Origin of the sequence: Paenibacillus sp. D9 (genome assembly GCF_001188365.1) — a bacterium.
GTDB classification, from domain to species: Bacteria; Bacillota; Bacilli; order Paenibacillales; family Paenibacillaceae; genus Paenibacillus_O; species Paenibacillus_O humicus.
In genome coordinates this window covers 2972726-3082625 of record NZ_JZEJ01000001.1, presented here as the reverse complement: position 1 = coordinate 3082625, position 109900 = coordinate 2972726, and the positions used below count along the sequence as shown (strand labels likewise).

Annotated in this window: 84 protein-coding genes, 1 pseudogene, 1 CRISPR repeat array and 1 riboswitch (1 of these 87 only partly in view); of the genes and pseudogenes, 60 read left to right on the top strand and 25 right to left on the bottom strand. The window is 61.1% G+C overall.

Going from position 1 to position 109900, the window contains the following annotated elements:
* Window positions 1–431: 431 nt before the first annotated feature.
* Both VE23_RS13995 and VE23_RS25890 read left to right on the top strand, forming a co-directional pair.
* Window positions 432–1772, top strand: coding sequence for a serine hydrolase domain-containing protein (locus VE23_RS13995; RefSeq protein ID WP_198156171.1), 1341 nt, complete (start codon window positions 432–434; stop codon window positions 1770–1772).
* A 752-nt stretch (window positions 1773–2524) separates the two neighbouring features.
* The gene (locus VE23_RS25890; protein WP_049868310.1) at window positions 2525–5584 is read left to right on the top strand and encodes a glycoside hydrolase family 3 C-terminal domain-containing protein; all 3060 of its coding nucleotides are present in this window, start codon (window positions 2525–2527) and stop codon (window positions 5582–5584) included.
* 166 nt (window positions 5585–5750) lie between these two features.
* On the opposite strand, the gene VE23_RS13980 is transcribed toward VE23_RS25890, so the two are convergent.
* Window positions 5751–6041: a DUF3817 domain-containing protein gene (locus VE23_RS13980; protein WP_048748481.1), complete on the bottom strand. Its 291-nt coding sequence runs from the start codon at window positions 6039–6041 to the stop codon at window positions 5751–5753.
* A 128-nt stretch (window positions 6042–6169) separates the two neighbouring features.
* Entirely contained in the window at window positions 6170–7084 is a 915-nt protein-coding gene (locus tag VE23_RS13975; RefSeq protein WP_021882073.1) for an AraC family transcriptional regulator, read from the bottom strand.
* A 142-nt stretch (window positions 7085–7226) separates the two neighbouring features.
* Between VE23_RS13975 and yicI the strand changes: the two genes are divergently transcribed.
* Complete coding sequence (gene yicI, locus VE23_RS13970; protein ID WP_049868309.1) at window positions 7227–9641, top strand: alpha-xylosidase; 2415 nt, start codon at window positions 7227–7229, stop codon at window positions 9639–9641.
* Between the two features lie 131 nt (window positions 9642–9772).
* Here yicI and VE23_RS13965 read toward each other — a convergent pair whose 3' ends face one another.
* From VE23_RS13965 to VE23_RS13950, 4 genes are all read right to left on the bottom strand, one after another.
* The gene (locus tag VE23_RS13965) at window positions 9773–10687 is read right to left on the bottom strand and encodes an ABC transporter substrate-binding protein (protein ID WP_049868308.1); all 915 of its coding nucleotides are present in this window, start codon (window positions 10685–10687) and stop codon (window positions 9773–9775) included.
* Window positions 10688–10710: 23 nt separating this feature from the next.
* Window positions 10711–11730: a FecCD family ABC transporter permease gene (locus VE23_RS13960; RefSeq protein ID WP_048748483.1), complete on the bottom strand. Its 1020-nt coding sequence runs from the start codon at window positions 11728–11730 to the stop codon at window positions 10711–10713.
* A complete protein-coding gene (locus VE23_RS13955) occupies window positions 11731–12735 on the bottom strand; it encodes a FecCD family ABC transporter permease (RefSeq protein WP_048748484.1) in 1005 nt (334 codons plus the stop codon). It abuts the gene before it with no gap.
* 131 nt (window positions 12736–12866) lie between these two features.
* Entirely contained in the window at window positions 12867–14510 is a 1644-nt protein-coding gene (locus VE23_RS13950) for an AraC family transcriptional regulator (protein ID WP_048748485.1), read from the bottom strand.
* A 418-nt stretch (window positions 14511–14928) separates the two neighbouring features.
* Between VE23_RS13950 and VE23_RS13940 the strand changes: the two genes are divergently transcribed.
* From VE23_RS13940 to VE23_RS13910, 7 genes are all read left to right on the top strand, one after another.
* Window positions 14929–15909: an ABC transporter permease gene (locus VE23_RS13940; RefSeq protein ID WP_048748489.1), complete on the top strand. Its 981-nt coding sequence runs from the start codon at window positions 14929–14931 to the stop codon at window positions 15907–15909.
* Window positions 15910–15923: 14 nt separating this feature from the next.
* Window positions 15924–16826 (top strand): carbohydrate ABC transporter permease, encoded by a 903-nt coding sequence (locus VE23_RS13935; RefSeq protein ID WP_048748486.1) that lies wholly within the window; start codon window positions 15924–15926, stop codon window positions 16824–16826.
* Between the two features lie 182 nt (window positions 16827–17008).
* On the top strand, window positions 17009–18748 hold the full coding sequence (locus VE23_RS13930) for an ABC transporter substrate-binding protein (RefSeq protein WP_232317070.1): 1740 nt from the start codon (window positions 17009–17011) through the stop codon (window positions 18746–18748).
* A 240-nt stretch (window positions 18749–18988) separates the two neighbouring features.
* Window positions 18989–20785 carry a sensor histidine kinase gene (locus VE23_RS13925; RefSeq protein WP_021881374.1) on the top strand — a complete coding sequence of 599 codons (1797 nt, stop codon included), beginning with the start codon at window positions 18989–18991 and terminating at the stop codon, window positions 20783–20785.
* Window positions 20786–20788: 3 nt separating this feature from the next.
* Complete coding sequence (locus VE23_RS13920) at window positions 20789–22417, top strand: response regulator transcription factor (RefSeq protein ID WP_049868305.1); 1629 nt, start codon at window positions 20789–20791, stop codon at window positions 22415–22417.
* Between the two features lie 188 nt (window positions 22418–22605).
* On the top strand, window positions 22606–23460 hold the full coding sequence (locus tag VE23_RS13915; RefSeq protein ID WP_049868304.1) for a helix-turn-helix transcriptional regulator: 855 nt from the start codon (window positions 22606–22608) through the stop codon (window positions 23458–23460).
* A gap of 276 nt (window positions 23461–23736) precedes the next feature.
* Entirely contained in the window at window positions 23737–24411 is a 675-nt protein-coding gene (locus tag VE23_RS13910; RefSeq protein WP_021881182.1) for an SOS response-associated peptidase, read from the top strand.
* 184 nt (window positions 24412–24595) lie between these two features.
* On the opposite strand, the gene VE23_RS13905 is transcribed toward VE23_RS13910, so the two are convergent.
* Entirely contained in the window at window positions 24596–25279 is a 684-nt protein-coding gene (locus VE23_RS13905) for a hypothetical protein (RefSeq protein WP_048744946.1), read from the bottom strand.
* Window positions 25280–25547: 268 nt separating this feature from the next.
* Here VE23_RS13905 and VE23_RS13900 point away from each other — a divergent pair, with 268 nt between their 5' ends.
* The 6 genes from VE23_RS13900 (at window position 25548) to fumC (ending at window position 33553) form a co-directional block, all read left to right on the top strand.
* Entirely contained in the window at window positions 25548–29144 is a 3597-nt protein-coding gene (locus VE23_RS13900) for a chemotaxis protein CheB (protein WP_048744945.1), read from the top strand.
* A gap of 386 nt (window positions 29145–29530) precedes the next feature.
* Entirely contained in the window at window positions 29531–29728 is a 198-nt protein-coding gene (locus tag VE23_RS13895; protein WP_021881179.1) for a hypothetical protein, read from the top strand.
* 159 nt (window positions 29729–29887) lie between these two features.
* Window positions 29888–30076 carry a hypothetical protein gene (locus VE23_RS13890; RefSeq protein WP_021881178.1) on the top strand — a complete coding sequence of 63 codons (189 nt, stop codon included), beginning with the start codon at window positions 29888–29890 and terminating at the stop codon, window positions 30074–30076.
* 168 nt (window positions 30077–30244) lie between these two features.
* Window positions 30245–30991, top strand: a complete 747-nt coding sequence (gene map, locus VE23_RS13885) for a type I methionyl aminopeptidase (RefSeq protein WP_048744944.1) — start codon at window positions 30245–30247, stop codon at window positions 30989–30991.
* Window positions 30992–31396: 405 nt separating this feature from the next.
* Window positions 31397–32065 carry a bifunctional 2-keto-4-hydroxyglutarate aldolase/2-keto-3-deoxy-6-phosphogluconate aldolase gene (locus VE23_RS13880; RefSeq protein ID WP_049868303.1) on the top strand — a complete coding sequence of 223 codons (669 nt, stop codon included), beginning with the start codon at window positions 31397–31399 and terminating at the stop codon, window positions 32063–32065.
* 102 nt (window positions 32066–32167) lie between these two features.
* Window positions 32168–33553, top strand: coding sequence for a class II fumarate hydratase (gene fumC, locus VE23_RS13875; protein WP_048744942.1), 1386 nt, complete (start codon window positions 32168–32170; stop codon window positions 33551–33553).
* 191 nt (window positions 33554–33744) lie between these two features.
* On the opposite strand, the gene VE23_RS13870 is transcribed toward fumC, so the two are convergent.
* Complete coding sequence (locus VE23_RS13870) at window positions 33745–34743, bottom strand: ABC transporter substrate-binding protein (protein WP_049868302.1); 999 nt, start codon at window positions 34741–34743, stop codon at window positions 33745–33747.
* Between the two features lie 292 nt (window positions 34744–35035).
* Between VE23_RS13870 and VE23_RS13865 the strand changes: the two genes are divergently transcribed.
* The 3 genes from VE23_RS13865 to VE23_RS13855 are packed head-to-tail and all read left to right on the top strand — an operon-like array spanning window position 35036 to window position 37904.
* Window positions 35036–36019: a FecCD family ABC transporter permease gene (locus VE23_RS13865; RefSeq protein WP_048744941.1), complete on the top strand. Its 984-nt coding sequence runs from the start codon at window positions 35036–35038 to the stop codon at window positions 36017–36019.
* A complete protein-coding gene (locus VE23_RS13860; RefSeq protein ID WP_021881101.1) occupies window positions 36016–37059 on the top strand; it encodes a FecCD family ABC transporter permease in 1044 nt (347 codons plus the stop codon). Before VE23_RS13865 ends, VE23_RS13860 begins: the two co-directional genes overlap by 4 nt.
* 20 nt (window positions 37060–37079) lie before the next feature.
* The gene (locus VE23_RS13855) at window positions 37080–37904 is read left to right on the top strand and encodes an ABC transporter ATP-binding protein (RefSeq protein ID WP_049868301.1); all 825 of its coding nucleotides are present in this window, start codon (window positions 37080–37082) and stop codon (window positions 37902–37904) included.
* A gap of 150 nt (window positions 37905–38054) precedes the next feature.
* On the opposite strand, the gene VE23_RS13850 is transcribed toward VE23_RS13855, so the two are convergent.
* The 4 genes from VE23_RS13850 to VE23_RS13835 all read right to left on the bottom strand — a co-directional run bounded on the left by VE23_RS13850 (window position 38055) and on the right by VE23_RS13835 (window position 40704).
* Window positions 38055–38375 (bottom strand): potassium channel family protein, encoded by a 321-nt coding sequence (locus VE23_RS13850; protein WP_048744939.1) that lies wholly within the window; start codon window positions 38373–38375, stop codon window positions 38055–38057.
* A gap of 321 nt (window positions 38376–38696) precedes the next feature.
* The gene (locus VE23_RS13845; protein ID WP_049868300.1) at window positions 38697–39317 is read right to left on the bottom strand and encodes a ferric reductase-like transmembrane domain-containing protein; all 621 of its coding nucleotides are present in this window, start codon (window positions 39315–39317) and stop codon (window positions 38697–38699) included.
* The gene (locus tag VE23_RS13840; protein WP_049868299.1) at window positions 39314–40324 is read right to left on the bottom strand and encodes an FAD:protein FMN transferase; all 1011 of its coding nucleotides are present in this window, start codon (window positions 40322–40324) and stop codon (window positions 39314–39316) included. Before VE23_RS13840 ends, VE23_RS13845 begins: the two co-directional genes overlap by 4 nt.
* Before the next feature lie 2 nt (window positions 40325–40326).
* On the bottom strand, window positions 40327–40704 hold the full coding sequence (locus tag VE23_RS13835) for a hypothetical protein (protein ID WP_048744936.1): 378 nt from the start codon (window positions 40702–40704) through the stop codon (window positions 40327–40329).
* A 301-nt stretch (window positions 40705–41005) separates the two neighbouring features.
* Here VE23_RS13835 and VE23_RS13830 point away from each other — a divergent pair, with 301 nt between their 5' ends.
* The 3 genes from VE23_RS13830 (at window position 41006) to VE23_RS13820 (ending at window position 44368) form a co-directional block, all read left to right on the top strand.
* A complete protein-coding gene (locus VE23_RS13830; RefSeq protein ID WP_049868298.1) occupies window positions 41006–42949 on the top strand; it encodes an ABC-F family ATP-binding cassette domain-containing protein in 1944 nt (647 codons plus the stop codon).
* Between the two features lie 6 nt (window positions 42950–42955).
* Window positions 42956–43606 (top strand): fumarylacetoacetate hydrolase family protein, encoded by a 651-nt coding sequence (locus VE23_RS13825; protein ID WP_021880250.1) that lies wholly within the window; start codon window positions 42956–42958, stop codon window positions 43604–43606.
* Window positions 43607–43777: 171 nt separating this feature from the next.
* Entirely contained in the window at window positions 43778–44368 is a 591-nt protein-coding gene (locus VE23_RS13820) for a ribonuclease H-like YkuK family protein (protein ID WP_048744935.1), read from the top strand.
* Window positions 44369–44533: 165 nt separating this feature from the next.
* On the opposite strand, the gene VE23_RS13815 is transcribed toward VE23_RS13820, so the two are convergent.
* Window positions 44534–44995, bottom strand: a complete 462-nt coding sequence (locus VE23_RS13815; RefSeq protein ID WP_232316935.1) for a Dps family protein — start codon at window positions 44993–44995, stop codon at window positions 44534–44536.
* A 169-nt stretch (window positions 44996–45164) separates the two neighbouring features.
* Window positions 45165–46694: an MDR family MFS transporter gene (locus VE23_RS13810; protein WP_049869738.1), complete on the bottom strand. Its 1530-nt coding sequence runs from the start codon at window positions 46692–46694 to the stop codon at window positions 45165–45167.
* Window positions 46695–47251: 557 nt separating this feature from the next.
* Here VE23_RS13810 and galU point away from each other — a divergent pair.
* The 4 genes from galU (at window position 47252) to htpG (ending at window position 53178) form a co-directional block, all read left to right on the top strand.
* Entirely contained in the window at window positions 47252–48127 is an 876-nt protein-coding gene (galU, locus tag VE23_RS13800; RefSeq protein ID WP_083436264.1) for a UTP--glucose-1-phosphate uridylyltransferase GalU, read from the top strand.
* Between the two features lie 162 nt (window positions 48128–48289).
* Complete coding sequence (locus VE23_RS13795; RefSeq protein ID WP_049868297.1) at window positions 48290–49687, top strand: zinc ribbon domain-containing protein; 1398 nt, start codon at window positions 48290–48292, stop codon at window positions 49685–49687.
* Window positions 49688–49719: 32 nt separating this feature from the next.
* Window positions 49720–50865 carry a S1C family serine protease gene (locus VE23_RS13790; protein ID WP_049868296.1) on the top strand — a complete coding sequence of 382 codons (1146 nt, stop codon included), beginning with the start codon at window positions 49720–49722 and terminating at the stop codon, window positions 50863–50865.
* Window positions 50866–51297: 432 nt separating this feature from the next.
* Window positions 51298–53178, top strand: coding sequence for a molecular chaperone HtpG (gene htpG, locus VE23_RS13785; protein ID WP_049868295.1), 1881 nt, complete (start codon window positions 51298–51300; stop codon window positions 53176–53178).
* A 212-nt stretch (window positions 53179–53390) separates the two neighbouring features.
* On the opposite strand, the gene VE23_RS27040 is transcribed toward htpG, so the two are convergent.
* Window positions 53391–54254, bottom strand: coding sequence for a hypothetical protein (locus tag VE23_RS27040; protein WP_198156170.1), 864 nt, complete (start codon window positions 54252–54254; stop codon window positions 53391–53393).
* A 223-nt stretch (window positions 54255–54477) separates the two neighbouring features.
* Window positions 54478–55092, bottom strand: a complete 615-nt coding sequence (locus VE23_RS13775) for a superoxide dismutase (RefSeq protein WP_049868294.1) — start codon at window positions 55090–55092, stop codon at window positions 54478–54480.
* A gap of 462 nt (window positions 55093–55554) precedes the next feature.
* On the opposite strand from VE23_RS13775, the gene VE23_RS13770 reads away from it, so the two are divergent.
* The 7 genes from VE23_RS13770 to folE all read left to right on the top strand — a co-directional run bounded on the left by VE23_RS13770 (window position 55555) and on the right by folE (window position 60079).
* Window positions 55555–55977 (top strand): GNAT family N-acetyltransferase, encoded by a 423-nt coding sequence (locus VE23_RS13770; protein ID WP_021882252.1) that lies wholly within the window; start codon window positions 55555–55557, stop codon window positions 55975–55977.
* A 140-nt stretch (window positions 55978–56117) separates the two neighbouring features.
* On the top strand, window positions 56118–56687 hold the full coding sequence (locus VE23_RS13765) for a DUF402 domain-containing protein (RefSeq protein ID WP_021882253.1): 570 nt from the start codon (window positions 56118–56120) through the stop codon (window positions 56685–56687).
* A complete protein-coding gene (lepB, locus tag VE23_RS13760) occupies window positions 56684–57316 on the top strand; it encodes a signal peptidase I (RefSeq protein WP_049868293.1) in 633 nt (210 codons plus the stop codon). The genes VE23_RS13765 and lepB overlap by 4 nt, the downstream gene beginning before the upstream one ends.
* A 50-nt stretch (window positions 57317–57366) precedes the next feature.
* A complete protein-coding gene (gene rnhA, locus VE23_RS13755; protein WP_049868292.1) occupies window positions 57367–57819 on the top strand; it encodes a ribonuclease HI in 453 nt (150 codons plus the stop codon).
* 39 nt (window positions 57820–57858) lie between these two features.
* Window positions 57859–59085 (top strand): tRNA epoxyqueuosine(34) reductase QueG, encoded by a 1227-nt coding sequence (queG, locus tag VE23_RS13750; protein ID WP_084781474.1) that lies wholly within the window; start codon window positions 57859–57861, stop codon window positions 59083–59085.
* A 95-nt stretch (window positions 59086–59180) separates the two neighbouring features.
* Entirely contained in the window at window positions 59181–59450 is a 270-nt protein-coding gene (locus tag VE23_RS13745) for a YneF family protein (RefSeq protein WP_021881158.1), read from the top strand.
* 35 nt (window positions 59451–59485) lie between these two features.
* On the top strand, window positions 59486–60079 hold the full coding sequence (gene folE, locus VE23_RS13740; RefSeq protein WP_021881157.1) for a GTP cyclohydrolase I FolE: 594 nt from the start codon (window positions 59486–59488) through the stop codon (window positions 60077–60079).
* 243 nt (window positions 60080–60322) lie between these two features.
* Here the strand turns inward: folE and VE23_RS13735 are convergent, their stop codons facing one another.
* On the bottom strand, window positions 60323–61525 hold the full coding sequence (locus tag VE23_RS13735; protein WP_049868291.1) for a Fe-Mn family superoxide dismutase: 1203 nt from the start codon (window positions 61523–61525) through the stop codon (window positions 60323–60325).
* A 149-nt stretch (window positions 61526–61674) separates the two neighbouring features.
* Window positions 61675–62697 carry an alpha/beta hydrolase gene (locus tag VE23_RS13730; RefSeq protein WP_049868290.1) on the bottom strand — a complete coding sequence of 341 codons (1023 nt, stop codon included), beginning with the start codon at window positions 62695–62697 and terminating at the stop codon, window positions 61675–61677.
* Between the two features lie 463 nt (window positions 62698–63160).
* On the opposite strand from VE23_RS13730, the gene VE23_RS13725 reads away from it, so the two are divergent.
* Window positions 63161–63928, top strand: coding sequence for an IclR family transcriptional regulator (locus tag VE23_RS13725; RefSeq protein ID WP_232316933.1), 768 nt, complete (start codon window positions 63161–63163; stop codon window positions 63926–63928).
* 307 nt (window positions 63929–64235) lie between these two features.
* Window positions 64236–65597 (top strand): dicarboxylate/amino acid:cation symporter, encoded by a 1362-nt coding sequence (locus VE23_RS13720; protein ID WP_232313024.1) that lies wholly within the window; start codon window positions 64236–64238, stop codon window positions 65595–65597.
* Window positions 65598–65723: 126 nt separating this feature from the next.
* On the opposite strand, the gene VE23_RS13715 is transcribed toward VE23_RS13720, so the two are convergent.
* Both VE23_RS13715 and VE23_RS13710 read right to left on the bottom strand, forming a co-directional pair.
* Complete coding sequence (locus VE23_RS13715) at window positions 65724–66188, bottom strand: hypothetical protein (RefSeq protein WP_049868288.1); 465 nt, start codon at window positions 66186–66188, stop codon at window positions 65724–65726.
* Window positions 66189–66515: 327 nt separating this feature from the next.
* Window positions 66516–67139 carry a hypothetical protein gene (locus tag VE23_RS13710; protein ID WP_049868287.1) on the bottom strand — a complete coding sequence of 208 codons (624 nt, stop codon included), beginning with the start codon at window positions 67137–67139 and terminating at the stop codon, window positions 66516–66518.
* Between the two features lie 5 nt (window positions 67140–67144).
* Window positions 67145–67334, bottom strand: a riboswitch (cyclic di-AMP (ydaO/yuaA leader).
* A gap of 216 nt (window positions 67335–67550) precedes the next feature.
* On the opposite strand from VE23_RS13710, the gene VE23_RS13705 reads away from it, so the two are divergent.
* The 12 genes from VE23_RS13705 to VE23_RS13650 all read left to right on the top strand — a co-directional run bounded on the left by VE23_RS13705 (window position 67551) and on the right by VE23_RS13650 (window position 78657).
* Entirely contained in the window at window positions 67551–68669 is a 1119-nt protein-coding gene (locus tag VE23_RS13705) for an amidase domain-containing protein (RefSeq protein WP_084781472.1), read from the top strand.
* A gap of 68 nt (window positions 68670–68737) precedes the next feature.
* Window positions 68738–69871: a D-alanine--D-alanine ligase gene (locus VE23_RS13700; protein ID WP_049868286.1), complete on the top strand. Its 1134-nt coding sequence runs from the start codon at window positions 68738–68740 to the stop codon at window positions 69869–69871.
* Window positions 69872–70001: 130 nt separating this feature from the next.
* A complete protein-coding gene (locus VE23_RS13695) occupies window positions 70002–70319 on the top strand; it encodes a hypothetical protein (RefSeq protein ID WP_048747355.1) in 318 nt (105 codons plus the stop codon).
* Window positions 70316–71335 (top strand): UV DNA damage repair endonuclease UvsE, encoded by a 1020-nt coding sequence (uvsE, locus tag VE23_RS13690; RefSeq protein ID WP_021880180.1) that lies wholly within the window; start codon window positions 70316–70318, stop codon window positions 71333–71335. The genes VE23_RS13695 and uvsE overlap by 4 nt, the downstream gene beginning before the upstream one ends.
* Window positions 71336–71443: 108 nt before the next feature.
* Window positions 71444–72265: a sulfite exporter TauE/SafE family protein gene (locus VE23_RS13685; protein WP_049868285.1), complete on the top strand. Its 822-nt coding sequence runs from the start codon at window positions 71444–71446 to the stop codon at window positions 72263–72265.
* A 135-nt stretch (window positions 72266–72400) separates the two neighbouring features.
* On the top strand, window positions 72401–73228 hold the full coding sequence (locus VE23_RS13680; RefSeq protein WP_198156169.1) for an inositol monophosphatase family protein: 828 nt from the start codon (window positions 72401–72403) through the stop codon (window positions 73226–73228).
* A 163-nt stretch (window positions 73229–73391) separates the two neighbouring features.
* Window positions 73392–74429 (top strand): hypothetical protein, encoded by a 1038-nt coding sequence (locus VE23_RS13675; protein ID WP_049868284.1) that lies wholly within the window; start codon window positions 73392–73394, stop codon window positions 74427–74429.
* A gap of 186 nt (window positions 74430–74615) precedes the next feature.
* The gene (locus tag VE23_RS13670) at window positions 74616–74849 is read left to right on the top strand and encodes a hypothetical protein (protein WP_048747351.1); all 234 of its coding nucleotides are present in this window, start codon (window positions 74616–74618) and stop codon (window positions 74847–74849) included.
* Window positions 74850–74852: 3 nt separating this feature from the next.
* Window positions 74853–75557 carry a sulfite oxidase-like oxidoreductase gene (locus VE23_RS13665; RefSeq protein WP_021880186.1) on the top strand — a complete coding sequence of 235 codons (705 nt, stop codon included), beginning with the start codon at window positions 74853–74855 and terminating at the stop codon, window positions 75555–75557.
* A 362-nt stretch (window positions 75558–75919) separates the two neighbouring features.
* A complete protein-coding gene (locus tag VE23_RS13660) occupies window positions 75920–76150 on the top strand; it encodes a hypothetical protein (RefSeq protein WP_049868283.1) in 231 nt (76 codons plus the stop codon).
* Between the two features lie 435 nt (window positions 76151–76585).
* Entirely contained in the window at window positions 76586–77005 is a 420-nt protein-coding gene (locus VE23_RS13655) for a MarR family winged helix-turn-helix transcriptional regulator (RefSeq protein WP_021880187.1), read from the top strand.
* Window positions 77006–77037: 32 nt separating this feature from the next.
* Window positions 77038–78657 (top strand): DHA2 family efflux MFS transporter permease subunit, encoded by a 1620-nt coding sequence (locus VE23_RS13650; protein WP_049868282.1) that lies wholly within the window; start codon window positions 77038–77040, stop codon window positions 78655–78657.
* Window positions 78658–78903: 246 nt separating this feature from the next.
* On the opposite strand, the gene VE23_RS13645 is transcribed toward VE23_RS13650, so the two are convergent.
* Window positions 78904–79596: a 4'-phosphopantetheinyl transferase family protein gene (locus tag VE23_RS13645; RefSeq protein WP_084781470.1), complete on the bottom strand. Its 693-nt coding sequence runs from the start codon at window positions 79594–79596 to the stop codon at window positions 78904–78906.
* A 286-nt stretch (window positions 79597–79882) separates the two neighbouring features.
* Between VE23_RS13645 and VE23_RS13640 the strand changes: the two genes are divergently transcribed.
* The 9 genes from VE23_RS13640 (at window position 79883) to VE23_RS13600 (ending at window position 96868) form a co-directional block, all read left to right on the top strand.
* Window positions 79883–80623 carry a thioesterase II family protein gene (locus VE23_RS13640; RefSeq protein ID WP_049868281.1) on the top strand — a complete coding sequence of 247 codons (741 nt, stop codon included), beginning with the start codon at window positions 79883–79885 and terminating at the stop codon, window positions 80621–80623.
* Window positions 80616–81443 carry an SDR family oxidoreductase gene (locus VE23_RS13635; protein WP_049868280.1) on the top strand — a complete coding sequence of 276 codons (828 nt, stop codon included), beginning with the start codon at window positions 80616–80618 and terminating at the stop codon, window positions 81441–81443. The genes VE23_RS13640 and VE23_RS13635 overlap by 8 nt, the downstream gene beginning before the upstream one ends.
* 15 nt (window positions 81444–81458) lie before the next feature.
* Window positions 81459–84230, top strand: a complete 2772-nt coding sequence (locus tag VE23_RS13630; RefSeq protein ID WP_049868279.1) for a non-ribosomal peptide synthetase — start codon at window positions 81459–81461, stop codon at window positions 84228–84230.
* A 9-nt stretch (window positions 84231–84239) separates the two neighbouring features.
* Window positions 84240–85502: an ATP-grasp domain-containing protein gene (locus VE23_RS13625; protein WP_049868278.1), complete on the top strand. Its 1263-nt coding sequence runs from the start codon at window positions 84240–84242 to the stop codon at window positions 85500–85502.
* A complete protein-coding gene (locus VE23_RS13620) occupies window positions 85492–88779 on the top strand; it encodes a non-ribosomal peptide synthetase (protein ID WP_049868277.1) in 3288 nt (1095 codons plus the stop codon). The genes VE23_RS13625 and VE23_RS13620 overlap by 11 nt, the downstream gene beginning before the upstream one ends.
* 24 nt (window positions 88780–88803) lie before the next feature.
* Window positions 88804–93852, top strand: a complete 5049-nt coding sequence (locus VE23_RS13615) for a non-ribosomal peptide synthetase (RefSeq protein ID WP_049868276.1) — start codon at window positions 88804–88806, stop codon at window positions 93850–93852.
* A gap of 88 nt (window positions 93853–93940) precedes the next feature.
* Window positions 93941–94804, top strand: a complete 864-nt coding sequence (locus tag VE23_RS13610; RefSeq protein WP_049868275.1) for a carbon-nitrogen hydrolase family protein — start codon at window positions 93941–93943, stop codon at window positions 94802–94804.
* Window positions 94791–95606 (top strand): thioesterase II family protein, encoded by an 816-nt coding sequence (locus VE23_RS13605; RefSeq protein WP_049868274.1) that lies wholly within the window; start codon window positions 94791–94793, stop codon window positions 95604–95606. The genes VE23_RS13610 and VE23_RS13605 overlap by 14 nt, the downstream gene beginning before the upstream one ends.
* The gene (locus VE23_RS13600; RefSeq protein ID WP_048749688.1) at window positions 95603–96868 is read left to right on the top strand and encodes an MFS transporter; all 1266 of its coding nucleotides are present in this window, start codon (window positions 95603–95605) and stop codon (window positions 96866–96868) included. Before VE23_RS13605 ends, VE23_RS13600 begins: the two co-directional genes overlap by 4 nt.
* Window positions 96869–97066: 198 nt before the next feature.
* Here VE23_RS13600 and VE23_RS13595 read toward each other — a convergent pair whose 3' ends face one another.
* The 4 genes and pseudogenes from VE23_RS13595 to VE23_RS13580 form a co-directional block, all read right to left on the bottom strand.
* Window positions 97067–98359, bottom strand: a complete 1293-nt coding sequence (locus tag VE23_RS13595) for a dicarboxylate/amino acid:cation symporter (RefSeq protein ID WP_048749690.1) — start codon at window positions 98357–98359, stop codon at window positions 97067–97069.
* A gap of 56 nt (window positions 98360–98415) precedes the next feature.
* Complete coding sequence (locus tag VE23_RS13590; RefSeq protein ID WP_049868273.1) at window positions 98416–99861, bottom strand: NAD-dependent malic enzyme; 1446 nt, start codon at window positions 99859–99861, stop codon at window positions 98416–98418.
* Between the two features lie 307 nt (window positions 99862–100168).
* Window positions 100169–100873, bottom strand: a complete 705-nt coding sequence (locus tag VE23_RS13585) for a response regulator (RefSeq protein WP_048749694.1) — start codon at window positions 100871–100873, stop codon at window positions 100169–100171.
* Window positions 100866–102488 (bottom strand): annotated as a pseudogene (locus VE23_RS13580) (ATP-binding protein). The gene VE23_RS13585 and the pseudogene VE23_RS13580 overlap by 8 nt, the downstream one beginning before the upstream one ends.
* 203 nt (window positions 102489–102691) lie before the next feature.
* Between VE23_RS13580 and VE23_RS13575 the strand changes: the two are divergent.
* The 4 genes from VE23_RS13575 to cas8c all read left to right on the top strand — a co-directional run.
* Window positions 102692–103765 carry a DctP family TRAP transporter solute-binding subunit gene (locus VE23_RS13575; RefSeq protein WP_049868272.1) on the top strand — a complete coding sequence of 358 codons (1074 nt, stop codon included), beginning with the start codon at window positions 102692–102694 and terminating at the stop codon, window positions 103763–103765.
* 274 nt (window positions 103766–104039) lie between these two features.
* Window positions 104040–105621: direct repeats of the CRISPR family, unit length 33 nt; unit sequence ATTTCAATCCACGCTCCCCATGCGGGGAGCGAC.
* 383 nt (window positions 105622–106004) lie between these two features.
* Window positions 106005–108509 (top strand): CRISPR-associated helicase/endonuclease Cas3, encoded by a 2505-nt coding sequence (locus VE23_RS13570; protein ID WP_049868271.1) that lies wholly within the window; start codon window positions 106005–106007, stop codon window positions 108507–108509.
* Between the two features lie 20 nt (window positions 108510–108529).
* A complete protein-coding gene (cas5c, locus tag VE23_RS13565; RefSeq protein WP_049868270.1) occupies window positions 108530–109249 on the top strand; it encodes a type I-C CRISPR-associated protein Cas5c in 720 nt (239 codons plus the stop codon).
* A gap of 3 nt (window positions 109250–109252) precedes the next feature.
* On the top strand, window positions 109253–109900 hold the start of the coding sequence (gene cas8c, locus VE23_RS13560; RefSeq protein WP_049868269.1) for a type I-C CRISPR-associated protein Cas8c/Csd1. Its footprint extends 1266 nt past the window's final position; only the first 648 of its 1914 coding nucleotides appear in the window; the start codon lies at window positions 109253–109255; its stop codon lies off the right edge, out of view.

The window sequence follows — 109900 nt, the reverse complement described above, 5'->3', positions numbered from 1 at the left end:
CGGATCAGAGTCGGCTTGCTCCGTCAGGGACCGGCGTCGGGACAATCAGCTTGTAAGTCGCGTATGCAGTCGTCATTTGACATCGGCCTCCTCTGTTGAAAATAAGTGGCTTTAGCATAGCCTTTTTGGGTCATTTTTATCAAGGGGGAGAACAAATAAAGGCGAATTGTACCTGCAGCCGGACTAAAGCTCGTGCGGCGTCAGCCGTTGTATGGCGGACAGAGGCATTCGGAGAGCCGATCCGCTCAGTTCCAGCCAGCCCTCCTTGGAACGGATTGCCGCATTCCATTCTCTACCTGTTTTCTACCCGCCATTGTGGCCGGAACCCGGTTAGAATGAAGCCAGTACGGAAGGGCGTGAATCCATTGGTATGACTCATTGATTTTCCTGACTCTCTATAAAAAACAGAATAATTAATGGGAGGAATCATCATGAGTCGACATGATCGCGCCATGGAGCGCCTGGACGCTTTGCTGGCCGGCTTCGCGGCGCAGGAGCCGCTGCCCGGACTTGCGGTGGGCATCGTTGCCCCAGATGGAGTTTTTGCCCGCGGATACGGAATCCGCGACGCCGGGACGGGCGAGCCCGTGGACGAGCACACTCTTTTTCACCTGGCATCGGTATCCAAGCCTCTGGTAGCTACGGCCGTCATGCAGCTGGCGGAGCAAGGCCGACTGAATCTGGACGCTCCTGCGAGCGACTGCGTCCCTTACTTCAAGCTCGCCGACGGCCGGGAACGCGAGGTGACGATCCGCGACCTGCTCAGCCATACTTCCGGCATGCCCGACGAGGAGGACTTCCAGTGGGACTCGCCGGAGGATGACGAGGGCAGTCTGGAGCGGTATGTACGCGCCCTCGCCGCACGCAGCCTGGACCGGAATCCCGGCGAGGAGCATGCCTACAGCAATATCGGTTTCGAGCTGCTGGGAGACGTCATCGCCAAGGTCAGCGGAATGTCCTTCGAGGCGTACATGCGGGAGCATGTGCTGCGGCCTGCCGGGATGGAAGAGAGCACCTTCCTGTTGGCGGAGGTGCCGGCGTCACAGCTGGCGGCCCCGCATATTCTCGGTGTTCCCGAAGGACGCTACGGACCGCAGAAAAGCCTCGTTTTTCCTTATCACCGGGCGCATGGACCGAGCTCGACGTTGTATATGAACGCGGTAGACAGCTGCCGGCTCATGCTGGCTTACTTGAAGCCGGAGCAGGGGGCAGAGGGGAAGGGGCTGCTTGAGGAAGGCAGCCAAGGGGAGATGTGGGGCACCCGGGTCGGCCTGGGCTATGGAGATTGGCTGGATGGAATCGCCCTCGGCTGGTTCACGGGCGCTTACCAAGGACGCAGAGCTGTATCCCATACCGGGCAAGATACCGGCTTCCGCAGTTATCTGGTGCTCTTGCCGGAGGCAGGCTTAGGCGTTACCCTCATGATGAACGGCGACTATGTCGGTCTCAAGGTGCTGATGAAAGGCATTCTGGACCTGCTGCTCGGGGAAGGAACTGGCGAAGTCCAGCGCAATCTGGCCCATTATTTGACCGGCATCGCCTTGTCCGGCGGGATCGATGCGGCTTGGGACGAGTACCGGCAGATCCTCCATGACGGAGTGGAGCGGTATGCCGTCTCGGCCGACGATTTCAGCTATATCGCCTATCCGCTGGAGGAGAACGGGTATGCCGGCGAAGCGCTGCAGGTTCTGGAGCTCGGGCTCCGCCTGTTCCCGGAGTCGGAGCATCTGCGCGAGAGGCTTCGTGATTCCGTGCAGAAGATGAACCCTTAAGCTCCGAACATTGAGGCCGCCTTTTCCTGGCGGTCTTTTCGTTGTCCATATCGGGTTGATGTCGCCCGCATCGGTTCTTCTCTCTTGTTAGGGAACGGGTACCGGCTATGCCATTGGGCCGGCGGCGGGAGAGTGATGGGGTCGGATGGGCCAAACGAAGCGGGCGGCGACGGGAGCGCTGATCAGAGAGGAGATCGGACAGCAGATCGAAGCCGTGATTAGACAGCGGGTCGGACAGCAGAACGAAAAGCGGGTCGGAACACTGATCAGACAGCAGACCGGACAGCAGATCGGAGCAGCAATTACGGGCATATCGGACATAGGATCCGTTATTCAGGCGAAATTCGCATTTGGACATCTGTATCGGACATACGATCCCTTATTTCTCCGATTCCTACTGCAATGGCAATATAAAATCCGGAATAGCGGATTGTATGTCCGATAAAAATTGAAACGGGGTCAAAATCAGCGGAATAGCGGATCGTATGTCCGATAGCAGATAAAGGGATGGTTAGGATACGTTCGCATGATCCATAAAACCCGATACCGTCTGCCGAGTTGCTGTCCATCGAGAAGCTGGCAGAGGAGCAAAGGGCGCAGATTGGCGAAAAGTTTCATCTCTAAATCAAGCATGAAAACGCCATCGATTTGCGGGGTACCGGCAGCGTCTGTTCCCCCTTATGCTAGTCTCAGTCCTCTTTTGTCCGGGAAGGGCAGAGAGAAATCGAGACGAGACAAAGGAGCTGCCGACCATGAGCACCGGAACGTACGCGTACCCCTTTCTTAACCCCGGCCTGCCGCTGAAGGAGCGGGCCGAGAACCTCGTAGCCCTGCTGACGCTGGAGGAGAAGATCTCGCTGATGAGCCAGTATCAGGAAGAGATTCCGCGCCTCGGCATCGCCAAATACAAGCATGGAACCGAGGGGGCGCACGGAATCGCCTGGCTCGGGGAAGCGACGGTGTTCCCGCAGCCGATCGGGCTTGCCGCCACTTGGAATGACGGGCTCATGAAAGAGATCGGAGAGGTTATTTCCGAGGAGGCGAGAGTGTATTACGGCCGCGATCCGGAGCGCAACGGCCTGACGATCTGGGCTCCCACGGTCGATATGGAGCGGGATCCGCGCTGGGGACGCACGGAGGAAGCCTACGGAGAGGATCCTTATTTGACGGGCAAGCTGACCGCGGCGCTGGTGCGGGGCATGCAGGGAGACGATCCGTTCTACCTGCGGGCGGCGGCGACGCTGAAGCATTTCTATGCCAACAACAACGAGAAGGGGCGCGGCTTCTTCTCGGCGAGCATTGATCCCCGGGGCAAGCGGGAGTATTACCTCAAGGCATTCGAGCCGGCGTTCCGCGAGGGCGGTGCGGTATCCATGATGACGGCTTATAATAGCGTGAACGGAATACCGTGCAATCTGCTCGAGGACGTGAACGGCATCGTCCGGGACGAGTGGGGCATGGACGGCTTTGTCGTCAGCGATGCGGGAGATGTGCTCGGCACCGTGAACGACCACGGCTTCCTGCCTTCGTATGCCGAGGCGGTGGCGCAGTCCATCCGCAGCGGCATCGACAGCATCACCGATGACTCCGAGACGGTGCACCGGGCGGTGCGCGACGCGCTGGAGCGGGGGCTGCTGGAGGAGTGCGACCTCGATCGCGCGCTCGTTCATACGTTCTCGGTGCGGATTCGTCTGGGCGAATGGGATGCTGAAAATCCGTATGCGGACGTGCCGGAATCGAGGCTGTGCGCCCCGGAGCACGCGGCGCTGGCGCGACGCGCGGCCAGCGAGTCGGTCGTGCTGCTGCGCAACGAGGCTCCGGGCGGGACCCCGGAATCGCTGCGCAACGAGGCTTCGAGCAGGACTCCGGAACCGCTGGGCATCGGGGCTTTGGACGGGACTCCGGGATTGCTGCGCAACGAGGCTCCGGGCGGTACCCCGGAATCGCTGCCCGAAGAGGCTCAAGGCAAGTCTCCCTTGCTGCCGCTTCCGGCGAAGGGGTCCATCGCGGTCATCGGGCCGCTGGCGGACGAGGCGTTCGTGGATTGGTACAGCGGTACTCCGCCTTACCGGGTAACACCGCTCGCGGGCATCCGGGACCGGCTGGGCTCCGATGGGGAGGCGGTGTTCCATACGGGCTGCGACATCGTCCGGCTGCGCAGCCTGTCGAGCGGTCTATATGTCGGCCAAGCCCGGATATTGGCGGCTGACGAAGAGAACAGCGAGTCAGCCGAACGCTTTGAGCTGACGGATTGGGGATACGGCAATATCACCCTCCGCGCCCTTTCCAGCAGCCTCCTCGTCACGGAAGGCGAGGAAGGGCTGGAGTCCGCAGCGCAGGAAGCCCGCGGCTGGTTCGTGAAGGAGGTATTTTCCATCCTTGAGGGGGAGGAAGGCGTTCTGCTGCTGACCTGGAACGGCACCCCGGTCGGCATGACTCCTGAAGGCAGGCTGATGCCCGTCTCGCAAGAGGGCCCAGAGGTATTCGACGCTGCCGACGCCGCCAATCCCGGTGCCGCCGAGGAGGCGGCAAGGGCCGAGCGCATGAGGCTGCGGCAGAAGCCGTCCGACTCGGAGCGGTTCGCGATTGAGATTGTCAGCCGCGGCCTGGAGACGGCGGCAGCGGCAGCGGCGTCTGCATCGGCTGCCGTCGTCGTCGTCGGCAACCAGCCGTTCATCGGAGGCAAGGAGGACGCCGATCGTCCCGGCCTGGCGCTGGCGGAGTCCCAGCAAGCTCTTATCCGGGCGGTCGCGGCCGCCAATCCGCGGACGGCCGTCGTGCTCGTGAGCAGCTATCCGTTCGCGCTGCAAGGGACGGAGGAAGCCGTTCCTTCCCTTCTTCAGGTGTGCCATGCGGGACAGGAGCTCGGAAGCGCGGTGGCGGGAGCGCTGTTCGGGGATTACAGTCCGGCGGGCCGCCTGCCGATGACCTGGTACCTCTCGGAGGAAGGTCTGCCGTCGCTGTTCGACTACGATGTGATCCGGCAAGGCCGCACGTATCAATATTGGCCGGGCGAGGTGCTGTATCCGTTCGGGCACGGACTGTCCTATTCGGAATTCCGCTACGGCGAGCTGACCGCCGACCGCGAAGCCGTCGCGGGCGGAGAGAGCGTTATCGTCTCGCTTGAGGTCGCCAACGCAGGCCAAACGGCAGCGGACGAGGTCGTTCAGCTGTATGTCCGGGTAGAAGGCTCCCGCGTCAAGCGGCCGCTTCGCAAGCTGGCCGGATTCAAGCGGGTGACGCTGCAGCCGGGAGAGACGGCGACGGTTCCGTTCGAGCTCGACAGCCGGGAGCTGGAGGTGTGGGATGTGACCCGCAGCCGCTTCTCGCTGGAGCGCGGCAGCTGCACGCTGATGGCAGGAGCGAGCTCGGCGGATATCCGCTGCACGGCGGAGCTGGAGATCGCAGGGGAGGAGATTCCGCCTCGCTGCCTGGAGACCTGGATTCCGGCCGTCAGCTACGATGATTGCGGCTCGATCCGCATCGATGCGTGCACGGACGGCGGGGACAGCGCGGCTCCTGCCGGCGGAAGCGGCTGGCTGCTGTACCGCGACTGCCTGCTGCCGGAAGGCGGAGCGGGGTTCGAGGCGTATGCCGCCGGCGCGGAAGCGGGCATGATCGAGCTGCGGCTGGACGGCCCGGAAGGGCTGCTCGTCGGCTTCTGCCCGGTGCCGCGCACCGGAGGCCCGCAGGCCTGGACTCGCCTCACAGGGAAAGTGGAGCTGCCGGCGCTGCCGGAGCGAATGATCAGCAGGCCGCTTGCCATCGTGCTGCGCGGCGATGTCCGCTTATCGCGATTCCGGCTTCAATAAAGCTTGCCAAAAGGCTTGGAAAATAAGGGCTGTACCCGGAAAAGGCGCGACGCTCCGGATACAGCCCCTATTTGGCTTGCCGTCGCGCCGCAATTGGAAAAAAAAGCCGCCTGCCAGCGGGAGGGCTGACAAGCGGCGTCCTGCCCCTTGCGTCGGAACAGGCAGCCTACGGATTTTTGCGGATGCGCGAGTCGAGCACGAACGTGCCGAAAGGGATGAAGGCGGCTGCGACGGCGCCGGCCACGCGCGCCAGCTTCCAGCGGGCGACGATGACGGCATGCAGAAGGGCGAACATATACAGGACGAACAGGGCTCCGTGCGCGCCTCCTACGATCGTGACTCCCGCATGCCAGTCTCCCCAATATTTCAGAGGCATGGCGATGAAGAGCAGGATCAGAAAGGACGAGCCTTCGAGCAGGCTGATGAGACGGAAGCGGCCGACGGCATTGGTAAGCATAGAGAGCCTCCTAGACGGTTTCTTGGACATAAGGCGTCCCTAGGTAACACGCTCGGAGGGGGGCGCGGTTTCGCTCTAATCGGCAGCAAATGTGACAACTGTGGGTCGGAAGGCATCGCCAGCGCGGCTTACCGCTCCGGATCCCGCCGGCGGCGGAAATCCGATGGCGAGCTTTTCATAACCGCTTGGAAGCTGCGGATGAAGTAGCTGACGTTGTCGAAGCCGGTCTCCAGCGCGATGTCGGCGATCCGGCGGTCCGTCTCCCGCAGCAGCAGCGCGGCCTGCCTGATCCGGTACGCCTTGATGTACCCGATCGGGGTCTGGCCGGTCATGCCGCGAAAAAAGCGGATGAACTGCCCTTCGCTGAGCGGGATGAGGGCGGCAAGCTCCGCGATTCGGATCGGCTGGCCGCAATGGACCCGGATATGCTCGATGACCCGCTTGAGCCGCTCGACCTTGAGCGCGTCGCCTTCGGGGGAGCGGGCCGCTTCGTGATGGATCCGCCGGTCCGCCGCTTCCCCGCCCGCATGCAGGACGGCCAGCATCATCAGCAGCCGGCCCTTCACCTCGGCCTCGTATCCGGGCTTCTGCTCCCGGCAAGCCCTGCGGATGGCCGCGAGCTCCTTCAGCAGGCTGCTTCCGAGCCCGGCATCGGGCATCGCGCGGCGGGGGAACGTCGCGGAGCGGTCCCGCAGCGGCTGGATCAGCTTCTCTTCTACAGCATCGTAGACGGCTCCGGACAGCAGCGCGGGATCGAATACGAGCGCATAGAAGCTGCATCCATGGGAACCGCTGGCATGCCCGGCATGCAGCTCACCGGCGTCCACGAACGCAGCCTCGCCGGCCTGGAGCACGAGCGTGTCCACCCCGACCTGGAACCGCACCTCGCCCTCCGCCACATAGAACCATTCCATCTCGTTGTGCCAGTGCGCGTCGACGACATGCTCGCCGGGACCGTACCGGTATTCATAGCTTCCGAACAGCCTTCCGGCTCCGTTCCGGACGTTCTCTTCCTTGAATAAGCTCCGGTCGAGCTCTTCCATGTTCCCCGCTCCTTTGAAGGGTATGGGCAAGACATCAGAATTGTGCAATAAAACGCGCGATTATATGCAAGATTCATCCTGATTGCCGCCGTATACTGTTATTATAACGCTTACAATTCACGGGATAAAGGATGGATGCGAAGTGAAATTCACGGACGGAAATTGGCTGATCCGGGAGGGCTACTCCGTAGAAAGCGCCATGCAGGTTCACGATTGCCGTGCCGAAGACGGCGTGCTGACGGCATACGCCTCCACGACGCCGCTGGCGGGACGGGGCAGCATGATCAATACCCAGCTGCTGACGATCCGCTTCCACTCCCCGCTGCCGGGAGTAATCGGGGTCAAGCTGACGCATTTCGAGGGTGCCGTCGACCGCGGGCCGCATTTCGAGCTTCATGGCGGACATATAGCCGGAGCCGGACATGAAGCCGGAGCCGACACGACAACAGGAGCCGACACGACAACAGGAGCCGACACGACAACAGGAGCCGCTGCCGGGCATGCCTCGATTACAGAGACGGACGCGTATGCGGAGCTGAGTAGCGGCGGCCTGAGCGTGCGGATCGACAAGGGCGCGCAGTGCTCGGTATCGTTCTTCCGCAGCGGCGAGCGCCTGACCGGCAGCGGCTTCAAGTCGATGGCCCATGTGACGGGTCCGGCCGGAGAAGCCTATATGCGCGAGGAGCTGGACCTGTCGGTCGGGGAGCTCGTATACGGGCTCGGCGAGCGCTTCACCGCCTTCGTGAAGAACGGCCAGGCCGTCGACATCTGGAACAAGGATGGAGGCACGAGCTCGGAGCAGGCGTACAAGAACATTCCTTTTTACCTGACCAGCAAAGGCTACGGTGTGTTCATCAACGATCCGGGCGCGGTCTCGCTGGAGGTCGCCTCGGAAAAGGTGAAGAAGGTGCAGTTCAGCATTCCCGGCGAATCGCTGGAATACTTCGTCATCGACGGACCGACGCCCAAGGAGGTGCTCGGCCGCTACACGCACCTGACGGGCAAGCCGGCGCTGCCGCCTGCCTGGACGTTCGGGCTGTGGCTGTCGACCTCGTTCACGACGGAGTATGACGAGGCGACGGTGAACGCCTTCGTGGACGGCATGGCGGAGCGGGACCTGCCGCTGTCGGTCTTCCATTTCGACTGCTTCTGGATGAAGGAATTCCACTGGACGGACTTCAAATGGGACGAGAGGGTATTCCCGGATCCGGCCGGCATGCTGGCGCGCCTCAAGGAGAAGGGACTGAAGATCTGCGTCTGGATCAATCCGTACATCGGACAGCGGTCGCGGCTGTTCGAGGAAGGGCGGCGCAGCGGCTACCTGGTGCGCAAGCCGAACGGCGACGTCTGGCAGACCAATCTGTGGCAGCCGGGCATGGGGCTGGTCGACTTCACGAATCCGGATGCCTGCGCCTGGTACGCCGGGTACCTCGACGAGCTGATGGACATGGGCGTGGACAGCTTCAAGACGGACTTCGGCGAGCGCATCCCGACGGATGTCGCCTACCATGACGGCTCCGATCCCGAGGGCATGCACAACTACTACACCTTCCTCTACAACAAGGTCGTATTCGAGGCGCTGGAGCGCAAGCTCGGCCGCGGCGGGGCCGCTGTGTTCGCCCGTTCGGCGACGGCGGGCGGCCAGCAGTTCCCGGTCCACTGGGGCGGAGACTGCTACGCGGATTACGAGTCGATGGCGGAGAGCCTGCGGGGCGGGCTGTCGCTCGGCCTGAGCGGCTTCGGCTTCTGGAGCCACGACATCGGCGGCTTCGAGAACACCGCCCCGGCGCATGTGTTCAAGCGCTGGCTGCAGTTCGGCCTGCTCTCCACGCATAGCCGCCTGCACGGCAGCACGTCGTACCGGGTGCCTTGGGCTTATGACGAGGAATCCGTCGAAGTGACGCGGACGTTCACCAAGCTGAAAATGAAGCTGATGCCTTATCTCTACAGTGTTGCCGTCGAGGCGAAGGAGCTGGGCGTGCCCGGCATGCGCGCCATGCTGCTGGAGTTCCCGGACGATCCGGCTGCGGAAACGCTGGACCGGCAGTACATGCTGGGCGGCTCGCTGCTGGTCGCGCCGGTATTCTCGGAGTCCGGCGACGTCAGCTATTACGTGCCTGAAGGCCGCTGGACCTCGCTGCTCACCGGCGAAGCCGTCGAGGGCGGACGCTGGCGCAAGGAGCGCCACGGCTACCTCAGCCTGCCGCTGCTCGTGCGGCCGAACACGCTGCTCGCGCTCGGCGCGGTCGACAGCCGTCCGGACTACGACTACGCCGACGGAGTGGAGCTGGCGCTGTACGCGCTGGAGGACGGCGCGAGCGCGGACGCGGTCATATGCGACACATCCGGAGCGGTGCAGCTGAAGGCGCAGGTCAGCCGCTCGGGCGGCCGCCTCGAGCTGCGCGCGAGCGGTTCCGGCAAGCCGCTGCGCCTCACTTTGCACGGAGGAACCGGCGAGATCGCAGAGGTTGCCGGAGAAGGGGCGCGGCTTGATGATGGAGCCGTCGTCCTGGACGGCTTCGCTGGAGAAGCGTCAGCCGTCATCATCTTGCGCTAACCATTCCATCGTGACCGGAAGAACTTTTCAGCTCCCCACGATCAGGAGTCGGAAGCCTGAGTTCATCTGACCTGTCTCCGAATGGGAAAAAGGCCCTTTAAGCGCAGAAGCACACTTAAAGGGCCTTTCGTTTATTCCGCGAACAGCTTTGCGGCGTCGTCCAGCGCCATTTTATGGCCGAGCGAGGAGTAGTCGAGCCATTTTTGCCCGTCGAGCACATAGACATGCTTGTTCTGAACGGCCTTCAGGCTCTTCCAGAGCGGATTGCTCTCGAGCAGCTCATAGTTTTTCTTGGCTTCGCTGCCTTTGCTGACGATGACCAGAATCGCGTCCGCATCGAAGTCGGGAAGCACTTCCTGGGAGATGACCTCGTAGGCTTTGTCGATCTTCTCGACGCCGTCAGCGGGCTGCAAGCCGAGATCGTCATAGAGCAGCGGGCCGACAGGACGTTTCATGCCCATTACGCGCAGCTCCTTGGCGGTCATCCGTACAGCCATGACCTTGGCATCGGCGCCGAGCCTGCTCTTGATCAGCGCGCCGACTTCGTCCTTCTGTTTGTCGTAATCAAGGATGAAGTCTTCCGCCTGCTGCTGGCGGCCGACATGGCCGGCAAGCTCCCTCAAATGATCCTTCCAGGTTCCTTTATCGGGATTGATGCTTACCGTGGGAGCGATCTGCTCGAACTTGGCGAGATCCGGACCGGAGTAGGTCTCGTCGATGAAGATCGAATCCGGCTTCAGCGCCAGCACGGCTTCCATATCGGGCTCGGTCACGACGCCGAGCTTCTGCACGCCTTCGAGCCGGTCCTTCACATGGGGCAGGAAGTCCTTGACGTCTCCGCCGACGACGGAGCCGGCCGGAGTGAGTCCGAGCGCGAGTAGATTGTTGGTGATGTGGATGGACATCGAGGCTATGCGGCCGGCTGCCGCCGGAGAAGCGGATGGAGATGGAGAGGATGCAGGCTCGTTTGCAGCATTTTGTCCGCAAGCGGTCAGCAGGATGAAGGCAAGCAGCAGAGAGAGAAAGGGAACGGCTTTTTTGAGCATGGTCGTTGTCAAACCTCCGAAAGTCACTTTTTGGGACGGAACAAAAGATAAAGGAAATAGGGGCCGCCGAGAGCGGCGGCGACGACTCCTGCCGGCACGGGGCTGGGCTGGAACAGCGAACGGCCGATCGTGTCCGCGCAGACCAGAATCACCAGGCCGACAAGGGCGGTCAGCGGCAGGAAATGCCGGTGCCGCGGCCCTGCCAGCTGCCTGGCGATATGGGGGGCGGCAAGGCCGATGAAGCCGATGCCGCCGGCCATCGCGGCGCTGGCGCAGGAGAGGGCTACCGCCGCAGCGAGCAGCAGCAGCCGGCTGCGGCCTACCCGGCTGCCGAGCCCCTTGGCCAGATCGTCCCCGAACGAGAAGGAATCGAGCGTCCGGGAGGCCATATAGATGCAGGGCACGAGCACGGCGATCCAAGGGAGCAGCGTCCAGACGTGGATCCAGTCCCTTCCCCAGACGCTTCCCGCGAGCCAGCGCGCCGTGAACGCGTAGGTGTCGGGGTCCAGGCGGAGCGAGAGGAACAGCGTCATCGCGCTCAGTCCGGCTTCAATGGAGATGCCGGTGAGAATGAGCTGGATCGGCAGCAGTCCGCGGCCGCGCTCATAGGACAGCAGGAAGACGAGGACGGCTGCGGCGGTGCCCCCGATGAAGGCGAATGCCGGGATCAGGAGCGAGACCGGCCCGTCCATCGTCCGGAAAAAAGAAACGAAGACGATCAGTCCGAGCGCGGCTCCGGCATTGATGCCGAGCAGGCCCGGATCGGCGAGCGAGTTGCGCGACGCTCCCTGGAACACGGCGCCGGCGACGCCAAGGCCGATGCCGGCCAGCATCGTGACGAGAATCCGGGGCAGCCGGTACTGGAACAGGATCAGCGATTCCTCCGCGGTCCCGCCGCCGGCGAGCGTTCTCCATACGGCGGCGGGACTCAGCGATATCGTTCCTGTGTTGAGGCTGACGGCAGCGGCGACGGCCGCCAGAGCCAGCAGGCCGAGGCCTGACAGCAGCGCCCGCCGGGAGCGGCGGTCCGCAGGAAGCCCCATTTACAGCTCCCTCCTTTCCTTGCGGGACAGATAGAGGAAGAAGGGGACGCCGACCATCGCGACCATCGCCCCGATGGCGAATTCCCGCGGAGGCTGCACCATGCGGGAGGCGAAGTCGGCCCATGTCAGCAGAATCGCGCCCAGCAAGGCGGAGAAGGGCAGAATGAGCCGGTAGTCGACGCCGATGAGGCGCCGGGCGATATGCGGAACGACAAGGCCGACAAAGCTGATGGAGCCTGCCGCCGATACGGAAGAGCCGGCCAGCAGGACGACTGCCGCCATGGCCAGCACGCGGATTCTTCCGGTCCGCAAGCCAAGATTGACGGCCGCTTCCTCGCCAAGGGACATGAAGGTGATTCCCCGTCCGAGCGTGAAGCTCCAGACGAGAGCGGCGAGAATGACAGGGGCGAGCCACTGCAGCTGTTCCCAGCGGATGCCCGCCACCCCGCCGGCGTACCAGAAGGCCAGATCCTGGCTGAGCTGATAATGGATCGCCATCCCGGTGCTCAGGCTGTGGATCATGGCGGACAGGACCGCCCCGGCCACGGTCAGCTGCAGCGAGGCCATGCCTTTGCGCGCCAGCGATGCCAGCATCACGATGATGAAGGTCGCCGCCGCCGCGCCGGCGAAGGACAGGCCCATCAGCGCGCTGTAGCTCAGCATGGGCCGCCAGGCGAAGCTGAGTACGACGGCCAGCGAGGCTCCCGCATTGATGCCCAGGATGCCGGTGTCGGCGAGCGGATTGCGGGTGACGCCCTGCATGAGCGCGCCGGCGGCAGCCAGCGCGCTGCCGACGAGCATGGCGCCGAGAACGCGGGGCAGCCGCAGGCCGTGAATGATCTGATGGGAGGTCGAGGACGGATCGTACCGGAAGACGGCATCGATCACGACCCCGGCCGTGATCGACTTGGCGCCGTAGGACACGGCCGCGATCGCCGTAACGAGCAGTCCGGCTGCGGCAGCCGCGAACCATAGGACCACGGTCAGCTTGCGTCGGAATTTCATGGGAGCGGGGAGCAAAGCCTCCTTCAGATGCAATTGATATCGAGAATCATTATCATCGATGGACTATGCCCAGTATACCAATTCCGGGAGCGGTGTACATGACACAAATTCAGGCATAAAATGGACTTTTTTTAGAAATGGGTTTTGCAGGAGCCGAGCCGCGGCAGCAGCGAGGCTAATTCCTCCAGCTGCCGGACAATCATGGAGGGGGCATACAGAATCCACATGCCCCAGTCCAAAAAAGCAAAACGGCCGGAGCGGATGGCGGGATGGGATGCCCAGAACGGATTGGCGGCGATATGCTCCTCGAGCTCGATCCGGTCCTGAGGCGTTTCGGTGAATAGAAACAGGAAATCGGCTTCGTAGCGGCGGATTTCGTCGGGGGTGATCGAAGTCCAGTTGTGGCCGGTCCCCGGCGGATGAAGCCGCAGCTGTTCCTGGACCCGGTCCGGCGCGGCCAGCTCCAGCGAGCGGTAGAAGGCATGCCCGATATTGCGGGAGCCGTATATACGCAGCTCATGACGCCGGGCCGCGCACAGGGCTGTCGTCCCGCTGCCGATGATCTCCCTGGCTGCCCTGCGGGCCGCTTGCGCCGCCGCGTCATGGGCGTCGTGCCAGGCTTGCGCCGCCGGCTCCCGGCCGACGAGCGCCGAGATGTCCTGCAGGTGGCGGTAGATGTCGCGGCTGGCCCAGGGGATGCAGGCGATCGGGGCGATGTCGCCCAGATGCTCCCTCGCCTTCGGAAGCACGTTGTCCTTGCAGAGGATGAGATCCGGATCCAGGCGCAGGAAATCCTCCCGTCCAGCCTCCCACGGGTCGACGGCATGCTCCGGCAGCCGGAGCGGCGCGATCCCCCGGGGCATGTGCCGGTGCAGCTGCCCCGCGCACGGAACGACGCCAAGCGTATATAGATGGTCGGTATACGGAGCGGACAACGAGACGATCCGCTCCGCCTTGCGGCGGGCGAACGCCTTGGGCGGACTGCCGGCCGTCGCCTTGAAGCGGCGGCTGAAGTAGAACTCGTCGGCATAGCCGATGTCGGCCGCGATTTCCCTGACCGACATCTCGCCTTCCATTATAAGCTCCTTCGCTTTGTTCATCCGCAGATGGGTCAGATAGGCGACAGGGGTCTTGCCCATCAGCTGCTTGAACACCTGCGAGTAGTAGGCGGGATGGAGGCCGGCCATGCCGGCCAGATCCTCCATGCGGACCGTCTCGCGGTAGCTGGCCCGCATATAGTCCGCCGTCTGGAGCAGGCGGGCTTCGAGGGCGTTCCGGGCCGCCGGCTTGGCGCCTTCGAGCAGAATGGCCAGCAGATCGTGCATGTGCTGCTGCGCCGCGTACCGTTCCCGTCCGCGCGCTTGTGCGCCCTTGGCCGCCAGCAGGAGCATGAGCCGGCGGATGCGGGCGGGAGCGAGCTGCAGCGGACCTTGCAGGGGGAAGCCGGTCTGGCGGACGAAGGAACGGCTGTCGCCGTTTTTGCCGCTCAGGAGGAACAGGTCGAAGGCGATCCATACCATCTCAGGCGGGGGATCGGCCTGCAGCCGCAGCTTCAATACCGTGCCGGGGGCGTACAGGAACAGCGAGTCGTCGCGCAGGGCGGTTGTGACGCCTGCAGCCTGCAGCTCTCCCTCGCCCTTGCGCACGTACAGGAGGATGAAATGCGACACCGGCCTGATGCCATCCGCCCAGTCGGGCGGGACCGGGGAGGCGCACGCCTCCTCGATTTCAAACAAAGCCCCCTTGAGGAAGCTTTTGCTCAGGGCTGCGAACATGTCGGACCGGCTCCTTTCCATGCGCGTGGATGCTTGTTGATGCTTGCGGATGCTTGTTAATGCTTGTTAATGCTTGTTGATGCTTGTTGATGCTTGTTGGGGCGTATGGATGCTTGTTGATACAGGCGGATTCTTGTTGATGCTTGCGGATGCTGCGAGGGCCATGCATCAGCCGGTAGCCGCCATAAATGCCTACAGCTTATCACATGTCCCGGGAGCGAGCCAAAGGAAGAAGGCTGGGAAGAGCGGGAATGCGCTTTCAGAAATCTCTAATTTTGACCTGATTTTCGCTCCGATCCCTCCGGTAGGAAGGCCCGGGTGAATGCGTTACCATGAATGGCATAGGGAAACAAGCAAGCGCGGAGATGCCCGGGAGCAGCTGCCGGAACGCCGCGGAAGGAAAGGAAGGATGGAGCTTGTGAAAGCGCTGACAGAAAAACATCCGGCCGCCGGTCCGGATGGAGCCGCATTAGCCGCAAGCTCGGGCCCGGCCCGGTTCTGGAAAGTAATGAAGTCCCAGAAGTACTTGTATTTCATGTCGATGCCGTTCGTAATCTGGGTGTTCGTGTTCAGCTACATGCCCCTCTGGGGTTGGACGATGGCGTTCCAGGATTTCAAGGCCGGCAAGACGTTCGGCGAGCAGAAATGGGTCGGCTTCAAGCATTTCCAGGAGCTGTTCACCGACGAGCGGTTCTATCTCGTGCTGCGCAACACCTTGGCGATGAGCCTCATGGGCCTGATCGTAGGCTTCGTCGTCCCGATTCTGTTCGCGGTGCTGCTGAACGAGGTGAAGGGCCGGCTGTTCAAGCGGACGGTGCAGACGATCTCGTATCTGCCCCACTTCGTCTCCTGGGTCGTCGTAGCCGGCATCGTGACCAAAATGCTGTCGACCGACAGCGGAGCCGTCAACAACCTGCTCATGTGGCTTCATATCACGGACGAGCCGATCCAGTTCATGGCCAAAGGCAACTGGTTCTGGAGCATCGTGACCGCCTCCGACCTGTGGAAGGAGCTCGGCTGGAGCGCGATCATCTACCTTGCGGCCATCGCGGGCATCGATCCGGAGCTGTATGAAGCTTCGAGAGTGGACGGAGCGAACCGGCTGCGGCAGATGTGGCATATTACGCTGCCGGGCATCCGCACGACGATCTCGGTGCTGCTGATCATGAGCATCGGGCATCTCATCAGCATCGGGTTCGAGAAGCAGTTCCTGCTCGGCAACAATCTGGTCAAGGATTACTCGGAGGTGCTGGACCTGTACGCCCTCAATTACGGGCTCAGCCTGGCGAGGTTCTCCTTCGGCACCGCGATCGGCATCTTCAACTCCGTCGTGAGCATCTTCCTCCTGTTCCTGGCGAACGGCGTGCTGAAGAAGGTCACGAAGGAAAGCATCATGTAAAGGGGGGACCAACGATGAACAAGGCTTTCAACGCCACCCGCGGCGAACGGGCATTCGACGTCGTCAATATTCTCATCATGCTGCTGCTCGTCGTCGTCACGCTCTATCCCTTCCTGAACGTGCTGGCGATCTCGCTGAACAACTCGCAGGATACGGTCCGAGGCGGCATCGGCCTCTGGCCCCGGCAGTTCACGCTGGAGAACTACAAGGTGATCTTTGCCTACGAGGGGCTCCTGCAAGGATTCAAGGTTTCCATCTTGAGAACGGTCGTCGGCACCGTGCTGGGCCTGCTGAGCGCCTCGATGCTGGCCTTCACGCTCAGCCGCGCCGACTTCCAGGCGCGCCGCTTCGTCTCGGTGTTCCTGGCGCTGACGATGTACTTCTCCGGCGGCCTGATTCCGGTCTACATCCTGATGCGCGACCTTCATCTGATCGGCACGTTCTGGGTGTACGTCCTGCCCGGAATGGTAGGGGCGTTCAACGTCTTCGTCATCCGCTCGTTCATCGACGGTCTGCCGTTCGCGCTGCAGGAATCGGCCAAGCTGGACGGGGCGAACGACTTCACGATCTACTGGCGCATCATTCTGCCGCTCGCCAAGCCGGCGCTCGCGACGATCGCGCTCTTCCTGGCGGTCGGGCAGTGGAACGCCTTTCTCGACACCTATCTGTACAACGGCTCCAGCGAGACTTGGACGACGCTGCAGTACGAGCTGATGAAGGTGCTTCAGAGCACGCAGCAGGGCGGCGCCAACATGCGGACCAGCAACGAGGACATGACGAAGCTGATGAACCAGGTATCGCCGGAATCGATCAAGATGGCGATCACGATCGTGGTGACGGTGCCGATCCTGGCGGTGTACCCGTTCCTGCAGCGGTATTTTGTCGGCGGCATGACGCTTGGAGCCGTCAAGGCCTAAGGCTTCGCCGGGCCTTCCGCGAAAGGCGGGCCGGCCGTTCCGGAGACACCGAAGAATGGCCGGCCGCACAGCGCTTATCGTCTTTCGGGGAGCCCGTTCTTCATAGAGCAAGATGAATGCGTTTACTTTCCATCGTTTTCAGACGGCTTTTTCAGACCACTAGGGAGGTTATGAGCTTGAAGATGTTAAAGATGAGACAAACGAGAGCGACGGCCGTGCTGGTGCTCGCCGGCGTGCTCGCCGTGACGGCAGGCTGCTCGGGCAGCAACAACAATGGCGCAGGCAATTCCAACGTCGCGGCGACATCCAATACCCAGGGCGAAGCGGCGAACGCGGATGCCGGCAAGCAGGATCTCAAGCCGGTGACGTTCAGCTTCTTCGGAGCCGATGCGAGCCCGAACTGGAACAAAATGCAGGATGAAGTCGGCAAGGTCATCACCGAGAAGACGGGTGTCACCATCAAGGCCGAGTATGCGGTATCCGGCGGAGCCACGGACAAAATCTCCTTGATGGCGGCGAGCGGCCAGTACCCGGATATGGTGTTCGCCAAGGGCGACGTCGACAAGCTGGTCGACGCCGGAGCTCTGATCGACCTGACCGATCTGATCGACAAATACGCTCCGAACCTGAAAAAGGTATACGGCAAATACATGCAGCGCCTCAAGTACAGCAAGGAAGACACGTCCATCTACGTGCTCCCGAGCAACGATTCCATCGACCAGACCTACTTCGACGCCGGCGGCGGCTTCGAGCTGCAGCAGCGAGTGCTGAAGGAGCTCGGCTATCCGCAGATCAGGACGCTCGAGGACTACGAGAACGCCCTCAAAACCTACTATGCCAAGCATCCGACGACAGACGGCAAGCCGACCATTCCGCTCACGCTGGACACGGATGACTGGCGCATCATGATTACCGGCACCAACCCGGCCTTCCTGGCTACGGGCCTGCCCGACGACGGCGAATACTACATCAATCCGGACACCTACGAGGCTTCCTTCCATATCCGCCGTCCGGAAGAGAAGGAATACTTCCGCTGGCTGAACAAGATGTTCAACGAAGGGCTGCTGGACAAGGAAGCGTTCGTGCAGAAGAGCGACCAGTACAAGTCCAAAATCGCCAGCGGACGCGTGCTCGGCCTGATCGACCAGGAATGGGGCTATGGAGACGCCGAGAACGCAATCAAGAGCAAGGATGAGGGAGCCTATACGTACGGCCACTTCCCGGTCACGATCTCCGCGGACGTCAAAGACCACAGCTTCGCTCCGACGGGCTTCATGGCGGGTTACGGCATCGCCATCACGAAGGATTGCAAGGATCCCGTCTGCGCGATCCAATTCCTCGACTGGATGGCTTCCGACGAAGGCCAAGTGCTGCGCAACTGGGGCATCGAAGGCAAGCAGTACAACGTGGAGAACGGCATCCGCGTCATTCCGGCCGATATCCAGAAGCAGAAAACCGAGGACAACACGAACTTCACCAAAAATACGGGCATCGGGCTGTACTTCGTCTTCGGGCCTCACTACGGCGACGGCGTGAAGGATCCGAGCGGCAGCTACTACACGACGAACTTCCCGGATCAGATCGTGGCGGGCTACACGAATGCCGAGAAGGAAACGCTCAAGGCATACGGCGCCACGACATGGAAGGACCTGTTCCCGAAAGAGACCGAGTTCAAGGAGCGTCCATACGGCGCGGCCTGGAACATTCCGGCTCCTTCCGATTCGGACTACAACGTCATCTTCAAGAAGGCGGAGGACATCATCTGGAAGAAGATTCCGGAAGCGGTGCTCGCCAAGCCGGCCGACTTCGACAAGGTGTATGATTCCATGCTGAAGCAGCTGGACGACGTCAACCTCGGCAAGATCGAGAAGATTTATACCCAAGCGGTCAAAGACCGAGTGGAGCAGTGGTCGGCCAAGTAATTCCGGCCGCGTCCGAGGCAGCCGTCCCGATTCGGGGAGGGCTGCCTTCGGGTCTTTTTATCCCGGGAGAGAGAGAAAGGCATGGCCCGCTGTCAGGTGAAAGCGGATCTTCGCCAGGCACGGAGAGGGCAGGCTGAGCCGCTGGCGGCGGCGGAATTTTCCGTTTACCTTTGTAAGCGGTTGCCTTACGATACGGTCTAAGACTATCTTTTTCATGGATCGAAAGAGAGGCATCCGCAAGTGAGACAAGTTATCCGGCGGATCGGATTCCGCTTCAACAACCTTCGGCTCAAGAGCCAGCTGTTCATCGCCTTCCTGATCGTCGTGCTGATTCCGGTGCTGATCGTGGGCATTTTCCTGACGGCCCAGTACCGGAACAACGTGCTGGAGCAGGCGACGCGGCAGACGACGAACAACGTGGACAAGATCGTCACGCAGACATCGGACATCCTGCGCATCCCGATGGAGCTCTCGGACGATTATATGGTCAGCACGGACTTGAGCAGCCTGGTCAATACCCGGTACGCGACCGTGTTCGACTCCACGCACGCGCTGTGGGAGTTCAACGATTTCCGCAGCGCCGTGAAGCTGTACCGCGAGGTGGACTATATCCGGCTGTACGCGGACAACGATACGCTGCTGGAGAATTGGGAGTTCCTTCACCTGACGGACGCCGTCCGCGGGACGGACTGGTACCGGGCCGCCAACGCCAAGGACGGCATCCACTGGATCTACACGTCCAACGAGACAAGGAAAGGAGCGAAGTCGCTCAGCCTCGTGCGCCGGATCCCCTTTCCGACTTACAAGACAAGCGGCGTTCTCGTCATCGACGTCAACCCGGAGCTGTTCGACACGATGCTGCGCCAGGAGCCTTACGACACGATGATCGTCGACGCATCGGATACGGTCGCCGCGGCGAAGAACCGCTCCTGGATCGGCAAGAGCCTGTCCCAGCTGGAGTTCCCGGGCCTCGCCGGCAAAAGCGAGGGAACGTACAACATGACCTTCGGCGGCGAGGAGTACCGGGTCGTCATCGAGAAGCTGAACCCGGCCTCAAGCGTCAACGGCCTGCGTATCGTGTCGGTGTTCGCGGTGGAGAGCATCGTCGGGGAAGCGAACCGCGTCGCCCGTCTCGGCATGGGCGTGCTGGCCGTGAGCATGGCGATCGCGCTGGTGCTCATCTATATCGTCGCCTCGGTGCTGACCAAGCGCACGCTCGTGCTGTACCGCAACCTGAGCCGGGTCGGCAAGGGCGATCTGCAGGTGTATTCGGACATCCAGGGCAATGACGAGATCGGCCTGTTGTCCCGGCAGTTCAACAACATGGTGGCGAGCATCCGCGAGCTGATGGCGGAGGTGGAGGATTCTCACCGGCAGCGGACCGAGCTGGAGGTGAGGCAGCGGGACATCAAGCTCAAGATGATGGCCAGCCAGATCAATCCGCATTTCCTGTTCAACGCGCTGGAATCGATCCGGATGAGGATTCATATGAAAGGCGAGAAGGAAATCGCTTCGGTCGTGCGCATGCTCGGGAGGCTGATCCGCAACAACATCGAGATCGGGCAGCGCCATATTCCTCTCGGCGAGGAGCTGGAGATCGTCCGCTACTACTTGGAGATCCAGAAATTCCGGTACGGGGAGGACCGTCTGGAATTCGTCATCGATGTGGAAGAGGAGATGTCGCTCACGCTCATCCCGCCGCTTATTTTGCAGCCGCTGGTCGAAAATGCCGTCGTGCACGGCCTGGAGGGCATCGGGGAAGGCGGGCGGATATCGATTACGGGAAGAAGATTGCAGGACGGCGGCTTGCAGCTGACCGTCGCCGACAACGGCGTCGGCATGACGCCGGAGCGGCTGCGGGACAATCGGGATGCGCTGGACGATCCCAGCGAGGACAAGGGGCATCGGATCGGGCTGCGCAACGTCCACCAAAGGCTGGTGCTGAATTACGGCTCCGGCAGCGGCCTCAGGCTCGAGAGCGCGGAAGGGGGAGGAACGCAGATCAAGCTTCTCATTCCCGGCAAGAAGGAGGAATAGCGGATGTACAGCTTGTTGATTGTCGATGACGAGCCGGCGATTCGGGAAGGCATGCAGACGCTGATCGAATGGGAGCGGCTCGGCTTCCGGGGCGCCGGGCTGGCGGCGGACGGCATGGAGGGGCTGCGTCTGTACCGGGAGCTGCGCCCGGACCTGGTCCTGGTCGATATTCGGATGCCGAAGATGAACGGCCTCGAGCTGGTCGAGGAGATCAGGAGGCTGGATTCCGGCTGCCGGATTCTGGTGCTGAGCGGCCATGCCGACTTTTCTTATGCGCAGCAGGCGATCCGCTACGGCATCGAGGGCTACCTGCTCAAGCCGGTCGACGAGGAGGAGCTGGAGCAGTATGCGGCCCGGATCGCCCGTTCGCTGGATGCGCAGAGCGGGACTGAAGCCGATCCGGCCAAGCGGCGGGAAGACGCGCTGCTGGCGCTGCTGGCGGGAGACGCGGAGGAGGCGCTTGCGCTCGCTGCGGAAGCGGGAAGAGCAGGCCTGTTCCCGGGCGCCCGTGCAGAAGCAGAAGGAACAGCCGGCGGGCGGGAAGCCGCCGCAGCGGATCTGTGGCGGCTGCTCCATGGAGGCGCTCGCGGCGGCCGCGTGCTGCTGGCGGAGGCCGGGCTGGAGGACGGCCTGGAGCAGACGGAATTCAGGCGGAGGCTGGAGGCGGGAGCCGCAGCCCGAGGGCTTGGACCGGTCTTCGAGGCCGGGGCCTCGCTGGGGCTGTTGATTCCCGGCGGGGAAGCGGCGCTGCGGGCGGCCGCCAAGCTGCTGGAGGAAAGCGCGGGCGAGGGAGGCTTCACCGCCGCTGCGGGGTCATGCAGGGAGGACCCGGCCGCAGCCGCGCGCTCGCTGCAGGAGGCGCAAGAGCTGATGGGCTTGCGCTTTCTGCTGGAGCCGGGCCGCATCCATACCGAGCGGCCTGCGCTGCTGGCGGCGCAAGCTCCCGGTCATTCCGCATCCTCGGCGGCTCTCGCAGCAGACGGGAGAGATGATGATGCTCGCCTGGCCGAGCTTGCTCTGGCGCTTAGCCGCGCCGTGGAGACGGGAGGCATGGCCGGCATCGTCGCCTCCCTGGACGAGGCGGCGGCTTCGCTGGCGGCCGGAAATGCGTCGCGTCCGGCGTTCTCCTCGGCGATGGCCGAGCTGATGACGCTGGTCATGGCTGAGCTGGGGCGTCATGGCGGCACATCTGCGGATGGACGCCATGGCTCCCTCGCCGCAAGCGTCTACCGCCACGCCAAGTGGTGCACCATGCGCGAGGAGCTGGCCGCGGGTCTGTCGGCCGTGCAGCAATCGCTGGACGCGTCGGACAGCGGCAGCGTCCTGAGGCGCATGACCGGCTTCATTGAGCGCCATTACAGCGAGCCGCTGAGGCTGGAGACGCTGGCCGAGCTGTTCGGCTACAACAGCGGGTACTTAGGCAAGCTGTTCAAAAGCCATGCCGGCGTCTCCTTCAACGCCTATCTCGACCGTCTGCGCATCGAGCGGGCGATCGCCATGCTGGAGGGCGGCATGAAGGTGCGCCAGGCCGCGGAGAAGGTCGGCTACGCCAACGTCGATTATTTTCACGCCAAGTTCAAGAAATACACGGGCAAATCCCCTTCCTTCTACAAAAAAACGGGCGAAAGCTGATGGAGTCCGATCGATTTGCTACAATAGATACATCCGGGAAGCCGGGCCCCTCCAGAGGGTGCCCGGCTTCTGCCGATGCAACGGCTTTGGCGCGCGCCGATCGGGCAGATGCGCCGAAGCCTTGGACCAACAGCCGCAGCCGCCGGAAGCGGCTGCCGGTTTTCTAGAGATTTGGGAGAGATGAAGAAATGCCTGATACAAGACTGTTGACCTTCCGCTGCCCGCCGCTGCCCTTCCTGGTCGAGGCCAGGAGAGCGTCCTACGAAGCGGGAGAGGAGCATCCGAGCCGGACCGATCTGGGCATGTTCGAGCTGATTCACGTCCGGCGGGGGGCTCTCTCGGTGACAGAAGGAGACAGCACCTGGACGGTGGAGCCGGGACAAGTGCTCCTTCTGCGTCCCGACCGCCCCCGGCTTGGGGCTGGAGCATGCACCGGGGAGACGGAGTTCGACTGGGTTCATTTCCAGTTCCAGGGGGAATGGGAGGAAACGGCCGAAGGGGACGAGTCCACGCTGGTCGGAGACCATTACACGCATACGGTCAGGCTGCCCAAGCTGATCGCAGGCATATCCGGCCAGCCTGCCGCTGCAGCCTTCGCCGTGCTGAACGAGGCGGCGGCAAGCGCGGATCAAGGGGCTTTCTGGGCCCGGCAGCAGAGCTTTCTCGACTTGCTGCGGCAGCTCGAGGCTGCCGGCCGGGCAGGCGTCTACCGGGCATCCGCCTCCGCGGTCGCCGAGCAGGCTGCCGCCTATATGAAGGAAAATTACCGGGAATCGGTCGCGAACGCCGATCTGGCCAGCGCGCTCGGCTACCACGCCGTCTATATCGCCCGCTGCATGGTGGAGACATTCGGCTGCACTCCGCAGCAATATCTGCTCTATTACCGGCTGGACAGAGCCAAGCTGCTGCTGCTCACGACCGACTGGCCGATCGCCCGCGTCGCCGAGGAGAGCGGCTTCAGGCAGACGCCTCATTTCTCGCGGCTGTTCGCCGCCCATGCGGGCATCCCGCCGCATCGATTCCGCAAACGGTTCACGCCTTGACTGTTCTTGACGGTTGACGGTTGATGAAGCCAAGGATCAAGGGCGCATACCGTCAACCCCGTCAATGATTCGCAGGCTGAAGGAATCGATCTCCCTTGAGGCTTCGGCCTCGGGGAGCGCCGCCGCTGACCGGCCGCCGGATTCGCCCACGGCGATGAGCAGGAGACGGCGGTCTGAGGGATATCGTTACCGCCATCCTTCCCGGCACGCGCATAACTTCCCTCCGGTTGCAGATACTGGAAGCGAGACGAACAACCGGGAAGGTGGCCAACAACTATGTGCGTGCGTTTTTCGCTTACGTCTGACATCGAGGAGCTTGAACGCCGGTTCGCGATCCGCGATGCCGTCCGGATTCCGACGATGCGCTACAATATCGCTCCGACGCAAAACGTCCCTGTCATCCGCAACAACCGCCACGGCGTGAGAATCATGGACGATGCCAGATGGGGGCTGTTTCCGTTCTGGGCCAAGGATGCCGTCAATGCCGATGTCTCGCTGCTGGAATCCAAGCCATGCTTCAAGCAGATGCTGATCAGCGGCCGCTGCATCATTCCTTGCAGCGGGATGTACGGCTGGCAGAGGGGAGCGGAGGAGAACGGACCGAAGCAGCCTCGCGCCATGCGGATCATGGTACAGGGGCAGCCGCTGTTCGCCATGGCCGGCTTGTATGACGAGTGGAGGACGCCAGAGGGGGCGCTGATGCGCGCGGCGACGATCGTGACCGTATCGGCTTCCGGCCCGTTGTCCCTGCTGCAGGAGCGGATGCCGATCGTGCTGGACGAGGAAGGGCTGGAGGACTGGCTCAATCCGTCGATCCGCGAGTTTTCGTTCCTGCGCCGGCATCTGCAGCCGCTCGAGCCTTTTCAGCTGCGGGCTTATCCCGTCAGCAACGCCGTGGACGACGAGCTGTATGAAGCGGCGGATTGCATCGCCGAAATCCGGATGGCTTAAACCGGCATAGGCATAGGCATAGTCATGGGTATGGGCAAACGCATGAACAAAAACATAGACAAAGAAGGCCGATCTCCGGGAGATCGGCCTTCTTTGCTTCGCGGACGCTGAACAGCGGATCAATCCGGGAAAGGGGAATGCTTCAGCCTGGTCCTGGTCCGGTCCTCCGATTGCCGGAAGTCCTTCAACCCGTCGTCTCGTTGAACGCCTCGACCTCCAGCTCCCGCTCGGCCTCGGCGAGCCACAGGTCCAGCTCCAGCAGGCTGCGCACGATTGCCGCCTCTCCTCTCGCCAGGGAACGGAGGTCGGGAAGCGAGGCGGCCCGGCCGCTCAAGAGGACGGAGGGAGCCCACGGCAGGATGAGAAGCTTTTCGGCATAAGCGCGGGCGGCCGGAAGAGATTCCGGAGAATCGGCATGCAGGCAGACGGCATCCGGCGTCCATTGCATCGCGCCGAAGACGGCATGCTCCAGAGGGAGGACAGGGCCGTACATCCGGGTCGTCCATCCGCGTTCCTTGAACATGCAGGCGTCCATCCGCATGCCGAGGTCATGCGGCTCTACGTCAAGCCCAAGCAGCATGGCTTTCCGGGAAACGAGCCGGGCTCCGCTTCCCTCCAAGGGCTCCGCAGGCTCATGCCTGCATAGCAGCCACTGGCACAAGCCATAACCCAGCCGCTCTTCCGCCATTCCGATCCGCCTGGCTTCGGCCAGCAGGGCGATATGCTCGAGCGCAGGGGTGAACAATTGCTCGAACAAGGCGAGCTGGTTGGCGCCGGCTTTTTTCCAGTGGAGGACGGTCGCCTCGGCAGCCGACCGGCTGCCGGACAACAGCAGCTCCGCAAACTCTTCAATCTGCAATGGGTTCATCAGCAACCATCTCCTGTAGATCCAATCCAATCCTTGTTCAAGTTTACCTCAAGCGAGACGAGCCTTTCCATCGCAAAAAAAGACGAATATCCGATATTAATGCCGAATAAACGGAATCATTTGGAGTTTTTGCTGGACAAGAGGAAACAGACGTCCTGCGGAGAATACACTATAAGCTAATTTATCTCCGGGCAGGACGCCTGCCAGAATCGGCTTTATCCTTCGCAGCCCCATTTCCGTCCAAGCGCTCAACCAAGGAGGGACGAACATGAACAAAATACCTTCCGACAGCCAGCATTCCGAGCTTCCGCTCACCAAGGCCGAGCCGGTCCGAATCGTCGGCATCGGCGCCTCGGCGGGAGGACTGGAAGGCTTGAAGCATTTCTTTCAGCAGGCAAGTCCGGAGACCGGTCTTGCCTTTGTCGTCATTCAGCATTTGTCGCCCGACCACAAAAGCCTCATGAACGAGATTCTCTCTTTATATACGAGGATGCAGATCCATCTTGTCCGCGACGGCATGGAAGTGGAGCCGAACACGATCTATCTCGTTCCTCCGCGCAAATCGCTCTCCTTGAAAAAGAACCACTTGTGGCTTTCGGATCCGCATCCCGACGAGGTCCATTACCCGATCGACTATTTCTTCCATTCGCTGGCGGCCGATCAGGGCCAGCAGGCGATTGCCGTCGTGCTGTCCGGTACGGGCACGGACGGAACGAGGGGCATCGCAGCCGTCAAACGCAGCGGCGGAATCGTGTTCGCCCAGAACGAGGAGTCGGCGAAGTTCGACGGCATGCCTCGCAGCGCCATTGACAGCGGGCATGTCGATTTCGTGCTCGCTCCGGAGAAGATCGCGTCCAAGCTCAAATTTCCCGCTTCCTTGATTCCAAGCCCCAGCTATGCGGTGCAGGCCGCCGCCTTGAACGACTCGGAGGCGCTGCTCGCCAAGATTTTGGAGAGGGTCCGGGAGCGCACGAACATCGATTTCAGCTTTTACAAGAAGAACAGCCTGCTGCGGAGAATCGAGAAGAGGATGGCCGAGGCGGGGGCGGCAACCCTGGCCGATTATGAGCTTCTGCTGGAGTCGAGGGAGGAGGAGGTGCTGGCGCTGAGGCAGGATCTGCTCATCCACGTCACCCACTTTTTCCGCGATCCCGAAGCGTTCGACATCATCCGGGAAAAGGTGCTGCCCAAGCTGGTCCGCGCCAAGCTGCAGAACAAGAACACCGAGCTGCGGATCTGGACGGCCGGCTGCTCGACGGGCGAGGAGGCTTATTCGATCGGGATGCTTGCTCTCGAAGTGCTGGAGCAGGAAGGTCTCCAGAACCGCTTCAGCATCCGCATCTTCGCCACTGATGTGGACAAGCAGTCCATCGATTACGCCAATCACGGCGTCTATCCGCTGTCGATCGGGACCTCGGTGTCCAAGGCGCGGCTCGACAAATACTTCGTCCGCCATGGCGACACGTATCAGGTCACGCGCGAGCTGAGGCGGCTGATCGTGTTCGCCCCCCATAACCTGACGAAGGATCCGCCGTTCAGCAATCTCGATCTCATCAGCTGCCGCAACATGCTCATCTACCTGCAGCCCGAGATGCAGCAGAAGGTGCTGTCGCTGTTCAACTTCGCCTTGACTCCCGGGGGCTTCCTGTTCCTGGGGCCGAGCGAGACCGTCGGCAGGCAGGACCATCTGTTCGAGCCCTCCAACGGCAAATGGAACATTTTCCGGCACAAGAGCCAGCGCAAAAACAGCGCGTCCGGCGCGACGCTGCTCATGGACGGAGCCAGGAGCCTGTCCACTCCGGGCGAGCTGAGGGAGAGGCGCAAGCAGCATGCCGGGGCGGATGCGCAGGAGAACCGCCGCCAGAGCCAGTTCTACAGTACATACGTGAACGAGCATATGGCTCCTTCCCTGCTGGTGGACGAGAAGCTCGACATCCAGCATTTGACCGGCAATGTGCAGCCGTTCCTGTCCCCGATGGAGGGCAGGCCTTCATGGAACCTGCAGAAGATGCTGGAGCCGGGGCTGGCCGTCGCGGTCATGACCGCCGTCCAGCAGATCCGCGCCGGGCTGGACGAGGTCGTATTCCGCCATCTGGTCGTGCAGACGGCGTCGGGAGAACAGCGGATCAACGTGACCGTGCGCCCGTTCTCGAAGAGCGGAGCGGCGTTCGCCGGCAGCATGCTGATCATTCTGGAGCTAGCTCCCGAGCTGGATGAAGTTCCGGTCGCTTCCATCGATCTGAACGACAGCGTCCGCAGGCAGATGGTGTGGCTGGAGCAGCAGCTCCGCTCCACCGAGGACAAGCTCCAGTCGGCGATCGAGGAGCTGGAGGCTTCCAATGAAGAGCTGCAGAGCACGAACGAGGAGCTGATTGCCTCCAACGAGGAGCTGCAGAGCACGAACGAGGAGCTGCAGGCGGTCAATGAAGAGCTGGTGACGATCAACAGCGAGTATCAGTTCAAAATTCAGGAGCTGACGGAGCTGAACAACGACATGGATCTGTTCCTTGTCAGCACCAAGATCGGCACGATCTTCCTGGATACGCAGTTCTGCATCCGCCGCTTCACTCCCGCTGTGACCAAGGAGATCCATCTTCTCAATGTGGACATCGGACGGCCGTTCCATCATATTTCGCATCAATTCTACTACGACCAGTTCGTGGAGGACGCCTCCAGGGTGCTGCAATCGCTCCGTTCGCTGGAGAAGGAAATCAAAAGCCGCAGCGGGCGCTGGTACAAGATGCGGATGATGCCTTACCGGACGCTGGAGCATCTGACCAAAGGCGTCATCATCACGCTCGTGGACATCACCGAGCTGAAGGAAGCCAACGAGGAGCTGCTTCGCCTCTCGTATGCGATCGAGCAAAGTCCGATCCTCGTCGTCATCTCCGATCTTGAAGGCGGCATCCTCTACGCCAACAGGCAGTTCCACGACCTGACGGGCGAGACGTCGGAGAGCATCTACGGCAGGCATCTGGAGTCTCTCGATGACTGGCAGGCGAGCGGCTGCAGCTTCGCGGACATCTGGGAAAAGCTCAAGCGCGGCGAAATCTGGGAGGGCGAGCTGGCCGGCATCGGCAGGGACGGAGCCGTCTACTGGGAGCAGGCCAGGCTGCTGCCGATCGTGAAGCGCGGCGAGACGATCCATTACATGAAGATTTCCGAGAACATCACCGACCGCAAGACGACGGAGGAGATGCTCCGCAAGTCGGAGATGCTCGGAGCCGTCGGCCAGCTGGCGGCCGGCATCGCCCATGAGATCCGCAATCCGCTCACCTCTCTCAAAGGGTTCACGAAGCTGATGCAGGAAGACAACCGGCGCAACTACATCTCCATCATGGCGATGGAGCTGGAGCGGATCGAGCAGATCGTCAGCGAGCTTCTCGTCCTCTCCAAGCCGCAGGCGGTCGACTTCCATCCCGTCGCGCTGGGAGCCGTGCTCCGGGATGTCGTGATGCTGATCGAGGCGCAGGCGATCATGAACAATGTGCAGCTGGAGCTGGAAATTCCGGAGAGCGATATGCTCGTGCAGGGGGTGGACAACCAGCTCAAGCAGGTGTTCATCAATCTGATCAAGAACAGCATCGAAGCGATGAGCTCCGGCGGCGTCATCCAGGTGAAGGCTTCGGTCGGCGAGGACAACATGGCCTGGACCCGGATCATCGACCAGGGCTCCGGCATCCCCCCGGAGAAGCTGGCCAAGCTGGGCGAGCCGTTCTTTTCCACCAAAGCGAAGGGAACCGGCCTGGGCCTTGTCATGACGTACAAGATCGTCGAGAACCATCATGGCAAAATGTACTACGAAAGCGAGCTCGGAAAAGGAACGACGGGCTTTGTCGGCCTTCCGATCATCCGCAGCAGCTAACCGCGGCAGAGCCGTCATCCAAGCCGGAAGCGCGCCTTCCGGTTTTTTTCCGTTCCTCCGCTCATACAATGGGGATAGACGCTCGAAGATGGGCCAACCCATCCCTCTGGCGGCGGATGATAGAAAGGAGAGCGATGCAAAGCCGGTGATTTTCATTTCTTTCGCCAGGCAGCGTTTAAATGGCGGTTATGCAGGGTAAAAAAGCTGAAAAGCTTGTCCTTTCCTGTCGATAATCCTTGAAGGATGGGGAATCGATGCGGTTCCGGCGATCGCCGGCTGCAGAGGGAGATGAGGGAACGGCACGGGGTGCCGCTGTTGTAAGCGCCTTACCTTTCCGATATACTTTTCCGTAATGACATTTACTGGAGAAGCGGGGGGGCGGCGGCATGGTGATTGAAGGATGGGTGACGGCTCTGACGCTGGCCTTCGGCGTTGCGGCGGCTGTCGTCGGCGTCGCGGCCTACCTGCGCTTGTACCGCCGCCAAAATCCGGACCAGGCCCCGCGCAAGGCCGAGGCGTCCTTGCGGGACAGCTGGAAATCCCAGGAGGAACCGAACGATCAAGAACTCCCTCCGCAGGAATGATTGGGAATTTGCTTCCAACCTGATGCATGAAGTGATATAATAGTGTGAAAAATACAAACATTCGCTCAACTGCCATGGAGTGTCTGCACCATAGGGATACCTGCACGTTCTCGAATCCGAGGTTTCGGATGAACATCCAGCGTTAGAGGAGGAGATTTCATGGCCAAGCACAGCCAGAATGAAGTCAAGGAAAGCCTCAAGGAACTCACGAGAATTTTTCAGCCCAAGGATCCGCGGAAGTTCGTTAAGGATTACATCCGCAAATACCGCATCACCGGCGGATATGAGGATGAGCTGACGTCACTGGTTGAGCATGAAATGGGCAGAATGAATTCCTCCGTGAGCTAGAACAAGCGAGCCTATCATATACCCGGCCCGGATACTCCCCCTGCGGAGTTCCGGGTCATTTTTGCGTGCCGTGAAGCGGCGGAATGAGGCGCGGCTCTTCCGAATAGCATAGATCGAGGGAGCTTGGAAGGCGATCTTGATCTTGGACGAGGAGCGGAGGCATCAGCCATGGCGGAATGGAAGTCGGAAGAGGAAATCGGCAGGATCCGCCGCGCGGGACGAGTCGTTGCGTTATGCCACGATGCGATCGCGAAGCGGATCGCGCCCGGCGTCACGACGCTTGAGATCGACCGTTTCGTAGAACGGCTGATGGCGGAGCATGGAGCTTACCCGGCTCAGAAGGGGTACAGAGGCTATCCTTATGCGACCTGCGCGTCGGTAGGCGAGGTCGTCTGCCACGGATTCCCGGATGCGGTGCCGCTTCAGGAGGGAGATATCGTGACGATCGACATGGTTGCCGATGTGGACGGCTGGAAGGCCGACTCGGCCTGGACCTATGCGATCGGAAAGGGAGACTCCGGCGTGCAGTCGCTGATGGCGGGCGCCCGCCAGGCGATGCTGAAGGGGATCGGCCAGTGCCGGGTCGGACGCCGGCTCGGCGACATCGGCGCCGCGGTCGTCCAGTCGGCGAAGGAGACGGGGCATTCGGTCGTGTCCAGCTTCGCCGGGCATGGAATCGGACGCTCCATCCACGAGCCGCCGGAGGTGAACCATGTCAGCAGAGGCGGCAGCGGAGCGGTTCTGCAGCCCGGCATGGTGCTGACGGTCGAGCCGATTCTGACGGCTGGGGGGCCGGAAGTATGGATTGCCCATGACGGCTGGACGGCGCGGACGAGCGACCGTTCCTGGTCGGCGCAATACGAGCATACGGTTGCCATAACCGAGCAGGGACCGGTTATCCTTACTTGTTTGTAAAAGCGGGGATGTCGGCTCGAAAAAAGTTATCCCCCAATCTATGCACATATGCACAATTGATATCCACAATATCCACAGGGTTGTAGGGATAACTTGAACGGGCAGCCTGCAACCGTGAACCTATGGATTCATAAAGGCTTTTTCGGCAGTTGTTGTCCCCTTGTGGATAAAAAATGAATCGGCCTCTTCCATGCGGAAGAGGCCTTTCTGTGGATAGCTTCGATGATTGACGGTGGCGACGGGCTAGTGAGACAATGGAAGAAAGCGATCGGACAGCCTACCGTTCAGGCGGCTGTCCGATCCGGAGGCGGGGAAGCAGCCGTGCGGCGATCGCCGCACGGCCGGCAGCATGACGAGGCCGGCCGCCGAGGCTCGTAGAGCAGAAGAATCGGGGAGGAAGCTGACATGCTTAGCAAACTGAGAGTGACTCAAGCAATCGCGGAAGCGGGCGTCGTAGCCGTGCTGCGCGCGGATTCGGCGGAGGAGGTCGCCCGCATGGCGAGGCATGCCATCCGCGGGGGAATCAAGGCGATCGAGATTACGATGACCGTGCCGATGGCGCTGCAGGCGATCCAGCAGCTGGCCGCAGAGTATTCCAGCAAGGCGGATCCCGCATCGGACTCCTACGCGATCATCGGCGTCGGAACCGTGCTGGATCCCGAGACGGCCCGCGCGGCCATTCTGAGCGGCGCGGAGTTCGTCGTTGCGCCGGCTGTCAATCCCGACACGATCCGCTTGTGCAACCGTTATGCGGTGCCGGTCATGCCGGGAACGATGACGATCCGGGACATCCAGACCGCGATGGAGCTCGGAGCGGACATCGTCAAGCTGTTTCCGGGAAGCGCGTTCGGCCCGGATATGATTACGGCCGTCAAGGGCCCGCTTCCGCAAGCGAACATCATGCCGACGGGCGGCGTCTCGCTGGCCAATCTGGCGCAGTGGGTGAAGGCCGGCGCGGTCGCGGTCGGCATCGGCGGAGATCTGACCAAGGAAGCGGTGAAGCACGGGGATTACACGCTGATCGAGCGGCAGGCCCAGGCTTACGTCCAAGCCTACCGGGACGCCAAGGCCTGAGCGCGCGGCGGGCATGCCCCGCTGGCGGCAGGCGCCCGGATTGGGTAAAATGGGAGAGTGAAGGTAAGCGGTTTATCGACTTAAGAGAGGCGGAATGGAATCATGGAATACCGGATTGAGAAGGATACGATGGGCGAAATCAAGGTTCCCGCGGACAAGCTGTGGGGCGCTCAGACTCAGCGCAGCCGCGAGAACTTCAAGATCGGCTGGGAGAAGATGCCGCTTGAGGTCGTCAAAGCGATGACATATGTGAAAAAAGCGGCGGCTCAGGCCAACCGCAAGCTGGGCGTGCTGGAGCCGGAAAAGGCCGACGCGATCTGCCGCGCGGCCGATGAGATTCTCGAGGGCAAGCATGACGGAGAGTTCCCGCTCGTCGTATGGCAGACGGGCAGCGGCACGCAGACCAATATGAACTGCAACGAGGTTATCGCCCGCCGCGCGAACCAACTGCTGGAGGCGGAAGGCTCCTCCGTGCGCATCCACCCGAACGACGACGTGAACCGTTCGCAGAGCTCCAACGATACGTTCCCGGCGGCGATGCACATCGCGGCGGTCATCGCGGTATCGACCCGCCTGCTGCCGGCGCTCGAGGTGCTCAAGGCGACCTTGCACGAGAAAAGCGTCAAGTTCGACGACATCGTCAAAATCGGCCGCACGCATCTGCAGGATGCGACGCCGATTACGCTCGGCCAGGAAATCAGCGGCTGGGAAGCGATGCTGGAGAAATCGTCCTGGATGCTGACGAGCAGCGTCGACGCCATCCGCGAGCTCGCGCTCGGCGGCACGGCGGTCGGCACCGGCATCAACGCGCATCCGGAATTCGCGGTGCAAGTAGCGGCCGAGGTGGCCGAGATTACCGGCCACAACTTCGTGACGGCATCGAACAAGTTCCATTCCCTGACGTCCCACGACCAGATCGTCTGGGTGCATGGCGCGATCAAGGGCCTCGCGGCCGACCTGATGAAGATCGCCAACGACGTGCGCTGGCTCGCCAGCGGCCCGCGCAGCGGCATCGGCGAGATCACGATCCCGGAGAACGAGCCGGGCAGCTCCATCATGCCGGGCAAGGTCAATCCGACGCAGTGTGAAGCCATTACGATGGTCGCCTGCCAGGTCATGGGCAACGATGCGGCGATCGGCTTCGCGGCCAGCCAAGGCAACTTCGAGCTGAACGTGTTCAAGCCGGTCATCGCCTACAACTTCCTGCAGTCCGTCGTGCTGCTCTCCGACTCCATGCTCTCGTTCAACGAGCATTGCGCCGTCGGCATCGAGCCGAACCTCGACACGCTGAAGCACAACCTGGATCAGTCCTTGATGCTCGTGACGGCGCTCAATCCGCATATCGGCTACGAGAACGCGGCCAAGATCGCCAAGCAGGCGCATAAGGAAGGCACGACGCTCAAGGAGAGCGCGATCAAGAGCGGCCTGCTCACTTCCGAGCAGTTCGACGAGTGGGTCCGTCCGGAGAAGATGACGGGCAAGCGCTAGGAAGAGAAAGAGCCAAGAAAGGGCAAAGCCCCGTCATGTGAACATGACGGGGCTTTTTTTTGTTAGTGGGAAAGAATCAAGGGACTGTTCTTAAAGATGGGGTCGAAAACCGTTTTCAAATAAAAAACAGCTCGCCCCGTAAACCATTTGCAGGGCGAGCTTCTTCTTTTCTGCTTGAAGGTCGAGCGAGGCTACACTTCGTAGATCTGATACAGCTCGTCGAGCATCAGGTTGGCGGCCAGGATGCCGCCGGCGGTATTCCAGATGGCGTCGTCTACGCGCTTGGCCCGTCCTTCCTGGACGACTTTAAGGCTCTTCCAGAGAGGATCGCCCGTCCATTCCTGTTCGGTAGCATTGCCTTTGCCGTCGCCGGTGTCATAGGTGAAGTAGAAGAGACGGTCGGCTTCGACTTCCGGCAGGCGCTCCTTGGTGATTTCGTCGACGAACGTTTCCTTGCTGTTCTTCGTCATCGCGTTGCGGGCAATGCCGATCTGATCGAAGATGATGCCGGAGAACGTGTCGGTGTGGTAGACGCGCGTCTTGCCGCCCATGAAGCGCACCATCGATACCGTTTCATTCAGCTTGCTGCCGGCTTTGGCCTTGAAGTCCTCGATGCGCGCGTCGAAGTCGGCGATCAGCTTCTCGCCTTCGGCTTTTTTGTTCAGGGCATCGGCATAGAGAGTGAAGTTTTCCTTCCAATAGCCGCGAAGGTCTTGGGCTTCGACGGTCGGCGCAATCGCGCTCAGCTGCTCATAGATTTTCTCGTGGCGCATCTTGTTGGCGATGATGAGATCGGGCTGCAGGCCGGCGATCAGCTCGATGTTCGGCTGGCTTTCCTCGCCGAGCACGGTGACGCCTTCCATTTTGTCCTTGATGTGCTTGTACCAAGGATCGCCTGTCCAGGACTTGACCGCGCCGACTGGCTTCACGCCGAGAGCGAGCACCGCTTCGGTGCCTTCATTGGTCAGCACGACGACCTTCTGCGGCGTGCCCTTGATAATCGTTTCTCCGAGCGCATGCTTGACGACACGCTCCGCGTCGCCGCCGGAGGATCCCTCTCCGGCGTCCGCGGCGGGCTGATTGGCCGCAGGCTCGCTCGCCGAGTTGTTCGCGTTATTGTTGCTGCCGCAAGCGGCCAGCAGGCCGACCAGCAGGATGGAGACCATGAAGGTCAGAAAGCGTTTGTTCATCTCTCTTAATCCCCTTTATGTCTAATATGATAACCATTATCAGTACAGGTAGAAATTCTAGAGAAGAAGGGATAGCCTGTCAATGAATATTTGAGAATGATTATCAGAATCGTTGACAGGGCCGTATTCTTCTTCTACACTTTTTCCATAGCCACTGCTGCTTTTCGAATCCGAGACGCGTTAATCCGGCTGGACGGCTTTGAAGACCCTGGAAGCGGAAGCGGAGGGCAACGCAGGTGTCGGGCAGAAGCAGCAGATGAAGAGAGTTCTATGAACAAGAAAGCAGGCCGACATGAGACTTACGGGAATAGTTCTATTTATGACGCTTCTGGCCTTCGCGGTTCTATGCAGCATCGCATTCGGGACGGCCGATATTCCGCTCCGCCATGTCATCGGCTCCTTCACCGGATACAGCGGAACGCAGGAGCAGCTCATCATCCGAACGGCCCGGGTTCCCCGGGCGCTGATCGCGGCCTCCGTAGGCGCCTGCCTCGCCGTGGCCGGAGCGCTCATGCAGGTCATCGCGCGCAATCCGATCGCTTCTCCAAGCACCTTCGGGGTGAATGCGGGGGCGGCTTTTTTTGCTGTCATCGGCGCGGGGCTGCTCGGCTTCGAGAGCATGCAGGCTCAGACCTGGATGGCTCTGGCCGGAGCGGGAATCAGCGGGCTGATCGTTTTTGTCATGGGCAGCATGGGCAAGGACGGCATGACCCCGGTGAAAATCACGCTGGCCGGAGCTTCCATCGCCGCTTTTTTCGCTTCCGTGACGCAAGGGTATATGCTGACCAGCGGGAAAATGTTCGACCAAGTGCTCGTCTGGCTGGTCGGCTCCGTCGCGGGCCGGGAGATGAATGCCCTAACCGCCGTGCTTCCCTATATGGGCATCGGGATGCTTCTGGCGCTCGTCCTGTCCCGCCATCTCAATGTGCTCGCCATGGGCGACGACATCGCGCAAGGACTCGGGCAGAGCACGGCCCGGATGAAAGGGGCTGCGGCCCTGTCCATCATCCTGCTGGCTGGAGCTTCCGTGGCTGCGGCCGGACCGGTCGCCTTCGTCGGCATCATCGTGCCGCATGTCGCGCGCCGCATCGCAGGCAGCGACTACCGCTGGATGATTCCCTACTGCGCCGTGCTGGGCGCGCTGCTGCTCGTGACGGCCGATCTGGGCTCCCGGTACATCGCGATGCCTAAGGAAGTGCCCGTGGGTGTCATGACGGCGGTCATCGGCGTTCCCTTCTTCGTGTACATCGCGCGGTCGGGGAGGGTGACACGATGAGCAGATACCGTTCCCTGCGCATGGACAGGCCGCGGCTGTCGTTCCTGCTCGAGCGCCGCACGACCTGGGTGCTCGTCATTCTCGCCTTGCTGTGCGCGGCCATGATGATTGTCAGCACCGGCATCGGCAGCCTTTATGTGTCGCCTCTAGAAGTGATCCGCTCCATCGCGGGCAAAGGGACTGCGGCTCATGAGGTCATCGTGAACAAGCTGCGGCTGCCGCGAATCGTCATCGCTGTGCTTGTCGGGGCTTCGCTGGCAGTTGCTGGAGCCATTCTGCAAGGTCTTGTCCGCAATCCGCTCGCATCCCCGGATGTGACCGGAATCACCGAGGGAGCGTCGCTGGGCGCGGTGCTGTTCCTGTTCCTGCTGGGCGGCTCCGTCCCTATCTCCTGGATGCCGGTGTCGGCCATCGGGGGCGCATTCGCGGTTACGGCGCTGCTGTATCTGCTGTCCTGGCGGGGCGGCGTCTCGCCGCTGCGCCTTGTGCTGATCGGCACGGGGCTGTCGGCGGCTTTCAAATCGCTATCCTACATGCTGATCATCTCCGGTCCGCTCATTCTGACGGTCAAATCCCTGACGTTCATGACGGGCAGCATTTACGGAGTCTCCTGGGAAAAGGATGTCTACACGCTGCTCCCATGGGTGGCGGCGCTGCTGCCGCTGGCCTGGTTCCAGGCCCGGCATGTGAACATCCAGGCGCTCGGCGACGAAGTGGCCGGAAGCGCAGGGGCGCATGTGCAGCGCAGCCGCTTGATACTGCTGCTGCTGAGCGTGGCGCTCGCGGGAGCCGCCATCGCCATTGGAGGGGCGATCAGCTTCATCGGCTTGATGGCCCCTCATATGGCGCGCAAGCTTGTCGGTTCGTCCTTCGGCGGACTGCTGCCGGCAAGCGCCTTGATCGGCGCCATCATCCTGCTCACGGCCGATCTTGCCGCGCGTACGGCTTTCTCGCCTCTCGATATTCCGGCCGGCGTATTCACGGCGGCGATCGGCGCTCCGTTTTTCCTTTACATGCTGTATCGGCACCGCAATTCATGACAGGCAGGAGGCAATCGAAGATGGGGATGCTGGAAGCGAAGGGGCTGGCGCTCTCTTATGGAGGGGCGCATGTCTTTGAAAACCTGGATCTGACCCTACCGGAGGGCAAGGTGACGGTGTTCATCGGCAGCAACGGCTGCGGGAAATCGACGCTGCTGCGCTCGATGGCCCGTCTGCTGAAGCCGCAGCAGGGTTCGGTCGTCATCGACGGCAGCGACATCTCCCGGATGTCGACCAAGGAGGTCGCTCGCAAGCTGGCTATCCTGCCGCAAGGACCGCAGGCGCCGGAGGGGCTGAGCGTGCTCCAGCTTGTCAAGCAGGGCCGCTATCCCTACCAGAGCTGGCTGCAGCAGTGGTCGCGGGAGGATGAAGCGGCGGTGGCCAAGGCGCTCGAGGCGACCGGAATGTCGGAGCTCAGCGAGCGCAGCGTCGATTCGCTGTCGGGCGGGCAGCGCCAGCGGGCGTGGATCGCCATGACGCTGGCGCAGCAGACCGGAATCATTTTGCTCGACGAGCCTACGACGTATCTCGATCTGACTCATCAGATCGAGGTGCTGGACCTGCTGGACGAGCTCAACGCCTCGGAGAAGCGGACGGTCGTCATGGTGCTGCATGATATCAACCTGGCATGCCGTTATGCCGACCATATCGTCGCCATCAAGGAAGGCTCCATCTATGCGCAGGGAGCGCCGGAGCAGGTCGTCAGCTCCGCGATGATCGAAGAAGTGTTCGGGCTCCGATGCGACATCATGGCGGATCCGCTGCATGGAACGCCGATGTGCATCCCGCACAGCCGGAGCGCCAGGAGGCTCTCCGCCGCGGAGCCGGAACCCCTGTTTTTCTGACCGGGGAGCAAGGATGGATTGGCGGCTTTTCTGAAAGCTCGGGCGATGAAACAGGCATTCAAAAAGGAACAGTCCCATAAGTCATGCAAATGACCGGGGACTGTCCCTTTTTTTCATAGGGTCAAACGAAGCACGTTTCTTGCGCGGCGCTCAGCGCCTGCCGATGCGGATATGGGAGGCGAGCGTGCGGATGAAGCCGAAGATGATGCCGATGCCGACGAATACATAAATCATGGTGAAGATTTTGCCGAAGTCGCTTTGCGGCTCCAGGCTGCTGCCTACGGTCGTCAGCGTCGTGACGCAGAAATACAGGGCGTCGACGGTGCTCCAGCCTTCGGCGGAACGGTAGAACATCGTTCCGGAGAACAAGGTGACGGCCGCAATGAAGAAGAGCGCCTGAAACTCCTTGTCCTTGAAGGCGTGGAAGAAGGCGGATACGAATCGCTTACTGGTGAGGATGAAGGAAAGCATGATGTCAACCCCCGCTCTCTGTCCGCTGATAGGTCTTTCCTATGTCTTATCTTAGCATGGACAGGCGGGGAGATGAAAATTCGATGGAAGGGAAGAGATTGCGGGAGATCGGCAATCGCTGATCGCTTGGAACATGAATGAGGAGCATGAATGAGGAACATGAATGAGGAACATGAATGGGAAAAGCTCGGCAAGGAATAGACAGGGAGGATGGATGGGCAACAACTGCGGATAGCTGCAGCTGGAGCTGGATGGATCATATCGAAATCGCGAAGGGATGTGCAGCCGGACTGTTGCCGAAGTCCGGCTGCCGGAGCATCCTCAGCTTGCATCGGAGCCGCGGGAAGCTTGCTGCCGGCGGCTTCCATCCGGCCTGCGCGGACCGGGAAGGATTTCCGCCCGGGCTGCGGGCTTGCGGGGGATGAGGCGTCCGCAGAACAGGAGCAGCGTCGCTCCTCCGGTCACGGCGTACATCCCTTGGACGACGCCAAGAGAGCTGTCCGTTCCGGCCAGGAGTCCATGCAGCAGCGCTGCTGCGAACATTGGGTACGCGAGCATGTGGATCGCGAGCCATAGAGGCCGCTTGAGCCGAGGGCGCAGATCCGTCGTGAGGATGAGGAGCAGCATGCCGTACAGGGCGAGGCTTCCGATGCCGTACAGGACAGGATGGTCATGCGCGGAGAATGGAAGGAGCAGCTCTCCCCAGGTGAACGGCGTATACGTGTCAATGACGAGCACGGCGGCATGGAGCAGGGCGATCGCCGTGCCGGCGACCGTCAGCCGGCTGTGCCAGCGGTAGACCGAGATCTTCGATGCTCCCTTCAAAAAGGGATAGCCGTACAGGATGCCCAGCGTCATGCCTCCGAACAGGGCCAGGTAAGCCGCGATGCCGGCGATTCTCGTCAGCTGCCATGTCGGCCATTCCACCATCCATTGAATCATATTGTCGCCTCCTGAATTGTCAGCGTGCCGGGCTCCCAGACGAAGCGTCCGGGATTTCGGGAAGGGATCAGAATCAGCTTGCGCTTATCCGTGATGACGGCGGCTTCGCAGCCGGGAGCGCCGAGCTTCATCCGGGCCGCGCCTTCCTCCAATCCGCAGATGCAGAAGGTTTTGGCCCACGCCTCGCATTCGGCCGCCTCCGCCCCGGCGACCGTCGCCTGGACGATGCCGCTCGCTGCGCTGCGTCCGGTAAGGGGATCGATGAGATGATGAAGGCCGGATCCGTCCTCTCCCCAGCGCCGCTTCAAGGTGGAGGAGGTTGCTGCGGCTCCACGCTTCAGCGACAGGCGCGCCGCATCCTTGCCGGTGTCCCAGGGATCCTCGATGGCGATGACCGTGGAAGGAGCTTCCTCGTCCTCCTGCCATACGCTGAGGTCGCCTCCGGCATTGACGATGCCGGCAGGGAAGCCGTGCCTCCGGCGGAGCCAGCCGGCGAGCCGGTCGGCGGCCCAGCCCTTGACGATGCCGCCGAGATCGAGCTCGCTGCCGGGGGCGAGACGCACCGCGCCCATGCGCCCGTCAAGCTCGAATGGCTCGGCGGCGGCATGACCGCCCGGATCCGGGCGGAGGAGTCCCGCCTGCCCGGAGGCTTCGGCAGGCCGGAAGGTGGCCGCATGCTCGAAGGAGCGGAGATAGCCCTCCCGCTGCAGCTGGCGGAGCAGGCCGGGGTGGAAGGCGCCGCCGGTCTGTCGGCAGCATTGCAGCGCCAGCGCGAGCACCTCCTCCATCATCGGCGATACGAGCTGCCAGGAGCCGCCGGTCCGGTTCAGGCCGCTGAGCTCGCTGCCGGGCAAAAAGCGGCTGAACCTCGCCTCGACATCGCGGAACCAGCGGCTGACCAGCGAATGATAGGCCGGCGTATCGGGAGTCCGATCGTCGGGCCAGCGGAGAATGGCCGTTATGTCCGTGTTCATTGCCCTCAACGCGATTCGGGATTCGGCCGGCATGATCAGGAGCCTCCCGAGCGGGAGCTCATGCCCCCGCCGCTGTCGGATTGGCTCCAGCCGCCGCTTGGAGATCCGCCGCCTGCCGCTCCGTCAGACGGGGAGGCGCCGCCTCTCCGGCCATGCCTGCCCGTACGGCTGCCGGTGTCCCCGTCGAGAGCTCCGCCGTTGTCCATGCTGCCGGATCGCCAATCGTCCATGAGCCTGTCCCGATCGGCGGCAGAGGCATCCGATTCCGATGCCGGGCCGGATCCATTTCCTCCGGACTGGATCTTTTCCTGAAAGGCGGTGCTGTTTTGCACGGTGCTGAACAAAACAAACAGGGCCGCCGCTCCGCCGGCGCCGATTTGCCACTTTCTCCATTTGCCGATTCGCTGTTTCATCGAATCCACCTCGTTTCAAGGATTGCTCCCTATCCTACGCTTTCAAAATGAACAGAAAATGAAGATAGAGCTGACTTGGAAATGACTTTTTAAAGAAGCGCGGTTCGGCAAAAGGCGGGGGGCTGCGCCGATAAGCCTCCCGTACAGGAGCCACCCTTCGGACAAGACGGGTGAAGGGGGATGTCCGGACCGAACCGGCTTATGCTTCGGGTTCTGAGCTTCCGGAACCGGACGGCGGCTGCGCAGCCGCCAAGTTGTGGTATGATGGAAGGACGAGAAAACAAGAAAGCCGGGGCCTGATATGCATCTGTTATCGGTAGAGCATCTTTCCAAAACCTACGGAGAGAAAAAACTGTTTGAAGACGTAAGCTTCGGAATATCCGACGGCGATAAGATCGGCATCATCGGGGTGAACGGAACCGGGAAGTCGACGTTTCTGAAGGCGATTGCGGGAATCGAGCCTGCCGACAGCGGCAGCGTCGTGATTCCGCCGCGCGTCAGCGTGCGGATGCTGCTCCAGAACTTGGAGTTCGATCCGGAGGAAACCGTGCTGGAGCATGTGCTCAGCGGGGATTCGCCTCAGCTGAAGGCTGTACGGGACTATGCGGCGGCGCTGGAGGCTCTTGAGCGGAGCAGCTCGGATGTCGCGCTGCAGGAGCGGCTGCTCCGGGCCAACGCGGCCATGGACGAGCAGGATGCTTGGCAGCTGGAAAGCGATGCCCGAACCGCTCTCTCCAAGCTCGGCATTACGAGCTACGAGGCGAAGCTCGGCACGCTGTCCGGCGGCCAGCGCAAGCGGGTGGCGATGGCCGCAGCGCTGCTGTCGCCATCCGACGTGCTCATTCTGGATGAGCCGACCAACCATATCGACAACGAGTCCGTCGCGTGGCTGGAAAGCATGCTGCAGAAGCGGCGTGGCGCGCTGCTCATGGTGACGCATGACCGCTACTTCCTGGATCGGGTCAGCAACCGCGTCATCGAGCTGGACCAGGGCCGTGCCTTCTTCTATACGGCCAACTACAGCCGCTTCCTGGAGCTGAAGCTGGAGCGCGAGGAGCGCGAGGCGGCGAGCGAGTCCAAGCGCCAGAATCTGCTGCGCAACGAGCTCGCCTGGATCCGCCGCGGCGCCAAGGCGCGCTCGACGAAGCAGAAGGCGCGGATCGAGCGCTTCGAGGCTCTCAAGGAGGCTGGACCGGGCAAGGCTTCCGGCAAGCTGGACTTGTCCGTCGCCTCCTCCAGGCTGGGACGCAAGATCATCGAACTGGAAGACGTGAGCAAAGGGTATGGAGACCGGTCGCTGATCAACGGCTTCAGCTACATCGCCGTGCCGGAAGACAGGGTCGGCATCATCGGGCGCAACGGCAGCGGCAAGTCGACGCTGCTGAAGCTGATCGCCGGCCGGATGGAGCCGGACAGCGGACAGGTCGTGCTCGGCCCGACCGTCAAGCTCGGTTATTTCTCGCAGGAGCATGAGGAAATGGACGAGTCGATGCGCGTCATCGAATACATCCGCGAGCAGGCGGAGCAGGTCCGCACGGGCGACGGCACGACGATCAGCGCCGGGCAGCTGCTGGAGCGGTTCCTGTTCCCTCCGGCGATGCAGTGGTCGCCGATCTCCAAGCTGTCGGGCGGGGAGAAGCGCCGCCTGCAGCTGCTGTGCATCCTGAGCGGCGCTCCGAACGTGCTGCTGCTCGACGAGCCGACCAACGATCTCGATATCGCGACGCTCGGCGTGCTGGAGGATTACCTCGACGACTTCCCGGGCGTCGTGCTGGTCGTCTCCCATGACCGGTACTTCCTGGACCGGACGGTGGACCGGATCTTCGCGTTCGAGAACGGCGCCATCACGGAGCATACGGGCAACTATTCGGACTACGAGGAGCAGCTGCAGAAGAAGGGAAGTCTCCAGGACTCGTCCTCCAGGGCGGCTGCGTCATCCCCGTCTGCCGCCTCCCGGCCGGGAGAGCCGGCCGAAGCTCCGCGCAAGGAATCCAAGCTGCGCATGTCGTATCAGGAGCAGAAGGATTTTGAGGTCATCGACGGCCGCATCGCGGAGGCGGAAGCCGAGCTGGAGCGGGTCCAGGAGGAGATGGGCGCTTCGGGAAGCGACTCGGTGCGCCTGCAGGAGCTCATGGCCCGCCAGGAGAGCCTGGAGGCCAGGCTGGAGGAATTGATGGAGCGCTGGACCTATCTGAACGAGCTTGCGGAACAAATCGAAGCCCAGAAAGCAAAGAACAGGAGCTGACCCTGCATGAGTGCCTATGAAGACTACAGCCTTGAATCCGTACGCAATATTTATTGCATCGGCCGCAACTACCGGCTGCATGCCCTTGAGCTCGGCAACGAAGTGCCGAAATCCCCGATGGTGTTCACCAAGCCGACCCATTCGCTGATTCCGATGGACGGAAGCGCCGTCGAGCTGCCGGGCGGGGAAGGAGAGGTGCATTTCGAGCTGGAAATCGTGCTTCGCGCGGGACGCGGCTGGGAACCGGGAATCGAGGCGGACGAGCTGTTCGACGCGATGACGCTCGGCCTCGACCTGACGCTGCGCGACGTGCAGAGCAGGCTCAAGGAGAAGGGCCATCCATGGCTCGCCGCCAAGGGCTTCCGGAATTCTGCTCCGATCGGGCCTTGGCGTCCTTATCCGGGTCTAGCCGGGCTGGAGGCCGCCGACTTCGCTCTGCTGCGCGGCTCCGAGGTCGCCCAGCTGGGCAACGCCCGGGATATGATCTTCAAGCCGGATGTGCTCGCGGAGCATATCGGCCGCCGTTACGGCCTGGGCCGGGGAGACATCGTCTTCACCGGGACGCCGGCCGGCGTCGCCGCCCTTCGGGACGGCGAGGAGCTGAGCGTTCTCTGGAACGGGGAGAAGATCGCCTCCTCCCTTGTCTCCCTCGTTTGACGTCATGCATGGAACAAGCCGCATCCTGTCCTCGTTTCGGCGAGGCTTGGATGCGGCTGTTTTTCTACCCGATGCAGCCGCCGTGGGAGCGCCGTCTGCTTGGCCGGTTCATAGGCAAGGCCATCCAAGCATAAGCTGACGGTAAGACAGCGAGGGCGGGTGAGAGCTAGCGTGACGAAGTCCAAGAGACAGCCGGAATCCCATGATTACCGCAACAGGCTTCGATTTCACAACGTCAAGGAGCAGCATCTGACCTTGGGCGAGGTCGCCGAGCGGATGATGACTTTCATAAGCGAGGATCCGCGGGCGGCGTATCATTTTGCCATCGGGACGGATTCCCAGGTTCATCCAAGCCATACCAAGTTCATTACGGGCCTCGTTCTGAGACGGGTGGGCAAAGGGGCTTGGGCATGCTACCGGCCTTTCGTGCTGAACAGGGAGCTGGCGTCGATCCGCGAGAAGCTGGCCTTCGAGACTTCCCTTTCCCAGGAAATGGCCGCATATTTGGAGGAGCATCGAATCGTGCCGGCGATGGAAGAGCTGATTCTGCCGTACGTCTACCAGGGAGGCGAGCTTCGGACGTTCATCGATATCGATGCCGGCACGGAGCCCTGCCTGAATCCGACCCATCTGTATGTCCAGGAGATGATCGCCCGCGTGGAGACGATCGGCAGCTATGTGCCCCGCGTCAAGCCGGAGGCTTACTGCGCCTCAAGCTATGCGAACCGCTACACCAAACGGCCGGCAAGGATTGTGATGTAACCTTCAATAAAAAGAGAAATAGGCAAAAAGCTCAAAAAGGTTCGGAAGCCGCCCTAGGGATGGCTGCGCAAACCTTTTTTTTGCGATCTCAACTTTTTTTCTGAACTCACCCGTCTAGCTTGTTTTGGCAGCGAGGTCCTTCGAGAGGAAGGCAATAAGCCGAGGTTACTCGGCTGCGAAGGCATCCAGCATCCAGACATGTTTCTCCAGTGACGTGTGGATGGCCAGCAGCATATCGGTTGTCGTTTCGTCCTGACGGCTCTGAGCGGCGGCCATTCCTTCCTTGAGCTCGCCGATCATGCTTTTGAAGTCGGCGGCGACCGACCGGACCATGGCGATGGCGGACTCGCTGCCCGCCGCTTCCTCGACGGTGGCCGTCTCGAGATATTCCTTCATGCTCGCAAGCGGCTTGCCTCCGACCGCCAGCAGCCGTTCGGCGAGCTCGTCGACATGTAAGGCGGCCTCTTCGTAGAGAGCCTGGAACTTTTCGTGCAGGGTAAAAAATTGGGGGCCTTTCACATACCAGTGGAATTGGTGGAGCTTCACGTACAAAATGCTCCAATTGGCCAGGTGGAGATTCAACACTTGAGACACCGATGGAATGGCAGCAGCGGATGGGGTTGTCAAAGAAATCAGCTCCTTATTTATAATTGTTATTAACTAGTATTAAATATAATATAGTTGAATCCGTCTGTCAACGAAGGCGGCGAAAACCAAAAAAGGCCCCTTGTCAGGGACCTTTTTTCGAGTTCTTGTTTTTTTCTTTGCTGTGCTTTGACCTGCATGTGCCCGCCGCTTATTCCGTGCGGAGCTCTTGCTTGGGTTCAGGCTTGCGGCTCATCGTCATGCGCGTGCCCGGCATGAGCAGGACCATGATGACGGCTGCGACAGCCGGGATAAGAGCCCACAGGAAGGTGTGGGAGATGGAAGTCGCGAGCGCGGCTTCGATTTTGCTCAGCACTTCGGCAGGGATCGCCTTGCGGCCTTCAGGCGTAAGGAACTGCTGGTTGCCGCCGCCTCCCCCGCCGATCGGCGCCTTGCCTCCGAACGCGGTTTCCAGCCGCGAGGTGAAGATGTTGCGCTGAATGATGCCGAAGATCGTAATGCCGAGCGTCATGCCGAGGGAGCGCATGAACGTCGTCGTGGCGGTCGCCGCTCCGCGCTGGCGCATGTCGAAGCCGTCGATGGCGGCCATGTTCAGCACGGAGAAGGAGTAGCCGACGCCGAAGCCGAGCAGGATCATCTCCAGCGTCACGACGAAGCGGGCCGTATCCGGGCTGATGAAGCCGAGAGAAACGACACCCGCCAGGAAGAAGACGGCCGATATCATCATGATGGAGCGGAAGCTCAGCTTGGTCGTCAGGAAGCCGCCTACCTGGCTGCCGACGACGGAGCCGATCATCATCGGCATGAGCAGCAGGCCGGAGTTGGTCGCCGAGCCGCCGTACACGCCCTGGATGAAGATCGGAATATAGATCGTGGCGATGATGAAAGTCGAGCCGTAGAACAAGGAAGTCAGCACGCTGCTGGCGAACAGCCGCTTGCGGAACATTTTGAACGAGATGATCGGCTCGGCGACTTTCGTTTCCGTATACAGGAACACCGATAGCAGCACGACGAACCCGCCGAACAGGCCGAGAATCATGCCGGAATCCCAAGCGTACTTCTGGCCGCCCAGCTCCAGAGCGAACATGAGGCAGACGATGGCTCCGACGAGAGTGAACGCGCCGACCCAGTCGATGCGCTGCTTGGAATGGGAGAGGGATTCCTTGTAATAGGTCCCGATGAAGAACAGGGCGAGAATGCCGAGCGGGATATTGATGTAGAACACCCACTCCCATCCGATATGGTCGGTAATGACCGCGCCGAGCAGCGGCCCGAAGATGCTGGAGATGCCGAATACGGCTCCGAACAGGCCGGACATCTTGCCGCGCTTCTCCGGAGGGAAAATATCGAATACGATCGTGAACGCGATCGGCATGAGAGCTCCGCCGCCAATGCCCTGGATGGCCCGGTACACGCTCAGCTGGGTAATGCTGCCGGCCGTGCCGCACAACGCGGAGCCGATCAGGAACACGATGATGCCGAAAATGAAAAACCGCTTGCGGCCGTACATGTCCGACAGCTTGCCGAAAATCGGCGTGCCTGCCATGAGGGCGATCATATAAGCGGATGTCACCCATACGAGCTGGTCGTACCCGCCGAGATCATCGACGATCCGCCCCATGGCGGTAGCGACGATCGTGTTGTCCATGGCTGACATCAGAATGGCCAGCATAAGGCCGGCTACGACGAATCGGGTCTGGCGAGCGCCTTTCTCCGACATGGAATTCACTCCTTTTTTCTCCTGCAAATTAAGATCCATTCTTATTATATTCAAATTTGAGTATAAGACAACGAATTTGTTTTAGGGCTGAATCATTCCAAAGAAAGCCGAACAGGATGGATTCTTTCGAGCTGCGGTCGAAGGTGCAAAAGAAGCAATGGACAGATCAAGTCCTTCCGGATGACGGACATCGGGTTCGAAGGGAAGCTCGCTGTGGCTGGAATGGTTATTCCCGCCGTCGTATGGATACAGTATACAAATGCCTGTCCTTCAAGGAAGCGGGCCTGCTTCCCATGCCGCCGGAACGTCTCCGCCATGCCGATTATCCGCCTTTGTCTGCCGATGCTTAAATTTTCGGTTGTGATCATGCGGAACGCCCCGATGCATATACCTGAATGGTGCCCCTTGGCGGCCCTCTCATACGTCCGCTGGCGCCTTTCGACAAGAATTGGTAAACTGGAAGCAACGGAATTGGAACTGAACGACTCATTTACATATCGCATTTTGTCGGCCGGATCCGGCCATGTTTCTATCATGACGAAGGAGTTGGACCCCACTTGACTCATATCCGCAAAGCAATCATCCCTGCAGGAGGCCTCGGTACCCGTTTCCTGCCCGCAACAAAAGCCCAGCCCAAGGAAATGATGCCGCTCATCGACAAGCCGGCCATTCAATATATCGTGGAAGAAGCCGCCGCATCCGGCATCGAGAGCATCATGATCGTCAGCGGCCGCAGCAAGCGCGCGATCGAAGACCACTTCGACAAATCGGTCGAGCTGGAGAACGAGCTGGAAGCAAGAGGCGACGAGGAGACGCTGAAGGTCGTCCGCAGCATTTCCAAGCTGGCCGACATCGTCTACGTCCGCCAGCGGGAGCCGCTTGGCCTGGGCCATGCGGTGCTTTGCGCCCGCAGCTTCATCGGCAACGAGCCTTTTGCGGTGCTGCTGGGCGACGACATTCTGCGCTCGCCGCAGCCATGCCTGGGCGAGATGATGAACTTCTACCGGGAAACCGGATCTTCGGTCGTCTCGGTCATGGAGGTTCCTTGGGATCAGACCCACAAATACGGCATCGCGGATCTGGAAGGCGAAGGCATGTTCCCCCGCATCCGGAACCTGGTGGAGAAGCCGGCTCCCGGCGAAGCGCCTTCCAATTGGGCTGTCGTCGGGCGCTACGTGCTCGACCCTGCCGTATTCCGCCTGCTCGAAAGAGCGGAGCCGGGCAAGAACGGCGAGATCCAGCTGACGGACAGCTTGCAGAAGCTGAATTCCGTGCTGCCGATGCATGCCTTTAAATTCCAGGGACGCCGGCATGACGTCGGTGATAAGCTGGGATTTGTACAGGCGACGATCGACATGGCGCTGGAACGCGAGGATCTGTCTCAGGCGGTACGGGATTATATGAGAAGCAAGCTGGAGACGGAGTTGCTTTAGGTTTGCGCTAGCAGGGGCAGTCATCCGAATCATGAACCGTCCGGGGCACAGGAATTTGTCTGGGCGGTTTTTTGGTTTTTGATTGCTTTTCCGTGACTTCATCCGTTAGTAATAGATAGAGAATCCGATAGGAACAGGTTAACATGGTGGAGGCTTGGGAAGATGAGCAGGGAAACCAGTGAAGGAGAGCGCGGCCGGGCAGTGCGGACAGCATGTCCTTATTGCGGTTTTGCGACGATGGACGACGAAGCTTCGTTCTGCAGCCGCTGCGGCAAGCCGCTCCATACGGCGGCCATTTTGGCGCGCCGCCTCGAACGGGCGGAATGGCTGGAAAAAATCAAGGATGTCGGCGCCGGGTCAAGCGCGCAGCCGCTTCAGGACCGCGAAGCCCAGGAAATATGGAACCGCATGTCGCGCGATGGCGAGTCCGGCCGCAAGGCGGATGGAGGAGGCGGGCAGGCGGAGCGGTCCCGGGCTGAACGTCCTGCCATCGCTGCGGAGGGCGCACCGGCGACAGGCTACTTCCGGCTATGGATGCTGCCGGCTGCTGCTTTGCTGATCAGCTGTCTGGCCGTGCTTGCCGTCTTCGTCCATGACGGGAAGGTCAACGCCAAGGTGCGTTCCTGGCATGTACAGGCGGAAAAGGAAGCCAAGGCGGGGCAGTACCGGAATGCCGAGCAGCTGCTCGAGCTCGCGGCGGCTTCCCGGCCCGGCAATCCCGGCATTGCCAAGGATATCGACATCGTCCGTCAGGCGGCCAAGCTCGACGATGACATCAAGGCGGCGGGGCTGCTGCTCGACCAGGGCAGCCTGGAGAAGGCGGAAAGCGGGCTGCGCCAAGCGCAGGCGACGCTGAGCAGCCGCCACGAGGAGCTGTTCGATCCGATCCGCGACAAGCTGGCGGGAGCGGGGGCAAGGCTGGCCGTGCAGCAAGTGTCGAGCGAGCTGGACGGTCTGGGAACGATCCGGGAAATGGCGGAGAGGCTCCAGAGGCTGCGCGGACTCCAGGCTCCCGGGGCGCCTGAGCTGCGTCAGCGCATTTTGGACAGCATGGTCCAAATGGGCATCAACCAGGCGCAGCAGCTGCTGAGGAAGAAGGACTTCTCTGCCGCCCGCGCCGCTGTGGACGAGACGGTCAGCCATGCGGGGAACACGTCGAAGCTTCAAGAAATGTCTACCCGGATCGACAAAGAGAAGGAAGAATACGAGGAGCAGGAGCGCAAGCGGCTGAATGCGGCCATGCAGATGGCCAATCTGGAGCAGCGGCAAAATCAGACGGATGCATTCGACATCGTCGAGCTGAACGCTTCCATAGGCGAGGAAGGCAGCGCCGTCATTACCGGCCTTCTGAAGAGCAAGGCGACCCGGGGCATCCGCGCCATCCGGCTCTTCTATGTCCTCAAGGATGCGGAAGGAGTGCAGGTCGGCTCCGGCACGATATCCGTTTCGAGCGGAGGGGTCATCGAGCCGGGAGGAAGCGCCGCCTTCACCGAAAAGAACGCTTCGGTCAAGAGCGAGGCGTCCGTAGCGATTACTAGCGCGACTTGGTATATCGATTAAGCGTCGCGAGAAATAAGAAAGGAGGGACCGCCATGAGGCTGACGAAGCCCCTTGCGGCCGCTGCGGCGGCAGCCGTCCTGCTTGCGGGAGCGGGAACGGCCTTGGCGCTGCACGGGTACATTCCCCGCCAGATGGGCATGGAGCCGCTGCTCGCGGTTTCGCCGCCGGAGGGTACGGCTGCAGGCAACGCAGCCGCGCTGAAGGACATTATTTTCCGCATCCAGAAAAAAGTCGTCACCATCCAGAGCGAAAGCGGCCTCGGATCCGGCTTTCTGTACAACGCCAAGGGAGATATAATCACCAACGCCCACGTCGTAGCGGGATCGAGAACGGTGAGAGTGACGACTTCCGATGCCCGCGAGCTGACGGGGGAGGTGATCGGCATCGGCACGGATACCGATATTGCCGTCGTGCGCGTGCCCGATCTGGAGGGAACGGAGCCGCTGCGCCTGGAGCGCAGCGGGCGGGTGGAGGTCGGGGATGCCATCATGGCCGTCGGCAGCCCGCTCGGATTGCAGAATACCGTAACTCCGGGCATCATCAGCGGGCTGGGACGCACGTTCTCGATGAAGCCGTACACGTACCGGAACATGTACCAGATTTCGGCCGCGATCGCTCCCGGCAACAGCGGCGGGCCGCTCATCGACCAGCGGACGGGAATGGTGCTCGGCATCAACTCGGCGGAAATGCAGGACGGAGAAATCGGGTTCAGCATTCCGATCTCCGATATTCTGTCCGCGGCCGAGGGATGGTCGCAGACACCGATGAAGGAGCTGCCCGGCGTTCCGGGGAGCGCGACCAACGCCCTGACCGGCAAGAAATCCATTACGGACTACGCCGGTTATCTTGTGTCCCGCTTCTACGAGAGCCTCAGCAACGGCGATTACGTCTATGCGTATTCGCTGCTGGGAATCAACTGGAAGAAGCAGGATCCTTACGAGGATTTCCGCCGTGGCTACCTGCCGACCAAAAATGTCGTCATCAAAAGCCTCAAGGTCGACAAGGACGGGGAGCGATCCGCCGTGGTCAAGGCCGTCATTACGGCCGAAGAGCATGGCCAGGACGGCAAGACGTCCGTCCGCAGCTTCGAGGTTTCCTACGAGGTCGGATACGAGAACGATCAGCTCAAGCTGATCAGCGGCAAGGGCAAGGAGCTGGGGACCGCAGACGGGGAATAGGCTCGCGGAGCTTCTCGGCTATGGCCCAAGCGGCTGGAACTCTTAGCGGGGCAGTCCATAACGGGCTCTCTGCTTAGCTGGCTGAACGTTTGAGCGGACAAGGCTGGGAAAACGTGCAGGATCAGAGTATAGGCGCGGAGAGGTCGAACGGTAAGGCTGGGAAACCGCTTGGAGCAGGGTGTATGGCGCAGAGCGGTCGAACGGGCGGGGACTGGACAAGTCCAAGGCAGTTGCAGAGCTGGACGCGGTGTCCTGCGCTGCGGCTGCCTTTTTTTCAAGGCTTGCCGTTCACGAGGAAGCGCCGCCCTCATCGCTTCCCCCTTAGAAGCAGAGGCAATCCTTGACAAGCCAATTTGCGGAGTGGTATATAAAGTTTTAGCACTCTTCATTTCCGAGTGCTAATCTACCCGATCCAAGAGGAGAGATTTCAAAGTGGAAAAAAAGCAGTTCCAAGCTGAATCCAAACGTCTTTTGGAAATGATGATCAACTCCATCTATACCCAAAAGGAAATTTTTCTTCGCGAGCTGATTTCCAACAGCAGTGACGCCATCGATAAAATCTACTATAAAGCGCTGACGGACGAGAAGCTGACGTTCAATCCGGACAGCTACTTCATCCAGGTCATTCCCGACCAGGCTGCGCGCACCCTGACGATTAGGGACACCGGCATCGGCATGAACCGCGAGGAGCTGGAGAGCCATCTCGGCATTATCGCGAAGAGCGGCTCCCTTGCCTTCAAGCAGGAAAATGAAGCCAAGGACGGCCGCGACATCATCGGCCAGTTCGGCGTCGGCTTCTACTCCGCCTTCATGGTCGCCGACCGCGTGACGGTCGTCACGAAGCCGCTGGATGGACAAGAGGCGTGGAAATGGGTCTCTGAAGGTGCGGACGGGTACACGATCGAGAAAGCTCACAAGGATTCGGTCGGCACCGAGATCATTTTGGAGATCAAGCCGAATACCGAGGATGACAACTACGACGAGTATTTGAACGATTACCGGCTCAAGGCGCTGATCAAGAAATACTCCGATTTCATCCGCTATCCGATCCGGATGGAGGTTTCCTCCAGCCGTCTCAAGGAAGGCAGCGAGGATGAGTTCGAGACGTACACCGAAGAGCAGCAGGTCAACAGCATGGTGCCGATCTGGCGCAAGAACAAAAGCGAGCTGACGGCCGAGGATTACGAGGCGTTCTACCACGAGAAGCATTACGGCTTCGACAAGCCGCTCAAGCATGTGCATGTGAGCGCCGACGGCGCGGTCGTCTATCAGGCGATCCTGTACATTCCGGAGACGATCCCGTTCGATTATTACACCAAGGAGTTCGAGAAGGGGCTGGAGCTGTATTCCAGCGGCGTGCTGATCATGAACAAATGCGCCGACCTGCTTCCCGACTACTTCAGCTTCGTCAAGGGCATGGTGGACTCCGAGAGCCTCTCGCTCAACATCTCCCGCGAGATGCTGCAGCATGACCGCCAGCTGAAGCTGATCGCCAAAAACATTGAATCCAAAATCAAGAGCGCTCTGCAGAGCATGCTGAAGGACGAGCGCGAGAAATATGAGCAGTTCTTCAAGTCGTTCGGCCGCCAGCTGAAATTCGGCGTCTACAGCGACTATGGCATGCACAAGGACGCGCTGCAGGATCTGCTGCTGTTCACGTCCTCCAAGGACAAGGCGCTGGTCACCTTGGCTGAATACGTTGCCCGCATGCCCGAGGATCAGAAGTATATCTACTACGCTTCCGGAGAATCGGCCGAGCGCATCGAGAAGCTCCCGCAGACCGAGCTCGTGCTCGACAAGGGCTTCGAGATTCTGTACTTCACCGACGATATCGACGAGTTCGCCGTGAAGATGCTTGCCCGCTACAAGGAGAAGGAATTCCGCTCCGTCTCCAGCGGCGATCTGGGCATCGAGGAGGACGAGAAGACAGCCGAGGACGAAAAGGCCGATGAGGAGAACAAGGCGCTCTTCGAGGAGATGAAGGCGCTGCTCGGCGACAAGGTCAGCGGCGTGCGGGCTTCCAGGCGCCTGCGCAAGCATCCGGTCTGCTTCGCCACGGATGGCGAAGTGACGATCGAGATGGAGAAGATTCTGAAGGCGATGCCGAACAGCGGCGACGTCAAAGCCCAGAAGGTGCTGGAGCTGAATGTCGGCCACGATGTCTTCCGCGCGCTGAAGGAAGCTTATGAGAACGACAAGAGCAAGCTGGGCTTGTTCACTTCGCTGCTCTACAATCAGGCGCTGCTGATCGAGGGCTTGCCGATCGAGGATCCGGTGGAGTTCACGAACCAGATTTGCCAAGTCATGGCGTAAATCCATAAGAGGGCAGCCCCCAAAGTCAAAGACTGGGGGGCTGCCCTCTTTTTTTGATTTGCGATGCGGCTCAACGACCTCGGCGGGCAGCAGAACGGCAGCAGGAAGGATCCGTGAAGCGTGCTCGCGTTTATCCCTCTATGGCATGCTAGCCGCTCCCTGCAAAAAGCCGCTTGCATGAATCAACTGCGTGCTTTGAAAAAGCCGGCCGTTCAGGTTCCGATGTGGATAAGATCGATGCCGATGACATCTCTCCGGTGGACGGGGAATGTAAGCAGAGTATGCGGTATCTGCCGTCCGTTCAGACGAAGGGTGTACTGGACGTTGTCGCCGATGCGGATATCGTCCGAAATGTCGTTGCGCACGCCGCCGACGGATTGTACGCCGCCTCCGGGGGAAATTCGGACGACACCGGTGTATTCGAGAGCCTGGGCAATGCTCATGCCGTCATAATAAGGAATTTGGTAATCCTCCGTCACATAGGGAAAGGATTCGCCGCCTTCAATGCGGACGGTCACCGGCGCAGGCGTGTTGACCGTTCCTGCAGGACCGGTGCCAGGGGCGCCGGCTCCTGTAAAAGGAACGGGGAAGCCCGGCCCGCCGGGGAAGCCGCCGCCGGGAAAGCCTGGGCCGCCGGGGAAGCCGCCGCCGGGGAAGCCAGGCCCGCCGGGGAAGCCGCCGCCGGGGAAGCCCGGTCCGCCGGGGAAGCCAGGCCCGCCGGGGAAGCCGCCGCCGGGAAACCCGCCGCCGGGGAAGCCCGGTCCGCCGGGGAAACCGCCGCCGGGGAAGCCCGGTCCGCCGGGAAACCCGCCGCCGGGGAAGCCCGGTCCGCCGGGGAAGCCGCCGCCGATCGGCGGAAAGATCCCGCGATCCGGCCGTTGGATCGGCGGGAAAATCCCTGGGTCGTAACCGGAGAGAGGCGGGAAGATGCCGGGCGCAGGCGGAGCGGCCGGCACGAATTGGAAGCTGCGCTGGCTTCCGCCGCAGCCGCAGTCTCCTCCGGCTTGGACAGGCTGATAGGCGGGCTGATAAGCGGCCGAATAGGCTGGAGCATGGTAAGGATAGTAAGAGTTCATTCCGGACATGCAGCTCCTTTCGAACATTGCCTTGAATACACTATCCTATGCGGCATATGCCTATCCTCTTTCCGCGAATCTTGGGAAAAAGTCCCGAACGCCTTATGTGCCCGAATTCCAGCTTCCTCCCGTGCCGGAGCATAAGCGATGGGCGAAGCAAAAGGGCTGAGCCGGAAAACAAAAAAAGACCGGGCCCGATAGCCCGGTCTTCCATTAAAAGAACTTATTTTACGGCTGCTTCGTAACGCTTGCCGACTTCATCCCAGTTCACGACGTTCCAGAACGCTTTGATGTAGTCAGGGCGCTTGTTTTGGTAGTTCAGGTAGTAGGCATGCTCCCATACGTCCAGGCCGAGCAGAGGCGTTTCGCCTTCGAAGATCGGGCTGTCCTGGTTTGGAAGGCTGTATACTTTCAGCTTGCCTTCTTTGTCGGCTGCGAGGAAAGCCCAGCCGCTGCCGAAGCGCGTCGTTGCTGCTTTGGCGAAGTCTTCCTTGAATTTCTCGAAGCCGCCCAGCTCGCTGTCGATCGCTTCTGCCAGCTTGCCTGTAGGCGCGCCGCCGGCGTTGGGGCCGATCGTCGTCCAGAACAGGCTGTGGTTCGCATGGCCGCCGCCGTTGTTGCGCACAGCGGTGCGGATGGATTCAGGTACGCTGTTCAGGTCGGAGATAAGATCCTCAAGGGACTTACTTGCCAGTTCGGGAGCGGATTCCAGAGCGGCGTTCAGGTTGGTCACATACGTGTTGTGGTGACGGTCGTGGTGGATCTCCATCGTCTTTGCATCGATGTGCGGCTCCAGAGCGTCGTTGGCATACGGAAGTGCTGGAAGTTCATGTGCCATAATCAATTACCTCCTCAGATAATATGTAGCGATTCCAGTTCATTATCCCTCAATCGGCTTAATAAATCAACATTTTAGTTTCAAAAGTCGGCAGCTAATCCGCTCTATCCGATCCGATAAAGGGGCAATCCCTTCGAGAGCAGATCGCTCAAGCTTCCTTCAAGGGGACGAGGTCTTTCGGGGGACAAAAACCGGCGGCTCCGGAGCTTGTCCGAGCCTGACGGCCTAAGAGCGGCAGCGCATCTTATCCTTTCACGAAAGAGCATATTTATTCCATTAACCGCATGAACTTTTCCCGAATCGGGATGTAAGCGCTTGTAAGACAGCGCTTTCAACAGAATGTAAGCGCAATGTTAAATTTAATTAAGGTTTTTGAGCAAAATGGCTGGATTTCGTTAACTTTTGTCGTATAATCAGAGGTAGCTTTTACAATGACATTGAATGTAAGGGAGACAAGCATTCATGCATCTTCGTTCTTTCCAGCTGGCAGACTACCATGCCGTGACGTCCTTGCTGCAGTCGGTGTTGTCGGAAGAGTGTTACGAGCTGACGATCGAAGCGCTCACGCGCCAGCTTTCATGGGACAGCGATCTTGTGCTCATCGCTTCGGCGGGCGACAAGATGACGGGCATTATCATCGGAACGATCGACAACAACCGAGGCTATTACTACCGTGTGGCCGTTCATCCGGATCACCGCGGCCAAGGGATCGCCAAGAGCCTCATTTCCAGCCTTCGCGGCCGGTTCGAGCAGCGCAAGGTGTCCAAGATCATGGTTACGGCGGACGAGCACAATGAACCCGTACTGCCGCTTTACAGCTCCCTGGGCTTCGAGCCTTCCGATTTCTATCATTCGTTCCAGAAGCTCAGCATCGTAGCTGGCTGAACCGAAGAACCAAGCTTTTGTTTCCCGCAATCCTTCCTTTCCATATGGTCGTCATCCCGAGGCATGTCCTTCGTCAATTGCTTTTGACGTCCGGATGTGCTTTTCTTATTAGTAAGATGTGAATGTCAGGGAGTGCGTAAGTGAACAACTATCGGCGCTGTTACATCAAAAGCTTCAAGCATGACGGCCATCTGCACCGGCAATGGCAGCGGAACTGGCTCGTTCCGCAGGATCTGCTTCTGCCGCAGCATGCCGCGGAGGGGATGCATGTGCTCCTCAACAACCAGACGCCGATCAAGGAAGCGGACGGATCCATGTGGGTCAGCCGCGTTCCCGCGGTCTCTTTTTTTATTCCGGGCAAATGGTTCAACGTCGTCGCGATGATCGAGGACTTCGGCATCCGCTATTACTGCAATCTGGCCTCGCCTCCGTATTTGACGGGAGATGTGCTGACGTATATCGATTACGACCTTGATGTGATCCGGACTGCGGGCGGCGATCTGGCTGTCGTGGATCGGGACGAGTACGAGAGGCATAAGGCGGAGTACCGCTATCCGCCGGTCGTCGACGCCAAAGTAAGCGAAGGGCTGAGGGAAGTTACCCATCGCATCCGCGGAGGCAAGCCGCCTTTCGAGGACGAGGTCGTAAAGGCCTATTATGAAGCCTGGCGGGCGAGCATCGCGAACGGCGCGGAGGGTGAGCCGGAATGAAAGGGACGCCGAGCGGGGAGAAGGATGGGCTGCCGCTGGCGGGAGGCAGCCCGGAAGGCGTCGGCGCGGCCGCTGACGGGCATCCGGCGCGCGCAGGCGCAGCCTCGCAGGCCAAGGATCTGTTTCGGCTGGTCCGCACGGCCGTCCTGGCGCTGGCGGTGGTCGCCTTGCTGCAGCGGTATGTCTTCAACCTTTCGATCGTGGAAGGACAGTCCATGCAGCCGACCTTGTCGGAGGGCGATTGGCTGCTGGTCAACAAGATGGCGATGTCGATGTCTTCTCCGCATCATGGCGACGTCATGATTATCCGGGATCCGCAGCCGCCGGACGGGAGCTCCGAGTATCTCGTCAAGCGCGTCGTCGGCTTGCCCGGCGATCGGGTCGAGATCAAGGACGGCAGCTTGTACCTGAACGGGGAGAAGCTGGAGGAAGCCTATGCCAGCGGAGACCGCACGGAGGGGGTTTTTCCGCCTCTGACCGTCGGCAAGGGCAAGCTGTTCGTCATGGGAGACAACCGCCTGCCGCTGGCCAGCCGGGACAGCCGCGCCTTCGGGCTCGTCGACGAGGAGGATGTCCGGGGCAGGGCGGAGTTCGTTCTTTGGCCGGCCGGCCATATCGACAAGCTGTAGCGGCAGAGCGTTTTTGCCGCAGGATCAAGCAGAAGGAGTTGGCCCTTTATATGAAAGAAGTATCGATCTATACGGATGGAGCCTGCTCCGGCAACCCCGGTCCGGGCGGCTGGGGAGCCGTCTTGTTCTACGGGGACAAGCGCAAGGAGATATCCGGCGCGGAGCCGCATACGACGAACAACCGCATGGAGATCCAGGCGGTCATCGAAGCGCTGTCGCTGCTCAAGGTTCCTTGCAAGGCGACCGTGCACAGCGACTCGGCCTATGTGGTGAACTGCTTCCAGAACAACTGGATCAAGGGCTGGCTGCGCAACGGCTGGAAGAACAGCAAGGGACAGCCGGTCGAGAACAAGGAGCTGTGGCAGCGCCTGTGGGAGCTGATGGGCATCCATGAGGTTTCCTACGTCAAGGTGAAGGGCCATAGCGACAACGAATGGAACAACCGCTGCGACGAGCTTGCCGTCGGCGCGATCAAGGCGATGCGGGCTTCGGGCAAGGGCTGAGAGCCGCCCGGCAATTCGAAGGATGAGGAGGGGAGGAAGATGGAGGAAAGGATCAGGGACGCAGCCTTTTGGACCCGCTTGAAGGCGGATATGAAGGAAGCCGCCTACGGCCTCGGCATCGACGACATCGGAGTCGCTTCGCCGGAGCCGTTCACCGAGCTCAAGGGCCGTTTGATCCGCCATCGGGAGCTCGGGTATGAATCCGGCTTCGAGGCCAAGGACATCGACCGGCGCACCGATCCTTCCCTCCTCTTCGACGAGCCGCTGTCGATCATCGCGATCTCGGTCGGCTACCCAAGCAAACTGCACAATCCGCCCAAGTCGGAGCCGGGAGCGAGAAGGGGAATCCTGTCGCGCTCTTCCTGGGGGGAGGATTATCACACGGTGCTGCGGAGCCGGCTCGCGCGGCTGGAGGCTTGGCTGCGCGAGCGGGTGCCGGAGCTGCGGGCGGAGTCCATGGTCGATACCGGGGAGCTGTCGGACCGGGCGGTTGCGGAGCGCGCGGGCATTGGATGGAGCGGCAAGAACAGCTTCATCATGAACCGCAAGCACGGCACTTGGATCTACCTTGCGGAGATGATCACCAACCTGCCGCTGGAGCCGGATTCCCCGATCGAGGATACTTGCGGCAGCTGCACCAAGTGCATCGACGCTTGCCCGACCGGCGCTCTGGTCGGGCCTGGGCAGCTGAATGCGCAGCGCTGCGTTTCCTTCGTCACCCAGACCAAGGAGATGGTCTCCGACGAGCTCATGCGCAAGATCGGCAACCGGCTGTACGGCTGCGACACTTGCCAGATCGTCTGCCCCGTCAACAAAGGCATCAATGTCACGCGCCATCCGGAGTTCAAGGCAGACCCGGAGCAGGTCAAGCCGCTGCTGGAGCCGCTGCTCGACATCTCCAACCGCGAGTACAAGGAGCGTTACGGCTCCAACTCCTCCTCCTGGCGGGGCAAAAAGCCGATCCAGCGCAATGCGGTCATCGCGCTCGGCAACTTCCGAGAGAAGGGCGCTGTTCCCGCCCTCGTCAAGGTGCTGCGCGACGATCCGCGTCCGGTGCTTCGCGGCACGGCAGCCTGGTCGCTAGGCCGCATCGGCGGCGAGGCGGCGCTGCAGGCGCTGAAGGATGCGCTCGGCACCGAGGAGGATCCGGAGGCGCGGGATGTCATCGGCCGGGCGGCAGCTGCAGCTGCAGCTGAAGCGTTGGAAGCATCGGAGGCATTGGAAGCGCCGGAAGCCGGACAGGAGCCGGCATCTCCGCATTCTTGAACGGCCCGCAGCTCCTGTTCCCGGATTGCGCGCGATACCCGATAATGCTATCATGGACAAGTCTATGAACACCCATGAAGGATAGGTGAGCCAATATGGAATGGTACAACTACGTCATCCCCATCGTTACCCTTATCGTCGGAGGGGTCGGCGGATTTTTCATCGGGGTCTTCTATCTCCGCAAGCAGCTGGAGAAGATGCAGTCCGATCCGGAGATGCTGCAGAAGATGGCCAAGCAGATGGGCTACAATCTGAACGGCAAGCAGATGCAGCGCGCCCAGCAGATGATGAAGAACCAGGGTGGCGCAGGCGCCCCACAAAACCAGAAGTTCATTCCGAACCAGCGCGGCGGCAAGCGCAAGTAAGCCCCTGCTGAAGCCAGAAGGGAAGAAACCCGCCTATGGCAGGCTTGAAGGACTATAGCAATTCCCATGTCTCCCGCAACCGGGAGCAGATCGAATATCATCTCCGCGAAATTCTCAAGCTCGTCGGAGAGAACGTGGAACGCGAAGGGCTGCAGGATACGCCTGCCCGCGTGACGCGGATGTACGAGGAGATCTTCGCCGGCTACGAAGTCAATCCGGCGGAAGTGCTCGGCGTCACGTTCGACGAGAACCACGAGGAGCTCGTCATCGTGAAGGATATCGTGTATTACAGCCAGTGCGAGCATCATATGGCTCCGTTCTTCGGCAAGATCCATATCGGCTATCTGCCGAACGGCCACATCGTAGGCCTCAGCAAGCTGGCCCGGCTCGTCGAAGCCGTCACCCGCAAGCTGCAGGTGCAGGAGCGGATTACGGCCCAGATCGCCGACATCCTCATGGATGCGCTGGCGCCGCAGGGCGTCATGGTCGTCGTGGAGGGCGAGCATCTGTGCATGTGCTCCCGGGGCGTCAAGAAGCCGGGCAGCAAGACGATCACCTCCGGCGTGCGGGGAGAATTCCGGACCAGCAGCGCGCTGCGTTCCGAATTCCTCTCGCTGCTGAAGCAGTAGCAGCACGCAGAACCCGCTTGCTTGGGCAAGCGGGTTCTTTTGCGTTCATCAAGCGGCATTGCAAGACGACCATGGCTCGCGGATCAAGCGCGGCATGACAAGGGAAAACCCCCTACGAAATAATCATGGGATACCATGTCATGCACACATGTCATACACGAATGTCATACACGTATGTCATACACACACATGTAGTACACTCATGTCATAGAGACATGTCGCAACAATACACGCGCGACAGGCTCAGTAAGGCTCCCAGGCGATCGTCCTCGCTTTCTCGAAGCGCTGGTTCACATAGGGCCAGTTGACGACATTCCACCAGTCCTTGACGTAATCGGGACGTTTGTTCTGATGCTTCAAGTAATAGGCATGCTCCCAGACATCCAGCGGCAGCAGGGGAATGGCGTCCCATTGGGAAAGGTTCTGATGCTTCTCCGCCTGCAGGATTTCCAGCCTGCGGCTGCGGGGGCTCCAGACGAGGATCGCCCAGCCGCCGCCCTCAACCTTGCCGGCAGCCTCGCTGAACTGTTTTTTGAACGCGTCGAAGCCGCCGAAATCATGGTCGATGGCATCCCCGATCGTGCCGACAGGCCGGCCTCCGCCTTGAGGCGACATGACGGTCCAGAACAGCGTATGCAAATAATGGCCGGCGCCGTTGAAAGCCAGCTCGCGCTCCCAGTGCTTCACGAGGTCGAAATTCCCGTTTTGCCTGGAAGCCTGAAGCTCTTTTTCCGCCTTGTTGAGATCCGTGACGTAAGCTTGATGATGCTTGTCGTGATGGATTTCCATCGTTTTCGTGTCGATGTACGGCTCCAGGGCATCATAGGCATACGGAAGCGGCGGAAGCGTATGGCCTCCGATGGGAACCTGCTTCAGCTCCTCGGCCGGATAGCCGTAAGTGAACAGCCTGCCCGACCCGCCATCTCTAGAAGCCGAGGCTGACGGTTCCTTCTCCGAGCCGCCGCTGTCGGAGCGGGCGGCTTCGTCGGCGCGGCTGCGGGCTTGGCTGTAGGCCTCGGCCTTCCCGAGGCAGTAGCTGGCTTCCCGCAGCGCATGGTCGACGGCGGAGCGCCCGGCCTGATCTCGAGCCAATGCGGGGCTCGCTTGCAGCATTTGCGCCAGCTGCTCGATAAAGGTTCGGGTCTGGAGCGCGGATGCCTCCAGCAAGCCTGCGGTACGCTGGTCGATCATGGCCAGAGAAGGCTCGGCCTCCTCGCTTCTCTGCCCGTCTCCGCTTAGGCGAGCCTCCTCTCGAAGAAGCTCCTCGGCCTGCTGCCCGGTCAGCCGGAACAGAGGCTCCCACTGCTGCAGCAACCCCCTGTAAGCCGGCTCCAGGCCGGGAGAGACGAGCCGGATCAGCTCCGCGTTGCTTTGTTCCTGCATCTTCCATTCCTTGATATCCTCCAGCAGCTTGAGCTGCCTGGCGCTTCGGTCCGCTTCCGGCATATGTGGCCGCCCCCTCGAGCATGTAGTTTCCATCCTCTTCTAGATGTATTCGGGCTCGGGGACAGCTATGTTCGTGCTTTTAGAGCTCAAAAAAACCGGACCCACGAAGGGTCCGGCCATTAGCTTGGGAGGATGGTAAGGGGATGAGATCAGGCGGTCGCGCCATCGTTCTCGAGCGACTGGTTGACCTGGCTGAGAAACAAGGCGACACGCTGGATATATTCCTTGGGGTGCTCTCGGTACAGCATCTCGTGATAGCCGCCGTTCACGATCCATTCCCGCGACAGCGGATTACTCTGCCGGCTCGCGATCGTTTCGGCCGACTGATAGGAGGCTTTGGCATCCATCGTGCCGTGGATCATATAGATGGGAATATCATAATCGGTGCTCATGACCTTTCCGGCGGGAATCTTGTTGAAATCGACCCCTGTCCAGAGCGGCAGAAGCGCCTCGATCAGAGGCAGCGAAGGAAAGCGGGGCAGATCGATGATCTGCCGGACATTCTCGAACAGCGTGTCGGGACTCGGCACGAACGTGCTGTCGAGAATCATGGCGTCGATGTCTTTCGTTTGCAGCGCGGCTTGGAGCGCGGTTCCGGCTCCCATGCTGAAGCCCCAGACGACCACCTCGCCGGAGCCGTGGCTGCGGGCGTAATTCACGGCGCCGAGCAGCTGCTGCGACTCCTCCCAGCCTCCCGTCGCCGGGGCTCGGTATTGCTTGGAGGCATAGCCGTAATCGAACATAAGCACGTTATAATGAAGCCTGTTGAGCAGGCTCGCCAAATCATACATAGGCACCCAGGTTTCTTCCCGGTTCGCTCCGTAGCCGTGGCTGAGGATGACGGTCCGATCGGAGGCTTCCTTGACGGAATGGCCGGATCCGGCGGGGATATACCAGCCGCTCACGGTCGTACGGCCGCTCTGGCTGGGAAAGGTGATGTCGCTGTAGCTCAGCTGCTTGGCTTCCATGGGATTGGAATAGACCGGAGCCACATAAGGATAAGCGACCATCCAGGCGATGTAGCCGTGGAAAGCGGCAGCCGCGAGCAGGAGCAGCGCAGCCAGGGCAGACACGGAAGCGATCAGCGCGTTGCGGCGCGTATCCCGGCGGGGAGCGACGGATGACCGGTTTCCCTCGAGGTTAAGCGGCGTCGACAGGGCGGTGCTGCTCATATCGTCTTCCCCTCCCTTGCAATGTAAGCGGTATAGATCCGATGTACTACTACTTTATGTGTCTTTGGTCCGGGCTGTCAATTGATGTCGGTGATTTGTTAAGCTCTTGTAATCTGCTTGTAAAACAAAGCCGGCAGCGGCTGAAAGCAGGGGAAGAAGAGGCGGTTTCTTTACGGAATTCGGGAATCCGGTTATACTAGAAGAATCTCGGTTTCATTGTGTGAAACCTTATAGCGCTAAAAAGCATGGACGAACGGAAAACGTTCCTCTATAATGATAATGATTCTCAGTTGATTCGGACCACCGCTTGCAGGACCGGCTAGCTCCGGCATATTCCGGGCAAGTTGACGTACCCGATATTCTGTCCGAGGGTTCGGGTTCAGAGCGAACCGATAAGCAGCATCCCGGCGCAGAGACGGGAATGAAGAGGCACCGCATCCGGTGCCGGAAGGAGATGAAGAGCGTGGAGCCAAGAGGAGCCCGTGCGGATGAAGGCAAGTCGAACGTGCGAGCGGTCGAGCGCGCGCTGGATATATTGCTGTGCTTTACGACCGAAAGCGATCTGCCGATGACGGAGATCGCGGAGCGCGTCGGCCTCCATAAGAGCACCGTCCACCGGATGCTGGCGACGCTGGAGGACAAGGGTTTCCTGGAGCGCGACCGCAGCTCGGAGAGGTACCGGCTCGGCATGAGGATCTGGGAGCTCGCCGCGCACATATCGCGCTCCGGCGATCCCGCCGCGATCTGCCTGCCGGAGATGGAGCGGCTTCGCGACACGATCGGCGAGACGGTAAGCCTGTATGTGCAGGACGGACGGGAGCGGATCCGCATCCAGGCCGTCCAGAGCAACCAGGCGATCCGCAGGGTCGCGCCGGTAGGCCTCAGGCTGCCGCTCTATGTGGGAGCTTCGAGCAAAGTGCTGATCGCCTTTGCAGAGCCGTCCTTGGCCGATCGGCTCATGTCCGACGAGGCGATGCCGCCGGGCCTCGATCCGGCTGCGTTCCGCGAGCAGCTGGAGGAAATCCGCCGCATGGGCTACGCTACGAGCCAGGAAGAGCGGGAGCCCGGCGCCGCGGCTGTGTCGGCTCCGGTGTTCGACCGGTCGGGCCGGCTGGCGGCCGCGTTGTCCGTCTCGGGACCTTCGGCCCGATTCACGCCGGAGATCATCGCCGAGCAATCCGCTCGCATCATCCAGTCGGCTCAGCGCATGGGAGCCATGCTGTCCGGCTGATCGGAATGAACAGGATGGCGCTTATCAACGGGGCCGCTGGTGCGGCAGCCGGGCGCTGGAAGGGGCTTTGCCTGTCCGGAGCCTGTCTCGGCGTCATATCATGCGTCCTGCCGCGAGGGCAAGTCGAGCATGACGGCGGAGACGCATTGAAACGAACCGCTCCAATATCGGAGACCTCAAGGTCTCTTTTTTTTGGCTTTCTAGGACATGGAAGAAGTTTACGGGTTAATAATAGTTGACATCTATCTTAGATGTAACTAATATACTATACCATAGTAACATGATAGGAATAAGGGAGTTGAGCTGCTTGGTTCCAAATAATAACCTGATCCATGCCATACAAACGAACTGGATCAGCTTGCTTGTCTCTATTGTCGTCATCGGCCTGCTCGTAGGGCTGGCGCGGCGCCGCGTATCCTTCGGCTACCGCGTGCTGATCGCGCTCGGAATCGGGCTGGTCGTCGGCATTACGCTGAACGCCCTTGAGCTGGATGCGACCAGCATCGGCACGATCGGGTCCATCTACGTCAACCTGATCAAGATGCTCGTCATTCCGCTTGTCGCCGTGCTAGTCATTTCAAGCATCACCTCGATCTCGAATCTTGGGCAGCTGCGCAAGATCGGGACGAAGACCATCCTGCTGTTCCTGGTCACGACCGGAATCGCAGCTCTCATCGGGCTTGTCGTCGCCCTGGTCGCGAACCCGGGAACGGGCATCGCCCAAAGCGTGCCGGAAGGCTACGAATCGCGTTCCATTCCGACTTTCTCGGAGGTCATCCTGAACCTGGTTCCGTCGAACCCGATCGGGGATATGGCGGACGGCAAAGTCGTGCCGGTTCTGATCTTCTCTATCTTTGTCGCCGTGGCGATCGTGCATCTCAGCTCCCGCAAGCCGGAAGCGGTCGAGCCGGTGCGCCAGGTCATCGAATCGCTGAAGCAGGTCATGAATCAGGTGACCAAGTACATCATCCGCTTGACGCCGTACGGCGTGTACGCGCTGATCGGCTCCATGGCCGCCAAGTACGGCGCCGAGACGCTCAAGCCGCTTATCACGCTCATCATCGCGACTTATATCGCGCTGCTGCTGCACTTCATCCTTACCTTCGGAGCGCTGGTGACCTTCGGCGCGAGGCTGAATCCGTTCAAGTTCCTCCGCAAAATCTATCCGACCATCGCGGTCGCCTTCACGACTCGCAGCAGCTACGCGACGCTGCCGGTCAACCTCGAGGTCATCACCAAGAGACTGCGCGTATCGCCTCGCATCGCCAGCTTCGTCGCTCCGCTCGGCGCGACGATGAACATGAACGGCTGCGGCGGCGTATGGCCTGCCGTCGTGGCGGTATTCGTCGCCCAGGTGTACAGCGTGCCGCTGGGCTGGTCGGATTACGTGCTCATCGTGCTGGTCAGCATGATCTCGTCGATCGGCGTCGCCGGGGTGCCGGGTCCGGCATCCATCTCGACGACCGTCGTGCTCACCGCGCTTGGCCTGCCTCTTGAAGGACTGGGTCTGGTGCTTGCGATCGATGCCGTCGTCGACATGGGCCGCACGGCTCTGAACGCCTCCGGCACGACCGTGTCGACGCTGCTGGTCGCCGTATCGGAAGGGGAATTCGATCGAGAATCCTACGAGCGGGATGAGGAAGACGAGCTCGAATTGAGCCACGCTTGATGGTGGAATAGAAAGACTGCCAGCCGTTATTGCGGCTGGCAGTCTTTTTTATACGCAATGGGAACTATTCATGCTGTTCCCGACCCGAGGATGACTGCTGAAGGCCGGCTAAGAACGGTCGGCAGATCATTCTGCAAAGATAAAAGAATCCAAAAGACGATATACATCAGGCTCATCTTTTATCGTATAGGAATGGATTTTATTGGGATCGGGGTTTAATTCGATTACATCCATATTTTTGTTGTCCTTGAAATTCATGCCCACTGCAATATCATTCCTGTCCAATATGGCGATTTCGTAAGTGAATTTAACATCTGGATTTATTTTTCCGTTTTTAGCCGATACGGTTTTAATTTCACTTAATTTGTTCAGCACATTGCTGATGCTTTCTTTGTCGGTGAGGTTGATTTCTATTTTCCCTCTCGTCTCTTTAGACGTTTTACTCACACGGACGGAAACGAGGTTGTTCTTATCCAATTTAGTTATAATTTCATTTAAGCTGCTCTTATCTTTAGCCAAGTAGGCATACAAGAAAAATCCTGCAATCGCAAGAATTATTATTCCCATATTCCACAGATATGATTTTTTCATTGTCTGCTAAATCGCTCCATTTCAAGTCAAACTCGTAAGGAAAGGCGGAACAGGCTGTGCACCAATGCATAAGGGAATAATATCCAGATTAGACTAGTTTAGCATAGTGTTCCACGATGGGATACAAATCGAGAAGGAACTACGAATAACAGGATGGTCGACGGGCGTCCCGGACAGCTGCTTGGCTCTTCCCGGCGGAAGGACCAGCGCTGTCAAAATAATGCCCCAAGTGTCCGCTCCAGGCCCTAAAAAGCCAAGAGGCATCCCCCGGCCGCAAAGCGGACAGGGGATGCCTCTTGAAGGAATGAAGGACAGAGCGCCATCCGGCTACAGAGACAGCCGGATATGGATGTCGGATGTTTCGATCAGGGAGTTGCGTCTCCAGAAAGCGGTGGCCGGGAACAGCGTGCCTTCCTGGGAGGACGGCTCCAGCGTCTTGCGCAGCAGCCGGTCCCTGTGGTCGCTGATCCATTCCGCGTCGTAATAGAGCACGGACATCGCCTCGTCGGAGCGGACCCCGACGAACGGCTGGAACCAACGGCTCCACGCGTCCCAGCTTCTCGGCGCCTTGGCGTAAGGAATGAGCACGGAAGCCTGACGGATGGAGGAGCCGAAGCACAGATGCAGCACGACGCGGTAATCTCCGCGCTCGGGATCGACGAGCGGTCCCGTGCGGGTGATGAACAGGTCGATGCAGCGGATGCGGCGGCCCGGTGCGGACAGCTCTTCTTCGAGCGCCTCGGGCCGGAAGGGCGGCCTTGCGGCTGTCTCGGCAGCCGGGGCCGGCTGGGAATAAGCTTCCGCGACCGCCATGTCCAGCGCGATCGGCGCGTCCAAGCCGGGAAACGGCGGCGGAGCCAAGAAGGCCTCGACCGCAGACGCAGAACAGACGGAAGGCGCAATGAAGCCCTCCTGCGCGGAACAGGCCGCGCGGTTGTCTTTCAGTGACATCCTGACATCTCTCCTTTGTGCGCTTACGGGGTTAGCTGACGGATTCGGGCCAGAGAGTAGCCCTACCAAAAGGAAAGAAACGCGGCTTCGGCAGCCCGGCCTGTTCCTTTCGGATTCACCCCGGCAAGCGTCGACAGACGCCCGCGTATTGGTTCCCCCGCTTCCACGATACGTGGAATTCAGCAAATATGGTGATAGAGTGGTACATCATATCATAAGCCAGCCGGGCTTGTTTTGTAAAATACGATATTGACTGAAAATTCGATATATATCTGCCGCATTCTCGTTATAGCCACGGATAACGGCGTTTAAGCGCTCTATCCGGCTATGGGTCCGCATATTTTAATGGAGAGCAGTCATAAGATCATCTTGATGATGGGCGAATACCGACCAGAAGGGATGGGGAAAGGAATGCCGCGTACCGGTACCCGGGGAGTCAAACGATCGGAGGCTCAGCGCTCGCAGCCGTCTTCCGGCAAGCAGGCTGCGCTCGAAGGCTGGAGAGGAGCCGTGCAGGAATACGTGCACGGGTACAACGAAGCCGAAGTGGAGCGGAGGCATGAGGTGCTCGGCGCCCTGCTGGAAGACAGGGATCACCGCCGGCGCCTGGAGGAACGTCTGCGCCGGCTGCGCCTCAGGGACGAGGAGCGCGGCATTCTGTCGCCGCAGAGCGAGACGAGAGCGACGCTGCTGAGGATCAACGAGTCCGCGACCGAAGTGTCGGTCGTCTTGAAGCTGCATGTGAAGCGTCATGTCGAGCATCGCGGCCGCTCCTACACCGAGGAGCGCCTCGAGCAGGAGCGCCTGTGGCTCGCCGAGGAAGGCGGAGCATGGCGCCTGACCCGGGTGGAGCCGATCGTCGGCGAGCGCAGGCCCAGATACGGCCATGCCGCGGCGGACAGCGCGCTGGCCGAGCATCGCTCCTACGGCGACGGCGGCGGCAGCGGAATCCAGCGTCCGGGCGCGGGGCGCCCTTTCCTTAATTACGGCGTCCTGTCCCGCCTGAATACGCGCGACCGCGCCGTCGAGTACAGGCGCGAGCTGGTCGCCGCCTACGCCGACCGATGGTGGAACGAAGCGAATCCGGCCTACGAGCTGTTCGAGGTCAACTGCACCAATTACGTGTCGCAATGTGTCTTTGCAGGCGAAGCACCGATGAACTATACTGGTAAAAGAGAATCGGGATGGTGGTACAAAGGCCGTACAGGCGGCCAGGAATCCTGGAGCTACAGCTGGGCGGTGTCGAACGCGCTGCAGCTGTATCTGTCGTTTCCGCGCAGCACGGGCATGCGGGCGACGACGGTGGAGAGCGCATCCGAGCTTTCCCTCGGGGACGTCATCACCTACGATTGGAGCGGGGACGGGCGGTTCCAGCATACGACCGTCGTGACGGCATTCGATGCCGACGGCATGCCGCTGGTCAACGCCAACACCGTGCCGAGCCGGCACCGCTATTGGGACTACAAGGATTCCTACGCCTGGACGGACCGGACGCGCTATCGGTTTTATCATCTGCAGGACTATTTCTGATGCGGGAGCCGCATCGGTCCTTGCAGGTTATGGCATTCTAATTCAAGAAGGTTACCGGAGGAGCTAACATGGGAGACAAAATTCGCGTCGGACTCATCTACGGAGGCAAGTCGGGCGAGCATCAGGTATCGCTGCAGACGGCGCTGGCCGTTATGGGCGCCTTCGATTTCGATAAATACGAGGTACAGCCCTTCTATATTACGGGTCAAGGCGAATGGCGCTCCGGAGGAGTGCTGCTGGAAGCTCCGCACAGCGTCGAGCAGCTGAAGCTGTCCCCGGCAGAGGACGGCGGCATGGCGCTGGCGCCCGTATTCGGCGGACTGGCGACGGCTGAGGCCGGAGAGGGCGCCCTCCAGGCGGCGGCCGCTTCGGCCGGAGCTCCGGGAGGGACGATCGACGTCATGTTCCCGCTGCTGCACGGAACGTTCGGCGAGGACGGCACGGTCCAGGGATTGATGGAAATGGCCAATATTCCTTACGTCGGAGCGGGGGTCCTTGCTTCGGCAGTAGGCATGGACAAGATTTTCATGAAAAAGGTGTTCGCCCACGAGGGGCTCGAGCAATGCGTCTACCGCTACTTCAACCGGACCCAGTGGGAGAAGGACCGCGCGTTCTTCGTCATGGAGACGGAGGTCGCTCTCGGCTATCCCTGCTTCGTCAAGCCTGCCAATCTCGGCAGCAGCGTCGGCATCTCCAAAGCCCGCAACCGGGAAGAGCTCATCGCAGCCATCGAGCTCGCGCTGCGCTACGACCGCAAGGTCGTCATCGAGGAGTTCATCGACGGGCGCGAGATCGAAGTCGGCGTGCTCGGCAATGACGACCCGCGCGCATCGGTCGTCGGCGAGATCGTCAGCGGAACGGACTTCTACGATTACAACGCCAAGTACGTGGACGGCACCTCCGTCATGCACATTCCCGCCGATCTTCCGGCAGAGACGGCCGAAGCGGTGCGCGAGATGGCGATCCGGGCTTATCTGGCCATCGACGGCTCCGGCCTCTCCCGCGTCGATTTCTTCCTTCGAAGGAGCGACGGCAAGATTCTGATCAACGAAGTGAACACGATGCCGGGCTTTACGCCTTACAGCATGTACCCGCTGCTCTGGAAGGAATCGGGCGTTTCTTACAAGGAGCTGCTCGACAGCCTCATCGGCTTGGCGATTTCCCGCCATGCGGAGAAGCAGAAGCTGGAGTACGGCGGCTGACCGGTTTTCCATACGTTTCGCACACATTCGCGCTTCCTTCGCCTTGGCGGGAGGGAAGCTCGTTTTTTCATCCGCAGCATCCGGACAAGCAGCCGCGCTTGCCACAGTAATGAACAGGAGGGTGAAGACAATGGGATTCGCAACGGAATTCAATTCGGTATGCAAGTTCAAGTCGGAGCAGGAGCTGTACGAGCTTCTGGAATACGGCAAAGGAAAAATGATGAAATCGGGGTTCCGGGTGTTCCCGGCCGGACAGAAGGTCATCGCCTATACGCCGGGCAACCAGGCCATCGCCATCGTGAAAATCCTCGCTTCCATCGCGGAGATCAACTTCCAGGGCGAGGAAGTGACGCAGGTGGAGATGGAGCTCGTCCGCAAGCTGACGGAAGAAGAGTCGCGCGTGCAGACGGCGCTTGCCCATGAAATGTTTTTCGGCGGCCGGGGATGATTGTCCGCTTCGGCTTTGTCGCCATGAGCCTGCTGGTGGAGAACGCTTCTTCATCGCGCACCATGACCTATAAGAATTTCTCCAAGCTGGAGGATCGCGAGGCGGCGCTGCGCAAGCTGGAGCGGATCGCCGAGGAAAATCTGCACAGCGCCCTGCGCATCATGCGCAACAACCGCTACGCCGGCATCCACGTCTATCGGTTCTCCTCGAAGATCATACCGCTGGCGACGCATGACGCGCTCGCGGATTGGGATCCCTACTCCGCTCTGGCTCCTTCCTTCGCCGAAGTCGGCGCGTACGCGCGCGAGACCGGCATGAGGGTCAGCTTCCATCCCGACCACTTCTGCGTGTTCAGCACGCCTCGCCCCGAGGTGCTGAGAAGCTCGGTCAGGGATATGGAGTATCATGTGCGGATGCTTGAGGAGATGGGACTGGACGAGAAGTATAAATGCAATATCCATGTAGGCGGCGCGTACGGGGACAAGCCCGTCTCCGCCGAGCGGTTCATCGCGCAGTTCGGAGCCCAGGATGCCAGGCTGCGCGGGCGGGTGACGCTGGAGAACGACGACAAGACGTTCAACGTCCGCGAGACGCTCGACATCGCCGAGAAGGTCGGCAATCCGGTCGTGCTGGATATCCATCATCATGCGGTCAACGACGGTGGCGAGACGAAGGAAGCTCTTTACGGGGAGCTGTGGCCGCGCATTGTCGCCACCTGGAACCGGGAGCAGCGGCGGCTTGGACTGGACGGAGGAGCGTCAGGCCTGCCGCCGAAGATCCACGTCTCCAGTCCGAAGAGCCTCAGCGATCCGAGAGGCCATGCGGACTTCGTGGAGCCGGGTCCGCTGCTGGAATTCCTGCGCGGCGTGAACGGCTCCGTGGAGCTGCTCGACTGCATGATGGAATCCAAGGCGAAGGACCAGGCTCTGGTGACGCTGATGGAGCATTTCCGCGGGCTCGAGGCGGCGGGAGAGGGAATCCGTGTCCTGGACGGCGGCACGATCGAGGTCATGTAAAGGCCGGGAACAGTGAACGGGCACGAATCGCCATCCGCTCCGGCGGAGGGGGATCCGTGCCTTTGCCGCGCAAGCGGCGTTTGAGGGATACAGAAGGAGGGAATACCTATGCTGGAATGGGTCCTGATCGTACTTACAGGCGTTGTCGCTTCCATATTCGGCAGCATTGTCGGTCTTGGAGGAGGCATCATCATCGTGCCGGTCCTGCTGCTGCTCGGCGAGCGCCTGACGGGAGCGCCGATACCGGAGGCGACGGCCGTCGGCACTTCGCTTGCCGTGCTCATCGTGACCGCGCTGGCGTCGTCGATGACGTACGCCAAGCAGCGCAAGGTCGATTTCCGCAGCGCGTGGATGCTCTTTATCGCCAGCGGTCCGGGAGCGATGATCGGCTCGGCGCTGACTTCCCGGTTCCATGGCGGCGCCTTTCAGCTCAGCTTCGGCCTGTTCATGCTGCTTATGGCCGTGCTGCTCATCTTGCGCGACCGAATGAATCCGCTTACAATTGAATGGCCGATCTCCCGCAGGCTGACCGACGGCACAGGCGCGACGTACGAATACGGCTACAGCCTGCCGCTGCTGCTCGTAATCGGCCTGCTGGTCGGACTCGTGTCGGGATTGTTCGGCATCGGAGGAGGCTCGCTGTTCGTCCCCGTCATGGTCATTCTGTTCCGTTTCCCGCCTCATGTGGCGACGGCGACGTCCATGTTCGTCATTTTCCTGTCGTCCATTCTGGGCAGCGGCGTGCATGGCGCCATGGGGGAGATCGACTGGCTGCTCGTGCTTGCCCTCGCTCCCGGCGCATGGGCGGGAGGCAAGGCCGGCGCATGGATCGCAACCCGCATGAGCGGACGCAGCATCATGTGGCTGCTGCGCGCGACGCTGCTCGTGCTGGCCGCGCGGCTCATCTGGCAGGGCTGGTCCGCCCTTTGAGCGGGCGCGCAATCGGAGAGCCCTGCAGCCGGTCCCATTTGCAACAGAATCCGAATGCGGATCGTATACCTTGTAGACAACCGGCTGAAGCCGGAGGATTTTCGATATAGAGACAAATAGAAAGAAGTGAGCAGGATGAACGAACCGGTAGTCGGGAGCAAAAGTTTTGCCGCCGTGGCCATCAACTGCGCCTCCAAGGCGGGCGAGTGGATCAAGACAAAGCTGGGAAACTACCAGAGGCTCGACGAGAAGATGTCGCCTCATGATCTCGTCACCGAGGTGGACAAAGGCTCGGAGAAGCTGATCCGCAGCCTCATCATGATGAATTTCCCCTCCCATTCGTTTCTTGGGGAAGAAGGAGTGGAGCCGGGGCCGGAGGCGTCGGCCAGAGCTCTTGAGAGCGTGCGCGACGCCGAGTACCTCTGGATCGTGGATCCGGTGGACGGAACGACGAACTTCGTGCACGGCTTCCCGTTCTTCGTCGTCTCCATCGCGCTGGCGCACAAGGGGGAGATCATCCTGGGCGTCGTCTACGACCCGTCGGCCGACGAGCTGTTCATCGCGGAGAAGGGGAAGGGCGCCTACGTGCACGGGAAGCGGATGAGCGTATCGGGAGAGGAAACGCTGCGCAGCAGCCTCGTCGCCACCGGCTTCCCGGCCGAGCACAGGACGGCCCTGCCGCGCAATCTCGAACAGCTCCGGCGGATCGCGCCGAAGGTGCGCAACATCCGTTCATCGGGCTCTGCCGCGCTGCATCTCGCTTATGTGGCGGCAGGCCGGCTGAGCGGCTTCTGGGAGATCGGGCTGAACAGCTGGGATATCGCGGCGGGCGCTCTGCTCGTGCAGGAGTCGGGGGGCGCCGTCGGCGATATCGACGGGACGCCGTATCATCTCGGCGTGCGCGACGTCGCCGCGACCAACGGGCGGATCCATGGCGAGCTGCTGGCGGAGCTGGCCGACTGACGGCTGCTCCAGCGGCGCAGAATCAAAACGAAAAAGCCGGACCTTGCATGATGAAGATGCGACAGGTCCGGCTTTTTTTTCAGGAGCACGGCCTCGTTTTGAAGCCGCATGGCAGGTATTCTTCGGATGCTGCGCGGCAGGAAAAGAAGGGAGGACGATGGGAATGCGGATCGGAGATGCGAGGGGGCTGGCGGCCGAATGGGTCCGAGAGCAGGGAGCGTCTGGAGAAGGATTCGTCGGTGCCTACCTGGGAGGATCGACGGCATCGATGCCGGAGGAGGCCGAGCTGCCTGCCGGCTCCGATATCGATGTGTTCGTCGTGCTGGAAGGAGAGGCGGCGCCTCCCAAGCTCGGGAAGTTCATCTATGGAGGAGCTTTGCTGGAAGTGACATACCTGCCCTGGAGCGAGCTGGATTCGGCGGAAAAGGTGCTCGGCTCCTATCATCTGGCGGGTGGCTTCCGGAACGACCGGATTCTGGCGGATCCGTCGGGACGGCTTGGCGTCATCCAGCGGGAGACGGCCCGCAGCTTCCAGGACCGCTTTTGGGTCGAGCGGCGCTGCCGGGATGCGCTGCAGAGGGCGAAGGACGGCCTGAGCCGGGCGGAGCCCGAGCTGCCGTGGCATGACCGGGTGACGGCGTGGCTGTTCCCGACCGGCGTCGCTGCCCATGTCATTCTGACCGCGGCTCTTCGCAATCCGACGATCCGGCTGCGCTATTTGGCGGCGCGCGGCGTGCTGGAGCAATACGGCCTGAGCGGCTGTTATGACGAGCTGCTTCAGCAGCTGGGCAGCGCCAAGCTGCGGCAGGCGCGCGTCGAGCATCATCTGGCCGGACTTTCCCGAACCTTCGACGCGGCCGCAGCCGCCGCGCGGACGCCGTTCTTCTTCAGCTCCGACATCACGCCCGAAGCAAGGCCGATCGCAATCCAAGCCAGCCTGGAGCTGATCCGGTCCGGCAACCACCGGGAAGCGTCCTTCTGGATCGCCGCTACTTACGCCCGCTGCCGCAAAATTCTGTACGCGGACGCGCCGGAGCTGCTGAAGCCGCTCGCTCCGGATTTCGACGAGCTTATGGATGACCTTGGAATACGCTCGCAGGCCGATCTGGAGCGGAGGGCGCAGCGGACGCTGGCCTACTTGCCGAGGCTGGAGGAGATTGCGGCGACCATCATGGAGCGGAACCCCGACATCTCCGGGTGAATAAGCGCCTGATGGCGGCATAGGCTGTCTTCGGATGGGGAGGACCTCGAAGGAGGCTGTCTCGGCCAAGACTGATTTCCAGCTGCTTGCGGTCGATGGTTGACTTGTTTTGAACATGGCTTTCAAGGGCAAAATAGGCTACACTACAATCAGGAAAACATGACAGTTCGCATGGGAGGAATACACATGACGGAAGCACACGAGCAAGCAGGCGCGGAAGCGGCTGAGCAGCAGGAAGCGGCCGAGCAGCCGAAGAAGATGACGCTGGCTGAAGCCGCCAAGCTGAAGCTGCAGCAGAAGAAGCAGGCCCAGGCGGTCGGCAAGCAGGGACAAGCAGGCGGAGCCCAGGGCGGCGCCAAGGAGCTGCGCAGCCAGCTGAACAAGAAGCCGAACAATCAGCGCAGGCGGATGGGTGTCTGACGGATGAGCTCATCGTATGAGAGCGACAAGGCCGAGCGGCTGAAGCGCAACGCAGCGGCGATCATGAACAAGATCAAGCCCGACGCCCGGTACGGCGACCGCGTGCCGCCGGGGCAGACGGTGACCGACCGGTTCCCGATTCTCCATGAGGGAGAGATTCCCGTCTATGAGATGGACAAGTGGGATCTGCGGGTGACCGGAGCGGTAGACGGCGGAGAGAGAACCTTCAGCTTCGCGGAGCTTGAGGCGCTGCCCCGGGTCAGCATGACGCGGGATATCCACTGCGTGACCCGCTGGTCCAAGATGGACACCGAGTGGGAAGGCATTCTGTTCCGGGATTTTCTGAGCCTCGCCGGCATCGAGCCTTCACCGGACGCCCGCCACGTCATGGTCTACGGCGATCATGATTATGAGACCAACCTGCCGCTGGCCGATCTCATGGGCGACGATATCCTGCTTGCCTTCAAGTTCGCAGGAGAGCCGCTTACGGCCAAGCACGGCGGGCCGCTGCGCCTCGTCGTGCCTCACCTGTACTTCTGGAAGAGCGCCAAATGGCTGCGCGGCTTCGAATTCATGACCGAGGACAGGCCCGGCTTCTGGGAGCGCAACGGCTTCCACAACACGGCGGATCCTTTCCTCGAGCAGCGATATTCCGAGCCCGGCTTCGAGCTGCCGGAGGATGAATGGGTCCACAAGGATTACGACTGAAGCATTCCGCCTAGGGATGAAGAAGACCGGGGGCATGAGCCTCCGGTCTTCTCTTTGCGTACATATATGGAGTTCAGGGGTTGCTCCGGCGTGCACGCTCCGCTGTGCGTAAGCCGGAAGGGGCGAAGCCATTTGCTTGTCGTTCAGCCGGCGTCCCGTCCATAAAGCTCTTTTGCATTTTTCCTTAATCTGCTAAAGTATCCTGTAGACAATCTCGGAAGGAACGTCGGATTTCGTCCCTACCGGCCGGGTCATAAAGTAGTTGTTCCATCACTATTACACGGGCATATGCCTGAATGGAGCCGTTGTTCATGCCGGTGTTTTCTTGGAAGAGAGCCCTTTGGCAAGGAGCTGCAATCGCTGTGGGCGCGGGAGCGGCGGGCTTCGTTTATCCCGCATGGCTCCGGCTGAGGGAAGTGTATTTCGTGCCGGATGATTTTCAGTATCGCGACAGCCGCTTTGTCGTCGCTGGCGGCAATACGGTTCTGTGGATCGCGGCGGCCGCCGCGGTGCTCGCGGGAATTACGGCGCTGTTCGCCGGAATCAAGTGGGCGGTCTGGCGGAGGTCCGCGCGGAGCCGGCTCCAGAACTAAGCGGCTGCCGTGAGCGCAGGAAGGGGCCAAGCCCAAAGCTAATAGGCCCAAAGCCTGAGGCTTATAAGCCCAAAGCCCATAAGCCCTGGCTGAGAAGCCCAAAGCCCAAGCCCTAGTTCATAGCCCAAAGCTCAAAGCCCAAAGCCCAAGCCCTAGTTCATAGCCCAAAGCTCAAAGCCCAAAGCCCAAAGCCCAAAGCCCAAAGCCCAAAGCCCAAGCCCTAGTTCATAGCCCAAAGCTCAAAGCCCAAAGCCCAAAGCCCAAAGCCCAAAGCCCAAAGCCCAAAGCCCAAAGCCCGCCTTTCCTTTTCCAGGGAAAGGCTTTTTATTTTTTTCTGCGCTGGGAATGATATGTCCAGGTGGCATCCAAATTCATTTGACATTATAATTGTTAAACTGTATAAATATATTATTGTTTAATTAAGGGGAGGCCATCATGGAGACAGAGGTCAAACGTTTCCAGGAAGCAGTACAGACCTTCATGCACAAGCTCCAGAACGCGCTGGCCGATGCATTCAGGGACAGCCCGTTGACTCTGCCCCAGATGTTCATGCTCAAGCAGGTTCAGCTCAACGGACCTTGCAAGCTGGCGGCGATCGCGGAGAAGATGGAGGTCAAGCCGAGCGCGGTCACAGTCATGATCGATCGTCTCGAGAACGGCGGTTATGTGCTTCGGCACCATGACACGGTCGATCGCAGATCGGTACTGGTCGAGATTACGCCAAGGGGAGAGGAGGCTCTCGAGGAAGGACACCGGGTGAGAGAAGAGCTGCTTGGCCGGTATCTCACGCGGCTGACGCCGGAAGAGGTCGTCACGATTACGGAACTGATGGAGAAGCTGACATCGGAATCCTAACCTACAGGTAAAAGGGAGAAGAGAGAGACATCATGGAACATTTATCCCACAAGCGGAAACTATCCATCATGATCGCCGTCATGGCGGCCATGTTCTTCGCTGCCATCAACCAGACCATCACCAGTACAGCGATGCCGAGGATCATCTCCATCCTGAACGGAATGGAATACTACACCTGGACGATCAACATTTATCTGCTGACGTCCACCATCGCCACGATTCTCGTCGGCAAGCTGTCCGACATGTTCGGCCGCAAGCCGTTCATTCTGATCGGTATCTTATTGTTCATCATCGGGGCGTTCCTGACGGGCACCTCGACCGATGTGTTCCAGTTCATCATTTACCGCGGTATCCAGGGCATCGGCGCCGGCATCATCCAGTCCACCGCCTTCATGGCGGTCGGCGACCTGTTCCCTCCGCGGGAGCGGAGCAAATGGATGGGTCTGATGACAGCCGTATTCGGCTTCTCCAGCGTCATCGGCCCGACACTTGGCGGCTATCTCGTCGACCATATGGATTGGCACTGGCTGTTCTGGATCTTCCTGCCGCTCGGCATCGTGGCCTTTGTCATGATTCTGATGCTGTTCCCGAAAGTGGAGCGCAAGCCGGGGGAGAAAGTCGATTATCTCGGCTCGCTGTTCATGACGACGACCATCGTGCCGCTGCTGCTCGCCTTCTCCTGGGCAGGCACGAAGTACGATTGGGGCTCGGTCGAGATTCTCAGCCTGATCGGAGGAGCCATCCTGTCGGGGGTTGTCTTCGTCTTCATTGAACGGTACGCCAAAAACCCGATCCTGCCGCTGCATCTGTTCAAAAACGGCGTGGTCACCGTGTCCAACATCATCGGCTTCTTCATGAACTTCGGCCTCATGGGCGCGATGATCTATCTCAGCTTCTTCGTTCAGGGCGTGCTCGGCATCTCCGCCACCTACGCCGGCTACGTCACGATGCCGATGTCGATCTTCATGGTCGTCACCAGCGCCCTGATCGGCCAGCGCATCTCCAAGAGCGGCAAGTACAAGCGCTACGCGCTGATCGGCGTGCCGATCATGATTCTCGGCATGGGCATCATGATCATCATGAACAGCGTCTGGATGGCCGTGCTCAGCATGTGCATCTTCGGCATCGGCCTCGGGATGGGCATGCCGGTATTCTCGCTGGCGACGCAGAACGCCGTATCCCACAAGGAGCTTGGCGTCGCTACAGCCTCCTCGCAGCTGTTCCGGAACCTGGGCGGCACGATCGGCATCGCCGTCATGGGAACGGTCATGTCCAACAACCTCGCCCGTCATCTGAAGCAGGCGCTGACATCCGCGGATGCGCCGGATCTCAGCAAGCTGGATCCGGAGGTCGCCAAGAAGATGGTCGAGTTCGCGAATCCGCAGACGCTCATGAACAGGCCGCTGATCGAAGCGACCGAGAAGAGCCTTCCGGAAGAGGCGCGGGTCATCTTCGTCCAGATGATCGACCGTATCCGCGACGCGCTCGGCGACACGCTGTCGCTCGTGTTCGCGACCGGCACAGGCGTGCTCTGCATCTCGCTGGTGCTGGTGTTCTTCCTGAAGGAGCTTCCGCTGCGGACGACGAACCAGGCGCAGGATGCCGTGGTCGCAGCCGAGAGCGGCTCGAAGCCGGAGCCCGGCACGAATTGATGGTTTCGAGCATCATCCCCGTGGACTTTCTTCCACGGGGATTTTTTGCGCGATGATTAATCCCGTGGACTTTCTTCCACGGGGATTTTTTTTGCGCAATGATTAATCCCGTGGACTTTCTCCGTAGGGAATTTTGTTGCGATGATCAAAACCCGTGGAATTTTTTTCGGGGAGTTTTGTTGCGAGAGCAAAAAGGGAAGCCCCTTCGCAGGGGCTTCCCTTCTTTTTGAGGCGCAGCCATCCGGCTTACCGTCCCAGCCGCTCCTCCAGCTCCGCAAACGAAACGACTTCCGCATGGCCGGCAAAGTCCGGAACGCCGGAGCAGACGGACAGCTTGTAGCCCGGATCGAGCTCGTACTGGCGGAAATGCGCCGCCATGGGCAGAGCGGAGTCGACCGCAATGGAGCCGTCCGTTCCCATCCGCATGGCAAACGAGTCCAGCGGCAGCGACAGGCCTTTGCCCACGAACTTGACATAGCTTTCCTTGAGCGTCCACAGGTCGTAGAAAAACGCCAGCCTCTCATCGGGCGGACAAGACTGCAGGCTGCCGACCTCCGCAGGCGCGAAAAACGACTCGGCGATTTCCATGGCGGCGGGACGGATCTCCTCGATGTCGATGCCGACCTCGGCCCGCTGCGAGAAGGCGGCTGCGGCCCATTTCCCCGCATGGGAGACGTTGAACGCCCAGCTCCCGCCGCTTCGCAGATACGGCTTGCCGTATTCGCTGCAGGCGAACTCGATCTCCGCAGCGGCAAGGCCGCATTTGTCCATGAGCACCGTCCGCGCCAGGAGGTCGGCGACCAGCGACCGGAGCGCGTCCTCCTGCCGATGATAGCGGAGAATCCGCCTCCGTTTTTCCGGTCCGGCCAAGGCTGCAAGCTCTTCAAGCCGGCTTCTTTCCAAGCCGGAAGGGATCTCGACCGCGTAAATCTCCACCATGGCAACAAATCCTCGCTTCCGATTGCATTTACGAAATCTTCTCTCATCTGACGACTACTTCGACGCTCCCATTATCGAATCCTGTCGTTTGCCATGGCGCAAGATCTCACAACGCCGGAGCAGGGCGGAAAACCCGCCGCAAGCCCCCCCGTTTCGACGACGGGAAAGGCGGGAAAGCCGCTTCCTTCCTATGTTTCTTGTCGAATCCTCCCGTTAAAAATCACTATTCGAATCAAAAAAATGAGCTATAATGAAAAAGATCAAAATTTGGAGGGGTGATACATTTATGTCACAAAATACTAGATCTGACATCCGTCTGTTCTGCTTTCCTTTCGCGGGGGCGGGGGCCAGCTTCTACAACGGCTGGAACGAGCTTTTGGGCGATTCCGCCGAGGTCGTTCCCATCCAGCTCCCGGGAAGGGAGCGCCAGATCGCCGAGGAGCCTTACCGCCGCATTCAGGCCGCCGCCGACGATTTCGCCCGGATGATCGAGGCGCAGAGCGACGGCAGGCCGGCGGCGCTGTTCGGCCACTGCTTCCTCGGCGCGACGATGGCCTTCGAGGTCGCCAGCCGGCTGGAAACGGGCGGAAAGGTGCCGGTGCTCCGGCTGTTCGTCAGCGCAGCCTCGTCCCCCGGCGGCACGCGAAGCTATTCCATGTCTTCGTATGACGACGACCGGTTCCTGGAGGAGGTCGCCAAGCTGACCGGCTATACGCATCACGCTTTTTCCATTCCGGATCTGAGGGAGCTGCTGATGCCGGCGCTTCGGGCCGACTTCGAGATGGACGAGACCTATGCGGCCATACCGGGAGTCATGCTGAAGGCTCCGATTACAGCCCTGTATGCAGCCGGAGATTCGTTCGTGTCCAAGGAAGCGGTGGAGCGTTGGGAAGACTTCACGACGGGCGGCTTCAAGCTGGTCGAGGTGCAGGGCGAGCATATGTACATCACCGGAACGCCGGAGCAGGCGACAGCCGTCATGGCTCGCGAGCTCGCCGGCAAGGAGGGCGCGCATCCACATGGCTAGGCTCAAAGACAAGGTCATTCTCATTACCGGAGCCGGCCGCGGCATCGGCAGAGCCTGCGCGATTCTGGCCGCCGAGGAGGGCGCCGATCTCGTCCTCACGGATATCGGCGTCCCCATCGATTCCGTGCCGTATCCGCTGTCCTCGTCCGACCAGCTCGAGACGACCGCCCGCAGCTGCCGCGAAGCCGGAGCGAGCGTAGTGGCGCGCCTCGCGGATATGTGCGAGATGGACGACGTCCGGGAGCTCGTGGAGGAGGCGGTCGGCCGGTTCGGCCGCATCGACGCGGTCGTCAACAACGCCGGCATCGGAGCTCCCGCCGGCAAGGCGGCTCATCTGTACGAGAGCGAGGAATGGGAAATTCTGCTCAACGTCAATCTGTCGGGACCATGGAGGGTCATCAAGGCGGCCGCTCCGATCCTGCTGGAGCAGGGGCACGGGAGCATCATCAATATCGCGTCGACCGCGGGGCTGCTCGGCTACAAGCATTTTGCCGGCTACGTCGCCTCGAAGCACGGCCTGGTGGGATTGACCAAGTCGGCGGCGCTGGACTACGCCCCCCGGAACATACGGGTCAACGCCATCTGCCCGGGCCCGGTGTACGACGACGAACGATTGGACGGGCATATGACCAAGGTCGTGGCCGACTCGCTCGGCATCCGGCTGGGCGACCAGGAGGCGATCGATCTGGAATCCGTGGCGCTCAATACCGTCGTCTCGCCGAGGGATGTAGCCGAAGCGATGGTATGGCTGGCAAGCGACGGGTCGCAGAGGGTCACGGGAACGACGATAGCCGTAGATGCCGGATATTCGGCCAAATAGACAGGGGGAATAATAATGAACGCCACACGGATGGCACCGGCTGCGGAGCTTGACCGCGCAGCCGCAACCCAAGTATGGATCATCCGGCTGGACGATCCGGCCGCGGTCGCCCGCAGCGAGCGGCTGCTGCTGAAGGACGCGAGCCCGGACTTCCGCGCCGCCGCCCGAGGCTGGGTGGAGCATGCCTGCTCCCGGGAGGACCTGGAGGTGAGGCTCCGCAGAGAATCGCGGCGCCCGATCGGCCGGAGCGCCAAGATGAGAATCGTGCTCGTGACCTGTGCAGAAGGCGATGCCGGCTTGATTGTCGCGGCAGACCGGGAGTCGGTGCCGGCCGAGCACTTGCTCGCGGCGGGCCGCTATCTCGCCGGCGAGAGCGGGGACTTCTCGCCGGGCGATGCCCGAGGCATCCGGCTGGAGGCCGGACGGCAGCCTTCCTGGGGTATGCCGAGCTGGGACCGCGCGGCGGTATATCCCGACTCGCACGGCTGGATTTTGAGAGATCTTGATTCCGCCGCCGACCCTTCGACTCTCGCCGCGGCCTTGCTGCTCGCGCTGGAACGGTACGGCACCAAAAATGCCTCCATCTATATGGAGGAGAGCGGTCCGGGCTTCCGCAAGGCGGCATCGGGCTCTCTCGACAAAGCCGGGAGGGTTCTGCTGGCGGAGGAGAGCTTCGAACGCTCGGCGAAGTTCGATGGCGGCATCCTCGCGATCGACCTGCCGGATCCGGCGGGAGAGTTCATCCCCTGCCTCGCTCCGCCGCTGCCGGTCACCCTCAGCGCCGTCCGGTCTCAAGGCGTCCTGCGCTCCATCCTCATCGCCGCCAGCGAGAGCGTCATCCATCCGGCCGTCCTGGCCCAGTTCGCCGAGGTCTACCGGTTCTACCTGGAGCGGCTGCTCGCCGGCGCCCAGCCCCCGGAGGCCGGCTGGCCGAGCCTGCCGCTGCCCGAGCTTGAGCCGCAGTCGTCTCCAGCCCCGGTCCCGGCCCTGCGGGGACGCCGGGGGCAGCCGGGAGAGCTGCTGGCCCGAATCCGTTCCGTCGCTAACGCCTGGCCGGACCGTCCGGCCGTATCCGACCAGGAAGGAGGAATCACGTACACCGATCTGGATCGCCGAAGCGATCTCATGGCCCGAAAGCTCATCTCATACGGAGTAAAGGAGGGAACTAAAGTCATCGTATCGCTCGACCAGACGGCAGAGCTGGTCGTCATCCTCGTCGCGGTCGTCAAGGCGGGCGGGACCTATATTCCGGTTGACCCCGGCTATCCGGCGGAGCGGATCCGTTTTGTCATCGAGGATTCAGGGGCAGGCTTCATCGTCACGCGCTCGGAGGAGACTCATTCGGAGCGGACTGTCCGGCGGCTGTCTCCGCAGGAGCTGGCTTCACCCGCAGGCGCGGAGGCGCTGGAGGGCGCCGCCTTGCCCGCCGAGGCGCCGAAGGAGGCTTACGTCATCTACACGTCCGGGACTTCCGGCCAGCCCAAAGGGGTGCTCGTGCCATCGGCGAACATCGTCTCGCTGATCGAGGCCACCGAAGGCGAGTTCAAGCTGAGCGAAACGGATGTCTGGACGATGTTCCATTCCGCCTCCTTCGATTTCTCGGTCTGGGAAATGTGGGGATGCCTGCTCACCGGAGGCCATCTCGTCGTCGTGCCGCGGCCGCTCGCGAAGTCTCCGTACGAATTCTGCGACCTGCTGGCGGCCAAGGGCGTCACCGTGCTGAACCAGACGCCGTCGGCCTTTTATGCGCTGGTCCAGGCGGACGGCGAGCAGAAGCAGGCGAGGCTGGCTTCCGTCCGGCTCGTCGTGTTCGGCGGCGAGGCGCTGGATGCCCGCAAGCTGTCGGCTTGGCAAGAGCGCTATCCGGCCGGCCGCTGCCGGCTGGTGAACATGTACGGCATCACCGAAACGACCGTCCACGTCACGTGGCGGACGGTTCTCCAGAAGGATCCCGGCAGCCTGTCCAAGTCGGTCGGAGTGCCGCTGCAGGGATGGGAGATATCCATCCGGGAGCCGAACGGCTTGCCTTGCCGGTACGGAATGGAAGGCGAAATCTGGGTCGGAGGCGCCGGCGTCTCCAGCGGCTACCTGAACCGGGAAGAGCTGACGCGGCAGCGGTTCGTCACGGACGAAAGCGGCCGGCGCTGGTACCGCAGCGGCGATCTCGGCCGGATGAGGCCGGACGGCAGCGTCGACTACCTGGGCCGAATGGACAGCCAGGTCAAGATCCGGGGCTTCCGGATCGAGCTGGACGAGATCCGCGCCGTCATCGAGAAGCTGCCGCAGGTCCGCAACGCGGCTGTGCTGGTGCATGACGGGGAAGGCGGCGAGGCTTCCCACAAGCAGATTCTGGCTTTCTTCGAGGCTTCCGAGCAGGTCCAGGCCGATCGGATCCGCGCGGAGCTCAAGTCCAGGCTGCCGGAGTATATGCTGCCGGCCCGGCTGATCCGGGTGAACGGCATTCCGCTCACCATCAATGGCAAGGCGGATCACAAAGCGCTGCTGGCGGGACTTCGCCAGCCTGACGAGCAGGAAGCTTCGCCGGCAGCGGCCGAGGCGGCCGGGCACGGCGGCGATGCCTATCTCTCCATCTGGAGCCGCGTGCTCGGGCATGCCGTCGGTCCCGACGACCTTTTCTTCGAATCCGGAGGCAATTCGCTGCTGGCGGTGGAGCTGCTGTCCGCGCTCAAGAAGGATATCGACTCCACGCTGACTTTGCGGGACTTATATATTCATTCCTCGCCGCGCGCCTTGCAAGAATTCATGTCCAAAAAAATACTCGTCTAGGGGGCTGCCATGACATCGAATCTGCCGCTTGTAGCGGTGCTGCACGGGGAAGGCTCGGCCTCCCCCCTGACGATAAAAGCGGCATCCATCGGAATCTGCCGGCTTCTATTCCTGCATGAGGACTGCAGCGGAAAAGAAAGGGCGCAGCTCAACCTGCTCTCCGGCCACGCGGCCGCCGCGGACCGGTCGAGGCTCTCCGATGGAGAGGTGATCGCCCTGCTGCGCCGGGAAGGGGCGGCAGGCCTCGTCACGTTCAGCGAGCTGCAGCTGCCGGCCGCGACCCGTTTCGGAGAGGCTCTGGGACTGATCGTCCACTCCGCGGCCACGCTCTCCGCGCTGACGGACAAGCACCGGCAGCGGACGCTCCTGTCCCGGGCCGGCGTCCAGTCGGTCCGCCATGCCGCCGTCGATCACCGGAATGCGGAGGCGGCTGCCGAGCAGGTCGGTTTTCCCGCCGTGCTCAAGCCGAGGACGGGAGCCGGCAGCAAATGGACCGGGAAGGTAACCTCCCTGAAAGAGCTGCAGGAGGCGCTGGAGGCCGGCCCTTCAGGCTGTGAATATGTGCTGGAGGAATACTTGGCGGGCGACCCGGCCTTCCAGGGACGGTTCTACGGGGATTATGTCTCCGTAGAATCTCTTCATCGCGGCGGAGAGTCGCGTCAGGTATGCGTGACGGCCAAGCTGCCGCTGACCGAGCATTTCGCCGAGACGGGCATGTTCGTTCCGCATCCCTTTTCCCGGGAGCTGGAGCGGCGGATTCTCGATCTCGAAGCCGAGGCGATCCGGGCGCTTGGGGTCGCCGACGGCGTTACCCATACGGAAATCAAGCTGACGGCGGAAGGGCCCAAAATCATCGAGGTCAACGGGCGCCTGGGCGGTTATGTGCCTGAAATCGTCAAGCGGGCGATGGGCGCCGACCTCGTCCGTGCGGCTCTGCAGCTGTCGCTCGGGCAGCCTGCCGAATTGGAGCCCGAGGCGCCGGAGGAGATCGTCTACCAGCTGTTTCTGGCGGCGCCGGCGGGGGAGAGCTTCCTCTTCGGCGGCATGGCCGGAATCGAGGAGGCCGAGAATATGGACGGCGTCCTGCATCTGGAGATTACGAAGGAGACGGGGCAGACGATCGACTACCGGCTCGGCACTCAAAGCAATATGGGCATCGTGTACGGAGCCGCTCCGGACTACGAGTCGTTTTCGAGCGATATCCGCGCTCTGAAGTCCAAGCTGGCGCCGAAAGCGATCGCAACGGGAGGACAGACAACCGATGCAGGATAAAGGTATCGCAACGACGCTGGGACGGCGCTTCGACGAAATGGCCGAGGCCTATCCCCGGCATACGGCGGTCGAGGAGGACGGAGGCGCCTCCATGACCTACTGCGAGCTGCAGGCCGAAGCCGGCAAGCTGGCCTCTGAGCTGGCCGCGCGGGGCCTGTCGGCCGGCAGCCGGGTAGGACTGCTGCTCGGCAAAAGCATCGACATGGCGCTCGCCATGCTCGCGGCCGTCAAGCTGGGCGCCTGTTATGTTCCGCTGTCCGAGGACGATCCGGAGCCGCATCTCGAGCGGCTGGCGGCGGACGCCGGGGCGGAGCTGGTCATAGCCCGGCGGGACGTATCCTTGGGCGGGCTTCCGGTCCTTGCCATCGGACAGCTTCGGGAACAGGCATCCGCGCCGGTATTTTCAGGAGCGGAATCATCAGGCGAGGAACCATCAGGAGCGGAACTGCCAGGAGCGGAAACATCCGGGGGAGCCTCGCCGGACAGCCTGGCCTACATCCTGTTCACTTCCGGCACGACCGGCATGCCCAAGGGCGTCGGGGTCACGCATGACAATATCTTGAACCTCGTCCTGGAAGGAGGCTTCGTGGAGCTTGGCGCCGATACGCGCATCCTGCAGACCGGAGCGCCGACGTTCGACGCCTCCACCTTCGAGATCTGGGGCGCCCTGCTGAACGGGGGAACGCTGATCGTTCCGGCCCGGCAAGGTCTGACGGACTTCGATTATCTGGAGCGGGCGGTCCGGAAGCACGGCATTACGACGATGTGGCTGACTTCTCCGCTCTTTACGATCGCCGCCGAGCAGAAGCCGGAGCTGTTCCGGGGCATCCGCGACCTGATTGTGGGCGGAGACGTCGTGCATCCCGCCTCCGTGCGCAAGGTCCAGGAGGCCTGCCCGGAGCTCCAGGTGCTTAACGGCTACGGGCCGACGGAATGCACGACGTTCTCGGCGGTCTACCCCATCGGGAGAGGGCTCGCAGAGGACCCGATTCCGCTGGGAAGGCCGATCGGCAACGCCGATTTCTACATCCTGGACGAGAACGGGCAGCCGGTGCCGCCCGGAGAGATCGGGGAGCTGCATATCGGCGGACGCGGAGTGGCGGCGGGTTATGTGAACCGTCCGGAGGCGACCGCCGAGGCTTTTCTGGCCAACCCATTCGGAGCCGGCAGGATCTACCGGTCCGGCGACCGGGCGAGCCGGGATGCCGAGGGGCTTTACCATTATTGGGGGCGCAAGGACCGGCAGGTGAAAATACGAGGCTACCGCATCGAGCTGGCGGCGGTGGAGTCCATTCTCCGCTCGGTCGGCATCGTGGAATCCGCCGTCGCCGGCGTGATCGAGAACGGAGCCGGACTCAAGGAGCTATGCTGCTGCGCGACTCTCCGCCGCGGGGTTTCCGCCGGCCGGGAGGAGCTTCGCCGCCTGTTCGGCGAGCTTGCGCCGTCCCATCTCGTTCTGTCGAGAATCGTCCTTGTGGACGAGCTGCCGCTCAACAAAAACGGCAAAACGGATTCCAAGGCGATCGCGGAGCTGTTCGCCGCAGAGCGCGCCCAGCCGGCGGAGGACGGCTCCGCCGTCGCCGAGCCTGCTTCGGACCACAGCGCCTACGATACGCTGGCGGCAATCATCCGCAAGCGGACGGGCTTCCGGCTGAGCGGCCCGGATGTCTCCTTCTTCGAGCTGGGCATCGACTCCCTGACGGCGGTATATCTGGCGAGGGATATCCATGCCAAGCTGGGGACGAAGCTGAGCGCGGCCGACATTCTCGCTCACCCGACCCTTGGCGCTCTGATGGATCTATTGGATGGGGGCAAACCCGCCGTGCCGTCAGCGGAGCCGTTTGTCGGGACGCCCGCCGTGCCGTCAGCGGAGCTGCCTGCCGTGTCGTCTGCCGAGCCGTCAGCGGAGCTGTCTGCCGTGTCGTCTGCCGTGCCGTCAGCGGAGCTGTCTGCCGGGCCGTCGCCGGAGCCGTCCCTCGCGGAAGGTGCGCGCGAAGAAAGGCGGCTGCCTTTGCTGAACGAGCAGAAGCCGCTGTTCATCGATTTCCAGCTCCATCCGGGCTCCGTCCGGTACAACGTGCCCCTGCTTCTCGAGCTGGACTCCGGCATCCCGCTCCCCCGCTTGGAGGAGGCGCTGCATCAGGCCGTTCTGCGCCATGATGCGCTGAGAACGCGGTACTCCATGTCCGGAGGGAACATGCTCCAGAGAGTTCAAGTGCGGGAGGAGTTCCGCATCCAACGGCTCCAGGGCAAGCCCGATCTCGGCAAGCTGATCCGTCCCTTCGATCTGGCCGCCGAGCCGCCGTTCCGGTTCGCCTTCCTGGAGGAAGGCGGACGGGTCTGGCTGTTCATGGATTTCCATCACATCGCCGTGGACGGGCACTCGCTGGGCATCATTGTCCGCGACGTGGACCGGCTCTATTCCGGACAGCCGCTGGAGGACGTCCGGGGGCAATTCGCCTCCGCCGTTCTCGCCTCCGAGGCCGCCTGCGAGTCCGGCCGCGCCGCCTCGCTGGCGTTCTGGAGGGAGGAGCTTGCCTCGTTCCGGGGCATGCCGGAGCTTCCGATCGACCGGATGGACGCCGCCGGCCATTCCATGGCCAGCCGCATGCACCGATTCCGGATCGGCGAGGAACGCACGGCGGCCTTGAGGGCATGGGCGCAGAGCGGAAGAACGACGGTGTTCGAGAGTCTGCTCACGGTGTACGCGGCCACGCTGCATGCCGTCACCTCCGGCCAGGATGTCGTCTTTGCGACTCCGGTCCGCGACTACGCCATTCCGGAGGGAGAGAAGGTCGCGGCGATGCTGACCCAAACGCTGTGGGTCCGCTCCAAATTGACGGCGGGACAATCGGTGGACGCTTACAGGGAGGGATTTATCGCCCGGCTGCGCCGCTCGCGGCCGCATGGAAACGTCCCGATCGACGAAATCCGCGGACTGCTCCAGCCTGGAGGCGCCGGCGGAGCGGTGACCGAGACTTTGATCGCTTACCACAACGCGGCGGACATGCAGGCGGAATGGCTCGGCCGACAGGCAAGCCTCCGGCCCGCAGCCCCGCCGGAAGGAATGTTTCCCTTGAATTTGCAAATCTACGACGGAGCGGAGCAGATGGAGGCGGAGTGGGAGTACATGTCGGATCTGTTCGAGCCGGCCACGATGTCCAGCCTGAGCGGCTTGTTCGCCTTCATGCTGGATCTGCTGACGCGTCCGTACGCTTTCGGCACGGAGAGCATGCCCGATCTGGTCGCGGCCTGCCTTCAGAAGCAAATGGCTTGAAGATCAAACGGGAATGGGGCTCTGATGATGAAAACGAAACGAACGATCGGCCAGAAAAAAATGCTGGCTGCCGCCATGCCTCGCTCGACGGAGTTTTGGACCCGGGAGCTGGCCGAGGCCATCCCGAGCGTCTATCCGGCTGACTTCCACGGCTCGGCACAGCCGTCCGGGGAGCGCTGCAGCGCTTCGGCCGTCCTGCCGTCGGAGCTGCTGGCCAAAGCCGCCGAAGCATGCGGCGCGTCCGGCGGCGAGCGCGGCGAAATGCTGGCTTCCGCCGTCATCGCGCTAGTGTATTCGGCCTATAACGGCGTGGCCGAGGACCTCCTGCTGCATTATTCGCCGGATGGGGAGCGTCCAAGCCTGCCGCTGCGGGTGAGGGCCTCGGAGGGAATGACGTTCCGAGAATTGTTCCGGCTGGTGCGGGAGGCCGGAGAGAGGATGGAGGAGCATGCGGACTATCCCGTCGACCTGCTGATGCCGGCCGCTTCCATCGAGGTATGCGCCTGCGGAGAGGGGATTTCCGAGCCGGCTGCTCCTCTGGCCGTCACATACGCATCCGGGGAAGGGGAAGCGGATGGCCTGCTGACGGTCTCGGCCGATGCTTCCCGCTACATGGAGGACACGGTCCGCAGCCTGCCGGGCCGGCTGATTCTGCTGCTGGAAGGAGCTGCGCGCACCCCGGAGCAGAGCCTGCTGCGGCTGGAGCTGTCCACCTCTTGGGACCGCTCCGTCAGCGACTGCATGAATGCCACGGCGCAGCCGTATTCGGATGACGCCGCGCTGACGGATCTGTTCCGGCTGTCCTTCGAGGCGCGGGGAAATCGTCCCGCCATCCTCGGCCCGGACGGAGCGCTGACCTATGCGGAGGCGGAGCGCCTCTCGGAGCAAGCAGCCGCCCTCGTCCTGGAAGCGGCGGACGGCTCGGATGAGATTGTCGCGATCCTGGCCGACCGGTCGCCGGAGTTCCTCGTCGGCGTTCTGGGCATTCTGCGGGCCGGACGCGCCTATCTTCCGCTGGACCCGAGGGCTCCGGAGGAAAGGAATGCCCGCATCCTGAGCCAGAGCGGAGCCCGGCTCGTGCTCAGCTCCGCGAAGTACGCCGGCCTCGTTCCGGAAGGTATGAGCGTCCTTCCGCTGGATTCCCTGCCGGCTTCCGGCGCGGCGGTTTCCGGCGGGCCGGCGGCGGCTCCCCGGTCGCTTGCCTATGTCATTTTCACCTCCGGCTCGACCGGCATGCCCAAGGGCGTCAGCGTGAGCCACGGCAGCGCCGTCAACCGCATCGAATGGATGCAGAAAGCGTATCCGCTCGGCCCGGACGACGTCATTCTCCACAAGACGCCCGCGACCTTCGACGTCTCGGTGTGGGAGCTGTTCTGGTGGCTGATCGCCGGCTGCTCGGTGGCGCTCCTGCCCCCGAACGAGGAGGCCAATCCCGAGGCGATCCTGGAGGCGATCGAGCGCAGCTCGGCGACGACCCTGCACTTCGTTCCCTCCATGCTGAACGCGTTCCTGGATTACGCCGGCAGCACGGGGAGCCTGCCGAGGCTGAGGTCGCTGCGCCGCGTCTTCTGCAGCGGAGAGGCGCTCAGTCCTCACCATGTGGGCAAGTTCCACGAGCTGCTGGGAGGACAGGCGGAGCTGATCAATCTGTACGGGCCGACGGAGGCTACGGTCGACGTCAGCTACCATCTCACGCAGCCGGGAGACCATCCGGTGCCGATCGGCCGGCCGATCGACAACCTCCGGCTGTACGTCGTGGACGAGCTGGGGCGGCAGCGGCCCGTTGGCATGGTGGGCGAGCTGTGCATCGCCGGCGTCGGCGTAGCGGAGGGCTACATCCGCGATCCCGAGCGGACGGCGGAGAGGTTCGTGGCGATGCCGCGGCTCGGCGAGGAGCGCGTCTACATGACGGGCGACCTCGCCCGGCTGAGGGCGGACGGCTCCATCGACTATCTGGGCCGCAACGATCGGCAGGTCAAGGTGCGGGGCTTCCGCATCGAGCTGGGAGAGATCGAGGCGGCTCTGACGAGCCTGCCCGGGGTGAGCGATGCTCTTGTCCTCGGACATGTCGAGGGGGACGGCCAGCTGCATCTGTACGGATTCGTCCTGCCGTCCGGTCCGCCGGTCGAGGCGCGGGAGCTGAACGAGGGCCTCGCCGCCCTCCTGCCCAAATACATGATTCCGGAAGAAATCGTCGTCGTGGACGCCATCCCGCTCACGCCCAACGGCAAAGCCGACCGGGCCGCGCTGCTCGCCCTGCCCGGCCGGCAGGACGAGCCGAGCCTTGGCCGCATTCCCCCGACAACCGAGGAAGAGCTTCGGATGGCGGGCATCTGGGAGAGCGTGCTGGGCGTTCAAGGCATCGGCGTGACGGACAACTTCTTCGCCCTTGGCGGCAACTCCATCAACTTCGTCACCGTGCTGGCGCTGGCCAACGAGCGGGGGCGGAAGATCACGTTCCAGCAGCTGTTCAAAAACCCGACGATCCGCGGGCTGCTGGAAAGCGCAGACGAAGGGGGAGACGGCGAGGAGCTGGAGCAGGAGGTCGGTCCATTCGGCCTTGTGTCGGCGGAGGACCGCAGCCGCATGCCGGCAGGCATCGAGGATGCCTATCCGATGTCGATGCTGCAGGCGGGACTCGTGTACCAGAGCATCGTCATGCAGGGGGACAACAACTACCACGACATCGTCTCGTACCTGATTTCCGGAAAGATCGACGTTCCGGTGTTCCGCGAGGCGGTCCGCCGCCTTGTGGCGGAACAGCCCATTTTCCGGACCAGCTACAATCTGCGGGACTTCCCCCGCTATATGCAGCTCGTCCACGAGAGCCCGGACCGCCTGCCGCTGAACGTCTACGACCTGAGCGGCCTCCGCACCCGGGAGGAGCAGGAGCGCTGGTACGAGGACTGGTTCTGGAAGGAGCAGCACCGCTCGTTCCAGTGGGAGTCTCCGGGACTCGTCCAGCTTCATATCCACATCCTGAGCGACGACCTGTACCGCTACAGCATCAGCCAGCACAATTCCGCCCTGGACGGCTGGAGCATGAACAAGGTCCACGCCTACCTGTTCCAGACTTACTTCGACCTGAAAAACGGCGCAAGCAGGCGCAGCGTCCGGATCAGCGGCAACGACCACAACCGCTACTTCATCTACCTGGAGCAGCGGGCGATCCAGTCCGAGGCTCACCGCAAGTTCTGGCGGGAGCAGCTGGACGGGGCTCCGAGCGGTCTCATTCCGCGGGCGAGGCCGTCCCGGCCCGGCCGCGGCAACGAGGTCGTCTTCCACGACGTGAAGCTGCCCGAGGGGCTGTCCGGCAAGCTTGTGCGGCTGGCCGCGGAGCTCATGGTGCCGGTCAAGGACATTCTGCTGGCCTCCCATATCAAGTTCCAGTCCTTGCTGACGCGGACCAACGACGTGTTCACGGGCTACGAGATCGGCGGCCGTCCCGAGCGGCTGGGAGCGGAGGACGCGCTGGGCGTGTTCCTGAACACGATGCCGTTCCGGGTCGTGCTGGACGAGGGCGGCAGCTGGCGCGAGCTCATCCGCTCCGTGTACGACGCGGAGGCCGCCGCGCTCCCTTACCGGCGCTATCCGATGGCCCAGGTGAAGCAGGATCAAGGAAACCGCAGCATCCTGTTCGAGACGGTGTTCAATTTCACCCATTTCTATTCCCTGAAGGACATCCGCGATCTGCCGGGCTTCGATCTTATCGACGTGCGCGCGGCCGCCATCACGGAATTTCCGCTGCGCATCGAATACTCTCGCCATTTCTACACCGACGAAGTGGAGCTCAGCCTGCATTACCACACCGCGGAATACGACGCGGAAGACATGGCCGCGTTCGGAGAGGTGTTCATCGACATCCTCCAAAGCATGGTCGACCGCACGGAGGAGGCCCATGCCGAGCCTTCAGCCGGCCTTCGGCTCGCCCGTTTCGACAGGCTGCCGGGCGGACATGCCGAGGTGAGCGGCCTCGCCCAGGACGGGCCGGCCGAGGCCGCATCCCGGACGGACGAGTCCGGACAGGATGCGGGCAAGCCGGATTATCTGGCGGCTGCCGGCAGAATCAAGGAGATCTGGTCCGCCGTCCTTGGCCGTCCGCAGGAGGAGCTGGATATGGACGACGACTTCTTCCTGATCGGGGGCAGCTCCCTGTCCGCGATGAAGGTTTCCCTCCTGCTGGACAAGCAGGTGCCGCTCAAAACGATCATGCAGAAGTCGATCCTGCGCGAGCTGGCGCTCGAGATCATGGTCGCGGGCGGCGCGGAGGAGGCGTCGGCGCAGCTGCTGCAATGCCTCACCCGATCGTCCGAGGCGGCAAGGAGCGTCGTCTTCTTCCCGTACGCGGGCGGCAACGCGCTGAACTTCCTGCCCGCCGCCAAGGCGATCGAAGCCATGGACGCGGACATCGCCGTTTATGCCCTGGAGCTGCCCGGACACGATCCGCACTCCGGCAGCGGCTCGCTGACGGACTTCCATACGCTCGCCCGCAAGGCTGCGGACGAAATCGGATCGAGGCTCGGCCGCACGGAGCTGATTCTCTGGGGACATTGCGTCGGCACGGCGCTCGCTCTGGAGGTCGCCCGGCTGCTGGAGGAGCGCTCGCTGCCTCCGCAAAAGCTGGTGCTGGCGGCAAAGACAATCGGCCGGCCCCATGACATTCTGGAGACGATCGGCAATGCCGAGCGGCTGGAATTCGCCGATATCGCCGGCCTTCATGCGGAGTGGAGCGGGACGGACGAGCTGTCTACTCTCGGCGAGGATTACGAGCGCCATCTGGTCCGTTCGTTCGCCCATGATTCCATCGAGTCCAACCGCTATCTGCTATCCCTCTGGGACAGGGAAGGCGAGGTTTCTCTCCGCACGCCGGCCGTCGCCGTATTCGCCCAGGACGATCCCGCCACGGCGGACTTCGAGGGAAGCTGGAGCCGCTGGAGCCGCTGGGTGCCCGGCCTCGAGCTGAAGGTCTTCGGAGCAGGCGGCCACTATTTCTGCCGGACCTTGCCGTCCGACGTCGCTGCGTTCATCCGGGAGGAGGCCGACAGCCTTTCCCGTCCGCTGGCTCCCCGCTGAAGCCGGCAGCCGGACTCTCTCCGCCTGTCGGCTCAGCCGGGAGCGGAGAAGTCCATTTCACCTATCTGACCGAGGAGGACATGACATCATGAAGAGTATTGAGGATTATCCGCAGCAATCGCTTCGCATAGCCGTCGCCCAAGCCGCGTCGGTATCGGGAGACATCCCGGAGAACGTCCGGCGGGCGGCAGCCATGATCGAAGAGGCGGCCCGCGGAGACGCGCGGCTGGTCGTCTTTCCGGAAAAATACCTGACCGGCTACGTTCCGGAAATCATCGCCGCCGACCCCGAGCGGTACGCCCTCGCCCGAGGCGACGAGCGGCTCGAGCCTATCCGGCAAGCCTGCCGGGAGCACGGCATTGCGGCCATCGTCGGAGCGCCGACCCGGGAAGGCGGCGATCTGTACATTTCTTCCATCGTAATCGATCCATCCGGAGCCGATCTCCATGTTTCCCATAAGGCCCATCTGTTCCACAGCGAGAAAGAGGTCTTCAAGAGCGACGACAAGCGGACCCTTCTGAAGATCGGAGACTGGACCATCGGCCTTGGCATCTGCTACGACGCCGGGTTCCCGGAGCATTCCCGCCTCCTGGCGCAGGCGGGCTGCCACGTCTATCTGGTCAGCTCGCTGTTCAGCAAGGGCATGGGCTATCAGGAGTCGCGGGTCTGGTTCCCGGCCAGGGCGCTGGACAACACCGTCTACGCGGTCATGGCGAACCACGCCGGAAAGACCGGCGTCTGGGACGCCTGCGGAGGAAGCGCCGTCTGGGATCCGTACGGGCGCCTCATTGTCGAAGCGTCGGAATCGGAGCCCGAGGTGATCTTTGCGGAGCTGGAGCCCGGTCTTCTGCGGGAAGCCCGGGCGTCGGAGCAGATGCTCGCCGATTCGGCCGGCCTGCCGCAGCCGGAGGCTATCGTCGCGGTACTGGCGGGGGGGGATGAACGGCCCTGAACGGCGCCGCTGGCTCCGCCGGTTCGACGAGCCGGAGCACGCCCGGAGCCGCGTCATCGTGCTGCCTCATGCCGGCGGCTCCGCCAGCTATTACCGGGAGCTGAGCCGGGCGCTGCGCGGAGCGGGCGTGGAATGCCTCGCCGTCCAATATCCGGGCCGGCAGGACCGCTTCGGGGAAGAGATGGCCTCGACCATCGAAGCCTACGGGGATCGGATCGCCGAAGCTCTCTCCGGATGGGACGACAAGCCGGCGCTGCTGCTGGGCCACAGCATGGGGGCGCTGATCGCCTACGACATGCTGCAGAGACACGGCTCCGGGCTCGGCTTCATCGACGGCTTCGTCGCCTCGGCGCATCCTCCGCCCCGCTCCGGCTCCTCGCATGAATCCATGAGCGAAGAGCGGGTGCGGGACTATCTCCGGCGGCTTGGAGGCTTGGATGAAAAGCTGCTCGACGATCCGGCCGTCATGGAGATCGTCCTGCCCGCCATGAAGAACGATCTCGAGGCCGTGCTGGCGTATCGCCGGACCGCTCCGGCCAAGCTGGACATGCCGATCACGGCCGTCGTCGGCTTGCAGGATCCCCATGTCCAGGCCGAGGCCGCTGCGGGCTGGGAGGATTGGACCCGGGATTCCTTCGAGCTGGTGTCGCTGCCGGGAGGCCATTTCTATTTTGCCGACGCTCCCGAGGAGCTGTGCGGCGTGCTGCTTCGGGCGGCGAGGCGCAGGAAGCCGGCCGCAGCCGCCGGACAGCCGCCGGGAACTGTGCGGGAGTATTCAACGCGAAGGGGATTGGAGCTATGAACGAAGTATCCGCCGCAGGGCGCTGGGAGATTTTCCGGTTCCGGCCGTACCTGCTCTATTTCATCGGACATACGATCTCCATGCTGGGAACCGGCATGCAGTTCATTGCGACCAGCTGGCTCGCCATGCAGCTGACCGGCAATCCGGCCTCGGTGGCGTACGTCCTTATATTCACCTCGTTGCCGGGCGTCGTCCTGTCCCCTCTGATCGGGGTGTTCGTCGACCGCTTCGACCGCAAATGGATCGCCGTTCTGATGGATGTCTTCCGGGCAGCCGCCTTGCTTGCCATCCCGCTGCTGTGGTGGCAGGGCATGCTGGAGCCGTGGCATCTGTATCTGGTCACGTTCCTCGTCGCGCTGGGGGATGAGATCTACACTCCGGCCGCCATGTCATTGATCCGGGAAGTCATTCCGCCGCAAAAGCTGCTGTACGCCAACTCCACCAACGCCATCGCCATGCAGTCGGGCGTGCTTCTCGGAGCGGGCGTCGGCGGGCTTCTCGTCGGCCTGTCGTCGGCCGTGTCCGTCATGGGCATCAATGCGGCGAGCTTCCTCGTATCGGCGGTCTGCATCCTGCTCATCCGCAAGGGGGTCGTCCGTCCGACGAGAGCCGAACAGGCCTCCAGCGGCGGCTTCAGGAGCTATTGGGAAGACATGAAGGAGGGCTGGACCCATATCCGCGGGCGCCATACGATCCTGATTTTCTACGCCATGATCTTTTTCATCCGCATGTCGCTGTACACGATCAACGTCCTTCTCGGTCCCTTCGCCAAGGATACGCTGATGGTGGGGGCGGCCGGGTTCGGCTACATCGACGCGAGCTTCGCCCTCGGAGCGGTTACGGGCAACCTGCTCCTGCCTCCGATTGCCCGGGCGCTGGGCAACCGGCTGGTCATGACCGGAGGCATGGCCGGCATCGCGCTGGCGATTTTCCTGTTCGGCTTCAGCGGCGGCCTTGGCATCGCGATGCTTCTTTATTTCCTGATCGGGGCCTTCTTCCAGGTCGGCATCCTCTTCATCACCCGGGCGCAGGAGGAGACCGAGCTGGCCTATCAGGGGCGGGTTCATTCCACCTTCAATACGGTTTTCTCCATTCTCTCGCTGGGCATCTATCTGATCATGGCCCAGCTGATGAACGAGCTTTCCCTCCGTTACCTGTTCGCCATCCAGGGCTTGATCGTGGCCGTGGCCGCCTTCATCGCCTTCTATGCGCTGTACGCGCGGCCCAGGTCCAAGCCGGCTGTGCAGAATCTGTCCAATTGACCTTCCTTTTCAAAGAGAAACAAGCCGATCCCATGAAGCGTTCGCCGATAGTCCGAATAATTCGCCGGCATCATGGAGGATGAACGGAAAGACGCAGTCTGGCGAAAGGATTGAAGTACGCTGAAGCTTGCAAAAAAGCCGCAGCCCCTCGGGGCTGCGGCTTTTGGCATGCGATGATGATTCGGTCCATCCAAGCGGTCAAGCTTCGGCAGCGGCCGTGCGACTGGAGGCAGGGCCGCCGTCCAGGCTCGGCTCCGTCAAAGGCTGGAACTGGTTTTCGCTCTTGGCGATGACGACGGTAGCGACGGAGTTGCCGATCAGGTTCGTAATGGCGCGCGCCTCCGACATGAAGCGGTCGACGCCGATCAGCAGCGCGATGCCCTCAAGCGGAATCGGCGTGCCGGGCAGGGCGGCCAGGGTCGCTGCAAGCGTAATGAAGCCGGAGCCGGTCACGCCGGCCGCTCCCTTGGAGGTGAGCATGAGCACGCCGAGGAAGGTCACGATCTGGAGCAGAGTCAGCTCGATGCCGTAAGCCTGCGCGATGAAGAGCGCCGCCATCGAGAGGTAGATGCTGGTGCCGTCCAGATTGAAGGAATAACCGGTCGGGACGACGAGGCCGACGACGGGCTTGGAGCAGCCGTACGATTCCATCTTGTTCATGAGGCGAGGCAGGGCGGACTCCGAGGAGGAGGTGCCGAGCACGAGCAGAATCTCGTCCTTGATGTGGCGGATCAGGCCGAAGATGCTGAACTTGTAGTAACGGGCGATCAGCCCGAGCACAACGACGATGAACAGGAACATCGTAATATACGTCGCGAGCATCATTTTGCCCAGCGAGAGGAGGGAGCCGAGACCGAACTTGCCGATCGTATAGGCCATCGCTCCACCTGCTGCGTACGGGGAGAACTTCATGATGATGCCGACGATCTTGAAGAAGATTTCGTTCAGTTTCTCAAAAAAGTCCGTAACCGGACGGCCCTTGTCGCCGAGCATGGACAGCGCGAGGCCGAACAGGACGGAGAAGAAGAGCACCGGCAGCATCTGGCCGCTCGCCATCGCGGCGATCGCGTTGTCGGGAATGATGCCGAGCAGGAAGTCCTTGAAGCCATGCGAGGTTTCGGACGCCTGCTGCGCATAGCCGGCGACCGCGTCGGCCTTGCTGCCGACGCCGGAGGTGTCGATGCCGTCGCCGGGACGGACCAGGTAGGCGATGGCGATGCCGATCGCCATGGCGAAGGTGGTCACGAGCTCGAAGTAGAGCAGGGCTTTGCCGCCGATGCGGCCGATCTTTTTCATGCTGCCCATGCCCGCGAAGCCGATGACGATCGTGAAGAACACAATTGGCGTGATGACCATCTTGATCAGCTTGATGAAGATGTCGGCAAGCACCTTGAGCGAAGCGCCGAAGCTCGGGAAGAAATACCCGATGGCGATGCCGATCACGATGGCGGTCAGCACCTGGACGGTCAGGTTTCTGAAGTTGATTTTCATCGGAATCCCTCTTTCTTGTCGGGTCGGTTGTCAGGCTTGGAGTCGGACTGTTTCCCTCAACCGGGCGTTGGAGCCGAAGCTTTCGGCTTGGAGGGGGTCTCCTTGCGGGCGACGCCGGAGGCGTATGCGGCTTCGATGACCGCCTCGCGCACCTTCTCCACGACCTGATGGTTGAATACGCTCGGAATGATATACTGCTCGTTCAGCTCCTCGTCCGTCACGACAGAAGCGATCGCCTTGGCGGCGGCCAGCTTCATCTCCTCCGTCACGCGGGAGGCGCGGCAGTCGAGGATGCCGCGGAAGATGCCCGGGAAGCAGAGCACGTTGTTGATCTGGTTCGGGTAGTCGGAGCGGCCTGTCGCCATGACGCGGACATAAGGCTCGGCCTCCTCCGGCAGAATTTCCGGGGTCGGGTTCGCCATGGCGAAGACGATCGGGTCGGCGGCCATTTTCTTCAGGTCGTCCGTTTTCAGCACGCCGGGTCCGGAGACGCCGATGAAGATGTCCGCGCCTTCAATGACGTCGGCGAGGCTGCCCTCAAGCCGGTAAGGGTTCGTATGGTCGGCATACCATTGCCAGTATTCGTTGGCGTAGCTCTTGCCGGGGACAAGGGCGCCTTCGCGGTCCACGCCGACGATGTTGGCGACGCCGGCGGCCATCAGCATTTTGGAGCAGGCGGTGCCTGCAGCGCCGATGCCGCAAACGACGACTTTGCAGGACGGCAGCGTCTTGCCGATGAGCTTGACGGCGTTCAGCAAGCCGGCCAGCAGCACGACGGCCGTGCCGTGCTGGTCGTCGTGGAAGACGGGGATATCGAGCTCCTCGGCCAGCCGCCGCTCGATCTCGAAGCAGCGGGGAGCGGAGATGTCCTCCAGATTGATGCCGCCGAAGGTCGGGGAGAGCGCCTTGACGATCGCGATGATCTCCTCGGTATCCTGGGTTTTCAGGCAGATCGGGAACGCATCCACCCCGGCGAACTGCTTGAACAGGACGGCTTTGCCTTCCATGACCGGCATCGCCGCTTCCGGCCCGATGTTGCCGAGGCCGAGCACGGCGGAACCGTCGGAGACGACCGCGATCGTATTGCGCTTGATCGTCAGCGTATGGGCGCGGGACGGCTTCTCGTGGATGGCCATGCATACTCTCGCGACTCCGGGCGTGTAGACGCGGGACAGGTCGTCGCGGTTTTTGATCGGCGTCTTCGGCGTCGTCTCGATCTTGCCTCCGATATGGAGCAGGAACGTCTGGTCGGACACCTGGAGCACGCGGACGCCGGGAAGCTGGCCGACGGCGGAAGCGATCCGGTCGGCATGGCTCTGGTCGTACACGTTGACGGTCAGGTCGCGCACGGTGGACGCGGAATCCGACCGCGTGACGTCGATCGCGACGATATCGCCTCCGGTATCCCCGATGACCGTGGCGATCTGGGCGAACGAAGCGGTAGCCCGGCTGAGCTCCAGCCGGAGAATGATAGGCGTGGAAGCGCCTGCAGGTATGGACATGGGACTGCACATCCTTTGCATCTGAAGGTTCGGTTCATAGGTTCTTTCTGTGACAGGGATACATAGGGCTGAAGGCGGACGAAGGGGATGTGCTTCATGATCGCTGCTTCTGTTCTCATGATATCGCTTTCATTTGAAAGCGCTAGCATACGGTCATAATGGTTGTTTTGGTCTTTATGGTCATGAAGGGTATGGAGCCTGGAGGAGGAGAAGAGAGAAGGCGGCGGGAGAGACTTTGCCGCTGTCCGCCTGGCATAAAGACCAAAAACCCGCAGCCAGGGCTGGCTGCGGGGAGCATGACGATTGTTCAGCGAGTTTTGTTCAGCGAATAAAGGTTGACCGGCCTGCCGAGGCCGTATTGAAGCTGGAGGGTGACCTGGCCGCTCTTGGCCAGATGCTCCAAGTACCGTCTGGCGGTGACACGGGCAATGCCGACGTTTTCGGCGACGCTCTCGGCCGATACGGCTTCCGGCTGCAGCCCGAGATAACGGATAATCTGCGCCAGCGTCGCCGCCTGGAGTCCCTTGGGAAGGCTGTCTCCGCTTTTGGAAAGAGGGGATGAAGGAGCAAGGCCCGACGAGCCTGAGCCGTGCAGAAGCCGGTCGAGCTCGCCCTGATCCAGCGCTCCGCCGGAGCCAAGCTCCTCGCGGCGCTGGAGCCAGCGCAGGAGAGCTTCACGCACGCGCTCCGCCTTGAACGGCTTCATGATGTAGTCGTCCGCGCCGCCCTGCACCATGGAGCGGATCGTGTCCCGGTCGTTGGCGGCGCTGATGACGATGACCCCGGCCGCATGGCCTTCGCTGCGCAGCTGGCGAAGCGTCTGAACGCCGTCCAGTCCGGGCATGTATATGTCGAGGATGACCATGTCGGGATTCATTCTTCGGATCAGCTCCATGCCTTCCAGTCCGCCCGAAGCGGTGCCGACGACACGGAAGCCTTCCACCGATTCGACGAACTGCCGGTTGACCTCGCGGACCATGGGATCGTCTTCGATCAGGATGACGTCAACCATTTTCATTTTCGCTCCTTCCTGTTTCCGGCTGCCTCTTCTCCGTCATGGGGAAGAACAGCGTCATGGATGTGCCTTCATCGGGCGCGGATTCGACCTGGATCGTTCCGCCGCCCTTCTTCGCGATGCCCGCGATCAGATGCATGCCGATGCCCCGGCCGTCTCCGGGCTTGGTGCTGAAGCCGCGCTCGAACATGCGGCGGCGGACATGCTCGTCCATGCCGCAGCCGTTGTCCTCGACGAGCAGAGACAGCTGCTCGTCGTCCTGCTCCAGGCTGACGAGCACGCGTCTGGGCTCGGGAGCCTCCGCCAGCGAATCGAAGGCGTTCTCGATCAGATTGCCGAGCAGGACGACGAAATCATGGTGGTCGAGATGCTCCGGGAAACGCTGCAGCCGGCTGTGGGGATCGATCTGCACATCGATGCCGAGCTCCCGGCCGCGGCTGATTTTGCCGAGCAGCAGCCCGGTCAGGCTGTCATGGAAAAATTGGGTGCCGAGAAACCGGTTCAGCTCCTCGCGCTCGCCCGACATGCGGAACAGATAGTCGAGCGCCTGCTCGCCCTGCCCGAGCTGGATCAGCCCCCCGATCGTATGCAGCCGGTTCATGTACTCGTGGTTCTGGACCCGGACCGTGTCCACGAACGCCTTGACCCCGGTCAGCTCCTCCGCCATCCGGGCGACCTCGGTCCGGTCCTGGAAGATGGCTACGGCGCCGACGGTATGCCCCTGCACGCGGATCGGCACGCGGTTGCTGACAATATGCTGGCCGCCGATGAAGATTTCCTGCTGATAGACCGGAGCGTCCAGCTCCAGAATCTCCGGCAGCCGGGTATCCGGGAGAACCTCGCGGATAGGCCGTCCGACCACTTCGCCGCCGATATGAAAGATCTGGCGTGCCCGCTCGTTGAAGACGGCGATCCGCTCGTCGTTGTGGATGGCGATGACGCCCTCGTGCATCGCATGAAAGGTCGCGTCCCGCTCCACCAGCAGCCGGGCGATCTCCAGCGGCTCCATATTGAACATATCCTTCTTGATCTGCCTTGCCAGCGCCCAGGAGCCGGCGAGGCCGACCAGCAGCGACAGCAGCAGGATGGCGGAGATCTGCCCGGCGAAGGGCAGAATGACCTCTCCGGGAGAGGGGAGGACGCGGCCGACGAGCACGGTGCCGATCTGCATGTGCGAGCTGTCCATGACCGGGACAAAGGCGCGCAGCGCGGTTCCGAGCTCGCCCTTCGCCTTGGAGACATAGCTGTGCTAGGCGAAGGCCGGCCCTTCGTCGGTACCCCGGGAATAAGTGCCGACACGGTCCGGCACCGGATGGGACAGCCGCTTATGCTGCATGTCCATGACCACCACATACGTGGCGTCATGGATGATGCCGATCCGCTCGGCGGCCTCCCGCAGCTGGGGCTGCCGGGCCTCTTCCTCCAGCCCGGCGGCGATCTCGGGAAGGCGGGCCGCCGTCCTTGCGGTGACGAGCAGCCGCCTGCCGAGCTCCTCCTCCTGCAGATGGAGGATGCTTCCGACCGCCACGCCGCCGCCGGCTATGAGCGCGAACAGCACGACGCCGAAGGAGAGCAGGGCGATTTTCCAGTTGATTTTGAGCGGCTTGAGCATGGTCGGACCTGCCTCCTTGCGGGATGGAATAGGGTCAACATGCCCTTTTCCCATCATCATACACCAGTGCATGAGGCCTGCAAACCTGCGGAAATCTCGGGGGCGGGCTTCTCCAACAGCCGCCGGGTAGGATAAGATGAGGTTCATAGAGACGGGGATGAGGGCTGAGGACAAGGCCGAAATGAGGAGGGAGGCGCGGAGGAATGAGCGGAAGAAGGTTCAGGCTGTGGGGCGGCGGTCTGCTGCTGGCGGCTGCTGCCGTGCTGTCCATGTTCTGGCTTGGAGGGTACAAGCTGCCCGGCCCGCTGCCGGAGGATGACGAGCAGATGGGCTTCAGCGGCAGGCATGTCATCAAGTTCAGCTTCGTCGTGGCGGAGAATACGCCCAAGGGGCTGGCCGCGCAGCGGTTCGCCGATCTGGTGGAGGAGAAGTCCGGCGGCAAGGTGCAGGTGCAGCTGTTCCCGAACGGAACGCTGTTCACGGAGCCGGACGAGCAGGCCGCTCTGGCTCGCGGGGATGTGCAGATGATCGCGCCGGCCTTTTCCAATCTGTCGGCCCGGATGCCGGAGTGGAGCGTCATGGACCTGCCCTTCGCCTTCCGCACGGAAGAGGCGGTGGAGGAGGCGTTCAGCGGCGAGGTCGGCTCGCTGCTGTTCAAGCGGCTGGAGAGCCGGGGGATGATCGGCCTCGCCTTCTGGGGCAACGGGTTCAAGCAGATGACGTCGAGCGACAAGCCCCTTGTGCATCCCGAGGATTTCAGCGGCCTGAAATTCCGCATCCTGCCGGGCGCGATCGTCGATGCCCAGTTCCGGGCTCTGGGCGCCTCGACGGCGGACATTCCGTTCAACAGCGTGTACAAGGCTTACGAAAGCGGAGCGGTCGACGGCGGGGAGAATACGATCACGAATATTTACAGCAAGAAGTTCTATCAGGTGCAGAAATACATGACGGTCAGCAATCACGCCTATCTCGGGTACGCCGTGCTGATGAACCGCTCCTTCTGGGAAAGCCTGCCGCCGGATGTGCAGGCCATCATCCAGGAGGCGATGCGGGAGACGACCGGCTGGGCCAACGAGAGCGCTCGGGAAATGAGCCGCAAGGAGCTCGCGGAAATGCGGAGCGGCCGCTGGATGAATATCGCCGACCTGCAGGAGCCGGAGCGGCGGGAGTGGATGGCTCTGTGGGAGCCGCTGTACGGACAGGCGGAGAAGCTCGCGGGGCGGGAGCTGATGGATGCGGTGCGGAGGCTGCGGAGCAAGTATGGGGGCGGGGAGTAGCGGGATGTAATGTTGGTTGGTAAATCACTTCCGTACCCGGCATAATCAGGCTAGTCACGAACGCAATAAAGTTTCAAACCACGCTCCCCATAAGGGGAGCGATTCTTATTAATGTCATTTGTGTAGGGGGACAGATTAAACTCACGCTCCCCCTATAGAGAGTCGCCCCGGTGTTCGGAACCGTTCTGACAATAGCCATCAGTTTTCATATACCTCTCCATGCGGGGAGCGACGTTGATTGTTCCTTGCGCTCCAGGAGGTCGACGTCTATTCGATTTCAATCCATGCTCCCCATGCGGGGAGCGAATTTGCAGGTGCTCTGCGTCACCGTCCGAGAATAGATTTCAATCCACGCTCCCCATGCGGGGAGCGACGTAATTTGGGGTTTTGATTGTGACAATTTCGTTATTTCAATCCACGCTCCCCATGCGGGGAGCGACGAACACAGCCTCCGCGCTCAAGTACCTTTATCGCTGATTTCAATCCACGCTCCCCATGCGGGGAGCGACCGCGGCTTCCATCTCAACGAGTCTGCCAGCCCATGGATTTCAATCCACGCTCCCCATGCGGGGAGCGACCTTGCACTCCAGGTGGAGATAGCCGAACTGGCATTTCAATCCACGCTCCCCATGCGGGGAGCGACTGTTCGTTACTCATGACATCACGCCCCTCAAAAATTTCAATCCACGCTCCCCATGCGGGGAGCGACGCTGAGCATGATTAGATACGAACGGAGGAATGCATTTCAATCCACGCTCCCCATGCGGGGAGCGACGTTTGGCTGCAGCATATCTGGCACGTCATTTCGGAATTTCAATCCACGCTCCCCATGCGGGGAGCGACCAGTATCGGGTGGTAAACAAAGGCGGCAAGCAAGGGATTTCAATCCACGCTCCCCATGCGGGGAGCGACCCTGCACCTTATCAAGAGCTTCTACCGCCTCGTTATTTCAATCCACGCTCCCCATGCGGGGAGCGACCTAATAAACGAAGGAGACGATATTATGACCGCTCATATTTCAATCCACGCTCCCCATGCGGGGAGCGACTAAATTGAGTGCGCGGGCCGGGTGCCGATGACGATTTCAATCCACGCTCCCCATGCGGGGAGCGACAAACATTGAACCATCGGTGTTTATTTTGATCGAAATTTCAATCCACGCTCCCCATGCGGGGAGCGACTACGATAACGTCTGTGCAAACGGAATTGGTGCCATTTCAATCCACGCTCCCCATGCGGGGAGCGACGCGACCAACCACCCCAGGCGGCCTCAAGGGATGGGAATTTCAATCCACGCTCCCCATGCGGGGAGCGACCCTGGCCGCTCAGATTGATATAATGCGTCCAGGATTTCAATCCACGCTCCCCATGCGGGGAGCGACGCCTATCACCCATAGCAAAGCTTCACCGACTCCTATTTCAATCCACGCTCCCCATGCGGGGAGCGACCGTAAAGGCACCCATACCTTGCACCCACTCGGACTATTTCAATCCACGCTCCCCATGCGGGGAGCGACACATCATCGAAAATGTAAAATAGCTGCTTGTCCATATTTCAATCCACGCTCCCCATGCGGGGAGCGACTTTCCCCATCCGATGCCGCGCTGGCCATAGCAAGATTTCAATCCACGCTCCCCATGCGGGGAGCGACGCCGACTGTGTCTTCATTCGGTACTTGGGCCGGGGATTTCAATCCACGCTCCCCATGCGGGGAGCGACTTTGCAATTCGAGTGTAGGCCGACTCTACAGCCGATTTCAATCCACGCTCCCCATGCGGGGAGCGACTCACCCAAAAAGCATTCAATAGACTAACGAGCAGTAATTTCAATCCACGCTCCCCATGCGGGGAGCGACAGCGGAAACAGCCTCGAACCTTTCTGGAAAGGTATGAGAATTGCTGTTTTCGCGAATTTTGCAATCAAAATAGGTATGCATCGAGGATTGACGAAATAACCTTTTTCTAAAAATGAACTTCATTCGACAAGTTTCGAGGTGCGAATCTCCCCGGTTTTTTATGGGAGCTTGCCATTCGCACAAGGATTGCTGCCCCTATCATAATGAACAAAAATATTATTGCCAACCCGAATGTTCATTCTTAACCGGGATTAAATCACATCCAAATCTATACTGGAATATTTTCCATTATTTAAGAAGGTTTGTGTGTATAATTGTCGAACCCTATCTCGGAGTAACTGTAAAAAAGGTTCTTAGGTCCTGTATTTCTAGGAGGGAAGAGGATGCCGAGGAGTGTAGATCATGCAAGCCAAACTGAATTCGTAGCTCATATCCGGCAATTGGACGGTCAGCGGGAATCAGTCCATGACCACCTTCTATCGGTTCAACAATACGCTGAGAAGCTTGGAGCCAAAATCGGAGCAAAACATCTTGCAGGTCTGTCGGGCTTGCTGCATGACATGGGGAAGAACACGACTCAATTCAAGATGTATATTGAAATGGCGGTAGCCAACCCCCATGCTCCTCCAAAGCGGGGCTCGGTGGATCACTCTACGGCAGGCGGCAAGTGGCTGTATGAACAATTTCATCGAAACACGGACAGTACAGCAGACAAGCGAACGACAGAATGGATAGCCAACGGCATCCTTTCTCATCATGGGGGCCTGAAGGACTATATAGATCCAGATGGAAATTCTCCGTTTCTGAAGCGGATTGAAACCCAAATCGATAAGCTGCCCGGGTATGAACAGGCTATTGAAGAATTTCTTTCTACTACAATGGGACAGGCCGAATTGGTAGCTTATTTTGAGAAGGCCAAAGAGGAGATGCAGCAGCTCGTTGAACGCATGAAAGTCTGCAAACCACCGTCCATTACTGCCTCGCTGACAGTGAAGTATCTATTTAGTTGCCTGATTGATGCGGATCGGACCATGACGAGGCAATTTGAAGAAGGGGAACAGGACGCTCCTGTCTTTGAGAGCCATGTCTTTTTCTCCAAAGCCTATCGATCCTTGCTTGATAAAATCGACGGCTTCTCAAATGCCGACGATGCTGGTCATCCGATCAATCGTCTTCGCTCCGAGATGTCCAAACAATGCGATGAGTTTGCCGTTGAACGCCCTTCCGGCATTTACACATTGTCTATCCCTACAGGAGGCGGAAAAACGCTTGCGAGCTTTCGCTATGCTTTGCGTCATGCCATAGAGACAGGTAAGGAAAGAATCATATATGTTTTGCCTTACACAACCATTATTGAGCAAAACGTAGCCGAGATTAGGAAAATCGTCCAAAACGATGACATGATTCTGGAGCATCATTCCAACGTGGCGGAAGATTTTGATCTGCGGAAATGGCTGGATTCTGAACAATATCCAGACGAGGAAGAAGAGGATCAAACCTATGATCTGGAGCGGAAGAAGCTGCGTCTGGCCCGAGATATCTGGGATCGTCCGATTATATTTACCACGATGGTTCAATTCCTGAACACGTTTTATGCCAAGGGGTCCCGCAATGCAAGGCGCTTGCATCAACTGGCCAATGCGGTTGTAATCTTTGATGAGGTGCAGGCGGTGCCTTCTCATTGCATCTCGTTGTTTAACAGCGCCGTCAACTTTCTGCATGGCATATGCGGCTCGTCCGTTGTTCTTTGTACTGCTACCCAGCCTGCGCTCCAGCATGTCCGGCGGAACGTGCATCTTTCTCCCGAGCCGGAAATGATTCGCAATCCGAATCAGGTACTGACACAGTTTAAAAGGGTGGAACTGCAGGATGCCACTTGCCAAGGGGCGATGACAACCGAGCAGCTGGCTGCATTCGTCTCGGAGCAGATGAATGAAATTGACAGCTTGCTTGTTATTCTCAATACGAAGACGGCGGTACGAAAGCTTTTTGATTTTCTGAAAGCGCAGGAATGGATCAACGAGGAAGGTGTCATGCTTTATCACTTGAGCACTTTCATGTGCCCGGCGCATCGCAAGGAAAGATTGGATGCAATCCGCAACTCACTGGGAAAAGAGAGAGTCATCTGTATCAGTACGCAGTTGATTGAGGCAGGTGTGGATATCAGTTTCCAATGCGTCATCCGATCTCTCGCCGGGTTGGATTCGATTGCCCAAGCAGCGGGGAGGTGCAATCGGCACGGCAAGGATTCGCTGCGTAATGTGTACATTATTCGATCGGCTGAAGAAAGCTTGCGCAGCTTGCCGGAGATCAAGCTGGGAGCAGAACAGACGGAACGGTTGCTGGGCGAATTCAGACGCAAGCCCCAATGTTTTGACCATCAGTTGCTCTCCATAAAAGCGATGGATTTGTATTTCTGTTATTACTACGACAAGATCAAGGAAAAGATGGACTATCCGGTTTCCAAAGAAGGGTTTGCTTTATATTCGTTGCTGGACCTCAATACTGCCTTATGCAACCGGTACAAAGATAAACATAAGGTAGCTCCTCCGTTGTATATTCGCAGTTCAATCGCGACGGTGGAACGACATTTCGAGGTGATCTCAAATGCCGGGAAGTCCGTTATTGTACCGTATAATGACGATGCATCCGAGATTATTTTAGCTTTAAACGGAGAGCTTGGGTCGAATGAGCTGGGAGATTGGCTGCGAAAAGCCCAGCCCTACACGGTTAATTTGTATGACCAGGAGCTTCGCCAACTGGATAAGGGTGGGAACTTGAATTATCTGTTTCAAGGTAGAGTAATGGCGTTGAACGAGACGGCATATTCGAAGGAGTACGGCGTAGATCCAGCCGGAGATGGGGAGTTTCAGCCAGCGATTATTTGAATAAAAAGGAGGTTCTCCTTTTGAGAAATCAAATCGAATTTGAGGTTACAGGCACATATGCTTTGTTCACCGATCCTCTGACCAAAATCGGCGGGGAGAAGTTCAGCTATCATGTGCCGACTTACCAGGCTCTCAAGGGAATTACGGAATCGGTCTATTGGAAGCCCACTCTTATTTGGTACATAGACGAAGTCCGGATCATGAACCCGATCCAGACGGAATCAAAAGGTATGCGGCCAATCGAATACAGTGGTGGCAACACCTTGGCCTACTACACCTACTTAAAAGACGTCCGTTATCAGGTGCGGGCCCATTTCGAGTTCAACCCCCATCGCGAAGAACTGGCACATGACCGCAACGAACACAAGCATCACAATATTGCCAAAAGAGCTGTGGTAGCCGGTGGGCGAAGGGATATCTTCCTCGGCGCCCGTGAATGCCAGGGATATGTTGAATTTTGCGAATTTGGCTCCGGTCAAGGATATTACGACGAAACGCCTGAGCTTGATTTTGGAGTCATGGTGCACGGAATCAGCTACCCGGACGAAACTGGCCGCGAGGAGCTTGAAACCCGTTTATGGCGCGCAAAAATGCAAAGAGGAATTATCCATTTTAAACGTCCCGAAGAATGTACGCTCACCCGTCAGACGGGCAAAGGAAGCATCAAGCCGTTTGGCCCCGGCAACATGGAGCCGGCGGACAAGCTTTACGAGGAATGGTTTGCGGAGGGAGGAGGCTGACGCATGACCTGGCTGGCCAAACTGAACGAAACCTATGATAATCACACCGACTATGTCGGAAAATTCGAGAAGAATCGCTACGATCGAGAATACACTCTACTTCCGCTCTCCCATACCACACAAACTACCCATATTGAAATCCATCTGGATGAGCAAGGCTGTTTTTTGAGGGCGAAGGTCGTCGATAAGGAGAGCGGGAGTACGATCATCCCTTGTACGGAGGCGTCCGCGAGCCGTACAAGCGCTCCTGTTCCTTATCCGCTTCACGACAAACTTATGTATGTTGCAGGGGACTACGGCCGCTATTGCTCACCGATTTCCAAGTATACGCCTTATGAAGATTACGTTGAACAATTAAAGGAATGGAGCGAGTCTTCATTTTCTGTACCAACTTTATGCAGCGTCTATCAGTACGTGCATAAAGGTACGCTTCTGGCCGACCTGATAAATGAGAAGGTGTTATGGCTGGATGGAGAAGGTCAATTGGCTGAGAAGTGGACGCCGGAACTGGCGGAAGCCTACGGAGTGGAGAAGCCAGACATCTTTAAGGTAATCGCATCCGGCCAGAATGCAGCATTTGTTCGGTTTGCCGTCGAGGTGCCTGGAGTGCCTGAGGCGCGGCTGTGGCGCAGACGGGACGTACAACAGTCC

Excerpts from the sequence above, each read along its gene's own strand:
- VE23_RS13995 (WP_198156171.1), top strand. The coding sequence starts at position 432 with ATGAGTCGACATGATCGCGCCATGGAGCGCCTGGACGCTTTGCTGGCC.
- VE23_RS25890 (WP_049868310.1), top strand. The coding sequence starts at position 2,525 with ATGAGCACCGGAACGTACGCGTACCCCTTTCTTAACCCCGGCCTGCCG.
- VE23_RS13980 (WP_048748481.1), bottom strand. The coding sequence starts at position 6,041 with ATGCTTACCAATGCCGTCGGCCGCTTCCGTCTCATCAGCCTGCTCGAA.
- VE23_RS13975 (WP_021882073.1), bottom strand. The coding sequence starts at position 7,084 with ATGGAAGAGCTCGACCGGAGCTTATTCAAGGAAGAGAACGTCCGGAAC.
- VE23_RS13965 (WP_049868308.1), bottom strand. The coding sequence starts at position 10,687 with ATGCTCAAAAAAGCCGTTCCCTTTCTCTCTCTGCTGCTTGCCTTCATC.
- VE23_RS13960 (WP_048748483.1), bottom strand. The coding sequence starts at position 11,730 with ATGGGGCTTCCTGCGGACCGCCGCTCCCGGCGGGCGCTGCTGTCAGGC.
- VE23_RS13955 (WP_048748484.1), bottom strand. The coding sequence starts at position 12,735 with ATGAAATTCCGACGCAAGCTGACCGTGGTCCTATGGTTCGCGGCTGCC.
- VE23_RS13950 (WP_048748485.1), bottom strand. The coding sequence starts at position 14,510 with ATGTTCGCAGCCCTGAGCAAAAGCTTCCTCAAGGGGGCTTTGTTTGAA.
- VE23_RS13935 (WP_048748486.1), top strand. The coding sequence starts at position 15,924 with ATGAACAAGGCTTTCAACGCCACCCGCGGCGAACGGGCATTCGACGTC.
- VE23_RS13930 (WP_232317070.1), top strand. The coding sequence starts at position 17,009 with ATGTTAAAGATGAGACAAACGAGAGCGACGGCCGTGCTGGTGCTCGCC.
- VE23_RS13920 (WP_049868305.1), top strand. The coding sequence starts at position 20,789 with ATGTACAGCTTGTTGATTGTCGATGACGAGCCGGCGATTCGGGAAGGC.
- VE23_RS13915 (WP_049868304.1), top strand. The coding sequence starts at position 22,606 with ATGCCTGATACAAGACTGTTGACCTTCCGCTGCCCGCCGCTGCCCTTC.
- VE23_RS13910 (WP_021881182.1), top strand. The coding sequence starts at position 23,737 with ATGTGCGTGCGTTTTTCGCTTACGTCTGACATCGAGGAGCTTGAACGC.
- VE23_RS13905 (WP_048744946.1), bottom strand. The coding sequence starts at position 25,279 with ATGAACCCATTGCAGATTGAAGAGTTTGCGGAGCTGCTGTTGTCCGGC.
- VE23_RS13900 (WP_048744945.1), top strand. The coding sequence starts at position 25,548 with ATGAACAAAATACCTTCCGACAGCCAGCATTCCGAGCTTCCGCTCACC.
- VE23_RS13895 (WP_021881179.1), top strand. The coding sequence starts at position 29,531 with ATGGTGATTGAAGGATGGGTGACGGCTCTGACGCTGGCCTTCGGCGTT.
- VE23_RS13890 (WP_021881178.1), top strand. The coding sequence starts at position 29,888 with ATGGCCAAGCACAGCCAGAATGAAGTCAAGGAAAGCCTCAAGGAACTC.
- map (WP_048744944.1), top strand. The coding sequence starts at position 30,245 with ATGGCGGAATGGAAGTCGGAAGAGGAAATCGGCAGGATCCGCCGCGCG.
- VE23_RS13880 (WP_049868303.1), top strand. The coding sequence starts at position 31,397 with ATGCTTAGCAAACTGAGAGTGACTCAAGCAATCGCGGAAGCGGGCGTC.
- fumC (WP_048744942.1), top strand. The coding sequence starts at position 32,168 with ATGGAATACCGGATTGAGAAGGATACGATGGGCGAAATCAAGGTTCCC.
- VE23_RS13870 (WP_049868302.1), bottom strand. The coding sequence starts at position 34,743 with ATGAACAAACGCTTTCTGACCTTCATGGTCTCCATCCTGCTGGTCGGC.
- VE23_RS13865 (WP_048744941.1), top strand. The coding sequence starts at position 35,036 with ATGAGACTTACGGGAATAGTTCTATTTATGACGCTTCTGGCCTTCGCG.
- VE23_RS13860 (WP_021881101.1), top strand. The coding sequence starts at position 36,016 with ATGAGCAGATACCGTTCCCTGCGCATGGACAGGCCGCGGCTGTCGTTC.
- VE23_RS13855 (WP_049868301.1), top strand. The coding sequence starts at position 37,080 with ATGGGGATGCTGGAAGCGAAGGGGCTGGCGCTCTCTTATGGAGGGGCG.
- VE23_RS13850 (WP_048744939.1), bottom strand. The coding sequence starts at position 38,375 with ATGCTTTCCTTCATCCTCACCAGTAAGCGATTCGTATCCGCCTTCTTC.
- VE23_RS13845 (WP_049868300.1), bottom strand. The coding sequence starts at position 39,317 with ATGATTCAATGGATGGTGGAATGGCCGACATGGCAGCTGACGAGAATC.
- VE23_RS13840 (WP_049868299.1), bottom strand. The coding sequence starts at position 40,324 with ATGCCGGCCGAATCCCGAATCGCGTTGAGGGCAATGAACACGGACATA.
- VE23_RS13835 (WP_048744936.1), bottom strand. The coding sequence starts at position 40,704 with ATGAAACAGCGAATCGGCAAATGGAGAAAGTGGCAAATCGGCGCCGGC.
- VE23_RS13830 (WP_049868298.1), top strand. The coding sequence starts at position 41,006 with ATGCATCTGTTATCGGTAGAGCATCTTTCCAAAACCTACGGAGAGAAA.
- VE23_RS13825 (WP_021880250.1), top strand. The coding sequence starts at position 42,956 with ATGAGTGCCTATGAAGACTACAGCCTTGAATCCGTACGCAATATTTAT.
- VE23_RS13810 (WP_049869738.1), bottom strand. The coding sequence starts at position 46,694 with ATGTCGGAGAAAGGCGCTCGCCAGACCCGATTCGTCGTAGCCGGCCTT.
- VE23_RS13795 (WP_049868297.1), top strand. The coding sequence starts at position 48,290 with ATGAGCAGGGAAACCAGTGAAGGAGAGCGCGGCCGGGCAGTGCGGACA.
- VE23_RS13790 (WP_049868296.1), top strand. The coding sequence starts at position 49,720 with ATGAGGCTGACGAAGCCCCTTGCGGCCGCTGCGGCGGCAGCCGTCCTG.
- VE23_RS27040 (WP_198156170.1), bottom strand. The coding sequence starts at position 54,254 with ATGAACTCTTACTATCCTTACCATGCTCCAGCCTATTCGGCCGCTTAT.
- VE23_RS13775 (WP_049868294.1), bottom strand. The coding sequence starts at position 55,092 with ATGGCACATGAACTTCCAGCACTTCCGTATGCCAACGACGCTCTGGAG.
- VE23_RS13770 (WP_021882252.1), top strand. The coding sequence starts at position 55,555 with ATGCATCTTCGTTCTTTCCAGCTGGCAGACTACCATGCCGTGACGTCC.
- lepB (WP_049868293.1), top strand. The coding sequence starts at position 56,684 with ATGAAAGGGACGCCGAGCGGGGAGAAGGATGGGCTGCCGCTGGCGGGA.
- rnhA (WP_049868292.1), top strand. The coding sequence starts at position 57,367 with ATGAAAGAAGTATCGATCTATACGGATGGAGCCTGCTCCGGCAACCCC.
- queG (WP_084781474.1), top strand. The coding sequence starts at position 57,859 with ATGGAGGAAAGGATCAGGGACGCAGCCTTTTGGACCCGCTTGAAGGCG.
- VE23_RS13745 (WP_021881158.1), top strand. The coding sequence starts at position 59,181 with ATGGAATGGTACAACTACGTCATCCCCATCGTTACCCTTATCGTCGGA.
- folE (WP_021881157.1), top strand. The coding sequence starts at position 59,486 with ATGGCAGGCTTGAAGGACTATAGCAATTCCCATGTCTCCCGCAACCGG.
- VE23_RS13735 (WP_049868291.1), bottom strand. The coding sequence starts at position 61,525 with ATGCCGGAAGCGGACCGAAGCGCCAGGCAGCTCAAGCTGCTGGAGGAT.
- VE23_RS13730 (WP_049868290.1), bottom strand. The coding sequence starts at position 62,697 with ATGAGCAGCACCGCCCTGTCGACGCCGCTTAACCTCGAGGGAAACCGG.
- VE23_RS13715 (WP_049868288.1), bottom strand. The coding sequence starts at position 66,188 with ATGAAAAAATCATATCTGTGGAATATGGGAATAATAATTCTTGCGATT.
- VE23_RS13710 (WP_049868287.1), bottom strand. The coding sequence starts at position 67,139 with ATGTCACTGAAAGACAACCGCGCGGCCTGTTCCGCGCAGGAGGGCTTC.
- VE23_RS13705 (WP_084781472.1), top strand. The coding sequence starts at position 67,551 with ATGCCGCGTACCGGTACCCGGGGAGTCAAACGATCGGAGGCTCAGCGC.
- VE23_RS13700 (WP_049868286.1), top strand. The coding sequence starts at position 68,738 with ATGGGAGACAAAATTCGCGTCGGACTCATCTACGGAGGCAAGTCGGGC.
- VE23_RS13695 (WP_048747355.1), top strand. The coding sequence starts at position 70,002 with ATGGGATTCGCAACGGAATTCAATTCGGTATGCAAGTTCAAGTCGGAG.
- uvsE (WP_021880180.1), top strand. The coding sequence starts at position 70,316 with ATGATTGTCCGCTTCGGCTTTGTCGCCATGAGCCTGCTGGTGGAGAAC.
- VE23_RS13685 (WP_049868285.1), top strand. The coding sequence starts at position 71,444 with ATGCTGGAATGGGTCCTGATCGTACTTACAGGCGTTGTCGCTTCCATA.
- VE23_RS13680 (WP_198156169.1), top strand. The coding sequence starts at position 72,401 with ATGAACGAACCGGTAGTCGGGAGCAAAAGTTTTGCCGCCGTGGCCATC.
- VE23_RS13675 (WP_049868284.1), top strand. The coding sequence starts at position 73,392 with ATGCGGATCGGAGATGCGAGGGGGCTGGCGGCCGAATGGGTCCGAGAG.
- VE23_RS13670 (WP_048747351.1), top strand. The coding sequence starts at position 74,616 with ATGACGGAAGCACACGAGCAAGCAGGCGCGGAAGCGGCTGAGCAGCAG.
- VE23_RS13665 (WP_021880186.1), top strand. The coding sequence starts at position 74,853 with ATGAGCTCATCGTATGAGAGCGACAAGGCCGAGCGGCTGAAGCGCAAC.
- VE23_RS13655 (WP_021880187.1), top strand. The coding sequence starts at position 76,586 with ATGGAGACAGAGGTCAAACGTTTCCAGGAAGCAGTACAGACCTTCATG.
- VE23_RS13650 (WP_049868282.1), top strand. The coding sequence starts at position 77,038 with ATGGAACATTTATCCCACAAGCGGAAACTATCCATCATGATCGCCGTC.
- VE23_RS13645 (WP_084781470.1), bottom strand. The coding sequence starts at position 79,596 with ATGGTGGAGATTTACGCGGTCGAGATCCCTTCCGGCTTGGAAAGAAGC.
- VE23_RS13640 (WP_049868281.1), top strand. The coding sequence starts at position 79,883 with ATGTCACAAAATACTAGATCTGACATCCGTCTGTTCTGCTTTCCTTTC.
- VE23_RS13635 (WP_049868280.1), top strand. The coding sequence starts at position 80,616 with ATGGCTAGGCTCAAAGACAAGGTCATTCTCATTACCGGAGCCGGCCGC.
- VE23_RS13630 (WP_049868279.1), top strand. The coding sequence starts at position 81,459 with ATGAACGCCACACGGATGGCACCGGCTGCGGAGCTTGACCGCGCAGCC.
- VE23_RS13625 (WP_049868278.1), top strand. The coding sequence starts at position 84,240 with ATGACATCGAATCTGCCGCTTGTAGCGGTGCTGCACGGGGAAGGCTCG.
- VE23_RS13620 (WP_049868277.1), top strand. The coding sequence starts at position 85,492 with ATGCAGGATAAAGGTATCGCAACGACGCTGGGACGGCGCTTCGACGAA.
- VE23_RS13615 (WP_049868276.1), top strand. The coding sequence starts at position 88,804 with ATGATGAAAACGAAACGAACGATCGGCCAGAAAAAAATGCTGGCTGCC.
- VE23_RS13610 (WP_049868275.1), top strand. The coding sequence starts at position 93,941 with ATGAAGAGTATTGAGGATTATCCGCAGCAATCGCTTCGCATAGCCGTC.
- VE23_RS13605 (WP_049868274.1), top strand. The coding sequence starts at position 94,791 with ATGAACGGCCCTGAACGGCGCCGCTGGCTCCGCCGGTTCGACGAGCCG.
- VE23_RS13600 (WP_048749688.1), top strand. The coding sequence starts at position 95,603 with ATGAACGAAGTATCCGCCGCAGGGCGCTGGGAGATTTTCCGGTTCCGG.
- VE23_RS13595 (WP_048749690.1), bottom strand. The coding sequence starts at position 98,359 with ATGAAAATCAACTTCAGAAACCTGACCGTCCAGGTGCTGACCGCCATC.
- VE23_RS13590 (WP_049868273.1), bottom strand. The coding sequence starts at position 99,861 with ATGTCCATACCTGCAGGCGCTTCCACGCCTATCATTCTCCGGCTGGAG.
- VE23_RS13585 (WP_048749694.1), bottom strand. The coding sequence starts at position 100,873 with ATGGTTGACGTCATCCTGATCGAAGACGATCCCATGGTCCGCGAGGTC.
- VE23_RS13575 (WP_049868272.1), top strand. The coding sequence starts at position 102,692 with ATGAGCGGAAGAAGGTTCAGGCTGTGGGGCGGCGGTCTGCTGCTGGCG.
- VE23_RS13570 (WP_049868271.1), top strand. The coding sequence starts at position 106,005 with ATGCCGAGGAGTGTAGATCATGCAAGCCAAACTGAATTCGTAGCTCAT.